General features: G+C 65.7%; 103 protein-coding genes and 5 pseudogenes (1 of these 108 running past the window's edge). 56 read left to right on the top strand and 52 right to left on the bottom strand.

All coding sequences use genetic code 11. From position 1 onward, the window contains the following. The first annotated feature begins 174 nt into the window (after positions 1–174). Complete coding sequence (locus tag SLQ30_RS09870) at positions 175–1200, top strand: tyrosine-type recombinase/integrase (RefSeq protein ID WP_319446104.1); 1026 nt, start codon at positions 175–177, stop codon at positions 1198–1200. A 357-nt stretch (positions 1201–1557) separates the two neighbouring features. Here SLQ30_RS09870 and SLQ30_RS09875 read toward each other — a convergent pair whose 3' ends face one another. Continuing rightward, positions 1558–2163 (bottom strand): TetR/AcrR family transcriptional regulator, encoded by a 606-nt coding sequence (locus SLQ30_RS09875; RefSeq protein WP_319446105.1) that lies wholly within the window; start codon positions 2161–2163, stop codon positions 1558–1560. Positions 2164–2245: 82 nt separating this feature from the next. Between SLQ30_RS09875 and SLQ30_RS09880 the strand changes: the two genes are divergently transcribed. Genes SLQ30_RS09880 through SLQ30_RS09890 form a run of 3 tightly spaced genes read left to right on the top strand, consistent with a single transcriptional unit; the run spans position 2246 to position 4544 of the window. After that, the gene (locus SLQ30_RS09880) at positions 2246–3022 is read left to right on the top strand and encodes an SDR family oxidoreductase (RefSeq protein ID WP_319446106.1); all 777 of its coding nucleotides are present in this window, start codon (positions 2246–2248) and stop codon (positions 3020–3022) included. 13 nt (positions 3023–3035) lie between these two features. Continuing rightward, complete coding sequence (locus tag SLQ30_RS09885) at positions 3036–3470, top strand: nitroreductase family deazaflavin-dependent oxidoreductase (protein WP_319446107.1); 435 nt, start codon at positions 3036–3038, stop codon at positions 3468–3470. Between the two features lie 51 nt (positions 3471–3521). Then, a complete protein-coding gene (locus SLQ30_RS09890) occupies positions 3522–4544 on the top strand; it encodes an NADP-dependent oxidoreductase (protein WP_319446108.1) in 1023 nt (340 codons plus the stop codon). A gap of 118 nt (positions 4545–4662) precedes the next feature. Here the strand turns inward: SLQ30_RS09890 and SLQ30_RS09895 are convergent. Together SLQ30_RS09895 and SLQ30_RS09900 are read right to left on the bottom strand one after the other, a co-directional pair. Further along, a pseudogene (locus SLQ30_RS09895) lies at positions 4663–5231 on the bottom strand (LppA family lipoprotein). Next, positions 5228–5464: pseudogene (locus SLQ30_RS09900) on the bottom strand (hypothetical protein); the annotation flags it as partial. The pseudogenes SLQ30_RS09895 and SLQ30_RS09900, both read right to left, overlap by 4 nt. 99 nt (positions 5465–5563) lie before the next feature. Between SLQ30_RS09900 and SLQ30_RS09905 the strand changes: the two are divergent. The 5 genes from SLQ30_RS09905 to SLQ30_RS09925 all read left to right on the top strand — a co-directional run bounded on the left by SLQ30_RS09905 (position 5564) and on the right by SLQ30_RS09925 (position 11836). Continuing rightward, complete coding sequence (locus SLQ30_RS09905; RefSeq protein WP_319446110.1) at positions 5564–5965, top strand: hypothetical protein; 402 nt, start codon at positions 5564–5566, stop codon at positions 5963–5965. A gap of 984 nt (positions 5966–6949) precedes the next feature. Next, positions 6950–7732, top strand: coding sequence for a TnsA-like heteromeric transposase endonuclease subunit (locus SLQ30_RS09910; protein WP_319446111.1), 783 nt, complete (start codon positions 6950–6952; stop codon positions 7730–7732). Further along, complete coding sequence (locus SLQ30_RS09915; protein ID WP_319446112.1) at positions 7729–9792, top strand: Mu transposase C-terminal domain-containing protein; 2064 nt, start codon at positions 7729–7731, stop codon at positions 9790–9792. Before SLQ30_RS09910 ends, SLQ30_RS09915 begins: the two co-directional genes overlap by 4 nt. Positions 9793–9879: 87 nt before the next feature. After that, on the top strand, positions 9880–10800 hold the full coding sequence (locus SLQ30_RS09920) for a TniB family NTP-binding protein (protein ID WP_319446113.1): 921 nt from the start codon (positions 9880–9882) through the stop codon (positions 10798–10800). Continuing rightward, a complete protein-coding gene (locus tag SLQ30_RS09925) occupies positions 10787–11836 on the top strand; it encodes a hypothetical protein (protein ID WP_319446114.1) in 1050 nt (349 codons plus the stop codon). Before SLQ30_RS09920 ends, SLQ30_RS09925 begins: the two co-directional genes overlap by 14 nt. 333 nt (positions 11837–12169) lie before the next feature. Here the strand turns inward: SLQ30_RS09925 and SLQ30_RS09930 are convergent, their stop codons facing one another. Together SLQ30_RS09930 and SLQ30_RS09935 are read right to left on the bottom strand one after the other, a co-directional pair. Beyond that, positions 12170–15382 (bottom strand): hypothetical protein, encoded by a 3213-nt coding sequence (locus SLQ30_RS09930; RefSeq protein ID WP_319446115.1) that lies wholly within the window; start codon positions 15380–15382, stop codon positions 12170–12172. Positions 15383–15402: 20 nt separating this feature from the next. Then, a complete protein-coding gene (locus SLQ30_RS09935; protein ID WP_319446116.1) occupies positions 15403–15852 on the bottom strand; it encodes a hypothetical protein in 450 nt (149 codons plus the stop codon). 492 nt (positions 15853–16344) lie between these two features. Between SLQ30_RS09935 and SLQ30_RS09940 the strand changes: the two genes are divergently transcribed. Continuing rightward, positions 16345–16695: a hypothetical protein gene (locus tag SLQ30_RS09940; RefSeq protein ID WP_319458312.1), complete on the top strand. Its 351-nt coding sequence runs from the start codon at positions 16345–16347 to the stop codon at positions 16693–16695. A 50-nt stretch (positions 16696–16745) separates the two neighbouring features. Continuing rightward, positions 16746–17324, top strand: coding sequence for a hypothetical protein (locus SLQ30_RS09945; RefSeq protein WP_319446118.1), 579 nt, complete (start codon positions 16746–16748; stop codon positions 17322–17324). Here the strand turns inward: SLQ30_RS09945 and SLQ30_RS09950 are convergent. Genes SLQ30_RS09950 through SLQ30_RS09960 form a run of 3 tightly spaced genes read right to left on the bottom strand, consistent with a single transcriptional unit; the run spans position 17293 to position 20122 of the window. After that, on the bottom strand, positions 17293–18414 hold the full coding sequence (locus tag SLQ30_RS09950; protein ID WP_319446119.1) for a hypothetical protein: 1122 nt from the start codon (positions 18412–18414) through the stop codon (positions 17293–17295). The two genes, SLQ30_RS09945 and SLQ30_RS09950, sit on opposite strands and share 32 nt — an antisense overlap. Then, positions 18411–19502 carry a helix-turn-helix domain-containing protein gene (locus SLQ30_RS09955; protein ID WP_319446120.1) on the bottom strand — a complete coding sequence of 364 codons (1092 nt, stop codon included), beginning with the start codon at positions 19500–19502 and terminating at the stop codon, positions 18411–18413. The genes SLQ30_RS09950 and SLQ30_RS09955 overlap by 4 nt, the downstream gene beginning before the upstream one ends. Then, positions 19502–20122 (bottom strand): hypothetical protein, encoded by a 621-nt coding sequence (locus SLQ30_RS09960; protein WP_319446121.1) that lies wholly within the window; start codon positions 20120–20122, stop codon positions 19502–19504. The genes SLQ30_RS09955 and SLQ30_RS09960 overlap by 1 nt, the downstream gene beginning before the upstream one ends. A gap of 257 nt (positions 20123–20379) precedes the next feature. Here SLQ30_RS09960 and SLQ30_RS09965 point away from each other — a divergent pair, with 257 nt between their 5' ends. Continuing rightward, positions 20380–20886 (top strand): ASCH domain-containing protein, encoded by a 507-nt coding sequence (locus SLQ30_RS09965; protein WP_319446122.1) that lies wholly within the window; start codon positions 20380–20382, stop codon positions 20884–20886. Between the two features lie 448 nt (positions 20887–21334). Here SLQ30_RS09965 and SLQ30_RS09970 read toward each other — a convergent pair whose 3' ends face one another. The 5 genes and pseudogenes from SLQ30_RS09970 to SLQ30_RS09990 all read right to left on the bottom strand — a co-directional run bounded on the left by SLQ30_RS09970 (position 21335) and on the right by SLQ30_RS09990 (position 26018). Next, on the bottom strand, positions 21335–22042 hold the full coding sequence (locus SLQ30_RS09970) for a helix-turn-helix domain-containing protein (protein WP_319446123.1): 708 nt from the start codon (positions 22040–22042) through the stop codon (positions 21335–21337). Positions 22043–22140: 98 nt separating this feature from the next. Next, positions 22141–22346, bottom strand: a pseudogene (locus SLQ30_RS09975) (ArsR/SmtB family transcription factor); the annotation flags it as partial. A gap of 419 nt (positions 22347–22765) precedes the next feature. Then, positions 22766–23926: an MCE family protein gene (locus tag SLQ30_RS09980; protein ID WP_319446484.1), complete on the bottom strand. Its 1161-nt coding sequence runs from the start codon at positions 23924–23926 to the stop codon at positions 22766–22768. Positions 23927–24045: 119 nt separating this feature from the next. Next, complete coding sequence (locus SLQ30_RS09985; RefSeq protein WP_319446124.1) at positions 24046–25608, bottom strand: acetolactate synthase large subunit; 1563 nt, start codon at positions 25606–25608, stop codon at positions 24046–24048. Next, on the bottom strand, positions 25605–26018 hold the full coding sequence (locus tag SLQ30_RS09990) for a hypothetical protein (protein ID WP_319446125.1): 414 nt from the start codon (positions 26016–26018) through the stop codon (positions 25605–25607). Before SLQ30_RS09990 ends, SLQ30_RS09985 begins: the two co-directional genes overlap by 4 nt. A 136-nt stretch (positions 26019–26154) precedes the next feature. Here SLQ30_RS09990 and SLQ30_RS09995 point away from each other — a divergent pair, with 136 nt between their 5' ends. Genes SLQ30_RS09995 through SLQ30_RS10015 form a run of 5 tightly spaced genes read left to right on the top strand, consistent with a single transcriptional unit; the run spans position 26155 to position 29856 of the window. Beyond that, positions 26155–27009, top strand: coding sequence for an SDR family NAD(P)-dependent oxidoreductase (locus SLQ30_RS09995; protein WP_319446126.1), 855 nt, complete (start codon positions 26155–26157; stop codon positions 27007–27009). Further along, the gene (locus SLQ30_RS10000; RefSeq protein ID WP_319446127.1) at positions 27009–27506 is read left to right on the top strand and encodes a hypothetical protein; all 498 of its coding nucleotides are present in this window, start codon (positions 27009–27011) and stop codon (positions 27504–27506) included. The genes SLQ30_RS09995 and SLQ30_RS10000 overlap by 1 nt, the downstream gene beginning before the upstream one ends. Beyond that, positions 27503–28168, top strand: coding sequence for a VOC family protein (locus SLQ30_RS10005; protein WP_319446128.1), 666 nt, complete (start codon positions 27503–27505; stop codon positions 28166–28168). The genes SLQ30_RS10000 and SLQ30_RS10005 overlap by 4 nt, the downstream gene beginning before the upstream one ends. 17 nt (positions 28169–28185) lie before the next feature. After that, entirely contained in the window at positions 28186–29136 is a 951-nt protein-coding gene (locus tag SLQ30_RS10010; protein ID WP_319446129.1) for a fumarylacetoacetate hydrolase family protein, read from the top strand. 9 nt (positions 29137–29145) lie between these two features. Further along, positions 29146–29856 carry a TetR/AcrR family transcriptional regulator gene (locus SLQ30_RS10015; RefSeq protein WP_319446130.1) on the top strand — a complete coding sequence of 237 codons (711 nt, stop codon included), beginning with the start codon at positions 29146–29148 and terminating at the stop codon, positions 29854–29856. A gap of 39 nt (positions 29857–29895) precedes the next feature. On the opposite strand, the gene SLQ30_RS10020 is transcribed toward SLQ30_RS10015, so the two are convergent. After that, positions 29896–30060, bottom strand: coding sequence for a hypothetical protein (locus SLQ30_RS10020; RefSeq protein WP_319446131.1), 165 nt, complete (start codon positions 30058–30060; stop codon positions 29896–29898). 611 nt (positions 30061–30671) lie between these two features. Then, positions 30672–31607, bottom strand: a complete 936-nt coding sequence (locus tag SLQ30_RS10025) for an SDR family oxidoreductase (protein ID WP_319446132.1) — start codon at positions 31605–31607, stop codon at positions 30672–30674. 111 nt (positions 31608–31718) lie between these two features. Between SLQ30_RS10025 and SLQ30_RS10030 the strand changes: the two genes are divergently transcribed. The 3 genes from SLQ30_RS10030 to SLQ30_RS10040 are packed head-to-tail and all read left to right on the top strand — an operon-like array spanning position 31719 to position 35726. Then, a complete protein-coding gene (locus SLQ30_RS10030; RefSeq protein WP_319446133.1) occupies positions 31719–33677 on the top strand; it encodes an acyl-CoA synthetase in 1959 nt (652 codons plus the stop codon). A 1-nt stretch (position 33678) separates the two neighbouring features. Then, positions 33679–35055 (top strand): cytochrome P450, encoded by a 1377-nt coding sequence (locus SLQ30_RS10035; RefSeq protein ID WP_319446134.1) that lies wholly within the window; start codon positions 33679–33681, stop codon positions 35053–35055. 2 nt (positions 35056–35057) lie between these two features. Next, a complete protein-coding gene (locus tag SLQ30_RS10040; protein ID WP_319446485.1) occupies positions 35058–35726 on the top strand; it encodes a DUF998 domain-containing protein in 669 nt (222 codons plus the stop codon). 216 nt (positions 35727–35942) lie between these two features. On the opposite strand, the gene SLQ30_RS10045 is transcribed toward SLQ30_RS10040, so the two are convergent. After that, entirely contained in the window at positions 35943–36581 is a 639-nt protein-coding gene (locus SLQ30_RS10045; protein ID WP_413467984.1) for a MerR family DNA-binding transcriptional regulator, read from the bottom strand. A gap of 103 nt (positions 36582–36684) precedes the next feature. Between SLQ30_RS10045 and SLQ30_RS10050 the strand changes: the two genes are divergently transcribed. The 3 genes from SLQ30_RS10050 to SLQ30_RS10060 all read left to right on the top strand — a co-directional run bounded on the left by SLQ30_RS10050 (position 36685) and on the right by SLQ30_RS10060 (position 41689). Next, positions 36685–38475: an ABC transporter ATP-binding protein gene (locus SLQ30_RS10050; RefSeq protein WP_319446135.1), complete on the top strand. Its 1791-nt coding sequence runs from the start codon at positions 36685–36687 to the stop codon at positions 38473–38475. Further along, positions 38472–40214 (top strand): ABC transporter ATP-binding protein, encoded by a 1743-nt coding sequence (locus SLQ30_RS10055; protein ID WP_319446136.1) that lies wholly within the window; start codon positions 38472–38474, stop codon positions 40212–40214. The genes SLQ30_RS10050 and SLQ30_RS10055 overlap by 4 nt, the downstream gene beginning before the upstream one ends. A gap of 71 nt (positions 40215–40285) precedes the next feature. Further along, the gene (locus SLQ30_RS10060; RefSeq protein WP_319446137.1) at positions 40286–41689 is read left to right on the top strand and encodes an MFS transporter; all 1404 of its coding nucleotides are present in this window, start codon (positions 40286–40288) and stop codon (positions 41687–41689) included. A 191-nt stretch (positions 41690–41880) separates the two neighbouring features. Here the strand turns inward: SLQ30_RS10060 and SLQ30_RS10065 are convergent, their stop codons facing one another. The 7 genes from SLQ30_RS10065 to SLQ30_RS10095 form a co-directional block, all read right to left on the bottom strand. Then, positions 41881–44862, bottom strand: coding sequence for a DEAD/DEAH box helicase (locus tag SLQ30_RS10065; RefSeq protein ID WP_319446138.1), 2982 nt, complete (start codon positions 44860–44862; stop codon positions 41881–41883). A 97-nt stretch (positions 44863–44959) separates the two neighbouring features. Next, entirely contained in the window at positions 44960–46804 is a 1845-nt protein-coding gene (locus SLQ30_RS10070; RefSeq protein ID WP_319446139.1) for an AAA family ATPase, read from the bottom strand. Next, complete coding sequence (locus SLQ30_RS10075; RefSeq protein WP_319446140.1) at positions 46801–47802, bottom strand: hypothetical protein; 1002 nt, start codon at positions 47800–47802, stop codon at positions 46801–46803. The genes SLQ30_RS10070 and SLQ30_RS10075 overlap by 4 nt, the downstream gene beginning before the upstream one ends. Then, complete coding sequence (locus tag SLQ30_RS10080) at positions 47799–48476, bottom strand: sigma-70 family RNA polymerase sigma factor (RefSeq protein ID WP_319446141.1); 678 nt, start codon at positions 48474–48476, stop codon at positions 47799–47801. Before SLQ30_RS10080 ends, SLQ30_RS10075 begins: the two co-directional genes overlap by 4 nt. A gap of 163 nt (positions 48477–48639) precedes the next feature. Beyond that, entirely contained in the window at positions 48640–50220 is a 1581-nt protein-coding gene (locus SLQ30_RS10085) for a ThiF family adenylyltransferase (protein ID WP_319446142.1), read from the bottom strand. Next, positions 50217–50564 carry a hypothetical protein gene (locus SLQ30_RS10090; RefSeq protein ID WP_319446143.1) on the bottom strand — a complete coding sequence of 116 codons (348 nt, stop codon included), beginning with the start codon at positions 50562–50564 and terminating at the stop codon, positions 50217–50219. The genes SLQ30_RS10085 and SLQ30_RS10090 overlap by 4 nt, the downstream gene beginning before the upstream one ends. Beyond that, on the bottom strand, positions 50564–50803 hold the full coding sequence (locus SLQ30_RS10095; RefSeq protein WP_319458313.1) for a hypothetical protein: 240 nt from the start codon (positions 50801–50803) through the stop codon (positions 50564–50566). The genes SLQ30_RS10090 and SLQ30_RS10095 overlap by 1 nt, the downstream gene beginning before the upstream one ends. Positions 50804–51409: 606 nt before the next feature. Here SLQ30_RS10095 and SLQ30_RS10100 point away from each other — a divergent pair. Continuing rightward, on the top strand, positions 51410–51682 hold the full coding sequence (locus SLQ30_RS10100; RefSeq protein WP_319446145.1) for a type II toxin-antitoxin system prevent-host-death family antitoxin: 273 nt from the start codon (positions 51410–51412) through the stop codon (positions 51680–51682). Between the two features lie 9 nt (positions 51683–51691). Here SLQ30_RS10100 and SLQ30_RS10105 read toward each other — a convergent pair. After that, positions 51692–52099 (bottom strand): annotated as a pseudogene (locus tag SLQ30_RS10105) (restriction endonuclease); the annotation flags it as partial. A 320-nt stretch (positions 52100–52419) separates the two neighbouring features. Here SLQ30_RS10105 and SLQ30_RS10110 point away from each other — a divergent pair. Then, positions 52420–54711: a hypothetical protein gene (locus tag SLQ30_RS10110; protein ID WP_319446146.1), complete on the top strand. Its 2292-nt coding sequence runs from the start codon at positions 52420–52422 to the stop codon at positions 54709–54711. 84 nt (positions 54712–54795) lie between these two features. Here SLQ30_RS10110 and SLQ30_RS10115 read toward each other — a convergent pair whose 3' ends face one another. Further along, on the bottom strand, positions 54796–56457 hold the full coding sequence (locus SLQ30_RS10115) for a hypothetical protein (RefSeq protein ID WP_319446147.1): 1662 nt from the start codon (positions 56455–56457) through the stop codon (positions 54796–54798). Positions 56458–56807: 350 nt separating this feature from the next. Between SLQ30_RS10115 and SLQ30_RS10120 the strand changes: the two genes are divergently transcribed. The 5 genes from SLQ30_RS10120 (at position 56808) to SLQ30_RS10140 (ending at position 65657) form a co-directional block, all read left to right on the top strand. Further along, positions 56808–58592 (top strand): hypothetical protein, encoded by a 1785-nt coding sequence (locus tag SLQ30_RS10120; protein WP_319446148.1) that lies wholly within the window; start codon positions 56808–56810, stop codon positions 58590–58592. A gap of 226 nt (positions 58593–58818) precedes the next feature. Continuing rightward, positions 58819–59958, top strand: coding sequence for a type II toxin-antitoxin system HicA family toxin (locus tag SLQ30_RS10125; RefSeq protein WP_319446149.1), 1140 nt, complete (start codon positions 58819–58821; stop codon positions 59956–59958). 22 nt (positions 59959–59980) lie between these two features. Continuing rightward, positions 59981–61036 carry a DUF3800 domain-containing protein gene (locus tag SLQ30_RS10130; protein ID WP_319446150.1) on the top strand — a complete coding sequence of 352 codons (1056 nt, stop codon included), beginning with the start codon at positions 59981–59983 and terminating at the stop codon, positions 61034–61036. 155 nt (positions 61037–61191) lie between these two features. Next, positions 61192–64404 (top strand): DEAD/DEAH box helicase, encoded by a 3213-nt coding sequence (locus tag SLQ30_RS10135; RefSeq protein ID WP_319446151.1) that lies wholly within the window; start codon positions 61192–61194, stop codon positions 64402–64404. Between the two features lie 380 nt (positions 64405–64784). Then, positions 64785–65657, top strand: coding sequence for a class I SAM-dependent methyltransferase (locus SLQ30_RS10140; protein ID WP_319446152.1), 873 nt, complete (start codon positions 64785–64787; stop codon positions 65655–65657). A gap of 94 nt (positions 65658–65751) precedes the next feature. Here the strand turns inward: SLQ30_RS10140 and SLQ30_RS10145 are convergent. The 5 genes and pseudogenes from SLQ30_RS10145 to SLQ30_RS10165 form a co-directional block, all read right to left on the bottom strand. Then, a pseudogene (locus tag SLQ30_RS10145) lies at positions 65752–66169 on the bottom strand (TA system VapC family ribonuclease toxin). 9 nt (positions 66170–66178) lie between these two features. Beyond that, positions 66179–66400 carry an antitoxin gene (locus SLQ30_RS10150; RefSeq protein ID WP_319446153.1) on the bottom strand — a complete coding sequence of 74 codons (222 nt, stop codon included), beginning with the start codon at positions 66398–66400 and terminating at the stop codon, positions 66179–66181. Between the two features lie 115 nt (positions 66401–66515). After that, entirely contained in the window at positions 66516–66878 is a 363-nt protein-coding gene (locus tag SLQ30_RS10155) for a metallopeptidase family protein (protein ID WP_319446154.1), read from the bottom strand. 434 nt (positions 66879–67312) lie between these two features. After that, entirely contained in the window at positions 67313–67792 is a 480-nt protein-coding gene (locus SLQ30_RS10160; protein ID WP_319446155.1) for a DUF309 domain-containing protein, read from the bottom strand. 81 nt (positions 67793–67873) lie between these two features. After that, positions 67874–68434, bottom strand: a complete 561-nt coding sequence (locus tag SLQ30_RS10165; protein ID WP_319446156.1) for a helix-turn-helix domain-containing protein — start codon at positions 68432–68434, stop codon at positions 67874–67876. A gap of 85 nt (positions 68435–68519) precedes the next feature. Here SLQ30_RS10165 and SLQ30_RS10170 point away from each other — a divergent pair, with 85 nt between their 5' ends. From SLQ30_RS10170 to SLQ30_RS10180, 3 genes are all read left to right on the top strand, one after another. Next, on the top strand, positions 68520–69218 hold the full coding sequence (locus SLQ30_RS10170) for an SDR family NAD(P)-dependent oxidoreductase (protein ID WP_319446487.1): 699 nt from the start codon (positions 68520–68522) through the stop codon (positions 69216–69218). A 79-nt stretch (positions 69219–69297) separates the two neighbouring features. Continuing rightward, positions 69298–69801 (top strand): nitroreductase family deazaflavin-dependent oxidoreductase, encoded by a 504-nt coding sequence (locus SLQ30_RS10175; RefSeq protein WP_319446157.1) that lies wholly within the window; start codon positions 69298–69300, stop codon positions 69799–69801. Positions 69802–69834: 33 nt separating this feature from the next. Then, on the top strand, positions 69835–70314 hold the full coding sequence (locus SLQ30_RS10180; protein WP_319446158.1) for a VOC family protein: 480 nt from the start codon (positions 69835–69837) through the stop codon (positions 70312–70314). Between the two features lie 13 nt (positions 70315–70327). On the opposite strand, the gene SLQ30_RS10185 is transcribed toward SLQ30_RS10180, so the two are convergent. Then, positions 70328–71476, bottom strand: a complete 1149-nt coding sequence (locus tag SLQ30_RS10185) for an NAD(P)-binding protein (protein ID WP_319446159.1) — start codon at positions 71474–71476, stop codon at positions 70328–70330. Positions 71477–71557: 81 nt separating this feature from the next. Beyond that, complete coding sequence (locus tag SLQ30_RS10190; protein WP_413467985.1) at positions 71558–72361, bottom strand: SDR family NAD(P)-dependent oxidoreductase; 804 nt, start codon at positions 72359–72361, stop codon at positions 71558–71560. A gap of 252 nt (positions 72362–72613) precedes the next feature. On the opposite strand from SLQ30_RS10190, the gene SLQ30_RS10195 reads away from it, so the two are divergent. From SLQ30_RS10195 to upp, 6 genes are all read left to right on the top strand, one after another. Then, complete coding sequence (locus tag SLQ30_RS10195) at positions 72614–73369, top strand: dienelactone hydrolase family protein (protein ID WP_319446161.1); 756 nt, start codon at positions 72614–72616, stop codon at positions 73367–73369. Positions 73370–73371: 2 nt separating this feature from the next. After that, positions 73372–73644, top strand: coding sequence for a DUF6295 family protein (locus tag SLQ30_RS10200; protein WP_319446162.1), 273 nt, complete (start codon positions 73372–73374; stop codon positions 73642–73644). A 65-nt stretch (positions 73645–73709) separates the two neighbouring features. Continuing rightward, positions 73710–75155 (top strand): MFS transporter, encoded by a 1446-nt coding sequence (locus SLQ30_RS10205; RefSeq protein ID WP_319446163.1) that lies wholly within the window; start codon positions 73710–73712, stop codon positions 75153–75155. A 117-nt stretch (positions 75156–75272) separates the two neighbouring features. Then, the gene (locus SLQ30_RS10210; protein WP_319446164.1) at positions 75273–76556 is read left to right on the top strand and encodes a GTP cyclohydrolase II; all 1284 of its coding nucleotides are present in this window, start codon (positions 75273–75275) and stop codon (positions 76554–76556) included. After that, positions 76553–77755 (top strand): URC4/urg3 family protein, encoded by a 1203-nt coding sequence (locus SLQ30_RS10215; protein WP_319446165.1) that lies wholly within the window; start codon positions 76553–76555, stop codon positions 77753–77755. The genes SLQ30_RS10210 and SLQ30_RS10215 overlap by 4 nt, the downstream gene beginning before the upstream one ends. Positions 77756–77758: 3 nt before the next feature. Continuing rightward, positions 77759–78388, top strand: a complete 630-nt coding sequence (upp, locus tag SLQ30_RS10220; protein ID WP_319446166.1) for a uracil phosphoribosyltransferase — start codon at positions 77759–77761, stop codon at positions 78386–78388. A gap of 2 nt (positions 78389–78390) precedes the next feature. On the opposite strand, the gene SLQ30_RS10225 is transcribed toward upp, so the two are convergent. Beyond that, positions 78391–79821 (bottom strand): fatty acid--CoA ligase family protein, encoded by a 1431-nt coding sequence (locus tag SLQ30_RS10225; protein ID WP_319446167.1) that lies wholly within the window; start codon positions 79819–79821, stop codon positions 78391–78393. On the opposite strand from SLQ30_RS10225, the gene SLQ30_RS10230 reads away from it, so the two are divergent. Next, on the top strand, positions 79820–79948 hold the full coding sequence (locus SLQ30_RS10230) for a hypothetical protein (RefSeq protein ID WP_319446168.1): 129 nt from the start codon (positions 79820–79822) through the stop codon (positions 79946–79948). The two genes, SLQ30_RS10225 and SLQ30_RS10230, sit on opposite strands and share 2 nt — an antisense overlap. A 12-nt stretch (positions 79949–79960) precedes the next feature. Further along, the gene (locus SLQ30_RS10235; RefSeq protein WP_319446169.1) at positions 79961–81007 is read left to right on the top strand and encodes a tetratricopeptide repeat protein; all 1047 of its coding nucleotides are present in this window, start codon (positions 79961–79963) and stop codon (positions 81005–81007) included. Positions 81008–81016: 9 nt separating this feature from the next. Here SLQ30_RS10235 and SLQ30_RS10240 read toward each other — a convergent pair whose 3' ends face one another. Continuing rightward, positions 81017–82228, bottom strand: coding sequence for an acyl-CoA dehydrogenase family protein (locus SLQ30_RS10240; protein ID WP_319446170.1), 1212 nt, complete (start codon positions 82226–82228; stop codon positions 81017–81019). Between the two features lie 236 nt (positions 82229–82464). Between SLQ30_RS10240 and SLQ30_RS10245 the strand changes: the two genes are divergently transcribed. The 4 genes from SLQ30_RS10245 to SLQ30_RS10260 are packed head-to-tail and all read left to right on the top strand — an operon-like array spanning position 82465 to position 86047. Beyond that, positions 82465–82908 (top strand): hypothetical protein, encoded by a 444-nt coding sequence (locus SLQ30_RS10245; protein WP_319446171.1) that lies wholly within the window; start codon positions 82465–82467, stop codon positions 82906–82908. After that, a complete protein-coding gene (locus tag SLQ30_RS10250; RefSeq protein ID WP_319446172.1) occupies positions 82905–83420 on the top strand; it encodes a MarR family winged helix-turn-helix transcriptional regulator in 516 nt (171 codons plus the stop codon). Before SLQ30_RS10245 ends, SLQ30_RS10250 begins: the two co-directional genes overlap by 4 nt. Beyond that, the gene (locus tag SLQ30_RS10255) at positions 83401–84927 is read left to right on the top strand and encodes an adenylate/guanylate cyclase domain-containing protein (protein WP_319446173.1); all 1527 of its coding nucleotides are present in this window, start codon (positions 83401–83403) and stop codon (positions 84925–84927) included. Before SLQ30_RS10250 ends, SLQ30_RS10255 begins: the two co-directional genes overlap by 20 nt. Next, on the top strand, positions 84923–86047 hold the full coding sequence (locus SLQ30_RS10260; RefSeq protein ID WP_319446488.1) for an epoxide hydrolase family protein: 1125 nt from the start codon (positions 84923–84925) through the stop codon (positions 86045–86047). The genes SLQ30_RS10255 and SLQ30_RS10260 overlap by 5 nt, the downstream gene beginning before the upstream one ends. Before the next feature lie 11 nt (positions 86048–86058). Here SLQ30_RS10260 and SLQ30_RS10265 read toward each other — a convergent pair whose 3' ends face one another. Then, positions 86059–87465, bottom strand: a complete 1407-nt coding sequence (locus tag SLQ30_RS10265; RefSeq protein ID WP_319446174.1) for a purine-cytosine permease family protein — start codon at positions 87463–87465, stop codon at positions 86059–86061. 304 nt (positions 87466–87769) lie between these two features. Between SLQ30_RS10265 and SLQ30_RS10270 the strand changes: the two genes are divergently transcribed. The 4 genes from SLQ30_RS10270 to SLQ30_RS10285 all read left to right on the top strand — a co-directional run bounded on the left by SLQ30_RS10270 (position 87770) and on the right by SLQ30_RS10285 (position 91876). Then, positions 87770–88885: an ABC transporter ATP-binding protein gene (locus SLQ30_RS10270; RefSeq protein ID WP_413468001.1), complete on the top strand. Its 1116-nt coding sequence runs from the start codon at positions 87770–87772 to the stop codon at positions 88883–88885. Between the two features lie 61 nt (positions 88886–88946). Further along, complete coding sequence (locus SLQ30_RS10275) at positions 88947–90143, top strand: spermidine/putrescine ABC transporter substrate-binding protein (RefSeq protein ID WP_319446175.1); 1197 nt, start codon at positions 88947–88949, stop codon at positions 90141–90143. Beyond that, on the top strand, positions 90144–91019 hold the full coding sequence (locus SLQ30_RS10280; protein ID WP_319446176.1) for an ABC transporter permease: 876 nt from the start codon (positions 90144–90146) through the stop codon (positions 91017–91019). After that, on the top strand, positions 91016–91876 hold the full coding sequence (locus SLQ30_RS10285; protein WP_319446177.1) for an ABC transporter permease: 861 nt from the start codon (positions 91016–91018) through the stop codon (positions 91874–91876). The genes SLQ30_RS10280 and SLQ30_RS10285 overlap by 4 nt, the downstream gene beginning before the upstream one ends. A gap of 18 nt (positions 91877–91894) precedes the next feature. Here the strand turns inward: SLQ30_RS10285 and SLQ30_RS10290 are convergent, their stop codons facing one another. The 3 genes from SLQ30_RS10290 to SLQ30_RS10300 form a co-directional block, all read right to left on the bottom strand. Continuing rightward, a complete protein-coding gene (locus tag SLQ30_RS10290; protein ID WP_319446178.1) occupies positions 91895–92245 on the bottom strand; it encodes a nitroreductase/quinone reductase family protein in 351 nt (116 codons plus the stop codon). Between the two features lie 24 nt (positions 92246–92269). Beyond that, complete coding sequence (locus tag SLQ30_RS10295; protein ID WP_319446179.1) at positions 92270–93142, bottom strand: EamA family transporter; 873 nt, start codon at positions 93140–93142, stop codon at positions 92270–92272. Between the two features lie 105 nt (positions 93143–93247). Further along, on the bottom strand, positions 93248–94060 hold the full coding sequence (locus tag SLQ30_RS10300; RefSeq protein ID WP_319446180.1) for an acyl-CoA thioesterase domain-containing protein: 813 nt from the start codon (positions 94058–94060) through the stop codon (positions 93248–93250). Positions 94061–94128: 68 nt separating this feature from the next. On the opposite strand from SLQ30_RS10300, the gene SLQ30_RS10305 reads away from it, so the two are divergent. Beyond that, on the top strand, positions 94129–95046 hold the full coding sequence (locus tag SLQ30_RS10305; protein ID WP_319446181.1) for a LysR family transcriptional regulator: 918 nt from the start codon (positions 94129–94131) through the stop codon (positions 95044–95046). A gap of 20 nt (positions 95047–95066) precedes the next feature. Here the strand turns inward: SLQ30_RS10305 and SLQ30_RS10310 are convergent, their stop codons facing one another. Continuing rightward, positions 95067–96464 (bottom strand): xylulokinase, encoded by a 1398-nt coding sequence (locus tag SLQ30_RS10310; RefSeq protein ID WP_319446182.1) that lies wholly within the window; start codon positions 96462–96464, stop codon positions 95067–95069. A gap of 107 nt (positions 96465–96571) precedes the next feature. Here SLQ30_RS10310 and SLQ30_RS10315 point away from each other — a divergent pair, with 107 nt between their 5' ends. Genes SLQ30_RS10315 through SLQ30_RS10325 form a run of 3 tightly spaced genes read left to right on the top strand, consistent with a single transcriptional unit; the run spans position 96572 to position 98783 of the window. Further along, positions 96572–97354: a serine hydrolase gene (locus tag SLQ30_RS10315; RefSeq protein WP_413468003.1), complete on the top strand. Its 783-nt coding sequence runs from the start codon at positions 96572–96574 to the stop codon at positions 97352–97354. Between the two features lie 39 nt (positions 97355–97393). After that, a complete protein-coding gene (locus SLQ30_RS10320; RefSeq protein ID WP_319446184.1) occupies positions 97394–98278 on the top strand; it encodes a DoxX family protein in 885 nt (294 codons plus the stop codon). Positions 98279–98306: 28 nt separating this feature from the next. Continuing rightward, entirely contained in the window at positions 98307–98783 is a 477-nt protein-coding gene (locus SLQ30_RS10325) for an RDD family protein (RefSeq protein ID WP_319446185.1), read from the top strand. A gap of 7 nt (positions 98784–98790) precedes the next feature. Here the strand turns inward: SLQ30_RS10325 and SLQ30_RS10330 are convergent, their stop codons facing one another. Together SLQ30_RS10330 and SLQ30_RS10335 are read right to left on the bottom strand one after the other, a co-directional pair. Then, entirely contained in the window at positions 98791–100176 is a 1386-nt protein-coding gene (locus SLQ30_RS10330; RefSeq protein ID WP_319446490.1) for a GntP family permease, read from the bottom strand. A 20-nt stretch (positions 100177–100196) separates the two neighbouring features. Continuing rightward, positions 100197–100697, bottom strand: a complete 501-nt coding sequence (locus tag SLQ30_RS10335; protein ID WP_319446186.1) for a gluconokinase — start codon at positions 100695–100697, stop codon at positions 100197–100199. Between the two features lie 137 nt (positions 100698–100834). On the opposite strand from SLQ30_RS10335, the gene SLQ30_RS10340 reads away from it, so the two are divergent. Both SLQ30_RS10340 and SLQ30_RS10345 read left to right on the top strand, forming a co-directional pair. Then, the gene (locus SLQ30_RS10340; protein WP_413468004.1) at positions 100835–101536 is read left to right on the top strand and encodes a FadR/GntR family transcriptional regulator; all 702 of its coding nucleotides are present in this window, start codon (positions 100835–100837) and stop codon (positions 101534–101536) included. 12 nt (positions 101537–101548) lie between these two features. Then, entirely contained in the window at positions 101549–102436 is an 888-nt protein-coding gene (locus SLQ30_RS10345) for an SCO6745 family protein (RefSeq protein WP_319446188.1), read from the top strand. A gap of 47 nt (positions 102437–102483) precedes the next feature. On the opposite strand, the gene SLQ30_RS10350 is transcribed toward SLQ30_RS10345, so the two are convergent. From SLQ30_RS10350 to SLQ30_RS10360, 3 genes are all read right to left on the bottom strand, one after another. Continuing rightward, entirely contained in the window at positions 102484–104481 is a 1998-nt protein-coding gene (locus tag SLQ30_RS10350; protein ID WP_319446189.1) for a phosphotransferase, read from the bottom strand. A 64-nt stretch (positions 104482–104545) separates the two neighbouring features. Next, complete coding sequence (locus SLQ30_RS10355) at positions 104546–106480, bottom strand: primary-amine oxidase (RefSeq protein ID WP_413467986.1); 1935 nt, start codon at positions 106478–106480, stop codon at positions 104546–104548. A gap of 50 nt (positions 106481–106530) precedes the next feature. After that, positions 106531–108039 carry a carboxylesterase/lipase family protein gene (locus SLQ30_RS10360; RefSeq protein ID WP_319446191.1) on the bottom strand — a complete coding sequence of 503 codons (1509 nt, stop codon included), beginning with the start codon at positions 108037–108039 and terminating at the stop codon, positions 106531–106533. 80 nt (positions 108040–108119) lie between these two features. Between SLQ30_RS10360 and SLQ30_RS10365 the strand changes: the two genes are divergently transcribed. Beyond that, positions 108120–108806, top strand: coding sequence for a hypothetical protein (locus SLQ30_RS10365; protein WP_319446192.1), 687 nt, complete (start codon positions 108120–108122; stop codon positions 108804–108806). Positions 108807–108810: 4 nt separating this feature from the next. Here SLQ30_RS10365 and SLQ30_RS10370 read toward each other — a convergent pair whose 3' ends face one another. From SLQ30_RS10370 to SLQ30_RS10405, 8 genes are all read right to left on the bottom strand, one after another. Then, a complete protein-coding gene (locus SLQ30_RS10370; protein ID WP_319446193.1) occupies positions 108811–109386 on the bottom strand; it encodes a hypothetical protein in 576 nt (191 codons plus the stop codon). 28 nt (positions 109387–109414) lie between these two features. After that, entirely contained in the window at positions 109415–110506 is a 1092-nt protein-coding gene (locus tag SLQ30_RS10375) for an LLM class flavin-dependent oxidoreductase (RefSeq protein ID WP_319446194.1), read from the bottom strand. A 7-nt stretch (positions 110507–110513) separates the two neighbouring features. Then, the gene (locus SLQ30_RS10380; RefSeq protein ID WP_319446491.1) at positions 110514–111500 is read right to left on the bottom strand and encodes an ABC transporter substrate-binding protein; all 987 of its coding nucleotides are present in this window, start codon (positions 111498–111500) and stop codon (positions 110514–110516) included. Between the two features lie 80 nt (positions 111501–111580). After that, the gene (locus SLQ30_RS10385) at positions 111581–112318 is read right to left on the bottom strand and encodes an ABC transporter ATP-binding protein (protein ID WP_319446195.1); all 738 of its coding nucleotides are present in this window, start codon (positions 112316–112318) and stop codon (positions 111581–111583) included. Continuing rightward, positions 112315–113073 (bottom strand): ABC transporter permease, encoded by a 759-nt coding sequence (locus tag SLQ30_RS10390; protein WP_413468005.1) that lies wholly within the window; start codon positions 113071–113073, stop codon positions 112315–112317. The genes SLQ30_RS10385 and SLQ30_RS10390 overlap by 4 nt, the downstream gene beginning before the upstream one ends. A 143-nt stretch (positions 113074–113216) precedes the next feature. Then, positions 113217–113918: a hypothetical protein gene (locus SLQ30_RS10395; protein ID WP_319446196.1), complete on the bottom strand. Its 702-nt coding sequence runs from the start codon at positions 113916–113918 to the stop codon at positions 113217–113219. An 89-nt stretch (positions 113919–114007) separates the two neighbouring features. Beyond that, on the bottom strand, positions 114008–115279 hold the full coding sequence (locus SLQ30_RS10400) for an alpha/beta fold hydrolase (protein ID WP_413467987.1): 1272 nt from the start codon (positions 115277–115279) through the stop codon (positions 114008–114010). 57 nt (positions 115280–115336) lie between these two features. Beyond that, on the bottom strand, positions 115337–115343 hold the 3' end of the coding sequence (locus SLQ30_RS10405; protein ID WP_319446494.1) for a hypothetical protein. Its footprint extends 326 nt past the window's final position; 7 of the gene's 333 nt are visible here — the last part of the coding sequence; its start codon lies beyond the right edge, outside the window; the stop codon is at positions 115337–115339.

Below are 115343 nucleotides of genomic sequence, written 5' to 3' on the forward strand. Positions count from 1 at the left end.
AAAGTGATGGTGTCAGCCATAGGTCACAGCGTACTACAAATTGTAAGACAGTGGCGGCGTTGTCGGGTATCGCTGGAATACGACTGAATCGAATACGGCGGGTTACCGGTACCTCTGCCATTCTTGAAGTGTGACCGACAGCCATCACCCGCTCCGTCTTCGCTCCATCGCGACGTGAGTATCGCAGCAGCGGAGGGTGATCCGTTCCCGGGCTGGTTCACCGACTTCCTCAACGACCGTCAGACGCGAAAGCCTTCGGCGCACACCATGAAGGCCTATCGTCAGGACTTCATTGCGATCGCGCGCCTGGTCACCGACGGCGAGCCGTCGCATCTCGGGGTAACTGACATAACGAGAGAGTCGATGCGGACGGCGTTCGCCGCCTACGCGCGTGATCACGAAGCTGCGTCGATTCGCCGATGCTGGTCGACCTGGAACGTGTTGTGCACCTTCCTCTACACCGGCGAACAGCTGGCCGCCAACCCGATGCAGCTGGTCGGGCGACCCAAGCTGGCCAGGCCTCTCCCCAAGGCCCTCCCCCGCGCGGCAGTCGAAGCGCTGCTCGAGACCGTCGCGCAGGACCAGGCCTCCGAGCGCCAAACTGACTGGGCTGAACGTGATCTCGCAATCATCCTCGTCGCGCTACTGGCTGGCCTACGCGCTGAGGAGCTCCGCCAGGCCGACATCGGCGATATCCGCACCACCGACCACGGCGGTGGCGTCATCCACGTCAAGGGCAAAGGCGGAAAGGAGCGCAGCGTGCCCATTGAGGGTGAACTACTTTCAGTCATCGAGGCATATCTTGAGAGCCGCGCTACCCGCTTTCCCAGCACCACAAAGCACAAAGCAAACGCTAGCGGTCCTCCTTTATCGTGGTGGCCCACGCGTTTTCCGCTGTTCGTCGGCCGAGACGGTGACCGGATCACTCGCGGCACCCTGCAATCACGCATTAAACGAGCATTCAAGCGCGCGGGCCCCGATGCGCAACCCGTTCCCGGTGCCCTGGTGCACGGGTTGCGCCATACGTATGCCACCGAACTGGCTGGCTCTGACGTGAGCGTTTACGCACTGATGAAGCTGCTCGGCCACGAATCCATGACCACGTCGCAGCGGTACGTCACAGCTGCCGGCACTGAAACCCGGAGTGCCGCAGCGCGGAATCCTCTGTACGCATTGATCCCCGATGAGTCCAATATCTAGCAAGACGCGCCGCCGCGGCCTAGCTTGCGGCGCGTATGACGCCCCCCGTGGAGCGGGTTTCGCGACAGTGGAAGTGACACAATGGTTTTCGCTGGATGCGCCTTTCCGAGCTGTCCTCGGGCTTCGATCTCTGAGTCGTCCGAACGTAAATTCCGCATCGTCGTTGTTGTGCTCGTCGCATTGTCGGGACTGTACGACGGGCGTCGAGGAATGCCGGCGAATCGGGTTCACGTTCGCGACTCGGCCGCGACGCTGCGCTGGTTGGCGCGGTAGGTCAATGAGTGACCCGTTCGACCGCACTGAGCGGCTCGAACGCAGTGGTTTAGATCGCGGCTAGCGCACCCCCGTCGACAGCGCTCAGGTCGCGGTCCAGGGCAGCGCTTCTAGCGCCAGCGCTGCCACCGCTTCGAGTTTGCTGCGCCCGGTGCCATCGCGGGCTTGGGAGGCCATGCCCTGCATGGTCACGCTGGTGAATATCGCCAGTGCGGAGGCGTCGGTGTCGGTAGGCAGTTCACCGTTGTCGATCGCCAGGCGGATCAGTCGTTCGAGCGCTTCCAGATCGTTGGCGCGCTGCGTCTGCAATGCCTGCCGGACCTCCGTTGTGCTGCAGTTGACGGCGGCGCTGATCACTAGGCATCCATGGGGCAGGTCGGGACGGGTGTAGTTCTCGGCCGCCTCGCGCAACATGCGTGCCATACCCGCCTTGAGGGTGGGCTCCTCCAGTAGAGCTTTGGCGATGAAGGCGTGGTGCTTGCGGCTGTATTCGTGTACTACCTCGTCGAACAGTTCGCGCTTGCTGCCGAAGGCCGCATACAGGCTGGGGGCGCCCACGCCTGTTGCCGCGGTGAGGGCGGCCATGGAGGTCGCCTCATAGCCGCGCTCCCAGAACAGCAGGAGCGCCTTCTCCAGCGCCGCGGCCCGGTCGAATTCCCGCGGGCGTCCCCGCGGTGTCGTTGTCGTCACACCCCCATCATATATGTAGCGATCGTTAGACAAGCCTGCTAGCGTCCCATTGTGTAACGATCACTAGAGAAAGGTGAGGCCGATGGGAGCACTCTCGGACAAGACAGCGCTGGTCACCGGTGCGAGCCGAGGCATTGGACGCGGAATTGCCGAACGACTGGCCCGCGACGGCGCCCTGGTTGGGGTGCACTACGGCACCAACCAGGCCGCCGCCGCGCAGACGGTGGCCGCGATCGAGAACGCCGGCGGTACCGCGTTTGCGGTGGGCGCCCCGCTGGGAGGGGACGGAGACGCCGAGGGGCTGTGGGCCGCCTTCGACACCGCGGTCACGGAGTTCACCGATCACCCAGGGGTGGACATCGTCGTCAACAATGCCGGCGTCGCCGTGTACAACTCCATCGGCGACGTCGGCGAGAAGGACTTCGACGAGGTGTTCGCGATCAACACCCGCGCACCGTTCTTCATCGTGAAACACGGGCTGCCGCGGCTGCGCGACGGCGGCCGGATCATCAATATCTCCACGTCGGCCGCGACGCGGATCGCCTCACCAATGACGATTGCCTACTCGATGACCAAAGGCGCGATCAACGTCATGACTCACACGCTGGCCCAAGAACTCGGACCCCGCGGCATCACCGTGAACGCGATCGCGCCCGGCGTCATCGAGACCGAGCTCACCGGCTGGCTGGCAGACCCCACGATGCGGGAACAAGCCGCCGCCTGGTCCGTCTTCGACCGGCTCGGAAGCCCAGATGACATTGCCGATGTCGTGGCCTTCCTGGCCTCGCCGGACGCCCGCTGGGTTACCGGCCAGATCGTCGACGCCAGTGGCGGAACCCTGCTGGGCGCAAAGTTCTAGGAGCCCACAGACCATGACACTGTCAGATGAGTACGCGCCCAGCCGGTTTCACGAGATCCGCGACCAGGTCGCACTCTATGAGGCCACCGACGGCGGTCAAGGAGGCACCCTGCGAGGCAGACCTGTCATCATCCTGGCCCACCGGGGAGCCAAGACCGGCAGACTGCGTAAGACCCCGCTGATGCGCGTCTCCTATCAGGACGGCTACATCGCGGTCGCCTCCTACGGCGGCCACCACACCCACCCGGTCTGGTACTACAACCTGCTCGCAAACCCCTTAGTAGAGGTGCGCGACGGCGCAGCCACCAAAACGATGCGGGCTCGCGAAGTCACCGGCGCCGACAAAACCGGCCTGTGGAGGATCGCCGACGCGGCTTGGCCACACTTCGCCGACTACCGCGCCAAAACCGACCGAGATATCCCGATGTTCGTCCTACAAGCCCCCTGAGTCCGTACCACCCACCCGCCCCGCTCAATCGACCATCTTAGGAGGATCCGCATGCCCGTCTCCAGCCGCGAATGGCACCTTGCCACCCGCCCGATCGGACAACCCAAGCCCACCGACTTCGCCTGCATCACAACAACAGTCGCCGACCCCGGACCCGACCAGATACTGGTCCGCAACGATTGGCTGTCCGTCGATCCCTACATGGTCGGGCGACTCAACGCCGGAAAGTCCCGACTTTCTGACATCCCACCCTATGAAACCGGCGAGGCCCTCACCGGCGGCGCAGTCGGCACGGTGATCGCCTCACACGCCGACACTGTGCCAGTCGGGGCGATCGTCTCGCACTTCCTGGGCTGGCGCGAATACGCCCTGCTGCCCGCCAACACCGTTCAGGTCGTCGACACCGCCCCCGTCCCGGCCCAGTCCTATCTCGGCGTGCTCGGCGTCACCGGGCTCACCGCCTACGCCGCGCTCACCGTGATCGCGCCGGTAAAGGCCGGCGACGTCGTGTACGTCTCGGCCGCCGCTGGCGCCGTCGGATCCGTCGCCGGCCAGATCGCCAAACACCTGGGCGCCTCCAGAGTCATCGGCTCAGCGGGTGGCCCCGACAAGATCCGCCGGCTTGTCGAAGACTTCGGCTACGACACTGGACTGGACTATCGCGCCGGCAATCTGCCCGCACAATTGGCTACCGCGGCACCCGGAGGTATCGACGTCTACCTCGACAATGTCGGCGGCGATCATCTCCAGGCCGCACTCGGCGCAATGAACGTCGGCGGGCGCATCGCCTTGTGCGGCGCGATCTCCGCCCTAAGTGACGGCCCGCTGCCGCCGGGCCCGAGCAACTTGCCACTGGTCATCGGGAAGCGACTTACCCTGCGCGGCATCAACGTCGCCGACCACTACGACCTGCTCGCCGACTACACCGAACACGCGATCGCCTGGCTACAAGACGGCTCGCTGGGCAGCCAAGAGACCGTCGTCGACGGCATCGACAACGCCGTCGAGGCGTTGCTGACGATGATGGGCGGCGCCAACACCGGCAAGATGCTCATCCGGCTGCCACCGGCCTGACGTCAGCGAGAAGCGATCGTGTATGAAGAATCTGAAGAAGGGGTGCTCATATCGTCGGCGCCAGCCATCTCGGTCGAGGTCGGCGACAATTTCACTGACACCAGCGCTATCGCCGCAGTCATGACGCGGGTTTCTTCCTGTCTTGCGGAAGGCGGCAACCGGTATAGCCCGAAACCACCAGATTTCCCTGGTAGGCAATCTTTACGAATATGCCGGTCGGGCCATAAAACCCAACACCGTGATTAGACGGTCCATCCTGCATGGCCTGTTCATCGGTCGCACCAAGCTTGGTCGTGATGCTCTCGCAGCTGCCAAGATCGCTGTCCAGTCCGCCTCGGACACGGCCACCGCAACCGCAACCTGATCGGGGAAGAAGTAGCGCTTGCCGTCGGTCTGCTCGTATGGGGTTTCGCAGTTGTCGGCGGAGCCCTGGTGCGGTGTCGACAATTCGACTGACGGGATGAGTTTGCTTCCCGCCGTGGTGATTTCGTCCATCGCGCTTTGCACCTGCGTCTTGGTGTCCTCGAGTGACGGCAAGGCCTCCAGCTGTTCGAGCGCTTGGGCCGCTTGAGTGGATGGTGTGGGCGGGTAGGGGTCGGACACGTTGCATCCCGTCATGAGCAGGGCAAGGACAGCCACACACGCGGTGGCGCTACACATCCGGACGTCCGTCACAGCTGGACTCATTTCTGCCGGATCGCATTGTCATCGAGACCGGCGATGACGGCGGCGATGTTGTAGTTGGTCGTGTGTGCGGTTCCATCGTGCATGAAGCGCGGGTAGCCGCTGTGCCCCTGAGCGCCACCAAGGGTGAGCGTGCCACCGCTGCCATCCGGCACCATCGCGGGACCGGTGGCCAGATGGGTGAAATTGGGATTGGTCGCCGGGTTGGGCCCGAACTGCCCGGCACCGGTCAGATCCGGGCTTCCAGACCGCCACAACTGAAATTTCACCCCCGGGCATCGGACAGGTTGTCGGTGGTGAGTGGTTCCATTGGAACGACCGCGAGCGGAGGACACATGTGGGAAAGCGCCGGTATCGACACCGATCAGACGAATGAACAGGATCGCCACGCACTCGCGCGGCTCCTTCAAGCCCGCGGCGAGCAGCATGCAGCAGCCATCGTCGCCGTGTCGGGCTATCAGGACGTCTGCGTGGACAACTGGGACGGCGGGCAATACGAGGCGGTCTTGGCCGTACCACCCGAACTATACGACCACGCCCGCAATGAGTTCGCCGTGGCGATCGACAAGGCCTGCGCAGATCTGATCGGCGAAGAACGCTACCGCGGCCTCGTTGTCACGTTGCGGCGGACTCCTGTCGATCCGGATTGGGTCGCCGGGATCGTCCAGGCGCTACGCCCCCGGTGGGTGCCATCCGAACGGAGCGACGTCGCCGAACTGGATCCGGCACAGGCCTAGCCGACGAACGTCTCAAGGAAGCCCGCGGACTGCGCAAGAACGTGGCGATGCACGACGCCCCGCCCACTCGAGCAACTGACAACCGCACTCGCCGGCACGCCCTCACGCTAACGCGCATCCAGAAGCCCTGTTGCACTTGTGCTTCCACGGATCTGTTTCTCAACCCAAGGTGGTCACACCTGCACGGCGTGGCAAACTAGCGACTGCCGTGTTGGGGCGAATGTCGGCGCTGCGAGTTCGCATCCAGAAAATGGGTGCTGTGCTCTGTACAATTTGAGTTTGCTAGCGGGACATCCGAGTATTTGTAGCCTATAGGCAACATCGCTCAGCTAAGGCTCACGTTGCACGTCGCTTTCGTCTATCGGCGCGACAAGATTCAAAGTTTAACCGTCTCGCACGCGCCAGGTATGCAGTAATTCTGAGCAGCATCTATGCCCTGAGGAAGACGGGGCTGGCGTGAGGAACAGCGACCCGTCTTCTGCACCGAATCTGCCGGCATATAGCGCCGATCGCGGATCGGTCGCCAAGTCCTTCGTTCACAGTGACCGTCGGCGCTCGCAGATAGCTGAGCATCTTGTCGAACGTGCTGGAGTGTGCTGGACTAACCAATAGCTAGCACCCCCTAGCGACTGCCCAGTAGCGAGCAGACATCCACCCCAGGACGCCCAGGACATCTGTTCACTCGATGGGGGCGGCAATGCACCGGTCTGCGCACTTCACCGCGGAGGAGGACGGGAGGACACCTGACCAGCATCGAATAGCACTGTGCGGCAACCCAAATCCGTTGCCCACGTCCAGATACTGAAAAAGCCGGGATAGTAGCCCGGCTTCTTCGGTGCGGCCCACGAGCCGCTTCGCGTCGTCATCCCCACTAGGAGTAGACATGTCTATTTCAGACTGCTCAACGCAAGTTGTCAAGCCTCGGGACCGCAGACCCCGCGCCGTGGGCGGCTCACCGGCCGACGACGCCGAACGGTGCGGATCGTGACGGGCGCCGCGATGGCTTCCGCAGGCGAACGGTTGCCGGTCAACGCGGCGCCGTACACGATGATCTTGTACGAGGATCCCAGCGGCCGCCGCGTACGGTCACGCATCGTCCCCGAGCTTGCCGCAGTACGGTTCGAGCAGTCGGCGCCCATCCGTAGATTCCCGGCGTACCCCGGTCGGCGTTCTCACCAAGGCCGATACTGGCTTTCGCGGTCGGGCGCACACGTGCAGTTCGAGTCGCGTTTCGAAATGACTGCCCTGATGGTGCTCGACTTCGAAGGCCAGGCGGTAGCAGTCAGCTCGAACCCGTTTTGGCTGCTGTGGCCGCGCGGATCTGACCCACAACGCCATGCACCGGACTTCTTCATCCGCCGAACGGACGGGTCGGTTCTGGTGATGGATGTCAAACCCGCGTCTCGGTTGACCGACAACGACCGCATCCAACATGCACGGACGCGCGCCGTCTGTGGCGAACTGAGTTGGGAATACCGAGAATTCACGAACATCGCAAGTCCGCTCGAGCGGAATCTGCGGCTGTTGTGCGGTTACCACCATCGCCGGTTCGGCCCGTCAGCAGCCATCCGTGACGCCGTGCTCGGTGAACTACGTTCCAGTGACGTCGAGGCCATGCGACTCGACACTCTCATCAATACCGCTTGTGCGCGAACGGGGTTGCACGACGGCGTGATTCTCTGCGGCGTCTATCACATGCTGTGGTGCGGCGAGCTTCAGGTCGACCTGAACTACCCGTTGACCTGGGATACGACGGTGCGGGCATGATCGAGATCACCGGCGGCGACCTCATCGGCTTCCGAGGCAGCACGTGGCAGGTCCGGGGATCCGACGGCTGTCTTCTCACGTTGGTGTGTCTCGACGACGGCAACGAGCTCACGCTTCCAGTTGGGGTGGTGCTATCGGACGACACCTTCGTCGAGCCAGATTCGGCGGCACCGAGTGTCGCCGATCAGCGTCTGCTCGACCTTCTCACACCACACCGCCGACGTGAGGCGGAGTTCTGGCATGACCACATGTACGAGGTCAAACACGGAATCCCATTGCGGCACATCGGCATCATCGCTTCGGCACCACCCATCACGACGATCGAGTCGCGTCTTGCGGCCAAGCGTACGGAACTGAGTCGCATCGGCGTTCGCGTCTCGATGACCACGATGTGGCGTAAGTGGCGGGGGTACACCAAACGCGGAGTGATCGGCTGCGCCGACCAGCGCGGGATGCCCGGTCATGTCCGCCTGCCGGCGGTCAGTGAGGTCGTCAGCCAGACCCTGCGCACGGTGAAAGCCGAGTTCGTCGACAAATCGACCCCCACCAAGAAGCAGATCATTCAAATCGCCGAACGTCGGCTCTTCGCTGAGGACGTCGCCGTGCCCTGCAGGTCATCGATGTATGACCTGCTCGACAAGCTCGACCGCGGCGAGCACCTCACCGGCGACGCCACGTCGCGCCGCAGCCACGCCACCAGTCCCGACCGGGCATTCGGCACGATCGTGGCCCTGTTCCCCGGCGAAGAGGTACAGCTGGATTCAACACCGCTGGACGCCATGGTGTTGATGGCCGATGGACAGATCAGTCGCGTCGACCTGGCCGCCGGCATCGACGTCGCGACGCGCAGCATCACCGCCGCCGTGCTGCGCCCCAACGCCTGCAAGACCGTCGACGCGCTGGAACTGCTGTCGAAATCCATGATCCCCCAGCAGATGCTGCCGGGCTGGCAAGAAAACCTTGCCATGGCGCGCAGCTACCTACCCGAGGTGATGGTCGGCGACGACGACATCAGCGCCAAGCTTGCCAACAAGCCCGTCATCGACGTGCGCGGGGTCGTCGTCGACCGCGGTCGAATCTTCGTCTCGGACACGTTTGTGCGGGCTCTGGAAACCCGCGGCATCCACCATCGCCATGCCCCGCCCTACACACCCACCGCCAAACCGCACGTCGAGCGACTCATCAAGACGATCGGCGACGACTTCGTCAAATGGATCCCCGGTTACAAGGGCCGCTCCGTCGCGCACCGAGGTCGACACCCCGAGCGCGACGCCGTGTGGCCGCTGCCCATTCTCCAAGCCCTGCTCGACGAATGGATCATCACCGTGTACCAGAACAGGCCACACTCGGGAGTCACGCTCGCCGCAGCGCCACGAATGAAGCTCTCCCCCAACGCCATTTACCGCGCCCTCACCGAGTCCTGCCCAACCGCGGTCCGAACGCTGACCCGCAACGAATGGATCGGCCTGCAACCCTGCCGGTGGAGGGTCATCAACCGTTACGGGATCAACCTGTTCAGGTTGGTCTACGACGACGACTCTGCACGGTTTCACGATCTGCGGCGATCGAAGTCCCCCAACCGCAAGAACAACGGTAAGTGGGAGATCCGCTACGACCCCAACAACCTGCTACAGATCTGGGTGCGCGACGTGTCGGTCACCGACAACGGCACCGGCCAGCAGGTCTACCAGGACAACGGGTGGATCGAGTGCACCTGGAAACTGGCCAAGTTCACCACGATTCCGTTCGGCGTCGACGTGCTGCGCGCGATCCGCCGCGAACTCGGGACCCACATGACTGGCAAGCAGGTACTCGATCGCGCGGAGGCCATTCATCGCCAACTACTGGGCGGTCCCGGTTCGACGACACGTCATCAGCTCTCCCGCGCCGAGACGACCGCCGGACGATCCAACCTCACCCGCCGAGAACTCTGCTCCCCACCAACCGATGCCGCCGAGCCTGATGCGCCCAACACTGCACCACAAGCGCCGTCGACGGCTCCATCTGCCCACACCGGCGTCGAACCACTGCGTGCCCTACGTCTATCCGAAAGCTGGTGACCCATGGCCTGCCCGACCACCAAAGAAGAATGGCGCGAATACTGCACCCACGAAGCGACACCCGATTCGCAGCGACCGTCACTGAGCATGGAACAGCTCAACGCGCTATCTCCGACGCGACGATCGACCTACAACGAACGGCGCATCGACTACCTCAACGAGGAACGGGTCTTCCCCACCCGCGACCTGTCCAACATCTTGTCCATGGCCAGAAAACTGCTCCGTAGCTCGCGAACGAAGAAGTTCGTCGCCCGACGAGGAATACGTGTCTCCGGCGATGCCCGCATCGGCAAGTCCACCGCAGTCATGGCAGCAGGTAAACGCATCGACGCCGAGCTACGCCGCGAAAACAGGCGCGACCGCGATCTGTCCTACCTACCCGTGGTCTACACGACGATCGCCACGGCGAGCACACCCAACAAACTCTGGGTTCGCCTTGCCGACTTCGTCGGCGTACGCGAACTTCGGGGCCGCAACACCGACGAACGACTCGTCGACCTCGCGCACCTGTTGAAACACCTCGGAACACGATTCGTCATCGTCGACGACGTCCAACGTCTCAACACCGACCACCAGTCCGGAGCCGAAGTCGCCGACACATTGAAGGTGTTCGCCGAAAACCTCGACGCAACCATGCTCTTCGCCGGAATATCCCTGACCACGGCTCCCCTATTCACCGGTGAGAACGGCGCACAATGGCGCGCACGCACCAAGCCCGTCTACATGCGCGACTACGAGCTGAGCAACGAGGCCGACCACCGCGAGTGGTGCCAGCTGATCGCAGCCTACGAACGCACACTGCCCTTGCCGCTTCACGAGCACGGACTGCTGGAGCGCAACGCCGACTACCTGTATCACCGCACCGGTGGCTCCATCGCCTCGCTCAGCGATCTGATCACCGACGCCGCCACCGATGCCATCGATCAGGGGGTGGAAGCGATCACGCTGGATCTGCTCGACGCGGTCGCCGTCGACGACGAACACCGAGGACACGATGACCACCAATAGACACCGCGTCCACACCCGTCACGGCCTCGAGGCGCACCACGAGGACGGCGATGCCAACGATCCCCTCGACTATCTCGTGACGCACCGTGCTCTGCCCGTCCGCGTCCGGCCGATGACCGCGGAAACCGTTACCAGCTATGCGCGCAGAATCACCGAACGCAACTATCTGCGGCGCGGACTGCTGCCCGCACTGTCGCGGCGTCACCCCTTCCTGCCCGTACTGTCCACCCTGACCGGGTACACCGAACGCCACCTCGTCTCCGCACTACCCGAACTACGAACACCCAGCATTCTGCGGGCCTGGCCGCACCTCTACGGCGAGGTTTCAGCCCGCCCTGGAACTCGGCCAGCATGCACACTGTGCGTCGCGTCCCGCCTCGGAACCAACGAGGCCGTGATGGTCTTCGCCAGCCACGAACAACTGATCTGCCCCACTCACTACCGTTGGCTGGGCACCGGGGACATCACGTGCACTCGAGCACGGCAATTCTCCATCGCATCGTGCCCGGAGATCTCCAGCGCCAATCTCACACACCGGCTGCTGGTGAAACGTTGGGGACGCGGACCGACACGCGCAACCTTCATCGACGCCGTCATCTGCCTATCGACGTGGAGCCGCTGGCCGGCAGTACTTCGCGCACCCGACATCCAAAGGCGACGGCACCTACTCGGAATCACCGAAGACACCCCGCCTGTGCCGCCCGAAGAGGTCGCGGCCTGGTATCCCAACGCAGTGTCGTTGACTGGGCTCATTCTGGATCAGCGCAATCAGATCACCAAGGCACGGTGGCTGACCCCCGACGTCGTCGTTCACAGCGTCAAACGCCTCCAGGACGAAGTCGTCGCCGGACTATCTCCGGGCGGCGCGTGGGATCCCTACCGTCGCGCAATCGTCAGTGAGCGCCTCGAGCCAGACACCGAAGTCGAATGCCGACCGCAACCACCGACTCCGGGCACACACTCCCGCCTCCCGCCGCCCGATGCCGCCGCTGCTCTCGGCCGCCTGCAACGCGAAGACGAGACCCGAGACCGGTAACTGCACAACGTGATCGGGGCCCCACCGCATCCTTCCCCAATCGCCGGAAGGGCCGAGACATAGCGCTGGACCGCCGGGGGCCCAGATTCACCGGCAGCCTGGCGCTTCGCGCTGTCCACGAAGGGGCTCGAGGAGGCTACGTCGCTCACCCTCGCCAAGGAAACGGGCGGCGACAGAGGCACGGCCTAACCCGAGGACACCTCCGAACGGGCGACCGAAGCCTCACTACTTGACCTCGACAACAACGCTCACACCAGGTAGTCGCCTCGCTCACCTCGTCGCTGCTGCAGTCTCGGCAGCCATCCCAGGCAAGCCGACCACTGTCGTGTGGGGCTAGACGGCTGACCGCTGTGCGACAACGGTCGCCGCAAGTGCGCGCACGCCAGCGTCGCGCGCCGACGAACTGAGGTGGTGCAGCAACCCAAGGTAGTGGGTGGTCTGCAGCTTGGCGGTTTCGGCGGAGAACAACGAGGCTCCCATGTCTGTGTGGCGCATTCGCCCAAGGCCTTTGACGGCATGCAGGGCCGTCAATGCCTCGTAACGCTCTGCCAGATCGACATCGGACATCGCCGGCAATGCAACACCGAATCGCCCCAGCGCACTGCAATACTCGCGGGCCAACTCGTTGCGTGTCGTCCATGCCGATGGGTCGTCGGCGGGCAACAGCGGCAGGTCGTCGATGACGGTAACCGCCTCTTGCAGCAGGGGCAGGTTGATGCTCGATTCGAGGTCGATGAGGACGAGATCGTTGTCATGGGTCCACAGCCAGTTGCCGGGGTGTGGGTCCTTCTTGGCCACGACGGGTGCACCTGGCTGGGCGAGGAAAGCCAACGCCGCAGACAGTTCGGCCCGATCGTCGGGACTTAGGCCGAGTTTGCGGCCGGCCTTGTCCAGTTGACCGTCGAAGGCCCTTCGCTCAGAGTGGGCTGCACCGGCCGGCGTCGGGTGGGTTGTCCAACGCCAGCCCTGGTAGGCCGCCAGGTAGCGCAGCGCCTCGCGGAAACGTTCCAACGGTGCGGGTCCAGCGCCGGCCTGAGGGTCAACGACGCAGGCGCCCAGGACGCGGCCCTGGGCCCTGGACATCACGTACACGGCGTCGGTGTCACCGATGTTGACGACGGCCAGTGGTTCGGGCAGTACCCATGTCCGCGGGCAGTTCTGGGCATCGAGCCAGCGCCGGAACGCCTCGGTGTCGTCGTGTTCCTTGATGGCAGCATCGCGTGACAGTCGTTTCAGGACGAGCGCCTTTTCCAGGAGACGATGGGGATCGTTGATGATCCGCACCCCGCGTTCGCCAGCGCGCACCTGTCCGCCGAGGATCGATGCACGGAATTCGCTTGTGGTCACGGCGAGTTCGGCCGCACGGGCCGTGAGCGCGGGGCGGTTTCCGGCGATGAGCAGATCGCTGAGTTCGGTGGGCGGTTGGCCGGACAACTTCTCGGAGTCCAGGCGTTCGCGTTTGGTGGCGAGGCTGGCCAGCTGCAGGACCGACCATGGCCAGTGGGGGTCGCATACCGCCGCTTGCAGCGCGCGGCGCGCGGCCGAAGTGAGCTGGGAGTCATCACTGGTGATGTCGCAGAGCCGCAGGGCGATCGCGGCACTGACGCTACGGTTCTCGCGGACGACGTTGCCATTGTCGAAAGCTTCGTCTTTGAGGTGCAACGCTTGTTCGAGGTCCTCGACGGAGTTGTCCCGCACCCCGCGGCGGTAGTGGGCGTCACCGAGCAGTCCGGTGAGTTCGACGGCGTGCTGACCTGCTTCCCGTGCCGCCTGCAGGTGAGTGACGGCGAGGTCGAGCAGTTCGGTGTTCCAGGTGAGGGGGTAGCCGCGCAGCGCCGCCTCCCCCAGGCGGCCGTGCGCGATCGTTGCGTCGAACATCGCGCGGGCCAAGTCAGCGTTGCGCTCCGCGAGTTCGAACGCCTCACGCAGCCAGGTGACGGCCTCGGTCAGCAGGCTCGCCGCCTGTTCGGCGTCGACCTCGTCACCGCTGAGCAGCATCTTGGCCAAAGCGAGGCTGCACGTTGCGGCGTTGGACAGCGCGTCGACGCTGGGATGGTGATCGACGGCGTCGAAGCTGCGCCGGTACAGCTCGACTGTTCGTGCCAGGCCGTCGACGTCCTCGGTCTGTCGCGCCAGCAGCCAGGACAGCAGGGCAGCATGGCCGGCGACGTGACGGCGGCCGGCCGCACTCAGTGCCGGATGGTCGATCTCGACTTCGAGACGGCCCAGTGCGCGGTCGAGACGACTGCCGTCGGCCTGCTCGGGGGAAGACTGGATCAGCACCCGACAGCCACGCATGAGCGCCGCGGCCGGGATTGCCGACGCCGCTGGGACGGCCAGGATTTCGTCGATGACCTCGCCCAGCCGAGTCATGTCGTCGCCGGCGATGGCGGCGTCCACCGCCCGTTCGAGATCGTCGAACTGAAATTTCGCGTCGGTGTGTGGTGAGGACGCCGACAGCAGCGCTCGGGCTTGTTCGCGATCGTGTTGGGCCGCTGAAGGATTGTTGGCGCGCATATGGATGCGTGCCCTGTCGAGCAGCCCGGCGACGATCACCCCGGCGGCGATGTGCCCGGTGGCGCGCGGGTCGAGCCAATCGTCGAGGGCGTCGTCGAGGTGCACTCGGTTTCTGCGGCCGTCAGCGTCGGCGTCGAAACGGTACAGGGTGTTGCGGACCTGACCTCGCTTGGCGAGCAGGTATCCGGGGTGCACACCGGAATCTTGTTCGGCGGCTAGGGCGTCGGTGTACTCGGCGTCTGCTTGGCGCAGCATTGGCGTGCCCTCGACTGTCAGGCCGGCGCGCACCGCGCTCAATCCGAGTTCTAGGCGCAGGTCGGCACGGGCGCCGCGCAGGCGACGCGTCGTTGCGTTGCGCGAATCCAATGCGTGCAGGGCCGCCGTCAACGGGGCCGGATCGCGCGTGAGGGCGTAGCGGCGCAAGTGCCCTTCGGCGAGGTATGCGTAGTGTTCCTCGCTGCGTTCGCCGAAACCCTCGGCCAGCAGCGAATGCTCGTGGGCTTGATCGAGCAGGGCGAGCCGTTGTACCCCGTCTTCGGTGCGCCGTGCCACGATGATCGACGCGGTGGCGATTTGGCTGTGATACATCCGCTTTTCGTGATCTTTCAGGCGCGGCTGCTTTTGATGAACCCACAGCAGCACGGCCACCGACTGCTTCAGCAGATAGACGCCGATCGGTGTGCCGGGCTGTTCGGCGTCCAGGCGCCGCCCCAGATGAAAGTAGCGGCTGCCGAGTTGTCGGCGGATTTCGACCTGCGTGCGTGTCAGGCCCATCCGCTGATCGCCGAGCACCGCACGCAAGTCCGGCAGGTCGCGGTCGAACTGTTCGCGGAACAGCTCCAACAACACGATCCAGGCAACCTCGTCGGACTTGGGCGCCCCCCGGGTGCTCTGCCACGCCGACACCAGCACCCGGGTGTCCGGGTCCCGCTCCAAGCCTGCCAGCGCGTGTCCCTCGATGCGACGCTCTAGCCGAGCAGTCAAGTCTGCAGACACGTCGAGGCCATTGCGCACCAGTTGGCTCGTCACCGCGGCGACGGTGTGTTGATCTACCACGGCGCCGCGACTTGCTCGCGAGCGGTCACCGCGAACTCACCTATGGCGACACGGCTCGAATCGGTCCGATCGTTCACCTCGGCGCGGTCCTGGGCGTTCTTGATCGCCGCCGTCCGGTCCCGGGCATCTCGGGCGAGCGTGACGAGGTTGTCGTCAGCGGCAAGGAGTTCGACGTCGTAATAAGCCGCCCAGGCCGCGCTGCGCGCGGCGTAGACCGCCGAGTTGTCGACCGTCGCACCGGGATAGGCGTGTTCGGCGAACCACCTGTCGGTGAGTACCTTGCGGAACTCCATCATCGCGGCGGTAAAGCTGCGATACGCCTCGATGCGGCTCTCGTGTAGCCGCGCGTGGGCAGTGTTGCGACGCTGCAGGTATTGCGTCAACAACGCGCCGACCACCGTGCCGGCCAAGGCCCCCACCACTCCCACTAACGCAGTCCCCATAGGCCGGATAGTACTGACATCAGTGCTCAAGAGGTGCCACCCAGACTGCCGATGCCCGCTCGGCTCGATGCCACCAACTGTCGCACGTCCATCCGGTCGTCACGGCTGTCCCGCCGACAACTGTTGACCAGGCGTCGACAATCGGTGCCCTACACCGCAGCATCAAGTACCCGACGCCGCGCACCGCAAACGTGCAAACCGCCCCCTGGTCACACTCCCCGTGGTAAGTCCCCCAGCTGACGGCGACGCGGGCCGAGTTGGCGTTGTTCCCTCGCGTGCCAGGGCGGCCCTCGACTGCAACGCGAGCGCCTCTGAGCGCCGGTCGATCAGCTACTCGGTTTGCGAAATAGACACCGCCAGAACGCTTCACCGCCATGAGGACTTTGTAGCTGTCGATCATTGGCTCTCGTCGGCAGCATCACACTTCAGGGAAAGCTGTTGTCATCGTGTTGATTACAGAGTATTACTGATAGAATTATCAGTATGCTCTCGATGCCGATTGGTCCGCGGCGCGTCAACGATTTGCGGCGGGTGACGATCCCCACCCGCGAGGCGAGCACGGTCGGCATCGCGCCGGATTCTTGGGTCGTGGTAAGCGCCGACAAACGCGATGACGGCGTACTGGTGATCAGACCCGCACGCGGTTCGGCACGCAGCTACGGCATCAGAGACCCGAAGAGGGCTCGCCGAGTTTCCGACACCGGTCAGGTCACCTTGCCTGCGGCGCTACTCAACGGATCGGGCATCGAGGTGGGCGGTTTCGTCGCGTTCACCTGCACGCGGACGGGGTTGCGCGTGTTCTCCGCGGATCGAGTCCGCGGACCCGAGCGCAGGTCGGCGTGATGACCGATCCCGGCGCAGTCACGCCGCCAGGCGTGAGGCACGATTGCCCGATGCTGGGTGGCGATGTGATGCATCCGATCACGTACTCGGACCTCGAGGTCGTCGAACGAGCGGTGCGCACGGTGCGGGCGTCGGCGGTGGTACTACCGGCCACGGATCTGTCGGGGTTCCATGGATTTCCCCTCATCGAGTGGTCTGCGGGGCTGGCTGATCGCTTACGCGGCGGGGCCGGCCCGATGCTGGATCGGGCCACGTTGTCGCTGTGGGAGTCGTGGCCCTCAGGTGTGGAATGTGCCCCACCGCCGGCGCCACTGCGGATCCTGGGTTTCGCGTCGACCGCGTCGTGGCGGCACGCGGTGCGTGCCACGCGCGCGCTTCGCGGGTTCGGCGCCGGGTGCGTGCTGACGACCACACGGCCCTCGGTGATCAGACTTTCGGAGGCCGATTTCGCCGGGGTGTACGTGATCCAGGTAAGCCATGACGGGGCCAACGAAGTGCTGGTGCACGGACGGGGTGGTATCGAGTCCGCGTCGAGAATGGTTGCCACCCGTTACTGGGAGGAACGGTTGCTGGCGCACGCGTTGCGGGTGGGTGCGGTTAGACGCCCACCGTGGACGGGGCAAGCTTGATCCATTGGGCCAGTGAGTCCTTCGGGATCCACAGTCCGTCGGTGGCCTCTCCGACGGCGAAGTGTTCCAGCTGCGCGTACAGGCACATCTGAGTCCACGCCGAGGCTGCAGATTGTCCCGTGGACACCGCGGCGCTCAGCGCGTGTCCGATGTCGGCCAGGGCGGCGACCGAATGCTGAAACGCGGCGTCGGGCGGATGGGGATCCGACGCGATCCAGGTCAGGTCCCGGCCCGCGCAGTACGTGCATTCGCATGTCCACGCGGCCAGGCTCGGATCGAGCCGGTAGGCGTTCTCGAACCGGGTGTTCAGGAAATAGCCGAGTAGCGCCGGAATGAGGAACGACAGGTGGTTGGCTCCCCCGCCGCCGTCGCGCAGCGGATAGATGTGCCGATAGGTGGAGGTCGTTCCGACCGCGGCGCCGGCAGCGCCGTGCGCCAGCGCTCCGACGGCGGCGGCATCGGAGCGCAAGAGCAGCACCGGGCTGTCGGCCCGCAGAATCTCGACCAGCCCTGCCACTGCTCCGGGCTGATCGAAGGGGTCCTTCTCGTCTTCGACCATCACCGCGACGGGCGCCGAATGTTTGTCGATCAAGTCCTTGAGCGTGGAGGCGTCCTCGGTGAGCCACGTGCCGGCGATCGGCAATGCGGTGATCACCCCGGGCCCCAGCGCTGCGCCGGCCTTTAGCGTGGTGGCGAGTCCGTGGTGGTCGCCGGCCGCGCAATATCCCGAGTCGGTCAGCGCCCACGGCAGGTCGTGGTGGTGCTGGAAGGTGATCCAATCCCGTTGCGGGGGTGCGGATGCGAGTTTGCGACCCTTCCCCGTGTACAGGCTGGCGTCGATGAGGATGTCGGCCTTCGGCGCGTGCTTGCGGGTGTGGTGGATCGCGCCGGCGCTGTCGGGCTTGGCGTGTGCTCGTCGCAGCGGGCCGACCGAGTAGACGATGCCGACCCCGTGGGTTCCCACCAGTTCGGTCGCCGCGCTCGCGCGGTGACATTCGGCCTGCACCAGTAGATCCGAGTTCAGCCCGGGCAACGCGCGGCTGGAGATGTGCGACATCGGCACCGAGTGTTCGGCAGCGTTTTCGGTCATGGGTTTATCAGCCTCAATTGGGTGCGGGGCGCGTCATTTGATCGCCGGGGAAGGTAATTGCGTGCAAAGGCGTCGTCGGTCATGACCGCTGCGCGGGCCAGATCATGCACGGTGTAGTCGTGATCGGCGACGTGCACGTCGATGACCGATGTCAACGTCCGCGGCGTTTCGGCCGCGAAGGTGCCGGGCTCGACCGTGCGCCACCCCAGTCTGCCCAGTTTGATCTGGAATTCCCGGTATTGGCGCTCGGAGATGAGGTCCAAGTCGTAGGCGCGACGGATCAGCGCCGCGATCGAGATCCCCCACTGCGCCTTGAGTTGCATGAGCCGAGGAAAGTCAGCCGTGCTCAACCCAGCCAGCTGCGGTCCGATTTCAGCTGCGGGAGCGAGGAATTCGGCAGCGAACCTGTCGGCTTCTCGTTCCTGATCGTCGCCGGGCACGCTGTGCATGACCAGATGCCCAGCCTCGTGGCAGGTGGTGAATCGTTGCCGGTCACCGGACAGGCCGGTGTTGACCACCATGACCGGTGGGCGGTCGAGGTCGCGCGGCCAGGTGGACACGGCGTCCTGGGCGTTGGTCCCCAGTCGGCGCATGACAACGATCACTCCGACGGCCTCAAGCAAGCGCACGACGTCGTCGATGGGTCCCGATGGCACGCGCCAGCGGATCCGCAACTCACGGGCCACCGCTTCCGGGTCGCCGAATTCGTCGATGTCGAGGCGCTCCAGCCGGGCCTCGGGCACGATCTCGATACCGTGCAAGAGACCTTCCACCGACACCCGGGTCAGGTGCGTGATGGCCTCGATGCGACGTTTGGCCGCTGCCGTCATCTTCGAGTGCCGCCGGCGATGATGCAGACAGGTCACTTCCAGCCCCTGCACCGGCGTGTCATCGGTGAGCAGTTCCGGTGGGCAGTCCAGCGCCGAGGCGACCGCGAGGAGGTGATCGCCACGCAGATCCAGCAATCCGGATTCGACCTTCGATACGAAACCCTGACTGACCTGCGCGGCTTCGGCCAGCTCCTTCTGCGACCACCCTCTGGCCTCCCGGACGAGGGACACCAGCCGTGGATGGGCCGTTTCGGCCATCAGGCTCCTGACTCGCGATCGAGACGCTTGCGGACTGCGGTGCGCGTCGACCGAATGACCGGCGCAGACAAGGGAAGAAGGGGAAGCTGGCATGCGATCGGGGCGCTGCGCGGCAGCGCGATCGAGTAGTACGGTTCGTCGCCGACATGGCAGACCAAATACGTTCCCGCAAGCGCCGTTGCACCCGCGTCCACCACGTAGCCGGCCGTGAGGATCGTCGCCTCCGGCATTCCCGGCAGGCACGGGTCGCCCAGGTGATAGGCCAACCGAACCTGGCGTTCGGTGTCGGTGGGACACAGGCGCAGTGAGGCAGTCAAGCGTTTGAACCGCACCTGAACCCGTCCACCGTGCAGACTGACCCACGGCCTGCCGTATCGGTCCTCCACACTCACACCGTCAACTCCCGCGAACAGCTGATGTGCCGGCGCTCGGACGAAGTCGGTCACCAACATCGCTCGGGTCCCCGCGCTGGCACGAGCCAACGAAGAACCCGCCAGTTGACGAAGCCCCTGAAAGTCCTTCCACGCAACCTGCAACACCTGACCGAACCGATCCAGATGATCACGCACGATCGGCGTCATCTTGGCCTCCGCCAGCGGCGGATCAAGTTTGACATCCATCGGCAGACTCCCCATCCCATGACTACACCAGCGATGATATCAGCAAGTTATTGAAAGGGAATTTTTCGCCACGCTTTTGCCGGGCCGTGGATTCGATCGGCTCACACTGCCGAAGCCGCGCCGGATCGACCGGCCGCGGCGCTTCGCAGAACGACGAATCAGAGCTGCCCGGCCCGCCCTTGGTCCACCCCTCGCAACGCCCGTTTCCGTCGAGCAACGCCCCGGAGGAAGTTGGGATCGTGGCCTACCATCAGGCGATGCGGAGCCTCGGTGGTAACCGGAGCTCGTTCACGCGGGTCACCGACGGGGTTCGCGCGTCCGATCATGGACCGGAGCAGGCCGGTCGGCCTGGAGAGTCGGTGCCGCGGGGCCTCATCGTTCGGGATCCGTATGCCTCGCAGCTGTTGAATGGGGAGAAGATCTGGGAGATTCGGGGCAGACCGACACGGATTCGGGGGCCGGTCGTCATCGTGAAGCAGGGCAGTGGCAAGGCGTATGGGATCGCGAACCTGGTCCGCGTGCTAGGACCTCTTGACCTCGAGGACCTCGTCGCTTCGCCAGAGGTCCCGTCGCAGGAGCGTGCTGACCTACGACGCGACGGGCTTCCTTATCGAAGAACCTACGCCTACGTCTTCACCAGCCCTCGATGGTTCGAGCATCCTGTGTCCTACCGGCACCCGAACGGCGCGGTGACATGGGTTCGTTTGCCGGACTTGGATTTGGACCACGTTGAGTGTGTTGCGCCTTCCCTGCGCATCGTCTGACTTTCTGGTCTGGGCCGCCGCGCGGACGTCGCTGTACGTGCTGTCGAGCCCAGCGAGGACGCGCCGACACCGGAGTCATGCGACGGTGACACTGCACGGTTGGCGGGGTTGATGGTCGAAGCGCCGTCGCCGGTAGTGCCGGCCGAGTTCCAGCAGCTTCGACAACGCCGGACGGGTAGAACTGGAGCACCGGCAACGGTCGTCTCGTGCGGCCGATGTCTCGCCAGAGGGTTCAACTACTCGGAGGTGATCATCGATTCACCGTTGCCCAGGGGGCCTGGACCCCATCCCACCGGCGTACGTGCGACCGGTACCCCCCGTGGATGCTCGATGCCGTAGTCGTTCCTCATCTCGAGTTGCGACGTGCTGCCTGAAGTGACTGATGGTTCACCAGCGTCACCGAATCCGCACGAGTTCGGCGTCGCGAATCCGTTAGCGCCAGGGGAAGCTAGCCGCCGCGTCCGCTGTGCGTGATGGCGATGGCATGCGTCGTACGTCGCTCGAGGAAATCGACGAAGTAGGGAAGCCGTTCGTGGCGGAGGAGACCAGGCAGCGTCCAGCTCCATGACCGTTGCAAGGCACGCAGAAACGTCTCGGGCTCATCCCACGACAGCGTCTTCTGCAAGCCGAAGTACATGGACGCAAGGAATCGCGTCAGCTCGGCGACGCCCCATTCCTTGAAGTCCTGCTGCGCAATGGCATGCTCGGTCGCCGCGGCCATGACCGCCACCCACGCATCCAACCGCCGGTCGGTGCGCGCACAGACCCGATCAATCGAATCGAGCAACCGGACCCGAGCGCGCGCTCCGGGACTCGTCAGGTCATGAACGGCAACGGCATACATCACGTCAATCAACGATTCCAATCCCGGGAGGCCATGGACGAGAATCGAATCACGTTCCGTTTCAAGGATTCTGAGATCGTCTTCGATCACCGCAAGGGCCAGTTCGTCCTTCGACCCGAAGTGCCCGTACACCGACGCCTTGGCGACGCGGGCCTCGTCCGCAATCTCTTCGACGCTCACGACGGCGAACGGCGCGACGGAAAACCGTCTGGTCGCCGCGTGCAGGATCCGAGCGTGGACGCTTTCGGGTGCGGCATCGTCCGCGCGCGTCGCGGCGGGCTTGCGCGAGTCTGCCGGATCTAATGTGGCCATCGTAGGACTTCAGATACCTTGGGTCGCAGACTCATTCGCCACTTGTGACGATCTGGTCCCCCCGGCAGGGACGGCCGAGTCAACGGAGGCAGCGCATTGAGCTCGCTCAGATGTTGAGACAGAAGTGTCGACTCGACGTCGAACGCCACATGGATCACGCTGGCCGGAGTCGGCCGCATACTCGCGCTGAGCACCTCGAGTATGCGGATCCGGGCAGGATGCGCCAGGCCTTGAACAGATTGGCCTTGATCTCGTAGAGGGGCTGGTCGGCGATACGGCATCCTGGGTCCCTTCGATGGCTCAGTCCGAACGACGCGACCGATGACCTAGTGGATCGAACACACCCGCAACGGGAATAGCACTCCCCGTAACTCAGCTTATAGCGTGGAGTTCGACATACTTTGCCGATGCAGCAAATTTCAGTTGAGTGTCGTCGAGCGGTGGCGCCGGCGACGTTGCGTTTGCTGCTAGACCTTCCTGACTCCCATGGAACTGGAGCGCACCTCCGCCGTTGATTTGACCCAGGGCCTCGGCGAGGTCGTCCGGTAGCGGTTCGGCGGCGGTCAATGGTCGTCGCAGATCGTGAGACGGTGCGGTATCGGCGTGCGGTGCGGACGAACATCCTTGATACTCCGGCCTTTTGGTGTTCGTTGCAGCAGATGGCGGCCAGCGAACCCCATCGGCCCGGGTTACCCCGCCTGGGGCCGCTGTCATTGCTTGCTGTCACGGGTTGATGGCGTTCTCCCCGATCTGTCGGCCCCAGACGTGTTCGATCGCGCTGGGCTGGCCGAGTTCGGCGTGGTTGTAGGGCGCGATGGAGGCGCCGGTGTCCATCACCAGGTATGGCGCCGGCCACAGGTCGCGTGTGACGGGCTGCCAGCAGCCCGGCCTGCCCTCGGGGCCGCCGTGCGCGTTGATTCGCGGCAGGTTGTCGGGGTAGACGTAGGGATTGCCTGGGCCCACGATCGTCCCGGAGGTGACCGCCGAATACCCGTTGCCTCCGACCGAGGCGGAAATCTTGGGTTCGACGTCGTGGAAGTTGCGGATCGTGCACAACAGCGCCGGGCTGTGTTCGTCGAACAGCTGTGAGGTCGGGAGCAGATCCTCGCCTCCGCGGACCAGATACGGGCTGCTGCGCTCGACGATGTCGCCGCCGGTGTTGCCAAACCCGATGGCCGCCATCAATACCTGATCGATGTCGGCTTGATTGTCGTTGAGGGTGCGCGCGACGGTCGCCGCGTTCTGTAGGCCGTCGAACAGATCCGGTGCGGCGTCGGTGTAGGTGTCGCCGAGGTCGGCCAGCAGCTGGCCGTCGCGACGCAGCTGTGGCAGCTGCGGGTTGACGTCGGCGAGGATGTCGTTGCCGTCGGCGATTGACTGCCCGAATCGATCCCCCAGCCCGTCGAGGGCTTGCGCGGTGGCCGCCAGTGTTTGGTTGAGCTTGATCGGATCGACCTGTTGCGCAACCGACACCATCGTCTCGAACAGCGTGTTGATCTCAGTGCTCACCTTCGTCGCGTCGATCACCTCGGATGCGGTGATCCGTTGCGGCGTTGGGTTTTCCGGCGGTGCGAAGGAGACGTACTTGTTGCCGAACATCGTAGTGGCGCTGATGTTGGCTTCGACGTTTCGCGGGATCAGGTTGAGGTACTTGGGTTCGAGGTCCAGCGTGATCTTGGCCCGGGGTTGCCCGCCGACGCCGACTTCTTCGACATTGCCTACCCGGCCGATCTGGACGCCGTTGTAGGTGACCTTTGCGCCGATGTCCATCGACAGGCCCGACCGTGTCGAGATCATCGTCACCTGTTCGGTTGGCGTCAGATCGCCCCGGAACTGAAGCAACGTGCACGCTACCGCGGTGGCCGCGGTGACGAGCATGACCACCGCGGCGCTGCGGTACGGCGGGTCGTGTCGCCGGTGTGGGAACCGGTTACGCCGTGGCGCCGTCGGAGCGGCGAGTCGTCGGTGGCTCCTGAACGTGGTCACTGCCGCGGGCCGTGCGCTTACCACGGTCCGGGTACCGAGGCGTCGATGAGGTGGGGTCCTGGTTCGCGCAGCGCGGCGCTGAATTGTGCGGCGAGTTCGCCGGCGGTGCTCGCGCGCGTGGCCGGTACGCCGAAGCCCTCGGCGATGGCGACGAAGTCGAGCTCTGGATCAGACAATCGCAGCAGCGATCGCGCACGGGCACCGCTGGTCGTGGTGCCGACGCGTTGGAGCTCGAGCCCCAAGATGGCGTAGGCGTGGTTGTTGAGGATGACGGTGGTGATGTCGAGCCGTTCGCGAGCCATCGTCCACAGCGCCGAGATGGTGTAGACGGCGCTACCGTCGGCCTGTAGGGCGATCACCGGGCGGCGCGGCGCGGCGACGGCGGCGCCGATCGCGACGGGTAGCCCTTGGCCGATCGCGCCTCCGGTCAGCGTCAGCACGTCGTGGGCCGGCGATGCTGCCGTCGCGGCGGCCAGGAACAGCCCACTGGTGTTGGCTTCATCGGAGATGATCGCGTCATCAGGCAACAGCGCGCCGATGACGCGGGCCCAATTCTGCTGGGTGAGTGGACCACTCGGCAGCGACGGCCGGGCCGTGGCCAAATCGGGCAGGTCGGGCGCGCCGAGGCGGTCGGCGAGTTCGTCGAGCGCGGACACCACCTGGTCGCTGGTCGATGCTGCCAGGGTGTGCACGGTGGCGCCGGCGGGAAGCAGGTCGCTGGCCTTGTCGGGGTAGGCGAAGAACGCGACGGGCGATCGCGCCCCGGCCAGGATGAGATGTGTTGCGCCGCTCAGCTGCTGCTCGGCGTGCTCCGCGAGATATCCGAGGCGCTCGATGTCGGGTAGCCCGCCGCCTCGGGCCAACTTCGCGGGAAACGTTTCGACCAGTGCGGTGGCGCCGGTGGCCGTTGAGATGCGCGCGGCGGCGGCCAGCCCAGCTCGGCTGGTGGCTTGCCCTCCGATCAGCAGGACGGCGTGTTCACCGTTGGTGCGCAGCATGTCGGCGGCCGCATCGACGTCGAGCCCGCCGCGACCGTCTTCGGCGACGAGCGGCAGCGGCGCGGTGGGGCCGGCGGTCGCGGGACTCCATGACAGGTCGGCGGGCAGGATCAGCGTGGCGATGCGCCCCGCTGGGCCGACCGCGCTGCCGATGGCCTCGGCCAGGGCGCCGTCCAGTTCGGCAACCGAGGACGGGCGGTGCACTGACCCCTGCACCCAGTCGGCCAGCGCTGCGATATCGGATTGCAGTGGGGCATCGAAGGGTTGATGATGGGTCGCGTGATCGCCGACGACGTTGATCACGGGGCTGTGGGCCCGGCGGGCGTTGTGCAGGTTGGCCAGGCCGTTGGCCAGCCCGGGGCCCAGATGCAGCAGGGTCGCTGCGGGTTTGCCGGCGACCCGGGCGTAGCCGTCGGCCGCCCCGGTGGCCACGCCTTCGAATAGGCACAGGATCGCCCGCATCGCGGGGGCGTCGTCCAGGGCGGCCACGAAGTGCATCTCCGAGGTTCCCGGGTTGGCGAAGCACACCTCGACACCACCGTCGAGCAGCGCGCCGATGACGGCGCGCGCTCCGGTCGTCACGGCTTGGACCCTGCGCTGCCTCGCAGCAGGACCAGCGCACCGATGCCCAACGCTGCGTCCTCGATCACGGTGGCCGCATTCCACGGTCCGCGACGCGCACCGCTGCGCATGGCCGCGGCCCGGGTGAGGGCCAGCAGCAGCGCCGCGATCCCCCAGGAACCCAGGAACGCCTGGTCGGTGCGCCCGCGCGCGTAGGCGATCACGCCGTAGCCCAGCCCGGCGTTGAATGCCCCGATTTCGCGTTGATACCAGCGGTTACGGGGCCATCCGTAGTGGTCGGCGACACGGTCGGGGACGACCAGGTGGCCGGCGAAGGCGCCGGCGGCCATCGCGAGTGCCCCGGCGCCCAGGGCCTTGTGCGCCCAGCTGATCGGTCGCTGGGGCGGTGTGGCGGCATCCGGTCGATTCATCGATCCTCCTAGTTGACTGATTATCAATCAGTGTGCGACTGTAGAGGCCTTCGACCATGAACGTCAATCCCGGGATTTCCCCTGGGATGTCAACGAAAGGGCACAGCGTGTTCGCACCACTTCGGGATGTCCGGCCATGAGGCGGCGGGGCGGACGCGTCCCCCTCGACGGCGCGCGTGTTCTGCTCACTGGCGCCTCCAGCGGCATCGGCCGGGAGTTGGCGCTGCGCCTAGCCTCCGAAGGGGCACAGCTCGTGGTGGCCGCGCGCCGTGCGGATCTGCTCGAGACACTCGGCGAGCAGATCGCCACTGCGGGCCACGAGCGGCCGTTTGCGGTGCCTACCGACTTGAGCGTGCCCGGATCGGCCGCGTCGTTGGCCGCGGCCACGCTCGACCATTTCGGTCACGAGATCGACGTGGTGATCAACAACGCCGGCGCCAGCCTGACCGGCCCCCAGTCGCGCATCGGCGACGCGGACGCGGCCCGCACCGTCTACGAGGTGAACCTGTGGTCCCCGCTGGCGCTTGGCGCCGCGCTGGTGCCCACGATGCTGGCCGTGGGCAAGGGCACGATCGTGAACGTCACGTCGACGATTCAATCGGTGCCGCTGCCGCTGATGGGGTACTACGGCTCCTCGAAATCCGCTCTCGCGCAAGCGACTCGATCATTGCGCCTGGAGCTCGCCGAAACACCGATCCGGGTCATGGAAGTGGTGCCGGGCGCCACCGACACCGCGTTGCGTGACATCGACGAGCTGCCGTGGAAGACCGTGCCGCCCAAGACGCTGCCGCCGGTGTCGCCGCAGTCCGTCGCGGCCGCGATCGTTCGGGGCCTCAAGCGGGGCTCCAGCCGCGTCGTCTACCCCGCCTATTCTCTTGTCCCGCTGGAGCTCCCAGCGTTCGGTCGCCTCGTCGCCCGCATCGGTGGGCGGCGAGTCAATACCCAAGGCGCTCTCGACCTGCGCCACCTCACAGGCAAGGAGCCCACCTAATGGCACGAACCCTTCACCTCTCCGATACCCAGATCCGCATCGGCGCCTGGCTCGGGATCGCGCACGTCGTCGGTGCCCTCGTTGCGCACTTCAGCGTGCCCAAAGCTCTCGAGGAACCGCTGGGACTACGGGCCGACCCGTGGTTTCGCCGTGAAACCGGCACGGTCAACGCCGGGTTCGCCTTTGGACTGCTGCGGATCCTGCAGGGCCATCGCGACCCCACCTTCTTGAAGACCACCGCGCTGTCTGGCGCGCTGATGGCCGCCACCCGGACCGTGGCGACGGTGCGCGGGCACCGGCGCGGTCCGCTGAGCCTGATGGTCATCCTCAGCGACCTGCTGCTCTCGGCCGGCGGATTCGCTCTGGCGCACCAGTTCGAACGCGAACGGCGTGAGCAGCGCGACGCCCGGCCGGTCACGGTCGTCGCCAGCGTTGCCGAGCCCACCAATGGCACGCGCACGGCTGGCCAGAGCCCGACGAAGGCCGCCTCCCGATGAGTCGCACCGCGCAACCCCCGGCGCTGAGAGTCGGACCCGAGGACCTCGAGCGGGGTCGGCGGCCCGGAGCCCCGGCCAAACTGGCCCATGTCGTGTTCAAGACGCCGCGGCTTGCCGAGATGGCGGACTGGTACACACTGCTGCTCGACGGGATGGTCGTCTACGGCGACAAACGAATCAGTTTCATCACCTACGACGACGAACACCACCGCGTCGCTCTGATCAAAGTCCCCCGGCCCCTGAAGATCCCCGGTGTCGTCTGGAAGATCCACAGAAAGTTCTGGGGCTTCGACCACGTCGCCTTCACCTACGAGAACCTCGAAACACTGGTAGGCACCCACCGGCGCCTCGCCGACGCCGGCGTCCATCCCGTGTGGTGTATCAATCACGGCCCGACGACCTCCATGTACTACGAGGACCCCGACGGCAACCGGGTCGAACTACAGGTGGACAACTTCGCCACCAACCGCGAGTTGATGGACTGGCTGTGCGGCGGCGAATTCGCCAAGAACCCGATCGGCGTCGAGTTCGACCCCGACGTGCTCGAACGCCTGTTGACCTCCGGGATACCGACCACCCAGCTCACCGCCCGGGGATCAGCACCGCCGGACGGGCGCAAGGCCCGCGCCGGCCTGCGCACCCTGCGCTGGAAAACCCTCTGACTCCAAGGAACCACACCATGCGATTGGCAACCTTTTCCACCGCCACGACCAGCGGGCACGTCGGACTCATCGACGGCGACGACGTCGTCGACATCTCCGCCGCCGAGGACGGACCCACCACCGTCGTGGAGCTGCTGAGCCAACCCGACTGGCAAGCGCGGGCGACGTCACTGCAACCCCGTGCACCGCGGCACCCACTGGCCGAGGTGACCCTGCACGCCCCCATCCCCACACCGCCCAAATACCTGGCGATCGGGATGAATTCGCGTGACCACCGCAAGGACGTCAACCTGCGCTGGCTGCTGCGAGAACCCCACCTGGTCCGCATCGCCGCGGGATACCTGCTGGCCCACCCCCGGCCCAAGCATCCATTCTTCTTCGCCAAGGCCACCTCGTCGATCGTCGGCCCCAACGACGCCATCGTGTTGCCGCTACGCGGTGACCAGGTGGACTGGGAAGGCGAACTCGCCGTCGTCGTCGGCGACACGCTTCACGACGTCACCGCCGCTGAAGCCAGCCGGGCCATCGCGGGATATCTGATCGCCAACGACGTCTCGGTGCGCGACTGGCAGACCGACAACCCCACCGCGGCGGCACTGGCCAAGGGATACCCCACCCATGGCCCGCTGGGACCCTGGCTGACCACACCCGATGAGTTCGACCCTAGCTCGGCGGAGTTGCGCACCTACCTCAACGGGCGCCTCACCCAGCACGGCCGCATCGCCGACCTCATCCTGTCCCCCGCCCAGATCATCAGCCGCCTGAGCCAGTTCTGCGTACTGGCACCCGGCGACGTCGTCGCCTGCGGCACCTTCGGCGGCACCGGCTGGCCCAAGGGGCGCTTCCTGCAGCCAGGCGACGAGGTGCGCATCGAAATCGACGGGCTTGGTGAGCTCTCGAACCCGGTCAGCGCCTACAGCGCGTGGACACTGGCGCGCCACCACGCCGCCCCGGTCACGGCCCGATAGTCTGACGCCATGTGCGCCAAACGTGTCCGCGAGGTCGCTGACCGGCGACAACAGCTGATCGACACCGCCCGCGCCCTATTCGCTCAGCGGCCCTACGACCAGGTCACCACCACCGAAATCGCCAAGAAGGCCGGCGTCGCCTACGGCCTGATCGCCCATCACTTCGAGAACAAGCGCGGCCTGTACCTGGCCGTCATGAACGACATCGCTGGCGAGATCGCCGCCGTGCAACTCACCCCACCCCCGGCCAATGCCGACCTGGCCGACCAACTCCGGCACGCGCTGCGCAGCCACATCTCCTACATCGACGACTACGCCGAGAGCTTCGTTGCACTGGTGCGCGGCCAACTCGGCTCCGATCCCGCCCAGCAGAACACCATCGACGAGCTGCGCTGGCTGGGAGCCCAGCGCATCCTGCTCGCCGTCGGCATCACCGAACCGATCTCGCCGGTCCTGCGCACCGCGATGCGCGGCTGGGTCGGCTACCTCGACGAGATGATGATCGACCGCATCAACACCGGCGACGTCGACCGCGAGGTACTCGTCGAGCTGGCCGCCGCGACGCTGGCGGCGACACTGCAATCGGCCCAGACGCTGGACCCCTCGATCGACCTCGCGCCACCGATCACCAAGGCACTCAACACCTTCCGGGTCAACCAAGACACCACCATCCCCCAACCCAGCCGCACCTCCGTCACCACGCGATCAGCCAGCTCTTGACCGGGCGAACCGAGTTGGAGATCGAAGGGCTCGGCGCCCCTACTGATCCAAGCCGGCGTGGGGCGAGATTCGAATCATGGTGGTGTATCCGGCCGCAGCGTTGATGTCGTCGGCATTGGACTGGCCATCGGCGTCGCGCCGTACCCCGTCGCACTTGCAATCCCCAGGTGTCATGTGCAGAAACTCCGACAGGTGTTTCGTCACGGTCGCGGGATCCTCGACCGGTGTCGCCGTCCCCGGACCGTCTTGCCCGCGATGCGCATCTCGACGGGCGCACCGCCGCGCAGGTTCGTCCACCATTTACGGTCCGTGTAGCACGCAATGTGGCCATCACCGCGGACGTAGCGAACCGCAACGACGTAGTGCTTGCCGCTCTTGTGTCCGACGAACCCCCAACAGCATCGTGTTCGAGCTCATCACCGGGTGCAGTGGCGATCGCAGCAGACCCTTGATGATCCAGTTCACGAACTTCGGGACGGTCGGCGGCGCAGAAGTCTGGGTCAATGCTCCATCCACCGGCTCCGCTCCGCCGACGCGGTTCGCCACCCACACCGGCCAGTCATCCGCGACGCGACGCAGCCAGACTTGGGGCAGGCCCGGGAGGACACTCGGGGGCGACTCCAATAACCAGCGCGGCCAGCTCAAACCCCGCACACCGACGCTTCGGACAAGTCACTTCCCGGGCCTACCACCAGCCACCATACAACCGTGCCCGTTGCCAAGGACTTGACACGGAGAGGCGCCGTTTACATTCAGGCACGTGAGCCGGCGAATCGTCACGGCTTCTGCGCGCCGTCACCGAGGACGCCGAGTCGTCAAAGGAACCTCGAGATTCTGCGGCTCGGGCCGCCGCTGCGGCACCAGGGGCAGTCCTCGTCGAACTCCGGATGCTGCAGTCGGTGCTGCTCGTCGGCGACGTCGTCGAAGGCACTGCGCATCGTCGTTGCCTTCGCCACGATGCGCGCGTCCACGAATTGCGGGGCGAACGTGCGCAGCCTGGTCCCGATCTTTTGCACCAGCGGTGACAGATCGAGCTCGCGTCGCCGCTCGACGATGGCCTCCAGGCAGTGCCGGGCGACCTCACTGGCAGGTCGCCGGGCGATGTCGTTGTCTCGGCGTACCGAGAGGTCGACTTTGTACTGCTGTCCATCGGGGCCAAACACGGTGCGCCCGGCACCATCGTCGTTGTACATGTCGCCGGGGTTGATGCCCAGCACGTCGACAGAATCTGGTGCGAGTTCTAAGCGCAATGCTTCGAAGAACCCGTTCATCGCGTGCTTGCTGGTGGTGTAGCCCAGGTATCCGGCCATCGGCAGGTGGCCGGCGCCGGAGGTGACGTAGGCGATCAGGCCGTTGCGTTCGATGAGCTCGGGCAGGGCGAAGAATGTTGGCATCGCCGCCCCAAAGAGGTTGATCTCCATGGCATCCCGCAGCGGGGCCAGTGTGCGCAGTTCCGAAAGTGCGCCATAGGTGGCGAAGCCGGCGTTCAACACCAAGATGTCGAGGCGGCCGAACCGATCCAGCGTGGTGGCGACGAGATCGCGACAGTTGGCCTCGTCGGTGAGATCCGCGGCAAAGGTCGCCGCGGTGCCGCCGGCCGCGGCGATACTGGCCGCGACCTCGGCCAGGCGGGTCTCGCTGCGCGCGGTCAGCATGACCTTCGCGCCCTCGCCGGCGAGCTGCAGGGCCAGATACTGACCGAGTCCCTGGGAGGCGCCGGTCACCACGGCGACCTTGTCGACCAACCTCATCAAAACGCCCCTTCTTCGGCCAACATCCACACTTGACTGATTATCAATCAGTCTGCGACAGTAGGGCATGGCAGAGACCGGGTCAAGGCCCAACGTGAGTGGTGCGCAGTGATGAAGAAGTGGCAGGACTGGCCGAGTTGTCGCAACCCCCAGGACCTTTCCGACATCGAGGCCACGGCGTTGGCGGATCGAGACCTACCGGCCTGCACCTACGAGCTGGTCGCCGACGCTGAAGCCCGCTGGGCCGACAAGACTGCCCTCTATCTCCTGGCATCCGCAGACCGCTGGGATTGCCCCGAGACGTGGACATATACGCGGTTGGCGCGCACCGTGCGCCAATGCGCGAACTTGTTTCACGCCCAGGGCATCTCACGTGCCCACGCCGTCACGGTGATGTCGCCAAACACGGGTTTGGTGCTAGCCGCGACACTGGCCGCGCAAACCGCGGGCATCGTCGCCCCGGTCAACCCCGCACTGACGGCCGAGCGCCTGGTGACGCTGGTGCGCACCGCCGGTTCCACCGTGATCGTCGCCGCCGGACCCGAACTCGACCCCGACATCTGGGCAAAGGCCCGCAACGTCGCCTCGGCAGTCGGTGCCCGAGCCCTATACGCGGTACGGCCCGAAGACCGACCTGGCCAAGGCCCCGACCTCGAGCCCCTTGCAGGGATCGGCGTCGCCTATCTCGACACTGCGATGGCCGCGCACCCCGACACCACGTTGGCGTGCGCCACGCACACGGCCGACGACATCGCCAGCTATTTTCACACCGGCGGAACCACCGGAGCGCCCAAGCTCGCCGCGCACACCCACCGCAACGAAGTTGCCATGGCCTGGTCGCTGGCTCTGCAGTCGACGCTGCCCGAACCCTCGACCGTGCTGGCTGGACTGCCCCTGTTTCACGTCAACGCGGTGCTGGTGACCGGACTGTCCCCGCTGTTTCGCGGCCATCCCGTTGTGTGGGTGGGGCCTCACGGATTCCGCGATCTCGCGATCTATCAACACTTCTGGAAGATCGTCGAACGGTATGGGGTCGCCGCGATGTCCGCAGTGCCGACCGTGTACGCAGTACTCGCCGAGATCGCCGTCGACGCCGACATCAGCTCGCTGCAGATCGCCGCTGTCGGCGCCGCTCCCCTGCCGGACGCCGTGCGTGCACGGTTCCACGACCGCACCGGCCTGCCACTCAGTGAAGGCTACGGCCTCACCGAAGCCGCATGTGTGAGTGCCGCGTCGCAATTCGACGTCGCGCGCCCCGGTTCGGTCGGGCTGCGGCTGCCCTATCAACGCATCGTGGCCACCCAGACCGACGAGTGTGGCCACTGGATCGAACTACCCGCCGGTCACAGCGGCCAATTGATGATCCACGGCCCCACGGTCTTTCCCGGCTACGTCGGCGCGGACGGGCAGCTCGCAGCTGGCGGTGCGCTTCACGACGGCGGGCTACTGACCGGCGACCTCGGCTTCGTCGACGACGACGGATACGTGTTCCTGGTCGGGCGCGCCAAGGACGTCATCATCCGCGGTGGCCACAACATCGACCCCGCGACCATCGAAGACGCGATGCTCGAGCACCCATCGGTGATCGCCGCAGGCGCGGTCGGCCGTCCCGACCCACACTCAGGTGAAGTGCCCGTCGTCTACGTCGCGACCAGTGTCGCAGTCGACGAGGACGACCTCGTGACATGGGCGCGCGAACAGATCACCGAACCCGCCGCGGTGCCCAAGGCCGTGCACGTCGTCGAGGCCATCCCGGTCACGCAGATCGGCAAACCGTTCAAGCCGGCGCTGCGGGCGGACGCCGCCCGCCGGGCAGTTGCCGATGCGCTGGCCGAACACGGATTCGATGGGGAGTGCCTCGATGTCACCGCCGAGCACGACGACGAGGGTCGACTCGTCGTCAGCGTCACCGGTGTGCCGCCCACCGATCTCGATGGAGCCCGAGAGCAGCTGGCCCGGCTTCCCGTGACGACCAGTTTCGTCACCGACTCAGCCGGCGCCCCCAACGACGGGCGCAGCCGCCGCACCGCCCATCAGCGCACTACGACACCTTCGACCGCCAAGGAGTGACATGGCAACAGCGACAACCGATCCGGTACGCCTGCCACCAGGACCCCGGGCTCCCAAGGTCGTTCAGTTGGCGGCGTTCCTGACGGCCCGCGACCGCGCCATGCGTGCGGTGGCGCGCCGGTACGGCACGCCGGTCACCGTCAACCTGCCCGGCTTCGCCAACCTGGTGGTCGTCAGCGATCCCGACCTCGTCAAAGACGTGTTCACCACCGACGCCGACCTGCTCGGCGAGGGCGCCAACCTAGGGCAGGTCCTGGGCCCGGGTTCGACTTTCAGCCTCGACGGCGCCGCGCACCGGCAACGCCGGAAGCTTCTCGTACCGCCATTTCACGGTGGAAGAATCCGCGCCTACGAACGCATCGTCGAAGACGAGGTGATGCGCGAAACCGCGGGCTGGCCCGACGGTGACGAGTTCGCCACGCTGCCCTCCATGATGCGGATCACGCTCAACGCGATCGTGCGGGCAGTGTTCGGCGCCGACGGCGACACGTTCGACGAACTGCGCCAGCTGCTGCCCGATGCCGTCCTGCTGGGCTCACGGATGACCGCCGCGCCAGCAGCGCTGCGCCGCGACTGGGGCCGATTCAGCCCGGGCGGTCGACTCGATCGCTACCGCCGCCGATACGACACCATCGTGCAACAACTCATCGACAACGCGCTCAACGACCCCTCGCTCGACGAGCGCACCGATGTGCTTGCGCTCCTGCTGCGGGCCCGATACGACGACGGAACCCGCATCAGCGACCAGCATCTGGCCGACGAGCTCTTGACCCTGCTGACCGCCGGCCACGAGACGACCGCCACCACATTGGCATGGACCGTGGAACGCCTGCGCCGCCATCCCCGCCTCTTGGACGAGCTCAGCGACGACCTCGACGCGGACAGCAGCGAACTGTGCCAGGCGACCATTTGGGAGGTACAACGGACCCGGCCGGTGATCCAGGCAGCGATCCGAACCGCCCGAACACGAATCAGACTGGGGGAATGGGTGCTTCCCGAGGGAAGTTCGATCGCAGTGGCGATCGGCATGGCCCACGCCTCCGAACACAGCTTCCCCCATGCCGACTCGTTCGACCCCACCCGATTCCTCGGCGCCAAACCCGCGACCAATCACTGGATCCCGTATGGCGGCGGTGTGCGAAGGTGCGTCGGCGCAACGTTTGCGAACATGGAGATGACCGTCGTGCTGCGGACACTGCTTCGCGAATTCACCCTGCTCCCCACTGCCGACGCCGACGAACCTTCGCGCTCCCGAGGTGTCGCCGTGGCGCCCGGACGCGGCGGCCTCGCCGCCGTACAACGCCGAGTTCGGTGCGCCCCGACCGGGCCAGCCGATCGCGCCGTCGGGGCTTTCTTGGTGATGGGAGGCCCGGATTGACGATGCATCGCGCGACGGTTGCGCTGTTGGCCGCCGGAGTGGTCGGCGGTCTCCAGGTGATGGTGATCTCCTGCGCACTCGCGGCGACGCGCAACGGCTTTGACATCAGGCGCCACGCGAATAGCCAGCTGGTGCTGGGCGACTGGGGCTGGGTGCAAACCATGAACTTCGTGGTCTTCGGATTGCTGCTCACTGCCTGCGGGATGGGTATCGCTGGCGCCACGTGGCCGCAGCGGTCGGGCATGATCGCTGCCGCCGGCGTCGCGGTGTACGGCCTGGGTACAGGAGTGGTCGTAGGACTGAATCCCCCCGATCCCGGCTTTGGCTTTCCGCCAGGTGCTCGTCAGGGCTCCGTCGGATTCGACGGACTCAGTACCTCAGCCCAGATCCACGCAGTGGCCGGGCTGATCGGATTCCTCGCGATGACCATTGCCTGTTTCGCGTTCGCTTCATACTTCGCCAAGGCGAAGCAGACACGGTGGGCGGTGCTCTCGGCAGCGGTGGGGCTCGCGGTGGTCGCGGTTTGCGCCTACCTGGCCGCCAGTTCGACTGCCGAACTCGACAGTTTCAACTACGTGCCGACGTGGGTCGTGGGCGCCGCGCTCTGGCTCTACACCTCCGCGGTCGCATCGAAACTCCTCGTCGACGTCCGCGGACGGACCCTCGGTTGAGGTCGACGATGTCCGCACTCCTGGTTGACCGCACCTACTGAACGTCGCCAACGTTGCTCTGCAACGGGCCGATTCCAGGTTCAGTGCTCGCAGCTGCGGTCGCGTGGACGTCCCCGTCGATCGAATACCGCACTGCTGCAGCCGTACTAGACGGCACCCGACGCCGTCGGGCGACAAGGATAGGTTTCGCTCGGGCCGCCGCGAATGTCGTCTACCTCAACGCTGATCTTCGTTCTGCCGGTAATTCTTCTGCTGGCACGCGCGCGAGCAATACGTGCGGCGGCGGCCTCGCGCCGGCTGGGTGAATGGTGCTGCGCAGACCGCACAGCGACTCACCGAAGGCCTATTTTCGTCACGACGTGTAGCCATTTCGTCACGATCGTTGCTGGGGTTGAGGCCGCTTGCCGACAGTGATCGTGCCGCCGACACGAGGTCCTGATCCGCGGCACGCCCGCGTGGTGTGTGATTGATCAACTCCTCGTCGAGGTCCGGGCACTGTCCGACGATGTCGTCGTCCGGGCAGCCCAACAGGTGCATCAGATAGTCATGGGCGCTTTGCAGTTGCGCCATCTTCTCCTTGAGTACCGCGGCGTGGCCATTTACTATGTTGTGCCAGTGCATATTTCGGTTGCCCCGGGTCACCACGGAGGCCCGTTCGAGGGGCATCGCTCCGGTGATGCAACACAGGTAGGCCAGCCCGATGCACCGAAGCTCGGTGTCGGTGTAGACCCGGCGGCCGTTGACGCGCGGCGGTTCGGGAAGGACCCGTTTGGCCTCCCACCACCGCAGCGTCGACGGGGCAAGCCCATAGAGGGCCGCAGCCTGGCCGATCGCGACACCGGGTGAATCACTCATCTCACCAGTTGACATCAAGTTCACTTCAGAATTCAAGATTGTAGGGAGAAGTTTGGCATGCCTTACTGACGTGCGGCGACGATGGTTCCCGGGAGGCAGACACATGAGCACGATCCCGGAGGTGCACGCGGTCGCCGACGCAAAGAGCGACGAGCGAGCCGGCCTCGCCGGGGCCGGGGCGTTGGCCCGGTTACTCGCCCCGGTCCGGGCGCACTTGGTCGGGTGTGGTGTCTTGTCGGCGCTCGCGGCGGCAGCCGGCATCGTGCCCTACGTCGCCGTCGCCGAGATCGCGCGGGTGATGCTCGCCGATCCAGCGAGCGCGGGTGCGGCCGTCTGGGCGTGGGTCGGCATCGGCGCCGCGGGTGCCGGTCTGTGGGTGGTGCTGTTCGTATGGTCGTCCCGACTCGGGCACTACGCGGATGCAGCGATCCTGCACGACCTGCGCGTGCGGATCGTGCGTCATCTCGGCGCATTGCCACTGGGTTGGTTTCGCACGTCCGGCTCGGGCCGGGTCAAGCGGGCGATGACCGGTGATTTGGAGGAGATGCACGAGGTCATCGCACACGCGCTGGGACAACTGACCGCGGCGCTCACGGCGATCCTCGTCGCGACGACCTACCTGTTGTTCGTCGATGTCCGAATGGCGCTGATCGCGCTGGGCGTCTTGGGCATGATGGGGCTCTGCTACCGAATCTCGATGCGCTCCATGACGACTCACATGAACGCGCTGATTGCCGCCGAGGCGCGGATCAGCGCCGCAAGCATCGAGTACGCCGACGGAATCCAGGTGGTCAAGGCCTTCGGCACCGGGGGTCGCGTGTTGCGCCGCTTCGACGACGCCGTCGACGAATACGCCCGGGCGTTTGCGGTGTGGGTCGCCGAGGTGCGATACAGCTCGGCCACGTCGCGCGCGTTTGGTTCGGAGCTGGCCGTCTTGGCCGCCGTGACAGCCGCCGGCCTGGTGTTCGTCGACCACGGATCACTGGCCGTCGCGGAGCTGGTGGCATTTCTGGTCGTCGCGGTAGGTCTGCCAACCTCGATCCTGCCGGCCGTCTCGGCAGCCCAAGGGATACGCAAGGGCCGGATGGGCGCGGCCAACATCGAGCGGTTGCTGAGTCGAGCACCCCTGCCCGAGCCGCAACGCCCTCACACACGGTGCGGTCACAGCGTCGAATTCGACCACGTGACGTTCTCCTACGACGGCGTGATCCTGGCGGTCGAGGACGTCAGCGCCGTGTGCCCGCCGGGCCAAGTGACCGCGCTGGTGGGGCCGTCGGGTGCGGGCAAGACCACACTGGCCAGCCTGCTGGCACGGTTCTACGACGTGACCGGCGGGGCGATCCGGGTCGGCGGCGTCGACGTACGCCAGATGCGCTCGGCCGATCTGCTTGCGTCGATGTCGTTGGTGTTCCAGGACGTTGCACTGCTGCGCGACAGTGTCGCGGAGAACATCCGCATCGGCCGACCATCCGCCAGCGACGCCGAGGTCCGCCAGGCGGCGGTCGCCGCGCAGATCCACGACGTGATCGAGCTCCTACCGCAGGGCTACGACACGCTACTCGACGCGGGCGGCGGCGCGCTGTCCGGTGGGGAGCGTCAGCGGCTGACCATCGCGCGGGCGATCCTGTCCGGCGCGCCGATCGTCGTGCTGGACGAAGCGACCGCGGCGTTGGATCCCGACAGCGAGGCGGCGGTGCAGGACGCCCTGGCCACTCTGGCGGTCGGCAAGACGGTGATCGTGATCGCCCACCGGCTGCACACGATTGCCGGCGCCAATCAGATCCTCGTGCTCGACCGCGGACGGCTCGTCGAGCACGGTCGCCACGACGAACTACTCGCCGGCGACGGCCTCTACGCCCGGATGTGGGCCGCACAAGTTGGGGTGTCCGCGTGATCCGCCGGTTGTACCGACTGTGGCCTCGGCCCCAGCTGCTGGCCCGCCTGTGGTTGCTCACCGCGGCCCAAGCCATCCTGGAGGGTCTGCTGCTCGGGCTGCTGGTCCCGATCCTCGCCGCTGTCACACGCCCCGACCCCGACATCGCCTCGGCCACACCATGGTTGGTGCTCGGTGCGGCCGGAGCGATCGCGTATACGGTGCTCAGCATCGTCGCCACTCCGGTGTGCTTCGCGGCGGCCGGTGCACTCGCGGTGCAACTGCGCAAAAGGTTGATGCGCCACGTCAGCACGCTGCCGCTGGGGTGGTTCACCGCCGAGCACAAGGCGCGGCTCGCGCGAGCGGTCACCGCGGACGTCGGCGACGCGGCGCACCTGGCCGTCACCATCGGCAGGCCGGCGATCACCGCGACGCTGCTGCCCGCCACGGTCCTCGCCGTGACGTTTGCGGTCCAGTGGCGCATGGCACTGCTGTTGTGCGTCATCGCGTTGGCCGCCCATGCGTCGTTGCAGCGCGCGGCCCGAGTCTCGGCCGCAGCCGAGATCGAGCTGGAGCGGGCTTCAGTCGGGGTGGCCAGCCGGGCCATCGAACTCGGCCAAGCCCAGCCGGTGCTGCGATCTGCCGGCCACGGCGCCGGCACACCCCGCATGCACACCGCGCTCCTCGACCACAGGGAAACCTATCGGGACGGCATGCGCCGCGCACGCCAACCGTTCTTCACCTACACAGCGGTGATCGCGGCCGGGTTCGTCGCAGTCCTCGCGCTGGCCGCCCAACTCACGCTCAGTGGGCGCACCGGGATCGCCGAGACGATCGCGCTGCTCGTGCTGGCCGCGCGGTTCCTGCAGCCGCTCGGCAACCTCATCGACCTCATCGGGGCGCTGCGCGCGCTGACCAACAAGGTCACCCGCATCGAGGAGTTACTGGCCACCCCCACGCTGGCCACACCGGCTGACCCGGTGCGCCGCATCGCCGCCGCCGACATCGAACTCTCCCACGTCAGCGTCACCTACCCGGGCGCCGAAAACCCCGCACTGCGCGACGTGTCGCTGCACTGCCGACCAGGCACCACCACCGCCCTTGTCGGCCCGTCGGGCTCCGGGAAGACGACAGTCACCCGGCTCATCGCCCGCTTCTTCGATGCCGACGCCGGTCAGATCCGCGTCGGCGGCATCGACGTCCGCGAACTCGACCCGAGCGTGCTGCTGGACGAGATCGCCATCGTCTTCCAGGACGTCTACCTGTTCGACGACACCATCGAAACCAACCTGCGCCTCGCGCACCCCGACGCGACCCGAGACGAACTCGAGGAGGCCGCGCACGCGGCCCGGCTCGACGACGTGATCGCACGTCTGCCCGACGGCTGGGACACACGGGTAGGCGAAGCCGGTGCCCAATTGTCAGGAGGCGAACGTCAACGCGTCGCGATCGCCCGCGCAATCCTCAAACGGGCACGCATCGTGCTCATCGACGAAGCCAGCTCCGCGCTCGACCCCGAAAACGAAGCCGCGATCACCCAAGCCATCGCCAACCTCGGTGAGGATCCCGACCGCACGGTAATCGTCATCGCCCACCGGCCCGCCACCCTGGCCTCCGCCAACCAGGTGGTCGCCCTGCACGACGGCCACGTCGTTGAAACCGGCACCCCCGCCGAACTGCTGGGCACCGGCGGGGCGTTCGCCCAGATGAGCGGCCAATACGAGCGGACCCGGCACTGGCGCATCGCCAGCCAACACTGACCTGCCCGCCACCGGCGCGGCTCAGAAGACACACAACTATTCAAGGCGCACAACAACGTTGAGGGAGCCCCATGACCAACAGTCCACACACCACGCCCACAGCCGGCCTATCACGAAAGCAGCTGGGCCTGGTGATCGCGGTGTACGTGATGGCATTCATGGCGCTACTCGATGTGTTCGTGGTCATCCTGGCACTACCAACCCTGCGCACCGAACTAGGTGCAAGCACCACGCAGCTGCAGTGGGTCGTCGGCAGCTACAGCTTGTCCCTGTCGACCTTCGCGCTGTCGGCGGGCGCCCTGGCCGATCGCTACGGCCGCAAACGGGTATTCCTGCTCGGCGTCACGATGTTCACCCTCGGATCGGCCATGTGCGCAGCTGCAGCCAGCCCGGCGACCCTGTTGGCCGGCAGGTTCGTTCAAGGCATCGGTGCGGCTATTGCAATTCCCGCCACCCTGACGCTGCTGGCCCTGGCGTTCCCCGAACAACGGCTGCGCGCCAGGCTATTCGGCGGCTGGGCCACCGTCACCGGCGCCGCAGCCGTGATCGGCCCAGTACTCGGAGGGGGTCTGGTCGAAACATTCGGCTGGCCCAGCATCTTCCTGATCAACCTCCCGTTGGGCGCCATCACGTTGCTTCTGGGCGCCCGGTGCGTCACCGAAAGCGCCGACCCCGCCCACACTGCACTCGACCTGCCCGGGCAGCTGCTCGCCATCCTCGGGCTCGGCGCGCTGACCTACGCTCTGATCAACGTCGGAGAACGCGGCTGGACCGCACCCTCGACCATCGTCGCGCTCGTGATCGCGGTGGCGGGCCTGACTCTGTTCGGGATCGTCGAGTGGCGCCAGACCAACCCGATGCTGCCGCTGCGATTGTTCTCCGACCGTCGATTCTCGGTCGCGAATCTGGCCGCAGCGACACTGGGCTTCACCGCCTTCACCGTCCAGGTGTTCCTGCCCACCTATCTGCAACAAGCCGGGCAACACTCGGTAGCCGGCACCGGCCTCATGCTCCTACCGTGGCCAGCCAGCCAGATGATCGCCTCCTACCTGGCCGGGCGGTGGACCGCCCGCACCGGCTCCCGCGCCCCGATGACCCTCGGGCTGCTATTGATCGCGTCCGCGGCGTTAGGTGTGCTGGGCCTGCAGCCAGACAGCCCCTACCCTCTTCTGGCCGTCACGCTCGTCGCGTTCGGTGTCGGAGTCGGGCTGACCTTCACACCGACAAACGCCGCCGCGATGGCATCCGTACCGCCCGAACGTTCCGGCAGTGGCGCCGCGATCACCAACGCCGTCCGGCAGACTGGCACCTCGCTGGGAATCGCAGCGCTGGGCTTGTTGTTCTACCGTGCTGACCTCACCACCGGGATGCACCACGTCGCACTAGCCACGGCCCTCGCGGCCGGATTGACCGCCGTGGTCGTCCTGACCACACCTTCACTGGGCGCCACACAGCCACGTGCACAGCCACATTGACCCCATTTACCTTTGTCGTCGATACATGCCGCATGACCGTTGCGCGAGGGCGTGAGCCGACGACTGGCCGAAATGCGAACGCCCGCCCGGGCTGCCATCGGGGCGAGCCACGTGTCCGCTGAGCCCGTCGGCACGCCAGAACCCGACCACCTGGGGTTCGCCGCCCCACGCCATGGGCGTCGAGGTGACAGCTAGGGCGAGCAGAATATTCGCAGTTGAGCGCTGCACTGCGCGACGGTGCTCCACGCGGTCTGCAGCAACGCGTAGATTTGGATGACTTCGTCGGCCGGGCGGGTCTTGTCGAGTTCGGCGCGGACCTCCTTGATCGACATCCCGGCCCCGAGGACGATCCAAACCTCCTTGTGCGCAGTGGGATCGGTGATGATGTCTCGGGCACGCTGCCAGATTTCCTCGGGTGTGCGCTGATCGGGGGTGCGTAGGCGGTTGAGGGTCGTGCGACCGTTGCCGCGAGCCGGCCAGGGATCGGCCCAGTAATCGATTCGTGGCCGACTCTGAGTCGACGGCAGCAGATAGGCCAAATTCTTGATCGCCTGTCCCACGACGTCGTGGAAGACCGTGGCCGAACGTTTCGTTCCTTTGCCGTGCTTGGCGTGGATGAACGCGATCCGGTCGGGCTGCATGGCGATGAAGTCGCACGGCTCGGTTTGCATGTCGGTGCAGACGAGTGTCTCGAGGCGTTCGAAGTGCGTTGACATCTCCTGGATCTCGGCGCGCTGCGGCAGTGTGCCGGCGAGTTTGTCGATGACTGCGAAGACGGACTTCGAGTGCCATCGGCCGTCATCGGGGTCGCTCTTCTCGGCGGTGACGTCTTCGAGTTCGTCCATACCCGTCATCACGTTGAGTAGCCGGAGCCCGGCCCGATTGGTGTGGGGGTCGGGTACCGCGATGAACTGGCCGTGCACGTAGACACTGCCCGCGGCGTGCGGGACGATGCGCAACCGCTGTTCGGTGTTGATGACCGCGGTCAGTTCGCGCCCGGTGTCCTGACGGTAATCGAGGTTCTTCAGTGCCGCTGATTCGAAGAGGTAGCGGCCGACCGCGGCGTTCCATCGCACGGTGGCGGTGATCGGTGCGCCGTTGACCTGAAGCGTCACCCGGTGATCGCAGACCTCGGTGGCGATACCGTCGAGGTCGAGCGTCTGGGTGCCGGAGGCGTCGGTCCGCGTGAACTCGGTTCCGTCGACGTCGAGGAGTAGGTGGCGGGCGGTCGGATCCGCCGGCGCGGGGGTGGCGTCGGCATAGCGGTCCAACGTCGTCGTGGCCGTCGCGTTCTTGGCGTCGAGGCGTTGATCGGTGGTGTCGACCCAGTCGCGGAACTGCTCGAAGGTCAGTCGATGGCCGCGTCCGTCGCGGATTCGCGACCTGCTCATGCCCACGTACCGTCGAGTTCGGGCGCCCAACGGCGAGTTCGGAGTGTAGCCCTCGGCGATGTTGCAGACGTAGGCGTAGTCGGTGAGATCGGGTGCGACCTCCTCGATCGACGCCGCGCGCAGGGTGCGCGACCGGATGGCACGTCTACCGATGTCGGTGTTGTCCAGCGACACGCTCGTCAGTCGCGCGTCGGCGTCGAGAAGCAGCGACAGCACCGACCGCGTCTCCTGCGCCAGTCTCAGGTCGGCGATGACTTGAGGCATGTGGTTGTGGCTGTCGAAGACGAACACCCGACGCTCGGTCAGCCGAACGACGGTGAACCCGAGAGCTCCCTCCAGGAACAGGCCGCTGAGCAGTGCACTCGAGTTGCCGATGCCGACGTATCCGACGATCACCGTCCGCGTGTCGGGGAACATCGGTCGCTCTACGGTCAGGCCCATCAGCCTGTACTCCTCGACGATCGCCGCACTCAGTTCCGCGCACGACAAGCTTCCTGTCGTCGGTGACCGGTAGACACGCGCTGCGGGTTGATATGCGAACTGGCGCCACAAGTCGGCGTCCCCGAGATCGATCGGTGCTCGGAACTGCCGGTCGTAGTAGGCCGCGACCGGTTGGACGTCGAGAAGGCACTGAGTGAAATCCGGTGTGGTCGCCCTCGATTCACCCCCGTGGAGATCGAAGTACAGGTATCGCTCCCAGATCTGCTCCACGTCGAAGTCGCCACGCGAGAGCACCCACGCTATCTTCGGGGTCGAGGTGGGTCGGCGCAGCACGCGGCCGATCTGCTGAACCACCGCACGATCGTTGTTCAGCGGGTCGTGGAAGGCCACCACCCGAAACCTCGCATCGTCGATTCCCTCCAGCAGCTTGTACTGGTGCACCCAGTACTGCGCGTCGCTGTCCTCGGGAGCCGGTACCCGGTCCACGAGATGCTCGTCGCCGCTGTCGGCGAATCGCTCGTGAATGCCGACTGCCGACTGTCCACCTCGGTGCAGTGCAGCCACACACGCGCGGATCGCGTCTGCTGTCGCGCATCGGATGATGACCCGTGCGTCACCGAGCCGCTTACCGGAGACGAACGCGATCACGTCATCGACGAAGCGCTCGGTGCCGCCATCGGCGAAGGTGACGAATCGGGGTTGACGCAACCGGCCATCGGCGACGGCCTCATGGTGGCGGTACCAGAAACGGTGTGTCGGTTCGGTTTCGAAATGCAGTTCATCGTTGCGGTACGGGGTGGCGGTGAATAGCACCACCGGCAGCCCCAACGACCGCAACGCGCCGGACCACTCCGGCGACGGCTCGTAGTGACCCTCGTCGACGAGCGCCGCGTCGAATCCGGCGAAACACGCCCGACGGCGGGTCACGTCTGCGCCCAACTCGGCATCGATGCTGAGCAGCTTCTGGAACGTGCCGACGAAAACCGTGGGGGTGGCCGTCGCGCCCACCTCGTCGATTCGCGACGCGACGGGCAGTTCGCGCACCGGTGGGAACGTCGGCGGTTTCGGCACGCCGAGCGCACGCCACAACCCCCCGTCGAGAGCGCGCCGAACCTGGCGCACCAACGATCGCCTCGGCACAATGACGAGCCAGTGCCGACGCCGTCTGCGGCTGTCGATGACGCCGGCGATGACCGCCGTCTTGCCGGCACCCGTCGGCATCGTGACCAGACCCGCCCCCGCAGGCGAGCGTGGTTGGGACGCAAGGTACTTCGCCATCACCTTCACGGCATCGCGCTGGTGTGGCCACATCGCGCTGGCCAGCGAATCGTTCGGGGTCACCTCACCTCACCACGGATTGCCGCCGGCGCCCAAGCGGTGCACGGCGTATCGATGCGCCCTCCCGCAGACGCGCCCAGATCGTACGGGAATCCATCCATCACGACGCGGACCGCACGTAGCGCAGCTCGGTGGCGCCGTCGCGGGCGAGATTACGGGCGAGCTGGTCCTCATAGGTCGTGACCAGCAGCTGACGCGTGTGGTCTCCGGCGGTGGCCATCAAGGACGCCGCCAAGCGCCGATTGCGCGGATCGAGGTGCTCCAGCGGTTCGTCGAGCCACAGGAAGGAAGCCTTCGTGCAGGCCTCCAACACCAGCAGCCGCGTCGCCAGCAGAGCGATGACCTTCTCCCCGCTGGAGAACTGGTCGAAATCGATGTGGTGCGAGCCGCGAAGCAACACCAACCGACCATCGTGCTGAAGCCGCAACTCGCCGCGGTTGACGAACACCCGCTTCCACCGGTGCGTGATTTCGGTGACCAGGGGGTCAATGCGTTCGGTCAGCACCGCATTGGCGGTACCCGACATCACCTGGGCGGCGATGTTGGCGACCGCCTCACGCCGATGAGCCAGCTGCGAACGTCGCCGCAGCGTGGCCGTGGACTCCTCGTCACTGACGCGCTGCGCCATCAGATCGCGCCGCACCCGCGCCTCGGCCGCCCGGTCCACCCACCGCGCCTCAGCGACGCGGGCCTGCTCGAGATCCTCAGTCGCAGCAACGATGTCGCCATCCGAGGGCACTGTCGACGGCAACGGCAACGGCGTCGGCGCCCGCAGCCGTGCGGCCTGGCCGATCAACACGCGAATGTTCTGCAACCGTTCCGTGTGCGCGGTCACCGCGGCGCGGAGCTCGGTGTCACGTTGCAGCAGCGTCGCCGTCGACTGTTCGTGCGCCGTGGAGGCCGCCGCCAGGTCCGCCGGACTCAACGGGCGTCGACACACCGGGCATTCGCCGCCGGCGTCGTGTAGCTCACCGGCGGCGGCACGGGCAGCGCTCATTCGAGCGCTCACCATGGCCAGTTCGGCCCGGTGCGTGTCGAGTTGCTGCGTCGCCTCGGCTTCCGCACGATCCAGTTCAGCGCGCGTCGCCGCGAACGGATCATCCAGCCGGCCCACACCGCGACCGCCAGCGGCCGCGTCTGGAGCGACCGCCGGCGCCGCGCCCGTGGGCTCGCTACCGGAGATCGCCAGCGCGCGAATCCGTGCACGGATCTGCTCGAGCTCCACCCGGTCACGATCGTCCCGCTGTCCGGCGGCCTGGACCGCCTTCAGCCGCTCCACGACATCGCGAGCGGCGCTCGCCGCTTCCGCGGCACGAGCACGGCCCCGTTCGACTGCGACCAGCGCTTCGTCCAAAGCGGTCAACTGTTCCCGCAACGCCGTGAGGTCGGCCGCTGTTCGCCGGTCCTGTTGGCGGTAGCGCTTCGCGTCGGCCGCCGCGGCGGCGTGCGTGCGCGCCAGAGCATCAGCGGCGGCTCGCAGATCGTCGACGCCGAAGACGTGGCACAGGTGCTGATGCAGTTGAGCCAACCCGAGCGAGTGATCAGCCACCGCGGAACTAGGCAACATGGTCGTACGAGAAAGGAATTCGCGTGAGGCCCCGAATGCATCGGCCATCAGAATCGCGAGCCCGTCGTCATCTAGCTCGGTGTCGCCGACCGCAGCGCGCAGCGACTCGGTGCGACCGCCCAGCGCACGTCGCACGGTGGCCAGGCGGCCGTCGGGCAACTCGAGGTCCACCTCGACGCTGAGCTGATCCTGCCCGAAACGGCGCGCCGCGGCGGCATCGACACCGGACAACGATCCGTACAGGCCCCATCCCGCAGCCTGGATCAGGGAGGTCTTGCCGATGCCGTTTTCGGCCACGACGAAGGTGACGCCGGCGTCGAGTGTGAGGGTGAGTCGGTCGAATGCACGCCAGCCCTCGATGCGCAGTTCACGGATCATGCGGCCTCCCGCACGATGGAGTCCACTGCTGCATCTGCGGTTTCGTCGTCGACCTCGATGCGGCTCAGTTCCTGCACCAGGCCGGCGAATGTCTCAACCGACCCGCTCAGCGCCCGGTAGGCGTCCTTCTTGTCGCCGCGGTAGGCGCGACTGGTTTCTGCCTCCAGCACGCTGCGTGCGATCTGCGCGGCCAACGCCGCGAGGTCGAACGGCTCGTGCAGTTCGATGTCCAGGCGGTACGGCTCCCAAGTCGGTGCGGCCGCTTCCAGCATCCGCCGGAGCGCCTGCGGCGCCGTCAGCACCGGCAACCATGGAACGGTCAGGTTGTCCGACGGCGCCACCACCACGGCGGCCTCGAGGTCGCCGGGTGTCAGCAACTGCGTCAGCAGTTCGGCGGAGCCGTCGGTGACCACGCCGACATAAGCGAGGTCGGCGTCGGCGAACAGCGTTTGGACATCAGCGCGCACATCGGTGGTGATGACCGGTTCCTCGGCGTCGATGGGAAAGAACGTCGCCCGCAGATCCAGATAGGACGCCGTCACCACCGAGCCCACCACGTCATTGGGCTCGGTGCGGATGATCACGCGGCGGTCGACGTCCCGCAGGGCGGTGGCGATCCGTTCCATGCGGGCGCGCTGACGATCCAACCCCGACCGCGCACCGGTCGTATCGGGGCCGGAGTCGTGGTGCACCGCGGCCGCGGAGGCTCGTGCGGTCCGTAGCGCGGCTTCGAACTCGGTTCCCACGAGCAGTTCTTCAAACGATGGAGTCGATCTGGACACGTCGTTGCCCTGGCCCGCGAGCACGGTGTTGACCACCGCGACCGCGTCCGCGCGATCATCGTCGGCCAGCTCGTCGAATGCCGGGCGCGGTCCGACACCGTCGAGGAAGTCCAGATAGGCAACAACGGCGGCCTCGACCGGAGTCATCGCCGGCTGGTCTTGGTCGGCCCCGCAGGACGTCGATGTGGACTCGCGGTCTGTGTCGTCAGTGTTCATCGTTGCTTCCGTTCCACGGTGTGCTCTGAGAGGTTCGGGTCGCGACTGGCTCGTTCATGCAGCGCCAGCAATGACTGGGTGAGAATCTGTCCGACCCGCTGACCAGTCAAGTCCAGTTCTCGGCCGATGTCCGCGCGGCTGCGTCCGTTGATGACTGTGTCCACCACGATGGTGCGCGCGGGCTCGGGTAGCGACGCGATCAGCGGCCGCAGCGCCGCAAACCGTTCGTGTTGTTCATAAGCGAGCTCGGGGTTGTGCCACCACGCGGTGGCCGGTGTGCCGGTGTGCTCGTCGAGCGCCTCGTCGAATGCGGTGACGGTGATCTGGTCGGGCTCATCGTCTGGTGCGTCGCGGCGACGCCGGCCCTTAGTTGCCCGCCGCAGCGCGTCAACCGCCCGCGCATGCGCGAACTGCATACTCAGCGCCTCCCAGTTGGGAGCGTCTCGTTGATTCAGCAGCGCCAGCAGTGCTTCCTGCAATACGTCTCGGTCGGACTCACCGCCAATGAGCAGTTGCTCCTCCCCGGCCTGGCAGGCCCGCCCGAACAGGGTGCGCTGGATCGCCACGTGCATGGTGCGGGTGATCTTCTGCAGCCGCACCGAGTCGGCCAACAGCGGATGCTGCTGGCCGCTCTGATAGCCATCGGCCGGGCCGACGTCAGCGGGTTCATTCATGGTCCTGCCCTACTGTCGACGCTTCCGCGGGAATCGAAAGCGACCACGCCGGGGGGGGCTGATGAAAATGTTCCCCGGCGGTCGGTATACGCCGCAGTACACCCCATCCCAGTGACAACGAACACGACCTGCACCAGCATCGGCAGTGCAGTCATGGACCGGGTCAGCTGTGAAGTCGTCGCAGCGCACGACGAATTCGTCGCGTTCGCAGCCGGCATCGCGCGTCATCGATTACGCGCAAGGCACGCACACCGACACCGACACGACGGGCATCGTGTCGGCGACGTTCGGCGTCGGCGGCCGGGTGCGGGCCCGTCAATCGAGTGGCCGTATCACCGCGGCCGCATTCGGCTTCGACCGGACACGCCGGGCGACTAGTGACATCCAGGTGTTCCAGAGTGTGGCTGCTGAGCAGATACTGCAGCGGCCCCGGCTCACCGAGGCCGCCGGGCGCGACGTTGAGACTGACGTACTGGGCCAGTAGCGATGCTGCGGCGCTGATGGAGAGCACCGCGACGTTCGCTGACGTGTACTGAGGCTCCGGACCCGCGCTGTGGCCATCCCGCCCGGTGATGTACGCGGGATCGTCGAGAGCACCGGACCGGTCGGCGGCCACCGCTCCCAGATCGAGTTGTCCATTGCACCCCATGCACGGCCGTCCTGGACGCAGGACATGGGATCGCCACGTGGCGTTGCGCATCCCAGTGCCGTCGTCGAAAGTGTCGATGGCGATGCCGCCATCGATGACCGGGATGTAATCGCCGTAAGCGAGCAGATTGAGCACCGCTCGAGGCCAAGGCCGGTCCACAGCGCAGATGATCTCGTCGAAATCCAGCGCGACCGTCAGACCCTCGGGCTCGCATACGCTCAGGTCCCACGCGTCGACGGCGATCGTGGGGCTGGTCGCGTTGTCGGTGACCAGACGGCGGGCCAGTTCGATCTTGCTGCGGCGCAACCACGCGTCGATGGCCGTGGCACCGATGAGCCGGTCGAGATTATGCACCTCAACAGTGTCGAAGTCCATCAATCCGATGCGGGTCAGTCCCGTGGCCGCCAACCGGACCGCGACGTCGAGCCCGACGCTGCCCAGACCGACGACGAGCACGGAACGGCGCGCTAGATCGGCGTGGCGCAGCGAACCCCAGCTCGTCACCGATCGGACGTTCGTAGGCGCCGACCGTGGTGGCGGGGCCCGCGCGTCATCCCAGAACACCCGAAGGTGCTCACCGACGACACGCACGTTTTCGCATCCGGTGTAGGCCACATCGCCGCCCAACCCGTGATCCCAATGCCGCGCCGACCACGTCCCATCCCGCCCGGCGAGGGTCATGCCGACCAGCGACAGCCCGGTCATCTCGCGCACCAGGTTCGCGAAGGCGCTTTCCGCGTCGTGGTCGGGCCCACTCATGTGCTGCCAGCCACGTGCGCCGGGATGACTGTGCAGCATCACCACCCCCTCGCCGCGCCCTGCGGCGTGGGCTGCGACCCGCCACATGTAATCGCCGCTGATGCTGGCGTTGCCGTGTACGTCGCGGTCGCCCGGCTCAGGCAGATGAACACGGCCCAGCAACGCCGTGCGTCGCCGCAATCCGGTAGAGGGCTGGTAGGTCGCCAGGCAGAGATCTTCTTGCCCGTCGTCGCGCAGAAGGTGCCCGCGCAGTGCCTCGTCGGTGACGGTTGTCATAGCCACCGAGGTGCGCTGCGTCATCGTGCTCGCTGCCACGCGCCGTTGCGCAGTCTTCACCGTGCGTCCCCCAGTACGCCACGCACGTGGGCCACCCACGCCTGGCCGGGATCCGGATCGCTGCCCCAGTCGTTGATCTGGCGCGAATGGCGGATCCAGCCGTCAACCGGCGAAGGCTGGCTGTTGGTGTGCTCGAACACCACCGCAGCCGGCAAATGAATCCAGTGCGGCGGAGCGATCGGCCACCCAACCAGCTCAGCGACCTCCACGCCGGTACCCATCATCGCGCCCGAGTGCGGGCCGCTGATGACGTCCACCGTGTAGACGATCAGCGGCCCGCGCCGTTCCGGCGCGGCGCCCAGGGCCAGCAAGTCGGCCACGAACACATCCACCGGATCAGACATCACGCAACGTCGGCGCGCTGCCGGATCGAAACGAATCGATCGCCCGGATGGATCTCGACGATCTCGTCATCGCAGAACCGGTTCGGACCCTCCCGGTGGCCATGCAGCCGACCCAGGTCATAGCGGCCCGGATCCAACCCGGCCAACCGGAGCAGATCGGCTGCCGGTTGTCGGCGCACCGTCGTGCCATAGGTCTTGCCGTCGATGCTGAACTCGATCCGCTTGTGCAATCCGGTCACAGTGTGCTGATCATTTTCATTGCGGTGCGGGCTGTTCATCGGAACCTCCAAAATGCCGTGGCCTCAACGGGCCGACTCGCTCTTACACCACTCTGTCGACACCCGCACCGCGACCGAAAGTCACTTGTTCAACCAAAACGCGGTCTGGCCGCGGGGCGCTGATGTTGACGTGCAGTCATCCCTGCAACGGCTTCCAAACCGCGGGCCGACACTCGGCGGCCTCGTTGACTACGAATCACGGTGGTGGGCCCGACGTCCGCACAACTCCGTCACCCGCACTCGGTCCGAAGTGCTGCGCTGCACGGCAACTCACACATTCACCACCCGGACGCACCCGAGTGTCCATCAAGGTTCGATACGCGTGCAGCTAACCTCGATCTGGGCACTGTTCTTGGGTGGTCCAGATTGCAGACTTGCTGTCCACGTCAGGACGCGTGTGAGCCCTGCGTGACTCATCACGCACGCTGACGCGCTCTTCCCTCTCGGCAGCAGGTATTCGTGCTGGGCAGAGTCACCAGCGCAGGCTTCGTTTGGGCCTTCGACCTGACGATTGCCCTCGTAAGATTCATCGCGCCCAATCCAAGTACAGGCGGCTACCTTGGCCATGTGGGTCATGTATCTACACGAGTGCTCAACCAAGAGACATCAAAGGTGTTGGCCCGCGTCAAGCGTGGCGAGGAAATCACCATTACTGAGCGTGGAAAGGTGATCGCCCGAATCATCCCGGCTTCCTCGGGCCCGCTCGACGCGTTGATCAGTGCAGGCAGGGTCCGACCGGCGACTGCGCGCGGTCCGGCGCCTCGCCCCACCATTGCGATCAGTGACGGTCTCGACGCGGGCACACTCCTGCAGCGTATGCGCGCCGAGGAACGATACTAGGGCCGCGATCTACCTGGCGGTGTCCACCGCGACATCTTCGACCTGCCGGATGCGCGTGGTGACTGCCATGTCGAACTCCTTGAGCAGTTCGCACAGGCGGGCGCCGTCGATGAGGTCGCGTGGTGGCGCACCGTCCCGTGCTGCTTCAGCCGTGAAGGTGCCGGTCGTGATGAGAAGCCCCTTGTCGCCGCGACCCATCATCGCGCCGCGAAAGTCGCGCACCGCGCCGGCTCCGACCGAGCCGACATGCCGCTTGCATTGGAAGAACACAGTTCAGCTCACCAGGGAGAGCCGGTGCACGCCCACCCCGTCGATTCCGCCGCCGGACTTCCCGGTCACTCGGGTGTTGGTGAGCCCGGCCTCCCACAGGAGTCGTTGTTCCAGCCGCTCCAACGCCGCGGGCTCCATCTTCATCAAGGCGGCGGGAAATTGGTCTTGTCATGCCTCGTCGGCCGCTGGCGCGTCAGGAGTCGCTTCAACACACCGCTGATGCAGGTTGCCCGGGGTGCTGAGCGATTGATCGCCGCAGACGACGGGCCAACTTCGGCACGTGACAGCGGCGCGGTGCGTCAGATTCGCCGTTCGTGCCACCGAAGCTAGACGGTTCACCAGTTTCAAAACCTCGACGTGTCTCTGTCAACATTGTCGGCAGCATGCGGTAGAAGTCACGTGTGCGGCTCCTCCGATACCTGCGCCGGCGGTTCCTTGGTCGCCAATTCGTTGACAGCGAGCTACGGATGGCGTCGATCGATGCGCCCGTCGATGAACCCGAAGAACCGCAGGATCCTCGCAGCGACGAATTCGGCGCAGCGTGGTCGATGCTCGACGACGCCGCACAGGTTGCTCAAACGATGGCCAGTGAGTGGAACGCGCTTGTCGGCACCGAGCTGTTCAGAAGCTCGGTCTACCTTGACGACGACGGCGCAGGTCAGGTCGACGTTCTCGTTGACGAATACGAGGAGCATCGACTCGAACCGCTTGAGCGTGCAGCGCGCGAGTTCATCGAGCGGCTGCTCTTATGCGGCCGCGAGGCATTGCGGGCTGCTGAGCGCTGCGTCTCCGGACCACTACGGTCGCCTGACGGCGATCATCTCCCTCGCTTTCCATTCGTTGCGACCGCGGCCGAGTTTCTTCAGCTAATCGATTCTGGTGCGTTGTCAGGACTGCGGCCCGACCAAATCCAACTCATCGAGCAGTTTCAGCCTTACTACCGCGCCAGCGTGGATGACGAGCCGCGCCAAGTGCTTCGAGCGGTGGTGACACGCCTCATGCGGCTTGAAGGCTTGTTGCAAAGCGACGGTCGGCCAGTGGTTGCGTTCAGTGCGCACTCTGCCAGTCCGATGGTCGAAGTCGACCTGCCGGCGACGGTGACCGAATTGCAAGGCTTCCCCGACGGAGTGCTTGTTGACTGGCATCGCGTCGCGACGTTTCGTGTCCCGGCGGGCACCCAAGGTGTGCGGGCCAATCCCAACATCGCATTTGATCCGATATTGAATGCTGAGCCCTGGCCCGATGACCCAGACGACAACATGAGTGTTCAGGTACGAGCACTGCTGTGCGTTGTTGAAGAACTAATCCGTGCCTTGGAGCGCTCGGTCGGCTTGAGAAGTGCTCTTCATGGTGGTTACTTCCGGTTCGTCCCGCTCGAGGACGACCCGGTCTGGACGCGGATCGACCTCAGTGAGACTCCCGAAATCGAAGCCGGAATGCGCAATTCCGAACTGGGCCTCGCAACATATCGCTCGGGCGATGAGGTCATCATGCTGGTCCAGCGCCTCGACGGGGTGTACGCACGCCTCGTTCCCGCGCCGGTACCCCTCGACCCAGATCGTGACCGAGGCCCGGCTGCTGAGGAAGCGGCCAGAGACTCAGCATCGCTGTGGGGGCTCCCAGATTTTGTTTTCCAACCCGAAACAGTTCAACGGGGCAACGCCACCCGCGAAGTGGGCGACGGCACAATCGTCTGCGGAAACCGCGGCCTCGCAGTACAAGTCAAAGCAAGAACATCGGCTGCTGACCAAGCCGACCGCGAGCGATCATGGATCATCAAGAAAGCAAGGGAAGGCGCTCGCCAGGCGGCAGGGTCCGTCCGAACGGTTCAGCGGTCACCACTTGCTCACACGAACCTGCGCGGACGATCAATTATCCTTGACGGCAACGAAATTGAGTGGGTCGGCGTGGTGATCATCGACCACGACTCGCCTCCCGAGGACCTTTCGGCCTACACAGAGGCAGTCACCATCCCGCATGTCGTTGTCTTCAGAAAGGAGTGGGAGTTCCTGTTCGACCAGCTGCGCTCGACCACAGCGGTTGTCGACTACTTCCATCGAATCGCCGATCACCACACAGAACCCGGCGAGCACGTTGCCGATTACTACGAACTGGCGCTTGCCGACGAGCAGGCAGGTCCGGATCTCACACGGTCTCTAATCCCCACCGCGCTGCGCAACCCTGCAGTTCATACATCGCACCCGATTCTGCCGGTTGCACCGGCAAGCGCGGCAGACGAATACGGGGCGCGGATGTACCGGCAGATGCTTGAAGATATCGCCGAAAGCTCTTGGGATCGTGACGAATCACAGCGTGTCCACGCGCTGTATCTACTCGACAACCTGCCGGTTGCCGAGCGGGCAACGATGGGCCGCCGGCTCCTAACCCATCTGGGACGAGCTCCACAGATGCAGGCGGGCAGCAGTCGCTGGGATTTTCGGCGTTACCTGCTCGGAAATGCGTACCTGCATCTGGCGTATGCGGTGTGCAACCAGTTCACCGACCTCCACAAGGAAGCATTCAAGCGGTGGGTCATGCTCCGCCACCATGAATGGACCAACGAACTGGAGCCCCACAAACGCGACGATGCCACGACCGTGGCAGTCCTGCTGACCCCGCGGCACGATAGGGTACGTCCCTGGGACACAAGTGTTTTCGCAGCCTTCGGCGACCTAGCGCTGGAACCTGACGACCTGGTAGCGATGCAACGCCTGTGGAACAACCCGCAAAACATGGTGACTGACACGAGCGCGCCGTAGCGGGACCGCGGATCGGTGAAACGCACACCCGACCTGGACGCTACGCGAGTCATTCACACGGGCAGTCCTCGCGGCGTCGCTGACTTAGCTTGCCTGATCGAACTTCTGCAGCAGCGCATCCAGGATTTGCTCATCGTCATATCCGTGGTCGGAGCCGAGCGGATCCAATGCCAGCGCTCCGATGGCCTCGATGGGCACCCACGCAGGAATCTCGCCGTAGTCGCGTTCAAACCTGACTGGTCGGTAGGTTTTGCGGTCGAGTTGTTCGACCCAGCTTGCGCAGGAGAGGACAAGTGGCTCCAGCATCGTAGGGTCGGTTTGCAGAGCGTGAGCAAGGCGTTCGCGCACTTCCTCATCCGAGGTCACACGAGCGAAGGCATACATCATCGATTGACCGTTAATGTCGTTGCCCGCCCATGACGCCGCGCTGGACCAGTCGGTCTCAGACCACAGGCGCTGCAGCTGTTCACGTGCGGCGTCGGCGTGGGCGTTCTGTTCCTCGGACGCGCCGGTGCGCGGAATTGCTGCTTGAAGTAGCGCCGTCGCGGCGCAGATCGGGAGCTGCTGTCGGTCACGCTCGACCAACTCGAGCAGGTCATCCTCGCTGGCATTACCCGCCACGGCAACGGCAAGGTGAGCTGTCGTGTCCAGGCCGTATGGGAGCAAATGCGCGGTCGGTGGAATGGTCGCCGCGTACTCGGTGGCCTCGGCAACACGCTCGCGTAGCGCGGGGACGTAGGGGCGATGGCTGACACGGACGAATGGCCGGGCTTCCTCGAGAAGCTGTTGATGTTCGGCGAACGGGTCCGCAATGTCTTTCTCGCCGACGACCATTGGCGGTTCGGGCACATCGACATGTTCGCCACGCGAGGCCCGAACCAGGTCGTCAACAGCCCGCTGAAGGTCGGCCACTGCGGTGTCGAATACGCCGTCCGCATCCGGGTCGGCGCGTGTTGTCCAGGCCGAAGCCTCCTCAACCACCCGAGTGATCGCACGATCTAGTGCCTCGCACCAGGGCGCCACCTGAGGCCGCGTCGTGAGGACCGCGGCGAGTTCGATCCGCGCCGCCTCGGACGATGGCCGCACCTCATCGAGTGCCGCACTCAAAGCCTCATGAATGCCCTGTTGTAGCGGGCGAACCTGAAATTCCGAGGGTTCAAGGTACACAGGGTCACCGTTATCGTCCCACGCGGTGAAGGACCTCTTGGTCTGTTCGTTCAGCTGCTGCCATCGGCGTGACCACGATCGAGGGCCACTGCGAGTCCGCTCCGCGACGAGCCGTAGCGCCTCGACCCGCCGCACCAACTCAACTGTTGCAGGCGCGTGCAGAACGTCGAACGTCTCCGACGCGACGAGAACCTCAGTCACCTCCTCGTCGCTGATCAGCCAGTTACGTTGGATATCGTCGTACTCCGCGATCTGCGCCGCCTTCCATTCACGAAGCATCTCCGCCGGGAAACCGTCCGGGGTCTCATCGATCTCGTAAGAATGCTCGATACACAACAGGATCAGATTGGCACTGGCCCGGTTGTCCTCCGGAAGCATGTCGATCCACCGTGGCCCGCCCTCTCGCCGCGCGTGGATGTGGGCTACCCGGCTGTTCAACACCCGATTACCCGTCTCGTTGTTGAGCTTGTATAGCGGCCGCTGGCACTGCGGATGCGCACAACGAAACGCCGACCCATAGAGCTGACGGACTGTTGCCGCTGTGGGCGGCGGGTATGCGGTGTCCGTCTTGCTCGCCATGGTGCCAATTGTCGTCCAGAGGGTGGCTCAACCCAGGCAGGCGCGGCGCGCCACCTCCTTAGATTCGTGCCTAAAGGCCATCGCTCCGTGAGAATGAGGTGTGATCCGAGATCTTCACGTCGCGGGTGTCCCCGGCGCCCCATCCCTCGGCGAGTTACGTTGCCTACAGACGGCTGTTCGGCTGCAACTGCGGCTCGAGTTCCTGGTCCGAATTGGTCGGCGATCACGAACGGTGATGTCCCGGCCCTGTGCATCGCTGTTGGTTCGTTCCAACGACCGCCATCAGGTCCGCGGCCGCTGACATGGCCAAGAGAAGACCGCAGACGCCGTTGCAACTTCGTGGCCAGCTGATGCTGCAGGTTTCCGCTGGCCGCTACTTTCGGCCCGATATAGAAATCCGGGAACGCCCCCACCGGCGCACGGTGTACACCAATGCGTGGCTGCTCGATCCCACGTCCGTCGGCCTGCCAGTCGGCACCATTACCGGTTCAACCGAGTTCGCCGCCGTCTCGACGGTGATGATCGAAGCGATGGATCGGCTCGAAGCGCAGAAATTTGATGGCAGCGCTTCAATGCTCGTCGCGACAGGCGGCGATGAACTCATCGATGATGTCGCCTATGTGACGTCGTTTGTGCTGAATCGCACGTTCAGCCGCAACGATGATCAAGTTCATCGCCTGGTCGTAGCCGATGGCTCGGCTCGTCGCCGTCATAGCGCGGCCAGTATGTTTCCCGGATTGTTCGACGGTGCGCAGGTCGTTCACGCGACCGAATGGGACGCCGTCCAAGCGTTCATGACCGATCTGGTCGCGCTCGGACGCGAGGATTTCGCGCGCTCCATGCGAGTTATCCGCACCACTGTGGACGCGACGCGACGAGCCATCGGTGACCCGACTGGCGCCTACACCGATATCGTCGCGGCATTGGAATCACTTGGCGACGATCACCTAACCAGCCCGACGACATGGGATCGCTACGACTCAGCCAAACGTAAGATCATCGATTCCGCGCTGAGCGACCTCGACGCCGCCGACGCCGCGCGAGTGCGAAATGCAATCTTGGAGGCGGATCGGGCGGGTCTCAAACGACGGTTCGTCGCGTCCACCCTCGCCCGAATCTCCCCCGCCTACTACCGGGCAGAGGCCGGCAACGCAGTACGGCCGCCGCGGGCAGCCGACCTTGAGCGAATGTTGGGTATCGCGTACGACATCCGCTCCCGGCGAAGCCATGTCCTGCAAGACCTGGGCGCCGAAGCCTGGATTTTCGCCGACGGTGCGGAGACGACGTTTGAAGTCAAGTTCGACCGCATCCTCACCCTGGCCGGTTTGTGGAGATTGACCCGTCACGTCGTGATGCGTTTCGTTGCCGATGCCCCCAAGACCCAGCCCGAACCCTGGGACTATTGGGGCGCGTTGCCGGGACAAGTTCAGTTGCAGCTTGCACCCCAGTACTGGATCGGCAACGCAGAAGCATTCGATGACTGGAGCGCAGCGCGGTTTAACGGTGCCGTCGAGGCCCTGTTGTCGTGGCGGTCGGGCGAGAGCAACGACGGCTTTAACCTCACCGCCGTCGTCGACAAGATCGAGCACACAGTGCCACGGCTACCAGACGGCGACGCGAAGACCACGATGGTGGCCCTGCACGTGCTCTGGCATGACTCGCTGCGCCCGCAAGACCGCAGCACGATCGCAGCCGAGTTCATCGAGAAGTACGGGTCTTGCCTCGACTTGCCTACGCCAATGGCCTTCACTGTCGGCGTTCTCTGCGACCGAGGCATTCCGGTTTGGACTGCTGACCAGTGGTCCGAACTGGCCTCGAGCCGCCACGCCGCGCGGCGCACGGGGAAGGAAGACCCACTTCCGGCGACCATCGACGCGCTGCTACAGCTGGAGGCCGCCGATCAACTGGAAGCTGCTGGCCGCCATGAGGAGGCGGTCGCGTTGGCCGCTAACGCCGTCGAAGAGTCGCCAGGTAATGCGGCCATCATCGCGTGGGAACAGCGATTGCTGTCCGACGACCACGACCCCGACTTCGACGCGCACCAATTCCTTTACGGCAGAAGATCGAACGCTAACTCGCGCGATGAGACGGCGGCGGAATCGCGAGCTGTCGTTGACGGGCCAAACGCTGACTAATTAGCTAACGCGTCGCGCAGGACTACGACAAGTCCCGGGTGGCCACATCGCTCAAGGCTGGGCTCGACGGATTGCCGAACGTTGACCTGGGCCACAGAGGTTCGCCTCCGCCTGCGGTGTCGCCCCCACGCATCACCCCGTTAGCTGGGGTTCTCGGACATTGTTCCGGATTTCTTCGCCGTCGTGGCGTCAGAGCAATTTTTAACGAGTGTGGCAATATCGGCTCGTGGCTGACCCGCTGTCACTACATGAGGTAGTCGACACCCTTGTCGAGATGGACCTTGTCGATCTCGACGGCGACGGCCCGTGGCCGGGCGACCCAGACGACTCCGACGCTTACGAGCCGGAATGGACTCAGATTCACCCAAAGGAATCGGACATGGGTGCGTCGCTCGACCGGGTGCCAGGGCGACCGGACGCCTACGACGAGATCCTAGAGCGGGCGACTGGCGGTTTCCTGGTCCCGCCCCCCGATGTGTTGGACGCCCTTGCCTGGTACACACCAATCCACCATTTCGGTCTTGGCTCGGCGATCTACATTCGGGAGTCGGCTGTGTTCGACGTTGCCGCCGCGATCATCAATCGGCTTCCGGCGCCGGAGCGCCAGGTGCACGAGAACGTCGACGGTGCGTTACGTGCAGCAATGTCGGTGCTGTACCTCCACGAGGCCTATCACCACAAGATCGAATCGCTAGCGATCCGATTCGAAATGGTGGAGCGCATGAGGCGCTACATCCCCTATTCAAAGGAGGTGTACATCCCACTCATTCAGCAACGATCTGACGACGTGCTCGAAGAGGCCCTCGCGTGCGCCGAGATGTATCGCCGCTTCAAGGCTGAGAATCTCTACCGCCGAGGCGTTCCCAAGCCGGTGCGTGAAGCGACACTGGCGATGCTCCTGGCATGGTTTCGGACCCTTCCTCCCAGCTACCGTGAAGCTGGCCGCTACCTCCATGACCGAACGTTCGACCAGGCGCAACGCATGCTGATGAGCCAAGTGCATGAAGCAGCCGCCGAACCCAAGCGCACGGCCGTTGAGTGGAACCTGGCACCGCACCTCTGCCGTGGCCTGTTCGACTGTCAGCGCATTACTCACGTACTGGTGCCGAAAGGCCAGGAACCGATCCTGCCCTGGATCGGCCACACCCCGGCACTTCCCTCAGTGAGCAGCAGTAAGGCCATCCAACATCTGGAAAATCGAGGCTGGAAAGTTGACCCGGGCCGAGGCAAGGGGTCGCACATTCGACTCAAACATGTTGGGAAGCAACCGCTTACAATCCCTGCGAACCGCGAGTCGCTTTCTCCGCCCGTGTTGAAATCTGTCGCGAGTGCGCTGGGTGTGCGGCTCGCGGATCTGGCGTTCTAGCCACTATGGACGCTCTCGGACAATGGGCAACCTAGTCACATCGGTCGGGGCCGGTGCTGCACGACCCGTTCAAATCGCGTGCGATGAATCCGGTTCTGACGGAGAAAATCTCATCGATGGTAGCTCAAGGGTCTTCGCCCACGGCAGCACCGATCTCGATGCGGCAGCCGCATCGCAGTTTATCGACGACCTTCGCGGGACCGTGAAGTTCCAAGGTCCCGAACTGAAATCCGCTACGTTGCTGCAGAATGCGCAGCGGCGGGCGGCGCTCCTGGATACGTTCGCTACCGGTGGACCACTGTCAAGCAGGGTGAAGTTTCTGGTAATGGACAAGTGGTACGTGGCGGCAGCCAAGGTCATTGACCTGGTGATCGAGGAGGACGCCTACGCGAATGGCGTCGACATCTATTCGACGGGCGAGGCCTATCGGATGGCGCAGACTCTGATGAGGGAAGGGCCCCGCGCGTTCGGCGAAAGCCGTTGGCAACAGCTGCTCGGTGAGTTTGTGTCGTTTGTTCGCCGCAGGCAGAGGGTGGGAACGAAAACGACTCAAATTGAGCTGATTCAGACGATCGATGATCTCCGCCTACGGAACAATCGACGCAGTGTTACCGCAATAATGCAACGGCTGTGGCAGGGTCGGCACCACCTTGAGGACTACGGGCCGGACAGTCCGATCGCGAGCATGGGAACGCTGGAACCGATCGTTCCCGCGATCGTTAGCACGGCCAAAGCCTGGCACCATGTGCATCACATCCCTATTGAGATCGTTCACGATCGCTACGCGGCGCTGACTCCCGCCGCGGTCAAGGACATACTGGCGGTATCCACCGCCAGGTGGCCAAACATGGGTATCCCGCCGCCAATTACCTCACTGCAGCAGGTGGATTCGCGCACTGACGCACGTGTGCAAGTCGCAGATCTTGTGGCCGGGGTGGGTGCCTGGGCCGCGCGCAGCGCTCTCGACGGAATGCTCACCGATCAGGACGCCGAACTTATTCGCCCCTATATGATAGGGGACTCGATGTGGGCGGACGTCCCAAGTTGGATCCAGTTGTACGGGCGGACGTTACGGTGATACATGACCTCATAGCAACAGTTGCCCGGTGGACCGAACGTCAGCCACGACCAGCGACCCGAGAGTGCGCGCAAGACAAGGGGAACCGACAAAACTTAGCGGAACGGTCGCGATGATCCGACGCCAGACCACCAATCTGATGGTTTACCGACGCGATGGTGACGCGCGGCCCATGGGAGGTCTGCGTGGCGATTAGTACAGCCAATGTCTGGGCCGAGCAGTTCGATGTCGGCGGCAACACAATTCGTCAGCTGCTCGTTCCCGCATGCGGGGAGCTAGCCGTCTCCGAGGACGCTGGTGACATCAGTGTGCATGGCTGTTACGGTCAATGGCCGGCCATCCGTGGCGCGGGCGGTGATGCTGTTGAGCATCTCGTCGCGGTCCTTCCGACCGTCAATCGGTCAACGTTTCGCGTCAGCTGGAGCGGTAATCGCAAGCTGCTGGATCCCGATGCGGTGCTTGAGACTTTCAGGGAAGCAATCGGTTTCACTCCTCACGACGAGCCCGGCAGCTTGCGCCGTCCACAGATCGCCGCTTTGCACTCAATCGTCGGATACCAGTCCTCGGGCTTGGACGAGCCCGCCATCGTCGTAATGCCCACCGGCACTGGGAAAACCGAGACGATGCTCGCGTGGATGGTGGCCACCCGCCCGGCCAAACTGTTGGTGATCGTGCCGTCCACCGCACTGCGCGATCAGATCGCGGCGAAGTTCGAATCGCTGGGGATTCTGCAGCGCGAAGGCATTGTGTCGCCGATGGCGCAGCGGCCATGCGTCGGCCGTCTCGAGCACGGATTCACCGATCCCGGTGACGCTGCGATCTTCGTTCAACGATGCAACGTGGTGGTGGCAACGCCCAACGCCCTACACGCGGGCGATCCTGAGGCGCGTGCTGTGCTGTTGGACCGCTTCACCCACCTTGTGGTCGACGAGGCTCACCATGCACCCGCGACGACGTGGAACGCCATCATCCGCCAGTTCGACACGCGTCCAGTTCTGCTGTTCACCGCGACACCGTTCCGCACGGACGGACGTTCGCTGCCAGGCCGCTTCATTTCGCGATTCCCGCTGCGCGAGGCCCAAAACGACGGTTACTTCAGTCGCATCGAATTCGCCTCCATTGCCGCGATCGAGGACCCTGACCGCGACCTTGCGACCGCCGCGGTTGCGCGACTGCGGAGGGATCGCGAGGCCGGATTCGAGCACATCTTGCTGGCGCGCGCCGCGACGAAGGCGCGCGCCGAGGAGATATTCGCGATGTACCAGTCGATGGCACCCGAGACTGAACCGCGGCTGCTGCACGACGGTCTCACCGCGCGCCGAAAGGCAGAAGTACTCGCCGCACTTTCCAACCGCCAATGCCATCTGATCGTCTGTGTCGACATGCTCGGCGAGGGCTTCGACCTGCCCAACCTGAAAATCGCTGCCTTTCACGACAACCGCAGGTCCCTGGGGCCGGTGATACAGCTCGTCGGACGGTTGGCGAGAACGAAATCTACGACATCTATTGGTCCGGCGAGCGTATTCGTCTCCCGAGACCCCGCAACGCTGTTCTCACCGTTGCGAAAGCTGCTTAGGGAAGACCCCGACTGGGACAAGGTCCTCAGCGACATCACCGACCACGCGATAGCCAGGGCTGAAGAGATCAGCGAGTTCGATCAGTCCTTTACAACGACACCGTCGGAGGTGCCCGTCGGTTTGGTGGAGCCGAAAATGAGCGCCGTGGCCTACCGAACCTACGCGACCGAGTGGAATCCTGATGCAGCGCTGGATGTTTACGGTGAATCCGTACTGGAAGGCGTCATCAGCGTGAGCTCGGCCGACAACGTCGCGTGGTTCGTGATCGAGTCGGTCGGTGACCTCAGATGGGGTGAGGTACCTGGATTGCAGGCCGTGTCATACGACTTGGTCGCGATGTACTTCGACAACAGTCTCGGTTTGCTGTTCATCCACGGCTCCGATACTGATCGCAAGTACGACGAGTTGGCCCAGGCCGTGCTCGGCGAAGAGTCGGCGATGGTCCGCGGGATGGACACGTTCCGTGTCTTTGCAAGGGTTGATCGCTTGATACCGACCAATGTCGGGTTGCTCGATTCGCGGGACCGCGACAAGCGCTTCTCCATGCACGTCGGCAGCGATGTGGAAACCGCACTGAATGAGGCCGAACGCAACCACAAAACCAACACCCATATCGCCGCGAAAGCGTTCGAGGACGGCGAACGGGTGACGATCGCTGCCGCGCTGTCGGGCCGCTTCTGGTCGATGCGTACCGCGCCTGGCCTATCTCAGTGGCGGGACTGGTGTCGGCGCCAAGGCACCAAATTACTTGATACATCGGTCGAATTGCGTTCCTTGTTCCGGGAGATGATCATCCCGATGGCGGTAACACAGCGTCCCCAGCACCCGCTGCTGGCTCTGGAATGGCCGTGGAACCTCTACCTCGGCACCGGCACCGCTCAACACGCGCTCTACGACGGCATGAGATTCTTACTCACCGATGTCGACTTCCGGGTCGACGATCACTCAACGGAAGGACCATTCCGGTTCTCGGTCGTGACAACTCAGTGGGAGGTTCCGTATACCGCGGTGGTGGGTAATACGGGTCTGCACTATCGAGCCGTCGGTGCGGAGGTCGAGGTCGAGAGCCGCGGATCGACAGTCCAGTTGTCGACATGGTTCAACAACCACAAGCCGACCCTGTTCCTCAGCGGCGACCGACTCATCACCGGCGATGATCGCTTGCTCGAGCCGCGCACTGAACTGCCGCCCTACGACCGCGCCAACCTATCGACGCTGCCGTGGGCTGCTGACGGAGTCGATATCACGGTGGAGTCCCAAGGTGTCAACCGGCGCCAAGACTCCGTTCAGGCCTACATGGCTCGATACCTGCAGCAGCATCAGGCATTCGATGTCCTCATCGACGACGACCGGGCCGGCGAGGCAGCTGATCTGGTGGGTCTACGGATCGACGGCAGCGATTTGGTTGTCACACTGGTGCACTGCAAATACTCATCGCAATCCACCCCCGGCGGCCGGCTCGCTGACCTCTACGAGGTATGCGGTCAGGCCACCCGCGGGGCCCGCTGGCGGGACCATGGAGCGATCCCGCTGATCAACCACATCGATCGCCGCGCACGCAACTACGCAGTGCGAACAGGACAAACCGCCTACGAAGCCGGTGATCGAGAAGCACTCCTGCGCATTCAGGAACGCGCACCGCTGCTGTTCATCCGATTCGCGACCATCATCGCCCAACCAGGACTAAGCGTCGCGGCGAGCACGAACGAACAGATGCGCTTGCTCGCGGGCGCCGAGTCCTACGTCAGGGCGGTGACCAAGGGGACGTTCGGCGTCTACTGCTCCACCTGACCGACCCGGACAGCGCCCTCCAGGCCAAACCCAACTGGATCAACCAGATGAACTCCGCCCTCCGGCGCTCTCAAATCTTTCTGGATTTCTTCCGGCACTTTCACGTTGTCGTGGATTTCCTGGCCTAATGCCGTCCGCAAACAGTTGAGAGTGCGCTGGTCAGAACTCGCCCTCACTCTCAGCAAGTTCCGGATCGGACACCTATCCGGAACCTGTTGTGAGTGACTCAGGAAGACTTGGCCGCACCGCCATATCGCAGCCGGGACGGGGTCGACGACGTAGGGCTGATCCCCCATGTACGGCGCCTGGTCCGAGTAAGAATGATCTGCACGGGGTCTTGTGTGCACAGGTCACTACGTTTGCGGAGTCTGGAGGCGCCGATGAACGCGATCGACCCTGCCCTCACGGCGGCCGAGGATGGCGGGTTGCGCGCGTCGCTGCGCGCGATGTGGGCATCAGTGGCCCCTTCGTGGGGTGAGCTCGCTGAACACGTTGACGCTCGGGGGTCCGTCGTGGCTCACGCGATGCTGGATTCCGCCGACCTTCAACGCGGGGAGCGCGTGCTCGAGCTCGCCTGCGGCCCAGGCGGTGTGGGCATGGCCGCGGCCGCGATCGTGGGCCGGGAGGGTGCGGTGGTGCTGTCCGACGTCGCACCGGAGATGACGGCGATCGCCGCCGAGCGAGCGAAAAATGCCGGCCTTACAAACGTCACAACGCGCGAAGTAGACCTCGAGCGGATCGACTATCCGGAGGCAGCCTTTGACAAGGTGCTGTGCCGAGAAGGCCTGATGCTCGTGCCGGATCCAGCGTCCGCTATGCGGGAGGCCCGCCGGATCCTCCGGCCACACGGCTGCGCTGTCTTCGCCGTCTGGGGACCCCGTGATCGCAATCCGTGGTTGGGCGTGCTGTTCGACGCCGTAACAGCCCAGACGGGCTTGCCTGTCCCGCCGCCCGGCCTTCCTGGGCCGTTCTCGCTTGGAGCACCCGGCGCACTCGGCCAGTTGTTGGCTGGGGCAGGTTTTTCTGGCACAAACGTCTGCGAGATCCCGACGCCGATGAAGGCCTCTTCAGTCGACGAGTGGTGGTCGGTGGTCCCCTGGCTGGCGGGGCCCCTTGCGCGGGTGTTGGGGTCACTTCCCGCCGAGGTGAACGCCGCCATCCGTGCCCGTGTCGACGTGGCGATGGCAGACTTCGCCACTCCCGACGGTTACGAACTGCCGGGCGTCAGCATCCTCGGCGTCGGGCGCCGCTAGCGCCTCGGCCCAGGGTTTCCGGTCAGGCCATCTCCGACACGACGTGTCGAGGGCGCTGACGATCGCTGAGCGCCTTCGAATGCAACAGCCGCACTCAAAGCGTGGTCAGCAACTCCACATCGCATCCCTGCGCGAGAGAAACGATGGCAGCGTCGAAGGTAACAAGGCGCACTCCCCTGCGGCGCGCGAGCGTGAGCAGATGTGCGTCTGTCACTTGGCGGTGACCGGCGATGGTTGGAACGTCGTCGTCAACGAGTGACACGTCGTCGGATAAAGAACCGGTGGCCATCAGCCCCGCGCAGGGCAGCAAGGACACGCCTCGCGTCAGCCACTCCGATTGGACACGGAAGCACCTTTGGATTCGTTGACACGCGAACGAACCCACTTTCGGTAATGGGGCAGGTCGCCCAACCCTGCGACGCATTGGCGGCGAACCACTCGCGCACACGCACGTGGTGGATGTGGGAATCCCACGCCAAAGCGATCAGCGCGTTGACGTCGAGCAGCGCCATCGTCGGCGGTCAGTCCTCGTCGAGCGCACGCCGGACGATCTCCGGTGTGATCGGCGGCGTGCCGGACGGCACACGGATGACAGGCAAGCCATCGGCGGCCTCGACGCGCGACGGGGTGAGGCCGCGGCGCGCCAACTCGGAGATCACTGCACCCAGGGACCGCCGCTCGCCGGCGGCGAGTTCGCGTGCTGCGGCGACCACGTCGTCATCGATGTCCAGGGTTGTCCGCACATCGTGACGCTATCGCATCAACGCATCAAACCTGCTGCACTTTGGTCACGCCGCCGCAGAAGGTCACACGTCGACCCGTCGGCCCGCAAGATTCGGGCGGAGCTTTGGCGCAATGTCAGTATCGATCGAGCTCGATCAATCGCTCGTCGCTGATCCCGAAGTGATGCGCAATCTCATGGAGCACGACGTGCCTGGCCTCGCGGCGTAGGCGATCCACGTCGCCGGCAGCGAGTCGCGTGATCGGCCCGCTGTAGATGCTGATCTTGTCGGGAAGCACTCCGCTGTACGTGCTGCTCCTTCGAGGGAGGGGTACGCCGCGGTACAGGCCGAGCAGCGGCTGCCCGTCGGGAGGCTCGTCCTCGACGACGATCTCGACGTTGCTCATCGCCGCACGGAGTGCGGCCGGCAGGGAGCTCAGCGCGTCGTCGATCGCCTCTTCGAACGGATCATTGCGACCCGGCCCCGAACGCGCATCCATCTCCGCAATGGTGCCAGAATCGGTGCAGGGATGGAGCCGGCTACTTCATGGTGGCTTGGTGGAGTCGGTCGCGGCACCTACGGAGTTGGCGCCACTGAGATGCGGGTGTCCAATGGACTGATGACCAGGGTCATCGTTGTGGGTGCTGGTCTCGCGGGCCTGTGTGCCGCCTTTCGCCTTGCCGACGATGGATGCGAGGTCTGGTCGCGGATGCAGGGTTGCACCTACGGCGCACGCGGTTGTGGGCGGGCACTTGGCAATTAAGGCGTGAAACCGCCATGGATGGGCGTTTGATGTCTTCCAGTGCCCTGCATGACATTCGCGCGCTTCTCCGAATGACGTTGGGCTCCAAGAGCCTTGCCACTGTTCGCCGTGGTCCTTGGCAGCCTGCCAAAAGTCAGTGTTTGCGTGGCACAACCGAACCCAGCGACAAGCTACGGTTTCACCAGCACGGGGCGGAGTCGATTGGTCGGGGAAATATCAGCGTCCGCAGCGATATCGTCGACGAGCGCAGTGGCCCATCCGACGAGACCGTCGACGTCTACGCCGTACGGCGCCGGATGAGCCGTCAGACGCAAGTGATCAGACCCGCGGTGGAGCAACGTGGCCGCCCCATCGAGGTTGCCGCGCTGCACGTGAACGATGCCGACGGCGAGTTGGGCCAGGCCTTGCCACAGCGCCCGCTCGGCGTCCGGGCCATTCTTCCACGCGGCTTCGAGCACTTCGTGCGCGTTGAATGCGAGGCCCTGGTTCAGTAGATCCTGCGCGTAGGCGAGCGATTCGGACGGCGGCAACTCGAGCTCGTCCGGGATCCGCGGCACGCCGACACCGCCGGCCGGGAGAAGTCGGCCCAGGGCGTCGCGCGGCCGGGCGTTGCGAGGCCGACCGCCCTCGTCACGATCGCGTTGTGCCATGTCCCCTCCTACCCGTAACGGCAGTTCATCAGTCTACGCAATATGCTCTGCCCCAATATCTTTCACACTGCGCCAGACGCTTCAGGACCTCCTCGCGCGCAGCCCGTCGAGAATGAAGCCGAGATGCCGGCGCCAGACGGTGTCGTCCCCGTCTGCCATCGCGATTACCTTCGACATCGCCCAGACGACAGTGGCTAGATCCGGTGGACCGAAATCGCGTCGCAGTGCGCCGGCCGCCTGCGCGCGCTGGAGCACGTCCGCCAGCACACCACCGGATCGCCCACATTCGGCGGCGATGTCCACCGGCCCGATCGGACTCCGTGCGATCGCATCATTGAGGGCTCGGTCGCTGGCCATGACCCCGAACAAGCCCACCAGGAATCCGGTGAAGCCGTTCCAGGAATCCGGTTCAGCTAGCGCGGCTTCTGCGAGCCGCCCCATCTCGGCCATCCGTTCGGGCAGGACGGCATCGAGCAACGCTCCCCGATTCGGAAAGTGGTTGTACAGGGTGCCAATGCTGACCCCCGCTCGCCGCGCTACTTCCTCGAGTGGCACGTCCACTCCCCGGTCGGCGAACAACTCCGCGGCGGCCGTCAACAGTCGGTCGCGATTGCGGGCTGCGTCAGCACGCAGGGAAGCCATGCGTCCATCCTAGCCAAAGTTGAGGCTAGTCTCACTTTATGTTATTAAGTTGAGTATGACCTCAACTTATTCTCCCGTCTTGCTCGTGCTGGGCGCGGGACCAGGGCTCGGATTGTCGTTGGCACATCGGTTCGGTGCCGAAAACCACTCCGTAGCACTGATATCCCGCAGCGCCTCCCGGCATCGCGACTACCTGCAATCGCTGGAGGCCGCGGGTATCGACGCCGCAGCGTTCACCGCCGACGTGAACGATCCACCGAGCCTGCGCGCCGCGGTCACTGCGGCGCGGCGCCGATTCGGCCGCATCGACGTCGGGTACTACGGGCCGGCAGACATGGCGTCATTGCCCGGTGGTATCACTCAACTCTCCGCGGCAGATGCCGAAAGTGCGCTTCGCAGTGTCGTTTCCGCGGTCGACTTCGCGTCGCTGCTCATCCCAGAACTGGTCGAACGCGGCTCGGGCGGATTGCTGTTCGCCGGCGGACTCAGCAGTGTGGTGCCGATGCCGCCGCTCGGTGGCCTGGCGCTGTCCAGCGCGGCGTTGCGGAACTACGCGATCACGCTGCATGCCGCCCTGGCGCCGGCCGGCGTCTACGCAGGCACGCTGACCATCGGCGGGCTGATAGAGCGCGGGGACATCCACCGCGCCATGACGGCGGATCCGAACATGTTCGGCGGCGCGACGGCAAGCACGCTGAACCCCGATGAGCTGGCCAACACGGCGTGGCGGCTGTACCAAGAACGAACCGGCGCCGAAGCAGTCGTGAGTACCTTCACCGACTGACCCGTTCTTCCGCGATGTCACAACCGGCAGAGCCCGTTCGTCTATTACGAATAACGGGTAGTCAACCGAGGGAGGTGCAATGACGATGAAAGCACAAACGCCCCACTGGATTGCGGCTGTCGGTGCGCGGCTATTGGGAACTCGCTGGCTCGTCCGCGCTCCGATCTGGATCTACAAGACTGGAGCAGGACGTGTGCTTGGCGACCGCTTCGTGATGCTCGAACACGTCGGCCGAAAGTCCGGTAAGCGGCGGCACGTCGTGCTCGAAGTCTTTCGACATCCCACACCCGATGTCTATATCGTCGCCGCCGGCCACGGCGAGCGCGCTCAGTGGTTGCGCAACGTAGGCGTCAATCCACGCGTACGCCTCCATGTCGCTACCCGCATGCCAGTCAGTGCTACCGCCCGTCGACTCGACCAGTCGGAAGCCGATGGCGAGCTGGCCGCCTACCGGGCACAACACCCTCGGCTGTGGGCGGCATTCAAACCCGTGCTTGAACAGACGCTTGGCACTGCCATCGCCGAATCTGGTTCCGAACTGCCGATGGTCGAGCTGCGACTCGATCCGCGGACGTCACGATGAGCCTCGTCGAAGTTGCGTGGCACGATCGACAGCATGATCACCGGGCTTGCACACAGCGGCGTGTGCGTTGAGGACTGTGACGCTGCGGTCGCTTTCTATCGCGACGTGTTGGGCATGACGGTTTTGTCTCCGCCTTACATCATGGACAACGACGCGATCCAGGACGACATGGGTGAGCTATTGCCCGACCCGCGAATGAAGGCTGCGATCGTCGGGTTCGGGACCGACGGCGACCGCGTGCTCGAGGTGATCGAGTACCTCGCCGACCACGGCGACGACCGAGGCCCGCGGTCCAGCTTGTCCGACAAGGGCCTGTCGCACATCGGCTTGATCTGTGAGGACCTCGACGCTACCAAGGCGGAGCTGGCGCAAAAGGGCGTTCGATTCCTCGTCGACGGCATCGCAGAGGTGGCCAAGGTCCGCACGACGTGGTTCGCCGATCCCTGGGGTGTGGTCTTCATCCTCGTCGAGAAGACCAAGCCCGCGCGGCCCTACTTCGCGCAATGGGGCTAGTCCTTCGACGACATTACGTCACGGCCAGTCGACTTGCGTGGAGTGCGCTGTTTATCGAAACCTCGGCGAGCAGGCCAGGAGCCGCGACGGAATCACCGATCAGGTAGCGGCCGTGGCCTTGATCGATCGCGGGTCGGTCTCGCCAGGTTTGGCCTGGCAGGTCAACCGCTCCGGTGCGGTTATTGGCGGCTTGTTCGCGGCGCCAGGCCAGCCGCTCCCGCCACGTCGGGTATGCGAGCTCGAAGACTGCTTCCAGCCGCATCAGCCCCTCAGCCTTGGATTCTCCTGGGCGCAACGGGATTTCACCTTGGAGGAGGCTGTGTCCGGTAGGTGCCAGGGTAGGGTCCTGACTGGTGAAGCATTCGATCATGGACCCTTCGTCGAAGTCGAAGACTGCGAACGGATCGTGGCGGTCGCGCCGAAGGCCGATATCGAGTAGCGCAGCTCGTCCGCCCTCCCACCGCAGGGTGTCGTCCTTGATGAGCGACCGGGCCGCCTCCAAGGTGGTGGCGACGATGACCGGGCCGGATTCTGGCAACTCCGTGACGCGAGAACTGGTTTCGATCCGAACGCCGCGGGCGCTAGCGGCGAACTCCATGCGGCCGATGACTGCGCCCCAACCTCCGCGGGGATAACGGGTGACCGGTGGGAATTTGAGGGTGGTCACCCTGAGCAGGCGCTCGAAGACGAACGCTGCGGATAGCCGGCCCGGATCGGCGTCGTAGATGGCGGGCCCTACCATCCCTTCGGCCGCTCGGCAGGCGGTGTCGCCGAATTGCTTGCTGGCCCAGTCCCGGAAGCTGACGTCGATCGGTGCTCGGTGCCGGCGCCCGACTGTGACCATGGCGGCGAAACTCGTTGGTGGGCTTCTACGTAGCCTGCCGCCATGACGGATGCGCAGCTTGCTCATCTGGCGCAGGCCCAAGCGCTCGGCGGGTTGAACGAGGTCGCGGTCCGCCAGCCATCGCCACGGTGCTCCGTCGTAGAAGGCATGGGTGCCGTCGTTGGCGATGTAGGGCGCAGGTGTGCTCCTGGCGCGTCCGCCCAGTGTGCCGTGCGCTTCATGTAGCACTACGGATGCACCGTGCTCAGCGCAGGCGATGGCCGCCGTCAGCCCCGCCAAGCCGCCACCAACCACCGTTACCGTTGCTGGGGACGTCAAGACGGTTCCCTTCTGCTACCGCTGCACATCGCCGGATATCACTGACGGTAGGACGCTCGCCCCGCGATGTGAAGGGCTCCCCTACTGCTCGCCCAGCCCCATCAGTTCGGTGACGCCATGGTCGCGGCCCGCGGTGTAGCCACCGTCGACCGCGATGGCCTGGCCGCTGACGAAGCTGGCGTCGGCAGACAGCAGGAAGGCTGCTACCGAAGCGATCTCGTCCGCGCGGCCGAATCGCCGCAACTTGTGCTCGTGGCGCAACGCCTCGCGCGGACCTTCGAACCCCGGCATACCCATGACCGAGTCGAACATTGGCGTCTCGATGAAACCCGGACAGATGACGTTCGCACGAATCCCGCTGGGCCCGTAGTCGATTGCGGTGTTCTTCGTCAGTAGCACGACGCCGCCCTTCGACGCGTTGTAGGCGCTGCCGCCGGCCGTGCCCTCGATACCCTCGATGCTGGCGAGGTTCACGATGGCGCCTCGCTCACCGTCCACCCGCTCCTGCTGCAGCATTTGGCCGAGGGCGGCCCGGGCCACCACGAAGGTCCCCTTGAGATTGATGCCCACAACTCTGTCCCACTCGTCGTCGGGCAGCATGTGGACCGGGCCGCCACCGGCGACCCCGGCAGCGTGCACGACGCCGTCGAGCCGCCCGGCAGCGGTGACCACCGCGGCCACTGCTCCACCGACTGCATCGGCGTCGAGCACGTCGACCGTCTGGTACATGAAAAGGTCGCCGACGAGACTGTCTGGCGCATGGGGCGCGAGGTCGACGCCCACGACGCTGGCGCCGTCGGCGAGCAGTCGTTCGACCGTGGCCTTGCCGATGCCCGACGCGGCGCCAGTCACCAGCATGCCCTTGCCTTCGAACCTGCTCATCATCTCGCTCCTCGGTCTGCGACTGCCCAACGATAGTTGGTCGGGCGTGTTCGTCCCTGCCGTTCGATCGCATCTGATTCAACGGTGTCAGCCGCGTCGCATTACGTCACTGTGACTAATGGTGCGCGTGGCGATGCCCCTCCAAATATGCTGGGCTACAGTCTGTCTCGCTAGCAATCCATCCAATCGAAGCGCCCCCAGGCATGCGGACTACCTTGGAGTCGAAATGACAGCCAGACTCCGGGAGGCAACACGGTGAGTCCCGTCAGCCATGACGCGATCCAAGCCGAAACCATCACCATCACGGGCCATGGCGGTGACCACATCGAGGCGTATCGGGCGGTGCCGCTGGCGGCGGCTCCGCGGGCAGGCATCGTGTGGATTCATCACATGCCCGGCTACGACCGCGAGACCAAGGAATTCGTGCGGCGGTTGGCCGTCGACGGCTATCAGGTGGTGGTTCCGAACCTGTATTCCCGCGAGGCACCCGGCGCCGACCCAGATGATGCGGCGGCGACCGTGCGCGCCGCGGGCGGAGTGCCCGACGAGCGACTGGTCGGTGACGTCGCGGGCGCCGCGGAGTACCTGCGCGGACTCGATGGCGCCACCGGCAAGATCGGGGTGATCGGCCACTGTTCGGGCGGTCGGCACGCTTTTCTGGCGGCCTGTTCGCTTTCCGTCGACGCGGTGGTGGACTGCTACGGCGCCTTCGTCGTCGAAGATCCACCGGAGGGCATGCCGAAGGCCATGCAGCCCATCCTGGGGCTGGCACCGAATCTCAGCTGTCCGCTGCTGGGACTGTTCGGGAAGGACGATCGGTATCCGTCGCCCGAGTCGGTGGCCACGCTGGACGCCGAACTCGATCGACTCGGCAAGGACCACACGTTCTTCTCCTACGACGGCGCGGGTCACTCGTTCTTCTCGGTGGATCGTCCGGCCTATCGCGTCGACGCCGCAATCGACGGCTGGCAGCGGATCGCAGATTTCTTCGGCACCCACCTGAGAGGCTGACCATGTGCACATACCTCACCGAGAAGATCGAGGTGGACGGCAGCGGGAAGGGCGCTAGGGGCTGGTTCTCGGTGACCGAAGCGACGGTCTACGTCGACCATCCCGTCCACGCGCCGTACGGCCACACGGTCAACATCGACATGCTCAACCCGGCGCTCGGCCCGTCGGCACGGGTCGCCCTCGAGCTCACCGAGGAGACGGCGATCGCCCTCGCCGACGCCATCCGCCGGGCCATCGACAGCGCTCCTAGGGGTTTGGCGTCCCAGGATCAGTGACGAGCGGCCCCCGCGCGACCGATATTCGGTAGCCCACATAATTAGTCGTGCGAAAAAGGTCGGCGGTGACGGGCGCGAGCACGGTCGAGACCTACCCTCGCCCCCGACTGCTCATCGTTTCGCTGAGCTTCGTGGCGTTGACCGTGGCAGTGCTGCAGACCGCCGTCGTTCCCGTACTCGGCATCATCGCCGACCAGTTGCATGCGTCCCCGGTGGCGGTGAGTTGGGCCGTGACCGCGAACCTGCTGGCGGCCGCGGCCGCCACTCCCCTCATCGGACGGCTTGCGGATCTGCACAACAAGAAGCACGTGCTGCTGGGCGTGTTGGTCATCGTGCTCGTCGGTTCGCTGCTGGCGGCGATGACGGCGTCGCTCGCGCTGTTGATCGTCGCGCGCGTGCTTCAGGGAGTCTCGTACGCGCTGTATCCGATCTGCGTCGCCATCTTGCGCGACGAACTTCCCGAGGAATCCGTGGTGACGGCGCTCGCCGTGCTGTCGGGCACGCTGGGTTTCGGCGGCGGGACGGGCCTGGTCGTCACCGGCCTGCTGATGGACGGCAATGCCGGCTATCACCGGGTCTTCTGGCTGACCACCGCGTTCACGCTCGCCGTATTGGTGCTGGCCGTCGCGACGATTCCGTCGCGCCCTAAGGCCGCTGAAGGAACGATCGACTGGTTGGGTGCGCTTGGGCTCGCCGTCGGACTGTCGGCCGCACTGCTGGCGATCACCCAAGGCAATTCGTGGGGTTGGACGGCGCCCGCCACTGTGGGCGCCGCAGCCGTCGCCGTGCTGGTGCTCGCGGCATGGTGGGCGTGGGAGCGGCGTCAGCGCCACCCATTGGTGTCCATCGAGATGCTGACCCGGCGCGCCGTGCTGCTGACCAATCTCGCCACCGTGTTTGTGGGCACCGGTCTGTACTTCGGATTTCTCGGGCTGACGCAGTTCGTCCAGATAGACCGCGCCACAACCGGTTACGGGTTCAGCGCTTCGGTGCTGCACGCCAGCTTGGTATTCCTCTTGCCAGGTGCCATCGCGGGGTTCGTGACCGCGACGCTGTCCGGACGCTTCATCGACCGGTTCGGCGCCCGACCTGTCTTGGTGAGCGGCGCCATCACCGGGATCGTCGGGTTTCTCTGGCTGGCCATCGCCCATTCGCAGCCCTGGCAGGTGATCGTTGCGGGCATCCTGGTCAACGCCTACATCAGCCTTGGCTACGGAGCGCTGCCCGCTCTGGTCGTCAGCGAGGTCTCCAGCGGCGAAACAGGAGTGGCCACCGGCGTCAACGCGATCGCCCGCACCATCGGCAGTTCGGTCGCCGCTGCGCTGGTGGCCGTGCTGCTCAGTCACCCCGCGGCTCGCACGGGCCTGCCCGCCGAACACTCGTTCGTCGTGATCTTCGTCGCGGGCGCGGTTACTGCAGGCCTCGCCATGGTGCTGATCGCGCTCTCCCGCGCCCGCCGCGGCGACGGGCATTCCCTCGAGGCGCGCGCGATGAGCCACGAGTGGGGATGAGGACGGCGCGCGCAAGCGGAACTGAACCAACACCGCTGGTCCATGAATCGCCGTCGGTCGCCCGGCAGCTACATGCGCGCGTCGCTATGCTGGCGCCTTGACGACTAAAGGACCGACATGACCGCTGACGCTGGTGCCGCTGCGCCGCCGCCTGCGGCACCCAAGCCCGCAGGCAGTCACATCCGGCTGACGTCGCACAGCGGGGGGTTCGAGGCCCCACCGATCCATTGGGGCGCTCCGACGGCCACCGAACGCGGGCCGGTCATCGGCACCACCACGACGCGGGGCCACCGCAACGTCATCGGCACCCACAGCGGGTCGTACGGCGTGTACCGGGCACTCGCCGTGGCTGCGGGCGCACTGTCCCGCGAGCATCGCGCCGACCTCACGAACACCTCACCCACCGACGTGATCGGCCCCCATCCGCAGTGGAGCGAACCCGGAAAGATCACCAGCATGGACCCGTGGGGCGCGGTGGTGTCCGACGTCTTCGCGGTCGAGTTGAGTGCGGGTTTCGACGTCCGGCCCACGATCGCCGTGACCAAGGCGCACGTGATCCTTCCCGAGGTCGCCGAAGCCATTCAGAAGGGTCGGCTGCGCCCTGATGGCCACGTGCTGCTGCCCAACGGCGCGGCGCTGGTCACCAAGGCGGCGATCGAGCCTGTCTGGTATCTGCCAGGGGTGGCGCAGCGCTTCGGATGCAGCGAGACCGAGCTACGTCGAGCCCTGTTCGAGGAAACGGGCGGCATGTATCCGGAGCTCGTCACCCGTTCGGACCTCGAAGTGTTCCTGCCGCCGATCGGCGGCCAGACGCTCTACATCTTCGGCGCTGCGCGCGACCTGGCCGATCCAGAAGTGGAATTGACGGCCCGCGTGCACGACGAGTGCAACGGCTCCGACGTCTTCGGTTCCGACATCTGCACGTGCCGGCCGTACCTCACGCACGCCATCGAGGAATGCATTCAAGGTGCACAACGCGGGGGCGTCGGCCTGGTCTCCTACTCCCGCAAGGAAGGCCGCGCACTCGGCGAGGTGACCAAGTTCCTGGTGTACAACGCGCGCAAGCGCCAAGAGGGTGGCGACACCGCCGACGCCTACTTCGCCCGCACCGAGTGCGTCGCGGGTGTGCAGGACATGCGCTTCCAGGAGTTGATGCCCGACGTGCTGCATTGGCTGGGCATCCGCAAGATCCACCGGCTGGTGTCGATGAGCAACATGAAGTTCGACGCGATCACCGGTTCGGGCATCGAGGTCGGCGAACGCGTGAACCTCCCTGACGAGCTGATTCCGGATGACGCCCGCGTCGAGATCGACGCGAAGATGGCCGCGGGGTACTTCACGCCGGGCCCTGTTCCGGACGCCGAGGAGTTGAAGAAGGCCAAGGGCCGGGGACTGAATTGACGACGCTCGTCGGTGTCGACACTGCCGAGGGCGCGGCCAAGGCGTTGCGTACCACCGCCGCCATCCGCGAGCGCGCCCAGTTCTTGTTGCAGCGTGCGCGGGCCGGGCGGTCCCGCTGGTTCACGGTGGACGACAACGCCTTGCCGACCGCAGCGCACGAAGTCGCCGAAGTCACCCTCGCCCGATACCCCGACTTGAACATCCCGTTCCACAGTCGCTGGCGGCACTTCGAGGCGGGCGGTGTCGACCGCGCCATCGGATTGGACGCCCACGCCATGATCGACCTCGCCGTCGTCAGCGTGCTGCTCGACGCAGGTGCCGGCCCGGACTGGCACTACGACGAGGCGGACAGCGGGCTTCGCTTCGCCCGATCTGAGGGGCTCGGTGTGGCCAGTTGGCACGCCTTCGCCGCCGGGTTGTTCTCCAGCGACCACGCTCATCCGCGGCAGGTCGATGCGGCGGGGCTCCGTCAGCTCGACGCCGGTCGGCTGGCCGACGCATTTCAGGTCGGTCCGTCGAATCCGATGGTGGGCCTGGACGGTCGCGTCTGGATGCTGCACCGGCTCGGCGATGCGCTCGCCGCCCAACCCGAGGTCTTCGCCCAAGGGCGGCCGGGTGGCCTGTTCGACGTGCTCACCGCGGCCGGCGGCCCAGTGTGCGCACCCGACATCCTCGCCCTGGTGCTGGTGTCGTTCTCGCGAATATGGCCGGCCGACAACGTGATCGACGATCAACCACTTGGTGACTGCTGGCGTCACGAAGCGGTACCCGGCCCTGGTCTCACGGCAGGGTGGATGCCCTTCCACAAGCTGTCGCAATGGCTGACGTACTCGCTGCTGGAGCCCTTCGAATGGGCCGGTGTCCGCATCCATGGGCTCGAAGAATTGACCGGCCTTCCCGAATATCGAAATGGTGGTCTGCTCTTGGACACTGGCGTACTACGACTGAATGATCCCGAATGGGCCGAGCATCCATTGGCGGTCGGAGACGAGTTGGTGGTCGAGTGGCGCGCGCTCACCGTGGCACTGCTGGATGAGTTGGCCGTGCTGGTTCGGGCCCGGCTCGGGGTCGACGCCGAGCGCATGCCGCTGGCCTGCGTACTGGAGGGCGGCACCTGGGCGGCGGGCCGCGCGCTCGCTTCACGCTTGCGAGCCGGCCTGCCCCCGCTCTCGGTCACCAGTGACGGAACGGTGTTCTGAACCATGGGCACCGTCCACCTCGTCGACCATCCGCTCGTCCAACACAAGCTCACCTTGATGCGCCGAAAAGAGGCCTCCACCAACAGCTTCCGACAGCTGCTTCATGAGGTCTCCGCGCTGATGGCCTACGAGGTGCTGCGCGACATGCCGCTTCACGACATCGAGGTCCAGACCCCGCTGGAAGACACCACCGGGAGCGTCATCGACGGCAAGAAGCTCGTCTTCGCCTCGATCCTGCGGGCAGGTGCGGGCATCCTCGAGGGCATGCTCACCGTGGTGCCCGGGGCGCGCGTCGGCCACATCGGCCTGTACCGAGATCCCAAAACGCTTGGCGCCATTGAGTACTACTTCAAGATGCCGGGAGACCTAGGAGAACGCGACATCGTCGTGGTCGACCCCATGCTGGGCACCGGCAACACTGCCGTCGCCGCCGTCGAGCGACTGAAGGAAGCCAGGCCCAAGTCCATCAAGTTCGTCTGCCTGCTCACGTGCCCCGAGGGCCTCGCTGCGATGGATCACGCCCATCCCGACGTGCCCATCTATACCGCGGCCGTCGACCGCGAACTCGACGAACACGGCTATATCCGACCCGGGCTCGGCGACGCGGGCGACCGCATGTTCGGAACGAAGTAGGCTCAGGAACGCCCGACCGCGTCGAGGTGTAGCTCCAAGAGCTTGGGCCGCAACAGCTTTCCCGCGCTGTTGAGCGGGAGTTCGGCGACGTCGTACCAGTGTGCGGGCACCTTGAACCCCGCGAGCCGGGCGCGGGTGAACGAGGCCAGCTCGGCGTGGTCGAGGCCGCCGGCGGCGTCGGACGCGACGACGAATGCGGCAAGGGTCTCCCCAAGGCGCTGGTCTGGTACGCCGACGACGCCAACCCCGGCGACTCCGGGATGCTCCACCAGAACGTGCTCCACCTCCAGCGGGTAGACGTTCTCTCCACCGCGCACGACCATGTCGTTGCGCCGCCCAACCAATCTCAAGTAACCCTCCGAGTCGAGGGCGCCGAGGTCGCCGGTGTGCAACCAACCGTCCTCGTCGTGGATCGACAGGTGCGGGGCCGCGGCCAGCACCTCGCCGGTGCCTGCGCCGTCGATGCGCAGCGACAATCCAGGCGCTGCCCGACCGACGGTGTCGAGCAGTTCGGGTCGGCCCTCCGCCGCGCTGCGATGATCGGCTGGGCCGAGGGTGGCGATCGGGCTGCCCTCGGTCTGGCCGAAGATGCTGACGAGGTTGACCCCGGGCAGGGTGTGGAGCACGCGGCGCAGTGTCTCCGGGCTCATCGGCGCCGCGCCGTAGATCAGCGTGTGCAACGGCACGTCATCGAGCGCGCGCTCCGCCAACAGCATTTCGATCATCGTCGGCACCAGCAGGCAGTGCGTCGCACCGGCATCGCGCATCCCCCGCCACCATGAGGTGGAGAACTGCGTCGTCGAAAGCACCGTGGCCCCAACGGAAAGCGCGGTGAGCACGTTGCCGAGTCCGGCGATGTGATGCAGTGGCGACCCCGTCGCATATCGGTGGTCTGGTCCCAGCCCGATCACCTCGGCCGACACCTTGACCCGCGCCGTCAGCACGTCCTCGGTGAACGGGACGCGCTTCGGTTCACCCGTCGTACCCGAGGTGTGAAGCTCGAAAGCCGCCGGCCCCCGGGTGCGAGGCAGCCGTGCACCCGAGCTGCGCAGGTTCGGCACGACGTGCACTTCGGCGTCTGCAATCGTCGCCGCCGCGGCAGCCGTTTCGTACCAACGGGATTCGGTGACGATCACTCGCCCCCCGAGGCTCGCCACCGTGCGCGCAAGTTCGCGCGCCGTCAATCTCGGGCCCATCGGCGCGAGGGGCCGGTTCGCAGCCGCGCCACCGAGCAGCAATGCCAATGCGTCGGAGTTCGTCGTCAGCAGTGCGGGCACCGACGCGCCGGGTCGCGGTTCGAGGCTGGTCAACACCTCTGCGGCGTGCCTCGCCTTGCCGATGAGCTCGCGACCGGTCACGGCGCCCGCTTCGTCGACTACCGCCAACCGATCACTCGCGGAGTGGACTGCCCACACGTCGTCGAGCCAAGCCATGCCGAGCACCGTAACGCCTCGCGCTCTGGCGATGCTGGCGACCTGGGGGCGGGCCATACACTCGATGGCGATGTCCGACGATCCGCTGTTCCTTGATGTCTACCTACGCCGCAACAAGCGGCTCTAGCACCGACACGGCATGGGAGAACCAGGCGCGATCGAGCGCATCGACAACCTGCGCGCGCTCAGTCGGTTCACCGACGCCGAGCACCTGATCCGTACCGCACTCGCCACCGAACCACAGGACGCTCGGTTGTTGTGGCGGCTGGCCGCCGTGCTGCTCGGGACGCAACGCGTCGCCGAGGGGCTGCACGCCTCGGGCGCGGCCGTCGGCGCCGATCCGCAGAACCCCGATGCGCAACGCCTCCACGCCCTGTTGCTCACGGCGAACAACCGTCACCAGGAAGCCACGTATGCCGGGTACGCCGCGGTGACGCTCGCACCGCAGCACGCCCACACCGTCACGGTCTACGCCCACGTGCTCAAGTGCGCCGGCCGTTACGCCGACGCAGCCGCCGTCGCCCGGCGCGCCGTCGAGCTCGCACCGAATGATCCCGACACGCACATGGAGGTCGGCGACATCGCGCTGTCGTCGGGTGATCGCCAAACCGCGCGCACGGCTTACGAGAACGTCCTGGCGCTCGACCCCGAACACGCGACGGCGCGACGGAACCTCGCCGCTGTCGACGTGATGAGCCGTCGACCAAGGCTGGCGCTCGGCGGACTGGTGCAGGCCGGTCGGATCAACCCGGACACCCCCCAGGTGCTGCCGATCGTCGCAGCGGTGCTGTGGCAGCTGAGTTGGCGCATGCGGGTCGGGCTGGTCATCGCATTGGTGCCGGTGCTGATCGTCGGAGCGAAGTACGGAAACGATGCGTCGTGGACGACGCGAACCGTGGGCGCCGTGGTTCTGATGCTGGCCGCCGTCGTCACCTGGTGGCATGTCCGCGGGCTACCGCGTGGCACCGGTCGCGTCATCATCGCGGCACTGCGCGGGGACGGTCTGCTGATGGCGACTTACCTGTTCATCGCCTTCTGTCTGGTGGTGTACGTGGCCGTCGCGATCAGCGGCGTCGCGCCGGTGGCCGCGATCATCTGGCCGATCGCAATCGTGTTGAGCGTCATCGCCATCGCCTCGCGCGTAGCCGGCGGGTTCACCCGCCGTGCGCAGTCGAGGCGGCGGTGACCCGATGGGTCACTTCAGCGGAAGACCGGTGATCGCCCGCGCCATGACGAGCCGCTGAATCTCGCTGGTGCCTTCGAAGATGGTGAAGATCTTGGCATCTCGGTGCATACGCTCGACCGGGTAGTCCCGGGTGTAACCGTTGCCGCCCATGATCTGGATGGCCTCGTCGGTCACGTAGACCGCCGTTTCGCTGGCCGACAGTTTGGCCATCGACCCCTCTGCGTTGGTGAACGGCTTGTTGTTCCTGGCCATCCAGCCCGCCCGCCACACCAGTAGCCGCGCCGTGTCGATTCGGGTCTTCATGTCGGCCAGCTTGAAGGCGATGGCCTGAAAGTCGCCGATCTTGCGGCCGAATTGCTCGCGCTCCTGGGCGTAGTCGAGCGCGTATTCGTAGGCAGCACGGGCCACGCCGAGCGCCATGGCACCGACCGTGGGTCTGGTGCGTTCGAAGGTCTTCATCGCCGCCTGACCCGCCGAGCTCTTACCGTCCTTCGTCCGAGCGATGCGCTCGTCGAACTTGTCCTTGCCGCCGATGATCAGCCTGCCGGGAATTCGAACGTCGTCCAGTACGACTTCGGCCGTGTGGGAAGCCCGGATGCCGTGCTTCTTGAACTTCTGACCTTGGCTGAAACCCTTTGTGCCGGGAGGGATGATGAAGGTCGCCTGCCCACGAGATCCGAGCTCGGGATCGACCGACGCGACGACGATGTGAACGTTGGCGATGCCGCCGTTGGTCGCCCAGGTCTTGGTTCCGTTGATCAGCCACTCGTCGGTGGCCTCCTGGTAACGCGCGCGGGTGATGATCGCCGCGACGTCCGAGCCTGCCCCCGGCTCCGACGCGCAGAACGAGCCCAGTTGCGGTTCGGCGATGCTGCCGAACATCTGGGGCAACCACTCCCCTATCTGTTCGGGGGTGCCGGTTGCGGCCAACGACGCCGCCGCCAGCCCGGTGCCCAGGATGGATAGCGCGATGCCGGCGTCGCCCCAGAACAACTCCTCGAACACCGTCAGCATCCCGATGCCGCTGGGCTCGGCGGCTTGGGCGGCAAAGAGCTCCATCGAGTACAAGCCGACCTTCGCGGCCTCCTGGATGATCGGCCAGGGCGTTTCCTCGCGCTCGTCCCATTCGGCTGCGGCCGGGCGCACGACCTGCTCGGCGAAGGCATGCACCCAGTCGCGCACCTCGATTACGTCTTCGGACAACTCCAGCGAAAACGTCATGGTGACTGGTCCTTTCGGTGGTCCACACTTGGCGCACAGTCGCCTCCGGGCGCGTTGGCGGCCCGGGCGATCATTCAGTGAACGAATGTACACAGATGACTTGTGATCGTCCAACGCCGGCCCTGCCGGCTGGGTGGGAGGGTGCTGGCCCGCAAGACCAACTTTTCGCAAACATCATCGGACATCGGTTTATTACGGCTTGACGAATATTACGATTGACCGTAAGAATTTATCGCGTGACCGTCGCCCTCGTCTTGGCCGCCATCGTCGCATTCCTTGCTTGCGTAACCGTTGGCGGTGGACTCTACGAAACGCTCGTCCTGGACCCCGTCTGGCCGAACCGTCCCGCGATCATCCAGCCGCGAAATGGCGGCGTTTCGCGGCGGCGGTTCTGGATCCCCATACACACGGCGCTCGAGGTCGCGCTCATCGTCGCCATCATCGCGTGCTGGGGACACCACGACGTACGCACCGCACTGCTGATCGCGTTGGCGAGCCATGTGTCGATGCGCGTGTGGTCACTCGTCGACTTCGTGCCCAAGGCGGTCGCGTTCGAGAAGGGTGATCCCGCGACCATCGAGCGGTCCGCCGCGCAGCGTTGGGCCCGGCGCAGCCTGCTGCGCCTTCCACTCGACGCCATCACTTGCGTGGCGGCGCTGGCCGCACTGGCCCTCGCATGAGCGAAACACCCTCGCGAGCCGAACTTCTCGCCGATCTGCGCCGAGTGGGTCGCGAACACAGCGATGCGACCGTGCTGTTTCACTCCGCGTTGGCAGGCGAACTCGGGCTCCATCCCACCGACTACAAGGCGCTGGGCGTGGTGCATCGACTGGGACCCATGAGTGCAGGTGAGCTCGGTCGCCGCACCGGGTTGGCGGCAGCGTCGGTGACCAACCTGATCGACCGGCTGGCAGCAAAGGGGTTCCTGCGCCGCGAACCCGATCCTGCCGACCGTCGTCGCGTATTGCTGGTGGCCGACGTGTCGGCGCTGTCCGGCAACGCATTCTTCGCGTCTTGGCAGCGCTCGACCGCCCGGATGTGGGAGCGTTACTCCGACACTGAACTGAGCGTCATCCTCGACTTCCTCGGCGACACCGCCGAACGCCTGCGCTCGCGAACCGAAGCGATCGCCACCAGCGGGGTTGGAGTGGCCTCCAGACAGGGACGACCACATGCCGGACGAGCCGACTGAAATCCGGCGACCGTCGGCGGCTGGGCTCGCACTGGGCTACGCGCTCGGTTTGATCTTCGCCCAACTCGTCACGGCTGCGGAAGTTGTCGCGGTCGTGATCTCGTTGAGCACGCAGATCGGCGGCGGGGCCGCCACGCTGCTGACCCGCACGAACCTGATGCTCCTCGTCGGCCTGATCGTGTTCGGGCTCGTCGCCACCGCCGCGGGCGCCTACTGGAACATCACCCCGTCGCTACGCTGGTTTGTCGCGGGCGCGGAGCCGAACCCCGAACAGCAGCGGAAGGCGATCAACATCGTCCGACGCCAGACCGCGATCTTGTTCGGCACCTGGGTCATCTGCGGCGCGGTGTTGATCGCGGCGAATCCCGGTGGTGGTCCGAGCACCGCCGCGATGCTCGTCGTCGCCGTCCTGTTCGGCGCCACGTCCAGCTTCAGCGGCAGTCTGCTGTTCGTCCAGCGCATCTACCGACCCATCGTCGCCGCCGCGAACAAGGAGTTCACCACCCGCGAAACGGCACCGGGAGTGGTGGCGCGGCTGGTGATGATGTGGCTCGTCAACAGTGCGCTCCCAAGCATTTTCGTGGCCGTGTTGATCGTCGCGCATTCGTACGGCTGGTTCGTACCGACCACCGCGTCGGTCGTGATACCGGTCGTGGTCATCACCGTCGTCTCGGTGGCGCTCGGGTTGCGCGCGCTGATCCTGGTGGCGCGGTCGATATCCGATCCGATCAACGACGTCGTCGGTGCGATGGCCGAGGTCGAGCGCGGAGCGCTCGGACGAAAGGTCGACGTGTACGAGCAGTCCGAAATCGGGCGCCTCCAACACGGTTTCAACCGCATGGTGACCGGACTGTCCGAACGCGACCAACTCCGCGACCTCTTCGGCCGACATGTCGGACCCGATGTCGCGCGCATGGCCGTCGACGCCGACGGATCGCAGGCCGGCGAGTTACGTGAGGTCGGGATTCTGTTCATCGACCTCGCGGGGTCGACACAACTCGCTGCGCTCCACACGCCTCAGGAGGTGGCGGACGTCCTCAACGCCTTCTTCCGCATCGTGGTGGCCGCGGTCGACGAACGACAGGGCCTCATCAACAAATTCCAGGGCGATGCCGCGCTCGCGGTCTTCGGGGCACCCATGCGCTCCGACGACGCCGCCAGCGCAGCGCTCCGGACGGCGCGCACCCTCGGTGCCAATCTGAGGGAGTTGCCCGACGTCGACTTTGGGATCGGGGTGTCCGCGGGAACCGTTTTCGCGGGCAACATCGGGGCCGAAAACCGATACGAATACACCGTCATCGGAGATCCCGTCAATGAAGCCGCCCGGCTTGCGGACACCGCCAAGGCCCTGCCGGGAAGAACGGTCGCCTCGGGAGCGGCCATCGACCGTGCCGACGTCGATGAACGCCACCACTGGGCCGTAGACGGCACGGTGGTGTTACGCGGTCGATCGGAACCGACCCGGACATCGGTGCCCTGCAGCGACAATGGCGAGCATGAGCATTGAACCGTTCCGCATCGCCGTCCCCGACGAGGTGCTCATCGACCTGCGAGCCCGGCTGAGCGCGACGCGGTGGCCAGAGGCCGAGTGCGTCGACGATTGGAGCCAGGGCATCCCCCTGGAATACACGCGTGAGCTCGCGGCCTACTGGGGCACCGAATACGACTGGCGCAGCCGGGAGGCGGCGTTGAACCGCTTCGACCAGTTCATCACCGAAATCGATGGGCTGCCAATACATTTCATTCATCAACGCTCACCGCACCCCGACGCCTTCCCGCTGATCATCACCCACGGGTGGCCAGGGTCGATCGTCGAGTTCCAGAAGATCATCGCGCCGTTGACGGATCCGACGGCATACGGCGGCCGGGCCGAGGATGCGTTTCACGTGGTGTGCCCGTCACTGCCCGGCTACGGCTACTCCGGCAAACCGGCGGCGACCGGATGGAACGTCGCGCGCATCGCACGCGCCTGGGAAACGTTGATGGTGCGGCTCGGATACGAGCGCTACGGCGCGCAGGGCGGCGATTGGGGTGGCGCCGTCACCGCTGAAATCGGCCGCAACGTCGGGCATTGCGTGGCGATCCACACCAACTTTCCGATCGGCTCCCCTACCGAAGAAGCCAAGTCGAATCCGACCGATGAGGACAAGGCCGCGTTCGCGGGGCTGAACCACTACCGAACCCAGGACAACGGTTACTTCAAGCAGCAGGCCACCCGGCCGCAGACCCTGGGCTACGGCCTGGCCGACTCGCCGACTGCCCAACTCGCGTGGATCGTCGAGAAGTTCTGGTCGTGGACGGACTGCGACGGACATCCGGAGCACGCACTGAGCCGCGACGAAATGCTCGACAACGTCACGCTGTACTGGGTCACGGGCACCGGCGCGTCCTCGGCGCGGCTGTATTGGGAGAGCATGAACGCGTTCGGTGGAACCGGCCGCGTCGAATTGCCAACGGGCGTCGCGTCATTCCCCAAGGAGATCGGGCCTACACCCCGGTCCTGGTGCGAGGCGAACTACCACATCACCCACTGGAAAACGATGCCACGCGGCGGACATTTCGCCGCCTTCGAGCAACCCGAACTGTTCGTCGACGACGTCCGAAAGTTCTTCGCAACGGTGCGCTAGGGGTCGGGCCGCTATCGCCGCAGGCGCGCCCAGCGGTATCCACCGTAGAGCGCAAGCGCGACAAGGAAGTTGACGAAGTATGCGACGTCTGCACCGTGCCAAGCCGTCGCGACGGGCCCCACGATCAGCGTGGTGTTCATGAAGGGCACCGCGGCCGCGTAGGCGATCACGAACACGATCAGCGCGGCCACCGCGTCCGAGCGCTCGGTGCGCTCCTCCGACGGATCCACGACGCGCCGTCCCCTGCTGCGGATGCGCCAGTCGACGACGATGATCGCGACGAAGGCCGGAACCCAGTAGCTGACGATCAGCAGCACATTGAGGAAGCGCTCCGAGGTGTCGCCCGCGTGCAGCCAGAGGATCAGCGCACACGCCATGACGGTGACGACGACGGACGAGAGCGGTCTGCGCACGCGCACACCCAGCGTCTGCAGCGCCAGTGATCCGCTGTAGTCGTTCATGACACCAGATCCGACGGATGCGAGCGCGATGATCAGCAGCGCCAACCCACCCAGGAAGCCGCCACCCATGACGTTTCGCACGCCGTCGGCGGTGTGCTCGGAAATCAGGTCGCCCGCGGCGATGCCGATCCCTTGGACGAAGACATAGGCCAAGGCGATTCCGCCGAACGTCGAACCGAACACGCGAGTCGAAGAGACGTCGGCGGGCAGGTAGCGGCTGAAGTCCGCGGCGTAACTCGCCCACGACACCGCGAGGCTGAATGCCACCGTCACCTCCATGACGAAGGCGCCCGCGAGGTCGGCCCCGTGAACCGTGGCCGCGGTGATCACTTCGTGGCCGCCGCCGATGAGTTTGTAGGCGAAAACCAGGAAGGTCACCAGCAGGACGAAGGTCAGCACCGCCTGCAATCGGTGAATCAACTCGTATCCGAAGAATCCGACGACGCCCTGTACACCGAGCACCAGCAACACCGCGGCCCAGAACGGAATGCCGAGCAGCGTGGCGAGGGCCTCCCCTCCGAACAACCCGACCAAGGCGTCCCAGGCGATGGACGAGACCCACTGCAGCGCGGCGGGCAGGACGACGGTGCCGCCGAAGGCCATCCGCGAACTCGGCAGCTGCGCAGTTCCGGTACGTGGTCCCCACGTCGACAGGTATCCGACCACCAGCGATCCGAGCACCGTGCCGATGACCATCGCCAGCAGTCCGAGCCAGAAACCGAGGCCGAAGGTGATCGCCAGCGCACCAGTGAAAACGCCGGTCATGTTGACCTGCGGCGCGAACCACACGGTGAACAGCCGGCCTGGCTTGCCGTACCGCTTGTCGGTCGGGACCGGAGCGATTCCATGGGTCTCGACGGAGAGGTCGCCGGCGCCCCGCGGAGTCCGTCCGCTAAAGGGTGGTGCGGTGAGCGCTAGTTGGGGCGGCGCGGCCTGCGGTGTCACACCCGGTGTCATGCGCCCATTCGATCACGCCAGCCCCACACTGCCGTCCTCCACAAGCGGAATCTGCGCCCCAGCAACGCCTAGGGATAGGGATTCCATTGTGGAAATGTAAATTCGTTGCGGAATCGCTTGCGAAGGTCCGCCGGATCAGCGAAGGTTTATCCACGGCGGAAGGCTGCTCCGGGACGTGAAACCCCCTCGGGCCACCCTGTCGCGAGCGATTGCGAAGGAGGACCTGGCCCTGTCTAACACCGAAATCAGGAGCACCGAACCGAAGCAGGCGGACGGCGCCGACGAGGGTGCGCGGCGCGCCGTCATCGAGATCGATCACGTCACGAAGCGGTTCGAGGATTACGTCGCGGTCACCGACGCGGACTTCACCATCGGTTCTGGTGAGTTCTTCTCGTTGCTCGGACCGTCCGGCTGCGGCAAGACGACGACGCTGCGGATGATCGCCGGCTTCGAAACGCCCACCTCGGGCGCCATAAGACTCGAGGGCCACGACGTTTCGCGCGTTCCACCCCACAAGCGCAACGTCAACACGGTCTTCCAGCACTACGCCCTGTTTCCACACATGACGGTGTGGGACAACGTGGCGTACGGACCCCGGAGTACGAAGAAGGAAAAGGCCGAGGTGACCCGCCGGGTCGACGAGATCCTCGACATCGTCCGCCTCACCGACTTCGCAAAGCGCAAGCCATCGCAGTTGTCCGGCGGCCAGCAGCAGCGCGTGGCGCTAGCCCGCGCGCTGGTGAATTACCCAAGCGCGCTACTGCTCGACGAGCCGCTCGGCGCCCTTGACCTCAAACTGCGCCACGCGATGCAGTTCGAACTCAAGCGCATCCAGCGCGAGGTCGGCATCACGTTCATCTACGTGACGCACGACCAGGAAGAGGCGCTGACCATGAGTGACCGCATCGCGGTCATGAACGCCGGCAACGTCGAGCAGATCGGCACTCCGACCGAGATCTACGACGCGCCTGCGACGGTGTTCGTGGCGAACTTCATCGGGCAGGCCAACCTGTGGGCCGGTCGTCAGAACAGGGTGGACGGCGACGTCGCAGAGGTCGCCGTGCTCGGCACGACGTTGAAGGCGCGGCCGGGAACCACCCCGATCGAGCCCGGTGGACAGGCCACGTTGATGGTGCGCCCCGAACGGGTGCTGGTGTCGATGGACGCGCCAGGCGCAGAGCTCGCTTCGGTCGCGGCGACCGTGCGCGACTTGACCTTCCAGGGTCCCGTCGTGCGTTTGTCGCTCGAGGCGCCGGACGGATCGCCGATCGTCGCGCACGTCGGACCCGAACAGCAGTTGCCGCTACTGCGCCCAGGAGACTCGGTCTACGTCGGTTGGTCCCCGCAGGCGTCGATGGTGTTGCCTGCCGCCGACATCCCCACGACCGAGGATCTCGAGGAGATGCTGGACGACTCCTAATCGCCCCCGATGCGAGACGTGTTCACCGAACTCTTCCGGTTTTGACGAAAGGCGCCGAGCCATGGACAACCAGATCGATCCCCAACTCCTCTCCCGACTTGCGGCCAACCGGACCAGCCGTCGTCGGTTCATCGGCGGCGGTGCGGCCGCCGCGGCCGCGGCCGTGCTCGGTACGTCGTTCCTCGCCGCATGCGGGTCGAACGGCGGCACCTCCGCAAGCAGTTCGTCGGCACCCCCGCCCGATGACGGCAAGCCCGCCACCGGCAACCTGCGGATCTCGAACTGGCCGCTGTACATGGCGGACGGTTTCGTCGCGGCGTTCCAGAAGGCCAGCGGATTGACGGTCGACTACAAAGAGGACTTCAACGACAACGAAGAGTGGTTCGCGAAGTTCAAGGAGCCGCTGTCGCGCAAGCAGGACATCGGCGCCGATCTGGCGGTGCCCACGCAGTTCATGGCCTTCCGGCTCTTGGGCCTCAAGTGGCTGAACGAGATCTCCGACACCAGGGTGCCCAACAAGAAGAACCTGCGGCCCGACCTGCTGTCGAATCCCACCGACCCCGGCCGGAAGTTCACCGCGCCCTACATGAACGGCATGACCGGCCTGGCCTACAACAGGGCCGCCACGGGCCGGGACATCACCAAGATCGAGGATCTCTGGGATCCGAAGTTCAAGGGCAAGGTCAGCCTGCTGTCCGACATGTACGACGGACTCGGCATGGTGATGCTCTCCCAGGGCAACTCCATCGAGGATCCGACCAGCGACGGCGTCAAGAAGGCCGTCGACGCCATCAAGGAGCAGAAGGAAAAGGGTCAGATCCGACGTTTCACCGGCAACGACTACGCCGACGACCTGGCCGCGGGCAACATCATTGTCGCGCAAGCGTATTCCGGTGACGTCGTCCAGTTGCAGGCCGACAACCCGGATCTGAAGTTCGTGGTGCCCGAGGCCGGGGGCACGTGGTTCACCGACACGATGACCATTCCCTACACCACGCAAAACCAGCACGGCGCCGAGGCGTGGATCAACTACGTCTACGACAAGCCCAACTACGCCAAGCTGGTCGCGTTCACCAAGTACGTCCCGGTGCTCGCCGACATGACCGAGGAACTGGACAAGATCGACCCGACGCTGAGCTCCAACAAGCTGATCAACCCGCCGGAGGAGTACACGACCAAGCTGAAGACGTGGGCTGCGTTGACGGACGAGCAGACCCAGGAGTTCAACACCGAATACGCAGCGGTCACCGGTAGCTAGATGGCAGGGGCAGCCAGCAGCAATCGCCAGCGCAGCAAGGTCGCGCCGTATCTGATGATCTTGCCTGCGCTGGCGTACCTCGCGATCTTCTTCGTCGTCCCGTTCTGGTCGTTGCTCCGGACGTCGCTGTCGACGTCGGGCGGTTCCATCTACCTGCCGACATTGACGTTCGACTGGGACTTCAGCAACTATGCGCACGCGTTCACGGCGTACCAGGACCAGATCATCCGCTCGCTGACATACGCGTTCACGGCGACGGTGGTCTCGCTCTTGATCTCCTACCCGCTGGCGTACGTGATCGCGTTCAAGTCGGGACGCTACAAGAACCTGCTGCTGGGGCTAGTGATCCTGCCCTTCTTCGTCACGTTCCTAGTGCGCACGCTGGCATGGAAGACCATCCTGGCCGATGACGGCGTCGTCGTACAGACACTCGGCACGATCGGGTTGCTCCCGTCTGACGGACGGCTGCTGTCGACCAGCTGGGCGGTGATCGGTGGGCTCATCTACAACTCAATGACGTTCATGATCCTGCCGCTCTACGTAAGCCTGGAGAAGATCGACCCACGCCTGCTCGAGGCGTCGAGAGACCTGTACTCCTCGACGTTCCGGGCCTTCCGCAAGGTGATTCTTCCGCTCTCGATCCCCGGAGTGCTGGCGGGCAGCCTGCTGGTGTTCATCCCTGCGATGGGCGACTTCATCAACGCCGACTATCTGGGCAGCACGCAGACGACCATGATCGGCAACGTCATCCAGAAGCAGTTCCTTGTGGTCAAGGACTATCCGGGAGCCGCTGCCCTGAGTTTCTTGCTGATGGCGCTGATCCTGGCCGGAGTGCTGTCCTATACCAGGGCACTTGGCACGGAGGACCTGGTATGACGCTGCAGGAAGCCACCGCCGTCCTAGACGCGATCGACACGAAGAAGACCAGATCCATCCGCGGCCTCGGCAGTGGCAAGCTCGGCGACATTCTGTTGAAAGTCGTTGCCGGCCTTGTGTTGTTGTACATATTCATCCCGATCTTCGTGATCGTGCTGTTCTCGTTCAACAAGCCGGCGGGCAAGTTCAACTACACGTGGCAGGGCTTCACGCTGGACAACTGGGCGCATCCCTTCAAGTACCCGGCCCTGGCTCAAGCGTTGAAGACGAGTCTGGAGGTGGCGGCGGCGTCGACGGCCATCGCCGTCGTGCTCGGCACCCTGCTCGCCATCGCGCTTGTCCGCCAACGGTTCCGCGGCAACAAGGCCGTCGAGACCTTCCTCGTCCTTCCGCTGACGGCGCCCGAAGTCGTGATGGGCGCCTCGTTGCTGACACTGTTCCTCGACCTCGGTTGGGCGACGGGGTTCGGCACGATCCTCATCGCACACGTGGCGTTCGAGATCAGTTTCATCGCGATGACCGTGCGCGCGCGGGTGCGCGGATTCGACTGGACGCTCGAGGACGCCTCGATGGACCTCGGCGCAAGCCCCACCCGGACGTTCTTCAAGGTGACGCTGCCGCTGATCGTGCCGGGCATCATCGCGGCGGCCATGCTGTCGTTCGCGTTGTCGCTCGACGACTTCATCATCACCTACTTCGTCAGCGGCTCGACGGTCACCTATCCGCTGTTCGTCAACGCGGCCGTGAAAGCGGCTGTGCCACCGCAGATCAACGTGCTCGCGTCGGCGATCCTGCTCATCAGCCTCGCCCTGCTCATGGCAGGAACGCTGTACCGCCGCAAGCGGGTCGAGGTCTAAGTCAGTCGAGCGCTTGAGTCAGTCGAGCGCTGCGGTCACCGAGACGCCACCGCGTTCGTCGCGCGTGGCGACCGCATGGCCGGTGCGGTCGCGTCCGTCGAGCCCGACGAAGGTGATGGCACTGCCTTCCCCGAGGAAGTTGCGCCACCACGACTTCTTGTCGGGCATGCCGACGGGCACGACCACCGAGTCGCCCGACCGGCGGTAGCCGACCGGGAGCTCGAACGTCTTGCCGGACTTGCGTCCGGTGTAACGGATGACCACCAATCCGCGTCTGATCAGCCGCCCTACGACGGGCGCATCCATCAGCGCCACCGCCACACGGTTGAAGCCCCTGACGAACATTGAGTCGGAGAAACCTGGTGCCATGATCGCCAGGCTAGTCCGCGCGGATCAACTGCCCACCGCGGCGGGCACGGGCGGCTCCGACCGAGCGCCGCTCCGTGCCGCGCCGATGCCCGCGGCAACGACGAGGCAGATGCCCACCACCGCAAGCGGTCCCGGCACCTGCGCCAGCACGATCAGCCCGACGATGAGCGCGAATGCGGGCTCAAGCGACATCAACGTGCCGAACGATGCCGTGGCAAGCCGCCGCAGTGCCATGAGCTCCAGCGCGAACGGCACGACGGGCAGCAGGATGGCTAGCCCGATTCCGATCAGCAGGATCTCGGGGGTCACGCGGGGGAACACTGACGGACCGACGACGACCGACGAGAACACCGCTGCGGTGGCCATGGAGACCGCCAACCCGTTGAAGCCGTCCACTCCGTCGCCGACTCGTTGGGTGAGCAGGATGTAGCAGCCCCAACACACCGCGGCGGCCAGCGCGAACCCAACGCCAACCACGTCGACGGTGCCCGACCACGGCTCGGTCAGCAGAAGCACGCCGACTGCGGCGAATCCTGGCCAGACGAACCGGTTCTTGCCCCTTCCGGCCAGCACCGCCACCCCTAGCGGGCCGAGAAACTCCAGTGCGCTGGCCGTTCCGAGCGGAATGCGGTCGATGGCCGCCATGAAGAGCAGCGTGATGCCCGCCGTCACGACGCCGAGGACCACGCAGGTGAGGAAGGTCGACCGCGTGAACGCCGACGGCCGGGGCCGCGCGATCAGAAGCAGGATCACCCCGGCCCACAGCAGTCGCAGCCACGCCGCACCCTCTGCCCCGATCTGGTCGATCAGGCCGATGGACAGCGCCAGCCCGAACTGGACGCACGCCATCGACCCGGTGGCCATGAGTGCGCCCGTGCGGCTGGCGTTCGAGGTCATATCAGCATTGAACGGCAGCCGGACCGTTCGCGTCCACGTGATTTATCTGGACATATCGTTCACGAATCGCGAACGTTCGTCGCGGCGTCGGCGTCGGCCCGCGGTTCAGCGCGGACGATCTGGAAAGGACTCGTCGGCGAAGTCGATCTGCGCGGCCGGATTGCTGATGGCGGTGACCAACCCGGTACCGATGGGCCCGGTCCGGTCGAACAACGTGGCCGAACCGACGCTGATCCCATCGGCCACCCAGTGTGAGTCACCCTGCACGTAAACCCACTCATCGACGGGCAACCGCGACAATGCGACAGTCAGGTCGCCGTTGATGTAGCCGATTCCGGCCGTGCCCAGATTCGTGACGAGGCTGGAGCCCTCCGCGGCATACACAGCATTGACGAACGGGGTGTTAGCCGTGCCCTCGACCACGTCGATGGCACGGTTGAGGAAGCGCTTTCGCGACGTGTTCATGTGTTCGGCGATCTTCGGGCTCCAGCCGCCGTCGTCGCTACCCACCCGGAGATAACTCGAGTCGTCGAAGTCCTGTGGAATCGCGAAATTCGTTGTCGCCGACCACTCTTCACCCGGCGGAGCGGACGAGCGTCGGTACTGGACCAAGGTGGCGCGAGCCACCGGCACGCCGTTCTGGACGATGTCGCATTCGGAGTTGCGCACCCGCCGTCCGTCGCGGACCAGCCGCGCCGTGGTAGTCGTCGCGACGCCGCGGGCGGCTTTGAAGAGGTCGACGGTGAGGCGCGCAGGCATGAACTCGTCGAGTCCGAACTGATCTTCCAGGGTGCGTGCGGCCAGTCCGACGAGTGCCGGTCCGTTGAGATGGTCGTCGCCCCAACGGCTTCGCGCGTTGACCGTCGGGAGATATGTGTCGGGTGCCGTTCGGATGAAGTGTGCCGGACGCGCAGTCATCGGGGCATCGTCGCACATGGTCGATCGATCGCCCCCGACGCGTTCGACAATCACGGACAATGGTGCCCGTGGACACTCGCCGCCTGCAGTTGCTGCTCGCGTTGTCGCGGCTTGGCTCGATGCGGGCGGTCGCCGAATCGTTTCACCTCACCACGTCGACGGTCTCTCAGCAGATCGCAGCGCTGGCCAAGGACACCGGCACCCAGTTGATCGAACCCGAGGGCCGACGGGTGCGACTGACTCCCGCGGGGCGGCGGCTGGCCGATCATGCGGTGACCATCCTCGCCGCGGTCGACGCCGCTCGGCTCGACTTGGATCCCGACGCCGAGCCCGCAGGCACCTTGCGCATCGGCGGCTTCGCGACGGGCATCCGGGTGTCGCTGCTGCCGATCCTGGCCGAGCTCGCCGAGCGGCACCCCGCCGTCGACGTCGTGATCAGCGAGTACGAACCGATCGAGGCGTTCGCGCTCCTTGCCGACGACGATCTCGACCTGGCCCTGACCTATGACTACAACTTGGCTCCCGCAGCACCCGGGCCGGCACTCGAAAGCGTTGCGCTGTGGTCGATTCCGTGGGGGCTCGGAGTTCGCAGCGACGCGCCCGACGGCCCGGCCGACCTCTCCGCGTACGCCGATCGCAGGTGGATCGTCAACTCCCGCAACACAGCCGACGAGGATGCCGTCCGAACCTTGGCCGCGCTCGCGGGCTTCACCCCGCGCATCGCGCATCAGATCGACAGCCTGGAACTCGTCGAAGACCTCGTCGTCGCGGGGTACGGCGTCGGTCTCCTGCCGATCGGACGACCCACCGGGGCTGGCGTCAAGGTCGTCCCATTGACCGACCCGGAGGTCATCTTGACCGCCTACGCGGTGACGCGGGTCGGCCGCTCGACCTGGCCTCCGCTGAGGGCTGTCTTGGATCGGCTCCGGCCCACTCGACGCGCGATGCCGCGACCGGCGTGGCCGAGGCCGGCCGCCGGAGACTGAATGCCGGGCCAGCCGAGCGCTCACTGCCCGAGCGTCAGCCCTTGCGCCGTCCGGTATCGGTCGAACACCTCGGGGGTCGGGTCCGCTGAGTACGAAGCTGTCACGCCGAACGTCCACGCCGGGGGCGCTTCGCCACCGGACAGCGTCCAGGCCGCTTGACGGGCCGCGCCGAGCGCAACGTACTCGGCGGGCGTCGGTACGTGAACCGGCACGCCGAGGATCGCGGGCCCAATGCGCCGCACCGCCTCCGATCGGGCGCCGCCACCGACGAGCATGACACGCGAGACGTCCACCCCCTGTTCGGCGATCCGCTCGACGCAGTACGCCATCGAGCAGAGCAGACCCTCGACCGCGGCCCGGGCCACGTTGGCCGGCTGAAGGTTTCGCGTCGTCACGCCGTGCAGCGCGCCCGCAGCATCGGGCAGGTTGGGCGACCGCTCCCCCTCGAAGTACGGCACCAGTGTCAGCCCCTCGGCGCCGACCTCCGCCGCGAGCGCCAGGCGGTCGAACTCGTCGAAGTCGACGCCGAGCATCGACGCGACCGCGGCAAGCACGGGGGCGCCGTTGAGCGTGCACACCAGGGGCAACTGTCGTCCGGTCGCGTCGGCGAAACCGGCAACGAGTCCGGTCGCGTCGCGCGGCGCGACGTCGCCGACGGCGCTGACCACGCCCGAGGTGCCGAGCGACACGACGCAGTCCCCTGGCCCGGCGCCGATGCCCAACGCCGCGGCGGCGTTGTCACCGGCCCCGGGACCCAGCACCGCCCCTGATGCGGTCCGACCCGCGGCCTCGGCCGGGCCGAGCACCCGCGGAAGCTCGGGTCGCCTGCCCCGCATGGCGAGCTCGAGCAGGTCCAGCTGATATCCGCCACCCGCCGACGCGAAGTACCCGGTACCGCTTGCGTCGCTGCGATCGGTGCACAGCGCGGCGATGTCGGAGGAGCCCGACAGTCGCCAGGTCAGCCAGTCGTGCGGAAGGCACACCGCGGCAGTCGCGTCGGCATTGGCCGGCTCCTCGTCGGCCAGCCAGCGCAGCTTGGTCGCCGTGATCGACGCGACGGGGACGACGCCTATCCGCTGGGCCCACGCGTCGGCGCCGCCGAGTTCCTCGGTCAGTGCCGTCGCGGCCGGAGCAGATCGAGTGTCGTTCCACAGCAAGGCCTTCCGGACGACATCGCCCGCTGAGTCGAGGCAAATCATGCCATGCTGTTGCGCTCCGACCGAGATCGCATCGACGTCGTCGAGCCCGCCTGCCGCAGCAATCGCGGCGTCGAGCGCGGTCCACCACTGCATCGGGTCGACCTCGGTGCCGCCCGGATGTGGCGCCGAACCCGACCGAGTAATTTCGCCGGTATCAGCGGCGCATACGACGACCTTGCAGGACTGGGTTGACGAATCGATGCCCGCGACGAAAGTCACGCCGACCTCCTCGGGTGTGAGAACGTCCAGCCTAATGCGAGGCTGCGTGAATGAGATCGTTCCTCGTCGCGGCGATGCTGCTGCTCGCGTCGTGCGCCGCCTTCGTGATGCCTGGCGTGTCCCGGGCGGACTGCACACCCAGCCCTGGTTCGTTCGACTGCGACCTTGCCGCCCGCATCGCGTCCGCCGACGCGTACCTGGCGGGCCGTCCCGGTGCCGTCGGGTACGTATTGCGCGACCGCGACACCGGTGCCGTTCACCGCAATTCCCACGCCGGTGACTTGATCTGGACGGCGTCGACGATCAAGTTGGCGATGGTCGTCGACCTGCTGACCCGTCAGCGCGCGGGCACGGTGGCACTGAGTGCCGACGACCGGAGGTTGATCGCGGCGATGCTGCACTCATCCGACGACGATGCCGCCGATGCGCTGTGGTCGCGGTACGGCGGCACCGACCATCAAGCGTTCAACGCCGCGTTCCCCCGGTACGGCATGACCGACTTGGCGCCGCAGCGCGGGTTCACCGACGTCTACCCGTACTGGGGCTTTCAGAAGTCGACGGCCAACGACCTCGACCGCCTGATCAACTACCTGCTGACCGCACTCGACCCATCCGACAGGGCCGACGTCATCAGCCAACTGCAGCAGGTCGCTCCCGACCAGCAATGGGGCGTCTGGGGAGCCGGACCCTCGATGGCGCCGGGCAACAAGGACGGGTGGTCACTGGAACAGGGCGGCTGGGTCATCAACTCGGTCGGCTTCGCCGGACCCGGCCAGCGGTACACGCTCGCGGTGATGAATGCGCTCGGCAACGCGGGCGGCTATGACGACGGTGTGGAGACGACGACCCAGCTTGCCCGCTTGCTACTGGCGGGCCGCGCATCGGGCTGAGCTGGTTTGCAACCGGCCGCACCGGGGAATTCCCCGGCCATGTTGATCCGACGAATCGCACGTCCCATGCTCGCCGCCACCTTCATCAGCCGCGGAGTGGAGGCGTTGCGCAGCCCGAAACCGGCGGCCGACGCCGCCCGCCCCACGCTCGAGGGATTGAGCAAGCTACCGGGCCCCGTCGGCGCGAATGTCCCCACCAATGCGGAGACCGTCGCACGGGTGACCGCCGCGGTGCAGATCGGCGCGGGCCTGCTGCTCACCACTGGCAGGTTGCCCCGCCTGTCGTCGACCGCCTTGGCACTCAGCGTGGTGCCGGGAAGTCTTGGCGCACACGCCTTCTGGGCAGAGACCGATCCCGCGCGCAAGGCCGATGAGCGGCGCGCGTTCCTCGCTGACGTCGGCTTGGTCGGCGGACTGATCATCGCGGCCGTTGACACCGAGGGCAGGCCGTCGCTCGGCTGGCGAGCCAGGCGCGCCGCACACAAGGCGGGCGAGGCCGTCTCCGGGGCCCTGCCGAACTCGAGCTCGGGCAATGCGCTCATCGACAGCGAATTGACCGATCGGGTCGGACACGGCTTGAACGTGGGCGCCGAACGTGGGCGCGAACTCGCCCACGTCGCGCGCGAACGTGGCGCCGAACTCGTCGATATCGCCCGCGACCGGGGCCCGGTGCTGGCCGAGCGGGCACAAAAGCGGGGCGCCGAACTCGTCGACATCGCCCGCGACCGCGGCCCGGAACTGGCTGAACTCGCGCAGCGGCGCGGTTACGAGCTCGCCGATGTGGCGCGCGAACGCGGTACGGAGCTCGCGAGCCTCGCACAGGACCGCGGCGCCGAACTGGCGGCCACCGCGCGCAAGGAGACCAAGCGTGCCAAGAAGGAAGTCAAGCGCGCACGCAAGGAACTCAAGGAGCGCACCGGCTGATCGTCGGCCGACCGGTAGATTTACACGCATGACTACCGGTGGATACGGCGCCGCGCCGCAGTACGGCTCTGCTCAACTTCAACCTGGCGGCCTGCTGAGGCGGTTCTTCGCCAGGCTCATCGACGGCATCATCGTGTCGATCATCGGTTCGCTCGGCATCCTGGCGATCTTCTCGTCAGATGGGTTGTCCGACCTTCTCGTCACGGGACTGTTCACGGGGATTCTGATGTTCGTCTACTTCGTGGCCTTCGAGGTCGGGGTCGGATGGACACTTGGCAAGAAGGTGCTCGGCCTCGAGGTGCGGGGACCGGGTGGAGCCCCGAAGCCGGACCTCAAGCAGTCGGCGATTCGCAACGCGTGGACACTGCTCCCCATCGTCCCGTACCTCGGCGGGCTGCTGGCGTTCATCGCGATCGTCGTCATCGCGGTGACCGTCGCCGGTAGCCCGACCAAGCAGGGCAAACACGACGTACTCGCGGGCGGGACCGAGGTCGTGCGGGGCTGATCCCCGCTCAGATCACCAGGTCGAGCAGCAGCACCACTCCGAGGCCGCTGACCGACAGCACCGTTTCCATGAGTGACCACGTCTTGATGGTCTGAACGACGCTGAGCCGGAAGTACTGGTTGACCAACCAGAAGCCGGCGTCGTTCACGTGCGAGAAGAACAGCGAACCCGCGCCGACGGCGAGCACCACCAGCGAGACCTGCCCGGTGCTCATGCCCTCGACGAGACCGACGACCAGCGACGAGGCCGTGATGGTCGCCACCGTCGCCGAACCCGTGGCGAGCCGGATCAGCACCGCAAGGACCCAGGCGAGCACGATCACCGAGATGTGCGACGTCTCAGCCCATTCGGCGAGCGCCGTGCCGATCCCGGTATCCACAAGCACCTGCTTGAACCCACCGCCTGCAGCCACGATGAGGATGATGCCCGCGACGGGAGGCAGCCCGCTCTCGATGCACTTGGTGAGTTCTTCGCGGTTCATGCCTGCGCCGCGCCCGAGCGTGAACATCCCGACGACGACCGCGATCAGCAACGCGATCAGCGGGGTGCCGAGCGTGTCGAAGACCTGCCGGACCAACTGCCCGTCGTCGGCGATGAAGATGTCCACCAACGCCTTGCCCAGCATCAGCACGACGGGCAACAGGACGGAGAAGAGCGTGATGCCGAAGGACGGCCGCTTGCGTTCTTCGCCGTCGGCCAGCTTGTCGGCGTCGAAGGTGTCAGGTGCCTCGACGACGACCCACTTGCCTGCCAGCCTTCCGAACAGAGGACCGGCGAGGATGATCGTCGGGATCGCCACCACGACGCCGAGCGCCAATGTCACACCGAGGTCGGCATGCAGATAGCCGATCGCTGTCAGCGGACCCGGGTGTGGCGGTACGAAGCCGTGCATCGCGGAAAGCCCTGCCAGCGCCGGGATTCCGACCGTGATGAGCGACAGCCCCGAGCGCCGCGCCACCAGATAGATCACCGGGATCAAGAGCACCAGGCCGATCTCGAAGAACATCGGTAGCCCGATGATGGCGCCGACGAGGGCCATCGCCCATGGCAACATCCGCGGCGACGCGTGTCCGACGATAGTGTCGACGATCTCGTCGGCGCCTCCGGAGTCTGCCAATAACTTCGCAAACATCGCACCGAGCGCGATGAGGATACCGACACCTGCCGCCGTGTCTCCGAAGCCGGTGGAGAACGACTTGAGCACCTTTGTAACACTCTGTCCTGCAACGATTCCCACGGTCAGCGCGCCGAAGATCAAGCCGAGGAACGGGTGTAGCTTGACCACCGTGATCAGCACGACGATCACCGCGATGCCTGCAAGGAAGGCCACCACAAGGTGAGGTATCGACGCCACCGGCTCGACGAGCTTGGGAGCGTCCGCCAGAATGGTCATTCCGGAGGTCCTGTCGAAGGTCACGGTTGCTCCTGTCGGGTCAGCGAAACATATTCGTCCACAATGGAATCGATGTTCTGGTCGACGTTGATGACGACCCCGCGTTCATCGGCGGCGAGCGGCTCGAGGGTCTCGAACTGCGATGCGAGCAGCGAGGCCGGCATGAAGTGTCCCGGCCTGCTGGCCTGCCGTCGGCCGATGACCTCTGGGGTGCCTGCGAGGTGGAGGAACTCGACACCCGGACAGTGCTCGCGCAACTGATCGCGGTACGCGCGCTTGAGCGCCGAACAGCTCATGACGCCACCGTCGACGTGTCCCGCCAGCCACCCGCCGATCGTCTCCAGCCAAGGCCTGCGGTCATCGTCGTTCAAGGCCTCCCCCGCGCTCATCTTGGCGATGTTGGCGGCGGGATGGAAGTCGTCCGCGTCGGCGAAGGGCACCCGCAGGCGCTGCGCCACGGCTGCTCCCACCGTCGACTTGCCCGACCCGGACACACCCATCACGACGATCGGTGACCGCATGTGTTGCACCTCCGGATAGCTAACCACTTGTGGTTGACGTCACACAGTAAACATCAATGATCAGATCATTGCAAGCAGATGACGAAAAGATATGTTTTTAGCGCGCTCAGCAAACGGTATGACAAGATGTATCAGTGATGTCGTCACCAAACGTCAGCGCTCTGCACGACAACGTGCTGACGGCGCTCGGCGCCGGCATCGTCGCTGGCGGGCTCAAGTCGGGTCAGGTGATCACGCTCGACGGAGTCAGCACCACGCACGGGGTGTCCCGCAGCGTCGCCCGCGAAGTCATCAGGGTGCTCGAATCGATGGGCATGGTCGCGTCCCGCCGCCGCGTCGGTATCACGATCCAACCGGCCGAGAAGTGGAACGTGTTCGACCCCAGAGTCATTCGCTGGAGGCTCGAATCGGACGACCGCGCCGCACAACTGGTGTCACTGTCGGAGCTTCGGCGCGGATTCGAGCCTGCCGCAGCGGCATTGGCGGCACAGCGGGCCAATCCACACCAATGCCGGATCATGGCGGCCGCCGTATCCGACATGGTCATGCACGGCCGCTCCGGCGACCTGGAGGCTTATCTGCTGGCCGACAAGGTCTTTCACCAGACCTTGCTCGAAGCCAGCGGCAACGAGATGTTCCGGGCGCTCAACGGGGTCGTCGCCGAAGTGCTGACGGGTCGGACTCATCACGGACTGATGCCCGAGACACCGAACCCGGTGGCGATCGAGTTGCACGACGAGGTCGCACGCGCCATCCGGATGCGCGACGAAGCCGGCGCCGAACGCGCCATGCGCGCGATCATCGACGAAGCGGTGAGTGGCGTCAGTTCGACGACCTGATTTACTTCGAATGTGAGCAGAATCCCCGCAACAGCGCGCCGACTGTTCGACCGCTTCGAACCCGTCCACGCCGTCACCTACTTCACCCCCGAGGCCCGCAGCGCCTTCGACGCCGTCGGCTTCCGTGGCTTCTGGATGGGTTACTTCGCGGGCCGATCCGCTCCCCTCGGCAGCGTGCCCACCGAGGTGGTGACGGCCATCTTCTACAACTTCGCGCCATCGCACATCGCCAGGGCGCTGCCGGATGCATGGGCGTTCGGCTCACCCGCCGACGCACTGCGCGCCCGTGAGGAGTCGGCCGTCGCGGCTCTTGCGCGGTGCGGTGTGACGGCCGACGACGCCACCGTCACGGTCGCCAGGCTCTTGGAGAGGGCCGCCCGCAGTGCGCCATTCGAGGGACGTCCGCTGTTCGCGGCCAACTTGGCGCTGCCCTGGCCCGAAGAACCCGTGGCCAAGCTCTGGCATGCCACCACGCTGTTGCGCGAACAGCGCGGGGACGGTCACGTGGCCCTGCTGGCGGGCGCGGGAATCAGCGGACGTGAGTGCAACGTGCTGCACTCCGTCGCCGACCGCGTGCCACGCGAGTTCATCGTGCGCAGCAGGCAATACGACGACGACGAATGGCAAGCATGCGTGGCACGCCTCGTAGCGCGCGGCGTGCTCGACGAGCGCGGTGCCTTGACCGGTGAGGGCGACGCACTCAAGCGCCACCTCGAGGACACCACCGATCGACTGGCGCTAGCGGCGTTCGACGCGCTCGACGACGACGAACTCGAGGTGCTGTTTCGCACGCTCACCCCGTTGACGCGAAAGGTATTGGCAGGCGGAGACATTCCTGCCGCCACCCCGATGGGGTTGAGCCGCGCCGACCTGGACGACGACGAAGCCCACGTGCGCTGATTCTTGGCGCGAGATTGAACAGTTCCTGAGTCCAGTCTCGCGGCGCGTTACGGCCGGTTGCGATTCCACTCGACCCAGCCGACGCCGGTGCGGCCGTCCGCGGTGCTCACCGTGACCCACGCCCGCGGGAATCGACTTAGCCGACCGTCGGATGAGGTCAACAGCACCGGCGCGTGACCGCGCACCTCGATCGTCGCGGTGACGCCACCTGGCTCCAGTTCCAACGTCGTGCCCAGCGGCAACTCGTCGTCGCCGAATTCCTCGCGCGCCGTGACAGTTTGGAGCTCGACGAACGGCTCGCCGGCCTTCTGCAGATATCCGATGCCGAATCGAGGCACACTCGGGATGCGCATCTCGACGGCATGGAGGTGCGTGCCGTCGTCGAGGTGCAGCGCACTCCACACCCATTCCATCCCCCACCAGTCCCGCGCCGCCCAGGAGTGGTCGCGCTGACCGGGAACGCCGCTGAAGGTGAACGACCGGCCGTCCGCCGTGACGGTGCCGGACACCGTGCATGGGATCTCGTATCGCGAGGTGATCCGGTACTGGTACGGCGTGCCCGCGGTGGTCCACGTCAGGTCCAGCTCGACGTCGACGGGGCGGCCCGGCTCCCCGCGCAGCAGCGCCGCTGGATCGTCGTGGGCCTCCCCCCGCCCGCGTAGCGAAACCCGGTACGACTGAAGCGGTTCGACGGCGTCGAGCACCAATTCGACGTCGGCGGTGCTGACCCGGGCGTGCGAGTCGGGAAGCGGCGCATCCCACTCCAGCACCGCGATGGTCGGCAGGCCAGGACCGCACAGCAGCGCGTTGATCCAGGCATGACCCTCGTTGGGGATCAGCCCGAGCCGGAGCCAGCCGCCGACGTTCTGACCCGGATCGATGAAGTCGAAGTACCAGCTCTCACTCCACAGCGGTTCGTCGGTCTGCGGGTGCTCGCCCTCGTCCTCCGGACCCGGCTGCAGCGGCTCCGGAGTCGACGGCGCCGGGAGCACTGCCAGCGCGTCGGTGTCGAGCACGTGCTGGGCATTGCGTTCCATCATCGACATGAACATCTCATCCCCACGATCGGTGCGCTCCACCAACATCGGCGACACGATCGCCATCAGCACCCCGAAGAAGCTCTGGCGCCGCACGCCGTCGCGCACGTCGTCGATCGTCACGCCCGCGTCGGGACCCAGCGCATCGTGATACGCGCGCAGCAGTTCGTCGTACTGAGCCCGGCGCTGTGCGACCGGCAGCGCGCAGCCAAGGAAGTACGCGACGTCGGTGAACGCCGGGCCCCTGGTCACCGTCTGCCAATCCACGACGGTCAGCGGACGGTCGGCGCCGTGCTCGCCGAAGAGCATGTTGTCCAACCGGTAGTCGCCGTGAACCAGACCCTGCGGACGGCCCGACGCCGCCTCCTCGGCCATGTACGCGTCGAACGTCGCCACCATTGCCTCGCACACGGCGCGGTGTTCCGGCGCTACCTGATCGCGATACCGGTCGATGTAGCCCGCGTACAACGCGCCGACCAGGCCTTGGTTGACCGGTGACTCGCGGTTGAGCCAATCGGCTCCGGCCAGCGCCTCGTCGCCGAGCAGCGGTCCGTGCACGCGACCCAGCTGAGTCAACGCCATGTTCGCCTGTTCCGCTGTGGCGCCACGGATCTCGTCGCCGACGGTGGCGGGTGCGGCATCGCCGAGCAAGAGGTCGAACACGCCCGTCGCCGGGTCGTAGGCAGCGTGATGACACTGGGCGACCGGGCCGTGCAAGCCAGGGGCGACGTGGGTGTAGAAGAGCACTTCACGCTCGTACAACCCCATCGCCAGGCCGGTCTGACGGCTGCTCGGGTCTGCGGCCGCGACCTTGAGCACCACCGACGCCGGTCCGTCCTGACCGTCGGCGTAGCGCAGCGCCACGCGGTAGCACTCACTCATCTGGCCGGTACCGATGCGTTCGAACGTGAACTCGGCGACGGTTCCCAATCCGATGGCCGTGGTCAGCCACTCGGAGGTCAGGTCGCCTGGGCGTTCAATGAGGGCAAGAGACGTCGAAGAGGGCACTTGATGAAAGGTAGGGCACGACCCTGGGCGCTCGGAGCGTTTTCGAGAAGGAAGTTGACAGGCGTCAACTCTTGGCGTGGCAGGCGTCCGATTCTCCTGCGGGCACGTCGAGCGCCGGGTTGCGGTCGAAGAACCCGAACGGCTTCAGCCAGAACGAGACGACGTCGACGGGCATCACGGGCCAGTCCTCGGGACGCGTGATGTGGTGCAGCCCGAATACGTACCAGAGCACGACGTCGGTGTTGTCGATGGAGCGGTTGGCCTTCGTCCACTCCCCCAACCCGGTATCCGCGACGGACTGGTTGACGAACTCGCCGGCGGGCCACCGCTCGTCGGGATCGTTCGGAGTGACCCACAGTGTGTGCCCGATGACGTTGGCGCGCTTCATCACTGGCGACGCGGGGTCGAACATCGGCGGGAGTGCCCCGGTGGGCACCAACTTGTAGGACGGATGGGTTCCTATCCCGTTGACGACGTTGGTGTTCATCACCTTCCAGGCGCGCTGTGTCGCGAAGTCGACGTCCTGCATGCCCTCCTGCTCGGTGTGCAGGGGGACGTTGCGCATCACGACGGACAGGCCGTGCGGATTGTCGGGTCCGATCGGCTCGGCAAAGGACTCGCTCATGAACACCGTGTTGTCGGGGCCGTCGATGTCGAGATCGAGCCGGGCCACCAAGAAGTGTTGGTGGAAGGGCGCATACGTGCGCTCGTCGACCAGCGTCCCGTTGGGATTGGGCTGCCCGGGTGCGAGCGGCGTGGTCACCATGATGCCGGTGGCCCTGACCTCGCACTCGATGTTGCCGTCCTGATGCAGCCGCCAGTAGACCAGGTACTCGTAGTTGGCGACCGTCACGTGGAAGGACAGCGTCAACCGGCGCATGCGGCGCACTTCGGCGCCGGTGTCATGGTCGACGTGCTTCCAGAGCACCGCGTTGTCTTCTTCGTGAATACAGATCGCGTTGTTGATGGTGTACGGCTCGCCCTTGCTGTCGTGCAGCACGGCATCGAGATAGCGGATCTCACCGAGACAGTCGCACCCCAACTCCAGCGACTGCGTCATGAAGCCAAGGCCCCACTCTCCGATATCGAAAGCGGTGCGCCGGTAGTGATCTGGCGACGGGTCCCGGTAGGGCACCACCATCTCGGCGAAGGACAGCCGGTGTGCGATCGAGCGAGTTCGATCGCCGTCCCGATAGGTGACGCTGTGGAGCGTCATGCCCTCGCGATAGTTGAAACCGACGCGCAGCGACCAGTTCTGCCATTCCAGATGATTGCCGTCCAGCGTGAACGACGGCCCATCGGGTTGGGTGATGTGCAGCGGCTTGAGTGGATCGCGCCGCTGCCCGGCCCGGATGCGCTCCGGGATGTGTCTTGGCACGTATTCGCCCATCACGTCGGGGATGTCGATGTGCTCGCCATCCTCGACCCGCAGCACCTCCATGGCGTTCACGTCGATCACGCAGTGCAGTCCGCTGATGAGGTGCGCGTACGGATTCATCCCTGGTCCGTCCTTGAGCCAGGTGTCCGACCACCCGAGCCTGCGGTCCCGGAATTCGGCAGGAGCGACGGCATCGCCGTAGGTCCAGGTATCGAAGAACACCAGGTCGATGTCAGTGACGCCACGCCTAGCCAGCGCCGCAAGGAGTTCCGGATGAGTACGCAAGAGCTGGTCGCATTCCACGAACTCGTCGACGGTGAAGTTGGCCTGCACCCCGGGCACGTGCTCGAACGACTCGACCCGATCCGCGCTGAGCGACACCACGCTCTTGTAGGTGGCGTTGGTCGTCCGGTTCAGGCAAATCACCGTGGCGCGTCGCCCTGGGGTGGTGCCGTCCCGCTCGAAGGCACGCAGTTCGACCTTGGTGGGCTCGGCGAGTTCGATCGAGGCGAAGCGCCACCCCAATCCCGGCCCACCGGCCTCCACCTCGTGCTCACGCCGCAAGATTGCAGCGGCGGTAGCGAATTCGTCGGCGGACAGCGGATCCAAGGGGTGAGCCACCCAGTCACGCAATCACATCCGCTACGCCTGCGCAGGAAGTTTCGACAAGCTCACTGCGCAGCCAGCGAGAAGCCCTCCCACGCCACCCGGCGGTCGGCGGCCGGGTCGTATTCGAGGTGGCTGTGCCTGTCGAACACCATGACCGCGCGTTCGTCCTCGCCGTACACCGGCCATCCGTCGCCTGGCACTCCGGTGCTGCTGAAGGCCCGCCAGCGGTCCTGTACGTCATTGCTGACGCGACGCGCCGAACGCCGGTCCGCGGCGGCCGTCAACAGTGAACCGAACGTAGTGCGATACACGTCGAAGACAGCGAAGAGTTCGGTGGCATGGGTGGCGCCGAGTCCGGACCAGTGAAACGTCCTTGGCGCGTAGTCGTATCGGTACACGTAGGTCGGCGAATGCTTGCTGTGTGCCTCGGCGATCTGCCACGCGGCCGTGCCGAAGGCAAAGTCACCGCCCAACTGGATGCACGCCGAGGAGCTTGGGTAGCCGGGATAGGCGCCGGTGATTCGATTGCGCGAGTCGACGTCGGTGTAGGTCAGCAGCTTCTCGATCATGCGCTCGTTGGTCGGGAGCAGCGGCATGAAACGCGTGAACAGCCGCCCCTCCTCGGCGTTGGTGCCCACGATGAGCGGCACCTGGTGCGCGGTTCCGGCCCGCATCGCTTCGACCGGATCCTCGGGGAGGAACTCGGTGCCATAGGCGGGCCCAGCGGGAAACGCGCCAGGCATGTCGGTCATGCCGCGGGCGATGAGTTCGTCCAGCGCGTCGACGAGCCGCCTGGGCTTGGCGGCCATCAGCGCCGCAGCACCGTCGCGCCTGCTGGCCCCCAGTAGGCCGGCGAAGTGCTCGGCGAACGTCTCGGCCGCTTCCGGTGACCGCACCATGCCGCTGGCCGGACTCTCTGAAATAGCTTGGGCGAAAAGGCCTTTTGCTTGCGGGACGGCCATCAGGGTGGCGACCGCATGCGCGCCCGCGCTCTCCCCGAAGATGGTGACGTTGTCGGGATCCCCGCCGAACACCCCGACGTTGTCGCGCACCCAACGCAACGCCATCACGAGGTCCTGCAGGTACAGGTTGCCGTCGATCGGGTGTTCGTCAGTGGACAGCGCCGATAGGTCGAAGCAGCCCAACGCGCCCAGTCGATAGTTCACCGAGACGAAGACGCACCCGCGCCGGGCAAGCGCCGCCCCGTCGTAGATCGGCGTGGCCGAGCTACCCATGATGTACCCGCCACCGTGAATGAAGAACATCACCGGCAACGGACCATCGGGGGGCGACTCCGGCGCAACGACGTTGAGCGTCAGGCAGTCCTCACTCATCGGCTGATACCTGCCAACACCGAGCAGGGTGTACTTGCGCAGTTGGGGTGCGCAGTAGGTGAATCCGTGGCAGTACCGCACGCCGCGCCATGGCTCGACGGGTCGTGGCGCGCGGTAGCGCAGGGGGCCGACCGGCGGGCGGGCGAACGGGACGGATCGCCAGCGGTGGACGCCATCACGGGTGAAGCCTTCGATCGTGCCGCTGTCGACGGTCACGCGAACGGTGCGCTCGTGCATCACCCGACGGTAGCGAACAGCCCGTCCGTCGGACGCGCCTGACCGAATCGCCGCGGGTGCTGCGCGCTAGCCTGGCCGGTATGCGGGTTGCGGTGATCGTCGGTGTGTCCTTGCTGTTCGCGGGCTGTGCAAGCGATGTTCCCAACGATTCCCGACCGTCCCAGTCGGCGCCAAGCACGACGTCGACGACCCGCGCTGCACCACCGGTGACCAGCACGACCACCGGGGGCGCACCCACCAAGGCGCCGGTCGCCGGCGCCCCGATCTCCGAGGTCATCAGCTGGATCGAGGCGGGCAAGCCCGCCGACCCCGGGGCCTTTCACTCCGCGACCCTCGACGGCGCCACGACGCAAATCGGTGACGGTGTCGCGTTCGTCACGGCGGGCACCGAGGCCGCCTGCATGACGAACAAATACGTCGATGGCGAACTGTCTTGCCTGCTGAAGCTGACCAACCCGCCCCCTCGGCCGCCCGACTTCCCGACGGCCTGGAAGAACAACTGGGTCGACTTCAGTGGCACCAGCGTGGAGATCGGATCACCCCACGGAGATCCCGGCCCCTTCGCGGTCGGCATGGGTGCGGAATTGCCTGCCGGACAGACCCTCGCATTCGGCGACTACCGGTGTCGCGCCGATGCAGCGGGTCTGTTCTGTGTCAACTATGCGCATCAGTCAGCCGTCCTGATGTCCAAAGCAGGCGTCGAGCCATTCGGGTGCCTGCAGGAGGCCACCCCGCCATCGGACATCGGCCTGCAGTTCACGTGCTGAGGGGCTAACCCGCCGGCCGCGCCCGTTCCCGAACGCGCGTCGGATAGGCCTGCGTCATGCCCACCGCACCCACGATGACGACTATCGGGATCACCCAGTTCGTCCAGTCCTTCGACTCCGGTACCTGGGTGGCGTAGTAGCCGAGCACCGATATCAACGCAAAAACCAGCGCCCACATCAACGTGAGCACTCTGTTGGTTTGCCGGAACGCCAACTTCTCCCAGTCCGCAAGCTGCCGAGAGGGATTGGCGTACTGCTCGGTGAACGGGGTGAACACCAACGAGCCCAGCGCCATGATCGCCAGCACGCCGCTGGACAACGTGGTGGCGTAGGTGTCCATCCAATCCCGGTCTTGGGCGCCGACGATCATTCCTGCTGCGGTGACGGCGACGAAGAACACGATGGTCACGATTTCCAGTAGCCGGGGTCCGCCACGACCCATCGATACGCCGATGATGATCGCCGACAGCACTGCGCTCAGCGCGCCGAACATCCACGTGCTTGGGCCTTCGGCCACCACCCAGTAGATGATCCACGGTACGAACCCGACGAACGGGCTGTGCTCAAACCACTCGTCCACATCGCCGAGCGTAAGCCCCTGTCAGGCGCTAGGCCACGCCTTTGTGCCTCAGCAGCGGCAGCACGCCCTCCGCGAACCAGTACGCCTCCTCGAGATGCGGATAACCCGAGAGGATGAACTCGTCGAAGCCGAGCGAGTGGTACTCGTAGATCAGGTTGGCCACCTCCTCGTGGCTGCCCACCAGCGCAGTGCCCGCACCGCCGCGGACCAAGCCGACACCGGCCCAGAGGTTTGGGTAGATCTCGAGCCGATCCAACCGTCCGCCATGCAGGGCCGTCATCCGGCGCTGTCCTTCCGATTCCGACTTGGCATGCAGCGCAGTTTGTTTGGCGATCTGCTCATCGCTGAGCCCGGCGACGAGCTCGTCGGCGACGGCCCACGCTGCCGCCGACGTGTCGCGGCTGATGGTGTGCAGCCGGATCCCGAACCGGACCTTGCGGCCACGGGCCTCGGCCAGTTCGCGGACCTTCGCGATCTTTGCCGCGGCGGCCTGCGGCGGTTCTCCCCATGTCAGGTAGACGTCGACGTACTCCGCGGCGATCGGCAGCGCGGCCGGTGACGAGCCGCCAAAGTAGATCTGCGGCAACGGATCCGGCGGAGCCGATACCCGGGCGTCCCTGACGTCGTAGTGCTCGCCCTTGAAGTCGAGGGATTCCTGGCGCCACACCGAGTTGACGATGTGGAGGAATTCGCCGGTACGGGCGTACCGATCGTCGTGGCCGAGCCAGTCGCCGAACCGACGCTGCTCGACGTCGTCGCCACCAGTCACGATGTTCAGCAGCACCCGCCCCTCGGAGAACCGCTGCAGCGACGCGGTCTGCTGCGCCGCCAGTGTGGGCGGCACCAAACCCGGCCGAAAGGCGACGAGGAACTTCAGGCGCTCGGTCTCGGAGAGCAGCGCCGCCGTGGTCAACCAGGCGTCCTCACACCAGGTTCCGGTCGGCGTGAGCACCCCCTCGTAGCCGAGCCGGTCCGCGGCGCGAGCCACCTCGGCGAGGTAGCGGCGCGTCGGCGCGCGGTAGTTGGCGGGCACCGATTTCTGCGACGACGCGTGTGACGACGCGACGATCGAGCGACTGTCCCCGGCGGTGGGGAGAAACCAGAAGAATTTCGCAGGCATTTCGCTCCTAGCTGCGGGTGAGGTACAGCGCCGAAAGCGCCGAGTCGTAGCGGTTGTCAACCCACTTCTTGAATTCGGGCGCCGCAGCAATCTGCTTCGACTTGGCGAACAAATCGGCCAACTCCTGTTCGGAACCCACCAGCTGATCCGACAGTGGAACCGGCAGGCGCAGGCTGCGGCCCTGGGCCTCAGCGCCCACCTTCGGGTCCAGACCCACTGCGGCAGAATAGCTTTGCGCCCACTTGTCGGGGTTGTCCTTCGCCCAGCGCACCGCCTTTGCGTAGCGCACGAGGAGATCACTCACCGCAGTGTTGCGTTTGGGGTCGGCCAGCGCTTCGTCGGACGCGACACCGAAACCGGCGCCGTTGGTGACGCCGGTAGCCTCGGCGATGCTTCGCACCGGGATGGTGGCTTCGGCCTGAGCGGTGTAGGGATCCCATACCGCCCACGCGTCGACCTGGCGCTGTGTGAAGGCGCCGAACGCATCGGCCGGCTGCAGGAAGACGAGCTGGACGTCGGACGGCGACAGCCCAACGCGGTTCAGCTGGGCGAGGACGTTGCCGTGAGCCGAACTGCCCTTGCCCACCGCGATGCGCTTGCCGCGCAGATCGGCGACCGTGCGGAGCGGCGAGTCCTTCTGCACCAGGATCTTGTCGCCGCGACCGCTTCCGTCGTAGGCGGATACGACCTTCACCTTGGCGTTGGACGCGGCGCCGAAGATCGGCGGGGTGTTGCCGGTGATCGCGAAGTCGATCTTGCCCGCGGTGGCCGCTTCGATCTGGGGCGGCCCGGACGTGAAGGTGGAGAACTCCACCTTGTAGGGCAGGTTGTCCAGTGCGTTGGCTGCGCGCAAGAGCGCCTCGGTCCCACCCTTCTGGTCGCCGACCTGGAGCGTCAGCCCTGACAGTTCCGACAGCGGCACAGTGGCCGGCGCCTCCTTGGCACCGGAACTATCGGAGCGCGACACACAGCCGGCCAGCAGGCCGGCGAGCATCAGCAGCACCGCGACGCGAAGCGCCAGCGGTCGGCTCGAGGTGGGCATGACGATTCCCTTCTCCTTCGATCTCGGATACATCAGACCCGGACGCCGAGCCGTTCAAGCAACTCGGCACGGTAGCGCCCGGTGTTGGCGGACGGATCCGACAGCGGGCGCCGTGGGTCGTCGACGACGAGCGTGTGCACCACCCGGCCCTCCTCCAGCACCAGCACCCGGTCGGCGAGCGCAACCGCCTCATCGACGTCATGGGTCACCAGGAGCACCCCGAACCCGTGCTCACGCCACAGCGCAAGCAGAAGCGTGCGCATGCTGAGCCGGGTAAGCGCATCCAGTGCGCCGAATGGCTCGTCGAGCAGGAGTAGTTCCGGCTCGGCGACCAGCGCGCGGGCCAACGAAACACGTTGCGCCTGACCGCCGGAGAGCGTCAGCGGCCAGGCGTCCGCCCGGTCCGCGAGCTCGACGTCGGCGAGCGCCCGCTCGGCGCGAGCGGCGACTTCCACCTTTGACAGCCTGCTCCGAGTCAGTCCGTAGCCGACGTTGGTGCGCACGTCGCGCCACGGAAACAGCCGCGGCTCTTGGAACGCCAGGGCCGGGGCTCCGGCGACCATACGTTCACCGGTGTGGTCAGTCGACAGCCCGGAAAGCACGCGCAACACCGTCGACTTGCCCGATCCGCTTCGGCCGATGAGCGCGACGACCTCGCCCTTGCCGACGGTGAGCGACACGTCGTCGAGCACCTTCCGTTGGCCGTACCACTTGTCCACGTGGCGAAGTTCGGCCGCGGCCAAGACCTTTCGCTCCGAGGTGACGGTCACGAGCGGTACCTCAGCGCTCGGGCCTCCAGTGCGCGGACTATCGCGTCGGTACCGATGCCCAGCAGTGCGTAGATGATCAATCCGAAAATGATGATGTCGATGCGCAGGAAGTCGCGGGCGTTGTTGATGAGGAATCCGATTCCACTGTCTGCGTTGATCTGCTCGGCGACGATCAGCGTCAGCCAGGCTATGGCCAGCGACTGGCGCAATCCCACCAGCACTTGCGGGGCGGCGCTCGGCAGGATGATCGTCCGGAAGCGCTGCCAGAACGAAAACCCAAGCACTTGAGCAGTTTCGAAGAGCTTGGGGTCAACCTGACGGATCGCCGAGAACGTGTTGAGGTACAGCGGAAAGCTCACCCCGAGCGCGACCAGAAGCACCTTGGGCAACTCGCCGATGCCGAACCACAGGATGAACAGCGGGATGAGCCCGAGGTGTGGAAGGGCGCGCACCATCTGCATGGGCGGGTCGACCGTAGCTTCGAACCACCGCGACAGCCCGACTGCCGTACCCAGCCCAACCCCAATCAGGCCGCCCAGCAGCAACCCTTCGACCACTCGGACGCCCGATACCCGCAGGGCGTCCACGAGCTGGCCGTTCTCGATCAACTCGACGCCGGCCTGCGCGATCAGTGAGGGAGCGGGCAACACGTCTTGGGGAATCAACCCGAGCGCGCTGCCCAACTGCCACAGCGCAAGCAGCGCGATAGGGGAAGCCAGCCTGATCAGTGTCCACTTGCGTTGGCGCAGGCGCACTTTCGCTGCCGGGGAGACGACCGTGGTCACCGCGGCAGACTCGACGGGAGTGGTCACGATGCTGCAACGCTACGCAGTGACCTCACAGCGGGGAAGCATTCAATTCTGCTTGAGAGAAACGAAGGCAGCGGACGTGAAGGCGCTCAGCCGAAGCGTGTGGTGCCGGTGACCAGCCCGGCGGTCACCGCGCGACCGTTGATCCTCGACGTGAGCGTGCCGCTCTGCAGCTTCACCGATTGGTCGGCCTGCTGCAGAATCCGCTTGTTTCGAACCTGAGCTTGAAACTGTGCGGTGTTGAGCTGCTGAAGCTCGGCCTGTTCGAAGTCGCGACCGGTGATGCCGCCGTTGAACTGCACTCCGGTGACCGAGCCGTCCGGTCGCACGATCCACGATGCGCGCGAGCCGTCGAGCGCCGCGGTGTACATCCCTGCAGGCGCTGACACGGGCGCCGCGGTGAAATCGTAGGTGACGCCATTCATCACCAGGTCCCCCGTGACGTCAGAACCGTTGAAGGAGGCCGCCAACGTGTCGCGAAACTTGGACGTGATGTCGATCTTGCCTTCGGCCTGATTGCCGAAGAACCACGCCTCGTCGTCGACACCGTTGCAGGCATATGCGGTGATGTCGTTGCCGTCGACGGAGATTCCGATGGCCATCACCTTCCCGTCCTTCTTGATGTCGGCCATGTACCTCGCGGATTGCGGGAAAGGAGCCGGCCCTGCGGCGGACGACGCCTGCGTCGTGGACGTCGCTTCTGTCGACGTGCCGCTCGAACATGCAGATAACGCGCCCAACGCCAACATCGCGATGAGGCCCGTGAGCAGGGTGCGGAGGAAAATTCTCATGCGCCCAGCATGGTTCGCGGATCCCTGCGTCACATGAAGATTCCGTGGAGATTGCGTGGAGATGTGCGAGCGCCGAACGGAAACGCGCATCAGGTCGCGAGAAACGTTCGCACCTCGTCGCAAAACACCTGCCACGCGGGTTCGTTCTCGGTGAGCAGGTGGTTGTTGCTCGACAACGCGACCAGCCGGGAATCGGGGATCAGTGCCGCCAACTCCTCCCCGTAGCGCATCGGCACTCGATGGTCGTCGCGCGCGTGCATGATCAACGTCGGGCACGAAACACGCTCGGCAAGCTCGCGCACGTCGATCCGGGCGAACTCCTCAAGGAACCGCACCGCATTGTCCGGCGAGGTGGTGCGGCGCTGCAGGTGGTCGAAGGCCTCCCAGTCAGCCCGCGTGCCGTCGGGCAGGAACTGCGCGGCGAACACCTGCCGGAACGCGGGATCGTCGCGGCCCCAACCCACCCGGGCCAACTCGAGATCGAGTGCGGCGGCTCGTCTCTCGTCATCGTTGTGCGCCCGCACCTCGCGGCCCTGTGCATACGCCGAGCACAGCACCAGTTTGGTGACCCGCTCGGGATGTCGCGCCGCGTACGCCACCGCCACCGCCCCGCCCTGCGAGACACCGAGCAACGGAAACCGTTCCAGTCCAAGAGCTTCCACTACTGATTCCAGGTCGGTGACCCAGTCGTCGAACGTGAACTCCCCGGCCTCCCAGTCCGAGAGCCCACACCCGCGTTCGTCGTACCGGATGAAATTGCGCCCATCGGCCAGGTCGCGCACCCAGTGCCGCCACACCGGGCTCTCGATGTCGTAGCCGAGATGGGTCATCCAGTTCGCCGCCCGAACCAACGGCGGCCCCTCCCCTGCCACCGCATATGCCAATCGCACCCCGTCGGCGGCCCGGCAGAACGCGATGTGCTGTCGCGGCGCGGGCGCAGGCACGCGCGCAGCGGCCGGATCTGCGCGCAGCGTGCCCACGAACTGATACCCGCGCCCGCGGACGGTTCTGATGTAGCGCTGAGATTCGCCGTCGTCGCCGAGCGCATGCCGCGCAGCCTTGATGCGGCTGGTCAGGGCCGCTTCACCGACGAACCGGCCGCCCCACACCGAATCGAACAGTTCCTCTTTGGTGACGAATCTGTCGTTGTTGCTGACGAGCAGGGTCATGACGTCGAAGACCTGAGGCTCGACCCGGATCACGTCCTCGCCACGGCGCAACTCGTAGCGGGCGGTGTCCAGCGCGAAGTCGTCGAATCGCCACACCCGACCAGGCTTGGTCGGCGGCGTCGGTTCGGAAGTCGACTCGGTGGATGTCAAGGACACCTGCTCCGATCTCGTCGGGGTATCGCAGGTGGCCATCGTAGCTGTGTAGTCGCTGTGCGGGCTCGATGCCGACGTTCGCACCGGTTATCGGCGTCAACGC

This window comes from Mycobacterium sp. RTGN4 (assembly GCF_033804635.1).
Lineage (GTDB): Bacteria > Actinomycetota > Actinomycetes > Mycobacteriales > Mycobacteriaceae > Mycobacterium.

Bases quoted from the DNA above. Each gene is read 5' to 3' on its own strand.
- SLQ30_RS10005 (WP_319446128.1), top strand. From the start codon at position 27,503: ATGAGTCGCACCGCGCAACCCCCGGCGCTGAGAGTCGGACCCGAGGAC.
- SLQ30_RS10130 (WP_319446150.1), top strand. From the start codon at position 59,981: ATGGGCAACCTAGTCACATCGGTCGGGGCCGGTGCTGCACGACCCGTT.
- SLQ30_RS10025 (WP_319446132.1), bottom strand. From the start codon at position 31,607: ATGAGGTTGGTCGACAAGGTCGCCGTGGTGACCGGCGCCTCCCAGGGA.
- SLQ30_RS09960 (WP_319446121.1), bottom strand. From the start codon at position 20,122: ATGGATGTCAAACTTGATCCGCCGCTGGCGGAGGCCAAGATGACGCCG.
- SLQ30_RS10115 (WP_319446147.1), bottom strand. From the start codon at position 56,457: ATGGCGAGCAAGACGGACACCGCATACCCGCCGCCCACAGCGGCAACA.
- SLQ30_RS10060 (WP_319446137.1), top strand. From the start codon at position 40,286: ATGACCAACAGTCCACACACCACGCCCACAGCCGGCCTATCACGAAAG.
- SLQ30_RS10120 (WP_319446148.1), top strand. From the start codon at position 56,808: ATGCTGCAGGTTTCCGCTGGCCGCTACTTTCGGCCCGATATAGAAATC.
- SLQ30_RS10180 (WP_319446158.1), top strand. From the start codon at position 69,835: ATGATCACCGGGCTTGCACACAGCGGCGTGTGCGTTGAGGACTGTGAC.
- SLQ30_RS10230 (WP_319446168.1), top strand. From the start codon at position 79,820: ATGCCGAGCACCGTAACGCCTCGCGCTCTGGCGATGCTGGCGACCTGG.
- SLQ30_RS10375 (WP_319446194.1), bottom strand. From the start codon at position 110,506: ATGCCTGCGAAATTCTTCTGGTTTCTCCCCACCGCCGGGGACAGTCGC.
- SLQ30_RS10140 (WP_319446152.1), top strand. From the start codon at position 64,785: ATGAACGCGATCGACCCTGCCCTCACGGCGGCCGAGGATGGCGGGTTG.
- SLQ30_RS10030 (WP_319446133.1), top strand. From the start codon at position 31,719: ATGAAGAAGTGGCAGGACTGGCCGAGTTGTCGCAACCCCCAGGACCTT.
- SLQ30_RS10010 (WP_319446129.1), top strand. From the start codon at position 28,186: ATGCGATTGGCAACCTTTTCCACCGCCACGACCAGCGGGCACGTCGGA.
- SLQ30_RS10300 (WP_319446180.1), bottom strand. From the start codon at position 94,060: ATGACTGCGCGTCCGGCACACTTCATCCGAACGGCACCCGACACATAT.
- SLQ30_RS09890 (WP_319446108.1), top strand. From the start codon at position 3,522: ATGCCCGTCTCCAGCCGCGAATGGCACCTTGCCACCCGCCCGATCGGA.
- SLQ30_RS10110 (WP_319446146.1), top strand. From the start codon at position 52,420: ATGGCGTCGATCGATGCGCCCGTCGATGAACCCGAAGAACCGCAGGAT.
- SLQ30_RS09990 (WP_319446125.1), bottom strand. From the start codon at position 26,018: ATGAATCGACCGGATGCCGCCACACCGCCCCAGCGACCGATCAGCTGG.
- SLQ30_RS10045 (WP_413467984.1), bottom strand. From the start codon at position 36,581: ATGAGTGATTCACCCGGTGTCGCGATCGGCCAGGCTGCGGCCCTCTAT.
- upp (WP_319446166.1), top strand. From the start codon at position 77,759: ATGGGCACCGTCCACCTCGTCGACCATCCGCTCGTCCAACACAAGCTC.
- SLQ30_RS10265 (WP_319446174.1), bottom strand. From the start codon at position 87,465: ATGACACCGGGTGTGACACCGCAGGCCGCGCCGCCCCAACTAGCGCTC.
- SLQ30_RS10135 (WP_319446151.1), top strand. From the start codon at position 61,192: ATGGTGACGCGCGGCCCATGGGAGGTCTGCGTGGCGATTAGTACAGCC.
- SLQ30_RS10395 (WP_319446196.1), bottom strand. From the start codon at position 113,918: ATGAGAATTTTCCTCCGCACCCTGCTCACGGGCCTCATCGCGATGTTG.
- SLQ30_RS10340 (WP_413468004.1), top strand. From the start codon at position 100,835: ATGTCGTCACCAAACGTCAGCGCTCTGCACGACAACGTGCTGACGGCG.
- SLQ30_RS10285 (WP_319446177.1), top strand. From the start codon at position 91,016: ATGACGCTGCAGGAAGCCACCGCCGTCCTAGACGCGATCGACACGAAG.
- SLQ30_RS10160 (WP_319446155.1), bottom strand. From the start codon at position 67,792: ATGGCACAACGCGATCGTGACGAGGGCGGTCGGCCTCGCAACGCCCGG.
- SLQ30_RS09945 (WP_319446118.1), top strand. From the start codon at position 16,746: ATGCTGGGTGGCGATGTGATGCATCCGATCACGTACTCGGACCTCGAG.
- SLQ30_RS09880 (WP_319446106.1), top strand. From the start codon at position 2,246: ATGGGAGCACTCTCGGACAAGACAGCGCTGGTCACCGGTGCGAGCCGA.
- SLQ30_RS10250 (WP_319446172.1), top strand. From the start codon at position 82,905: ATGAGCGAAACACCCTCGCGAGCCGAACTTCTCGCCGATCTGCGCCGA.
- SLQ30_RS10315 (WP_413468003.1), top strand. From the start codon at position 96,572: ATGCCTGGCGTGTCCCGGGCGGACTGCACACCCAGCCCTGGTTCGTTC.
- SLQ30_RS10070 (WP_319446139.1), bottom strand. From the start codon at position 46,804: ATGATCCGTGAACTGCGCATCGAGGGCTGGCGTGCATTCGACCGACTC.
- SLQ30_RS10165 (WP_319446156.1), bottom strand. From the start codon at position 68,434: ATGGCTTCCCTGCGTGCTGACGCAGCCCGCAATCGCGACCGACTGTTG.
- SLQ30_RS10400 (WP_413467987.1), bottom strand. From the start codon at position 115,279: ATGGCCACCTGCGATACCCCGACGAGATCGGAGCAGGTGTCCTTGACA.
- SLQ30_RS09970 (WP_319446123.1), bottom strand. From the start codon at position 22,042: ATGGCCACATTAGATCCGGCAGACTCGCGCAAGCCCGCCGCGACGCGC.
- SLQ30_RS10365 (WP_319446192.1), top strand. From the start codon at position 108,120: ATGCGGGTTGCGGTGATCGTCGGTGTGTCCTTGCTGTTCGCGGGCTGT.
- SLQ30_RS10035 (WP_319446134.1), top strand. From the start codon at position 33,679: ATGGCAACAGCGACAACCGATCCGGTACGCCTGCCACCAGGACCCCGG.
- SLQ30_RS09935 (WP_319446116.1), bottom strand. From the start codon at position 15,852: ATGGGGACTGCGTTAGTGGGAGTGGTGGGGGCCTTGGCCGGCACGGTG.
- SLQ30_RS10335 (WP_319446186.1), bottom strand. From the start codon at position 100,697: ATGCGGTCACCGATCGTCGTGATGGGTGTGTCCGGGTCGGGCAAGTCG.
- SLQ30_RS09905 (WP_319446110.1), top strand. From the start codon at position 5,564: ATGTGGGAAAGCGCCGGTATCGACACCGATCAGACGAATGAACAGGAT.
- SLQ30_RS10255 (WP_319446173.1), top strand. From the start codon at position 83,401: ATGCCGGACGAGCCGACTGAAATCCGGCGACCGTCGGCGGCTGGGCTC.
- SLQ30_RS10295 (WP_319446179.1), bottom strand. From the start codon at position 93,142: ATGACCTCGAACGCCAGCCGCACGGGCGCACTCATGGCCACCGGGTCG.
- SLQ30_RS09995 (WP_319446126.1), top strand. From the start codon at position 26,155: ATGAGGCGGCGGGGCGGACGCGTCCCCCTCGACGGCGCGCGTGTTCTG.
- SLQ30_RS10015 (WP_319446130.1), top strand. From the start codon at position 29,146: ATGTGCGCCAAACGTGTCCGCGAGGTCGCTGACCGGCGACAACAGCTG.
- SLQ30_RS10325 (WP_319446185.1), top strand. From the start codon at position 98,307: ATGACTACCGGTGGATACGGCGCCGCGCCGCAGTACGGCTCTGCTCAA.
- SLQ30_RS10225 (WP_319446167.1), bottom strand. From the start codon at position 79,821: ATGGCTTGGCTCGACGACGTGTGGGCAGTCCACTCCGCGAGTGATCGG.
- SLQ30_RS10090 (WP_319446143.1), bottom strand. From the start codon at position 50,564: ATGTCTGATCCGGTGGATGTGTTCGTGGCCGACTTGCTGGCCCTGGGC.
- SLQ30_RS10075 (WP_319446140.1), bottom strand. From the start codon at position 47,802: ATGAACACTGACGACACAGACCGCGAGTCCACATCGACGTCCTGCGGG.
- SLQ30_RS10210 (WP_319446164.1), top strand. From the start codon at position 75,273: ATGACCGCTGACGCTGGTGCCGCTGCGCCGCCGCCTGCGGCACCCAAG.
- SLQ30_RS09955 (WP_319446120.1), bottom strand. From the start codon at position 19,502: ATGGCCGAAACGGCCCATCCACGGCTGGTGTCCCTCGTCCGGGAGGCC.
- SLQ30_RS10050 (WP_319446135.1), top strand. From the start codon at position 36,685: ATGAGCACGATCCCGGAGGTGCACGCGGTCGCCGACGCAAAGAGCGAC.
- SLQ30_RS10275 (WP_319446175.1), top strand. From the start codon at position 88,947: ATGGACAACCAGATCGATCCCCAACTCCTCTCCCGACTTGCGGCCAAC.
- SLQ30_RS10190 (WP_413467985.1), bottom strand. From the start codon at position 72,361: ATGATGAGCAGGTTCGAAGGCAAGGGCATGCTGGTGACTGGCGCCGCG.
- SLQ30_RS10175 (WP_319446157.1), top strand. From the start codon at position 69,298: ATGACGATGAAAGCACAAACGCCCCACTGGATTGCGGCTGTCGGTGCG.
- SLQ30_RS10360 (WP_319446191.1), bottom strand. From the start codon at position 108,039: ATGCACGAGCGCACCGTTCGCGTGACCGTCGACAGCGGCACGATCGAA.
- SLQ30_RS10040 (WP_319446485.1), top strand. From the start codon at position 35,058: ATGCATCGCGCGACGGTTGCGCTGTTGGCCGCCGGAGTGGTCGGCGGT.
- SLQ30_RS10200 (WP_319446162.1), top strand. From the start codon at position 73,372: ATGTGCACATACCTCACCGAGAAGATCGAGGTGGACGGCAGCGGGAAG.
- SLQ30_RS09925 (WP_319446114.1), top strand. From the start codon at position 10,787: ATGACCACCAATAGACACCGCGTCCACACCCGTCACGGCCTCGAGGCG.
- SLQ30_RS10155 (WP_319446154.1), bottom strand. From the start codon at position 66,878: ATGGATGCGCGTTCGGGGCCGGGTCGCAATGATCCGTTCGAAGAGGCG.
- SLQ30_RS10235 (WP_319446169.1), top strand. From the start codon at position 79,961: ATGGGAGAACCAGGCGCGATCGAGCGCATCGACAACCTGCGCGCGCTC.
- SLQ30_RS09950 (WP_319446119.1), bottom strand. From the start codon at position 18,414: ATGACCGAAAACGCTGCCGAACACTCGGTGCCGATGTCGCACATCTCC.
- SLQ30_RS10080 (WP_319446141.1), bottom strand. From the start codon at position 48,476: ATGAATGAACCCGCTGACGTCGGCCCGGCCGATGGCTATCAGAGCGGC.
- SLQ30_RS09885 (WP_319446107.1), top strand. From the start codon at position 3,036: ATGACACTGTCAGATGAGTACGCGCCCAGCCGGTTTCACGAGATCCGC.
- SLQ30_RS09920 (WP_319446113.1), top strand. From the start codon at position 9,880: ATGGAACAGCTCAACGCGCTATCTCCGACGCGACGATCGACCTACAAC.
- SLQ30_RS10280 (WP_319446176.1), top strand. From the start codon at position 90,144: ATGGCAGGGGCAGCCAGCAGCAATCGCCAGCGCAGCAAGGTCGCGCCG.
- SLQ30_RS10380 (WP_319446491.1), bottom strand. From the start codon at position 111,500: ATGCTCGCCGGCCTGCTGGCCGGCTGTGTGTCGCGCTCCGATAGTTCC.
- SLQ30_RS09965 (WP_319446122.1), top strand. From the start codon at position 20,380: ATGCGGAGCCTCGGTGGTAACCGGAGCTCGTTCACGCGGGTCACCGAC.
- SLQ30_RS10000 (WP_319446127.1), top strand. From the start codon at position 27,009: ATGGCACGAACCCTTCACCTCTCCGATACCCAGATCCGCATCGGCGCC.
- SLQ30_RS09940 (WP_319458312.1), top strand. From the start codon at position 16,345: ATGCCGATTGGTCCGCGGCGCGTCAACGATTTGCGGCGGGTGACGATC.
- SLQ30_RS09915 (WP_319446112.1), top strand. From the start codon at position 7,729: ATGATCGAGATCACCGGCGGCGACCTCATCGGCTTCCGAGGCAGCACG.
- SLQ30_RS10290 (WP_319446178.1), bottom strand. From the start codon at position 92,245: ATGGCACCAGGTTTCTCCGACTCAATGTTCGTCAGGGGCTTCAACCGT.
- SLQ30_RS10240 (WP_319446170.1), bottom strand. From the start codon at position 82,228: ATGACGTTTTCGCTGGAGTTGTCCGAAGACGTAATCGAGGTGCGCGAC.
- SLQ30_RS10330 (WP_319446490.1), bottom strand. From the start codon at position 100,176: ATGACCATTCTGGCGGACGCTCCCAAGCTCGTCGAGCCGGTGGCGTCG.
- SLQ30_RS10320 (WP_319446184.1), top strand. From the start codon at position 97,394: ATGTTGATCCGACGAATCGCACGTCCCATGCTCGCCGCCACCTTCATC.